This is a genomic window from Paenibacillus lacisediminis (assembly GCF_046567315.2).
Map to the genome: position 1 here is coordinate 287,803 of NZ_JBKIAX020000001.1, position 115,343 is coordinate 403,145.

Below are 115,343 nucleotides of genomic sequence, written 5' to 3' on the forward strand. Positions count from 1 at the left end.
TGGATTTTGACCCCTGTCACGAAGCCGATTTTTCTGGCGGCCATTATGGCAAACGCTACCGCGGGAGCGCATAATGTCGTCACGGCTGAAACGATTTATTCGGCATACTTGTGGGTAGGTGGTGTGGCCTGTACGTTGCCGCTGGGCATTATGCATCTGTTCTCTAAGAGCACCAAGCTAAAAGCACTGGGGCGCGCAAGTTTGGTACCTTCTATCTTTAATATCAACGAGCCTTTAGTGTTTGGTTCAATCGTATGGAATCCCATTATGATGCTGCCGATGTGGATCAATGGCTTACTTTTACCGTTGATCGTTTGGATCGGAACCAAAGTCATTCACTTTGCCCCCATCCCGAAAGTCGTTTTCGATATGTGGTACGTTCCTTTTCCAATTGCCACGTGGATTACAACGGGAACCATTACAGGGATTATCCTGATGTTAATCGTTGTCGCGGTTGCCACGCTGATTTGGTATCCATTTTTCAAAACCTATGAAAGACAAGAACTTGAAAATGAATCACCGCAAACCAATTAATCTGTTAAGGAGACTTTATTATGACTTCGGAACAAGTAGCTCAAGATGCGATGCAAATCATTTTGCACTCAGGAGAAGCAAGAAAACATTGTACGGATGCATTAAAGGATATTGAAAAAAGCGACTTTGACGGCGCTAAGGAGAAAATGAAATTAGCCAATTCGGAAATTGTCATCGCTCATCGGGTGCAAACGAATTGTATCCAAAAAGAAACAGAAGGAGCAAAAGGAGAGTACTCCGTTTTATTTGCCCATGCACAGGACACGCTCATGACAGTCTATAGTGAAATAAATGTTGCCAAGCGATTAATTGATATTTTCGAGAGCTTTAATCACAGATTGACCCAATTGGAAATGATCAATGAAAAATAAATAAATGATCAATAATTAACGAAAGGAAGTAATCAAAATGAAGAACATTCCCTCAGGATTCCCCTCCGATTTCTTATGGGGGGGAGCCGTCGCCGCCAACCAAATCGAAGGTGCTTACAATGTTGATGGAAAAGGTTTAAGCGTAGCGGATATTAATGAATATTTGGATGGCATTCCATTAGATAAAAAGTCGAATTTGGAACTGACTACGGACTATATTAAAGAAGCCGTTAAAAGCGAAAACCGCGTTTTCCCGAAACGTTGGGGCATCGATTTCTATCACACCTATAAAGAAGACTTGAAATTGTTAGGGGAACTAGGGCTGAAAACCTTTCGCACCTCGATCAACTGGACAAGAATTTTTCCCAATGGTGACGAAACACAGCCTAATGAAGCAGGTTTGAAATTTTATGATGACCTGATTGACGAAATTATCGCGAACGGCATGGAACCGATGATCACCCTATCGCATTATGAAATGCCGATTCATTTAACGACGGCTTATAAAGGGTGGTACTCCAGAGAATTGATTGATTTTTTTGTCCGCTTTGGCCAAGTGGTTTTTGACCGGTATCATAAAAAAGTGAAATATTGGATCATCGTCAATCAAATCAATTTGATCGATCATGAATCCTTCAACCACCTGGGCATTGCTGAGGATGTGGTGGAGGATTTGGCCTCCGCCAAATACCAAGGCTTGCATCATGAATTTGTTGCCTGCGGCCTGATCACGAAATATGCCAAAAGTCTGGATCCAAATTTGCAAATCGGGATGATGTTGTGCGGGGGACCGGCTTATCCGGCTACCTGCCGGCCGGAAGACATCTTTGCCACCGTGCGCAGAAATCAGATGGAGTACTTTTTCTCCGATATTCTGCTTCGCGGATCTTACCCGGGGTATGCTTTCCGTTATTTCGCCGACAATAACATCACTGTCGAATTTGCAGAGGGCGATGAAGAGGCACTGAAAAATACGGCGGACTTTATGTCCTTCTCCTACTACTATACCCGCATTTACGATGCGGAAAGCATGAAAAACAAAACAGGACCTTACCGCAATACCGAACTTCCGGCCAACCCTTGGGGATGGACGATTGATCCGATCGGTCTGCGCACTTTTCTCAACCTGTTCTATGACCGGTATCAGTGCCCTATTTATATCACGGAAAACGGGATCGGTTACCATGACACCTTGGAAGAAGATGGTTCCATCCATGATTCCTACCGAGTTGATTATTACCGGGCCCATATTGAGCAAATGAAAGAGGCCATTAAAGACGGGGTGGATTTAAGAGGTTATTATGCTTGGGGCCCAATCGATATTATTAGCTGTTCTTCCTCGGAAATGAGCAAACGTTATGGCTTTATTTACGTCGACCAAGATGATTATGGCAATGGTAGTAAAAAGCGCCTCAAAAAAGACAGTTTTTCTTGGATGCAAAAAGTGATCGCTTCTAATGGAGAAGACTTAGACTAGAGGTTTTGTAAATGCCTGTTTATCTGAAATTTGGCGGACGATTAATGATTTTGGTCGTTGCCATGGTGTTTACCGCGGTAGCCGTTAATTTATTTATCGAGTGCAATATCGGGTCCGATACATTAACGGTTTTATTGGACGGATTGCACAAAAGTCTCGGAATGAGTGTAGGTCTTGCCAGCTTTTTCGTAAATGTCTTTTTTCTTGCTGTCGGTCTTTTGTTAAATCGTAAATCTATAGGTTTTTCTTCCATTATCTATTCGTTTTTTGTAGGGCCGTTCATTAATTGGATTCACCCGTTCATTGCCAATCTGGATCTGTCTGAGTTCTCTCTACTCATAAAAATAGTCATCGTCATCCTGGCCAACTTTTGTTACTCCATCACTTATGTGTTGTTGATGAAATTTGGCAATGGCATGTATGCCATAGATGCTATTTTGCGGTATACGGAGTCAAAGTTCGGATTAAGGTATGATTTCGGCAGAATAGGTGTAGATGCTGTTTTTTTAACCACCGGATTCTTGTTTGGGGGGATCGTGGGAATCGGAACGGTCATAGCTTTTGCATTAACGGGTCCAGGCACTTTGCTGCTCGAAAAGCTTCTATATATACCCCTGCAAAAAAAATTGGAGAAATAGCCTTGGGCTAAAACTTGAAAGGCGATCCTGCCGGATACTTCCGCAGGGTCGCCTTTTTTAAAGGTTATAGAATTTATCTAATAGGACAGGGAAGACGGTGGGTTGGGCGGCAGGTCCAACACTTACTGTCCGGACGCTTTGCACGATTATCCCGTTTGATCCGCATCCAGCTACCCCCCACCGTTCAAGCGCCATGACCAGGCCGCAGCCGCAAAGGGCAGATTCGGTTGGTGTGCGATCAGCCGGCGGTAAGGGATCGCCGTAATCGCCACACACATGCGCAGTAATTTCTGCCGCCTCGTTTTTTCTGCTCTCTCTTTTTTCTTATCCCTTGCCCTAGTCCACAACCCACACTCCCTGCCCCCTGAACCAAAGAGATAATCGTGCAAAGGCAACCTACAGGGACACTAAGACACTCCTAAGCCTCTTGTGCAGCATACTTGCTGCGGCGAAAATAGCGATGAACGATTCCGGCCAGCGCAATGGCGGCGATGACGACAAGCCCAGAATAAATCAGAATCGCCGGGAGGAAGCCGATTTGTTCGGCCCCAAAGCCGAGGATCAGCACGGGAAGGCCGGCCCCCAAATAAGTGACGGCATAAAAGCTGGACATGACGTCTGCGCGGGTTTCCGAAGGCGATATTTCATTGATCATCTGCATGCTCCCTGCGCTAACGGGGCCGTGTCCGGTGCCGGCCATAACGGTGCTGAGCAGCAGCAGCGCCAGCGAATGCGAATGGAGGGCGCTGACGAATCCGGCAATTCCGGTAATGAGCAGCATAAATCCGATTAATTTGGCCGATCGTATCGATCGTGATTTAAGACTGATCTGCGAGATGGTTGATGAACCGAGCATCAGGCAGACAACAGCTCCTGATAAAGCAAAATTATGAATATGCAATTGTGCGGCGATCGTCGAAGGGGCCAGGGACATGAAGAAAACCGCGACCGTCCAGGCGATAATGGATGAGCACGCGGCGATGAAAAAAGGCTTGCGGATAACGGCCGGCACGCCGGGTCTGCGCAGGCGCACGGCCGTTTTTGCCGCCGCCAGAGCCGTCTCCGGCATCGTCAAAACGCCCAGCAGCGCAGGCATCAGCAGCAACAAATGCAAGTAATAAGGGAGACGGACGGGAGAAGCGGAATATTCCGCGAGCAGTCCGGAATAAAGCGGTCCGATGGCCGTTCCTATCGCGATCGATACGGATGCCGCCAATGCCGCGAGTTTGCGTTTGTCCGGACGCAGCTCCGAAAGCGCGGCGATCGCGGTTCCGTTAACGGCGCCGACGCCGATTCCTTGGACGGCCCGGGATGCCATCAGCATGCCGACGTTCTGTGACAAGGCGAACAGGAGAGAGCCTGCTGCGGCGACGATAACGCCGATTAGCAGTACCTTTTTCCGGCCAATCCGGTCCGACAACTGCCCGAAAATCAAGCTCGCCGGAACGAGAAAAACGACGTAGATCATGAAGAGCAGCGAAGTTACTCCCGAAGAGAAGCCCCACATTTCCCCGTATAGGCTGTAAAGCGGTGCGGGGATATTGGCTCCCATCATAATCATGAGCAGAGCGTAAGCGACAAACCAGAAGGAGACGGCTTTTGTTGAACGTAAAGACACGGGAAGACCTCCTTAAGTTAATGTAATATTTTTTGTTATATTAAAATGAATGAAGAATTAAATGTAATAAAAAAAGATACAATTTGTGGTGAAAAAAACGGCTAGCTGTAAGCCCGTTTTTCTATCCGTGCCAGCACATCAGCGATCGTGTATCCACCAAGGTGAGCCAAGACCTGATGTTCGGTCGATTCGAAAATATCATCCATGGCCCGCTCAATATTATTTCCAATCATGCACTTTTGATCCGAATTGGGCCATTTCGGTTTCAGTGACCCTCCCGAGGTCAAAGCGTACAATTTGTCCAATGTGATGGTCCGGGGATCGTCGGCGAGGTAAAACCCGCCATGCGCCCCCTGCTTCGATTGAATATATCCATGCTTTCTAAGCATGGACAGTACTTTACGGACGCGAACGGGATGGATCGCTACGCTCTTGGCAATATTTTCGCTTGTTCTCAAACTGGTGGGCGCATACGCCAAAAATACAAGGCTATGCACGGCCACTACGAAATCGCTGTTCATTTTCATCACCAAATGTAATATATAAAATTACATTTTCGTTGTCAAGGCCATGAAGCCGTCCCGCATGTCCCGCCCTTTGGCAGGTATGGCCTTTTGATACGCCTGCGAATAAATTGGAATCCAATTGGTGAATTTATCTAAATAAACCATATCTTTCGAAAGGATTTCGTCTCCATGAGAGGACGCCGCCTGCTCAAAGGCTTGATCAAACGGACGAAAATAAATCGGGACCGGAGTCGTCCCGACCCGCAAGAAAGCAGCCGGAATCCGCAGCCGCAACGGCTTTATTCGGGCCTGCAGCAAAACGAAGACCGGCTTCGTTCGCTTTATGACAATTGTTCGGATGTCATTTACCGTACCTTTCTGATCGGCGGAAAGACCGGAGCTCTCGTCATGTACATTGACGGTTTGACCGATGCCGAAGGGATCGAGCAGTATGTCATAGCTCCGCTTATGCAGGCGGATGCAGATGAAAGCAAGGAGTTAAGGCAGCTTATCGAGCGGAAAATATCGGCTTCGCAAACTAAAGAATTTACGACTTTCGAGAAAGGCATTGAACTTCTATCGAACGGATCTGCGATTTTGTTATGCGACAACCAGGACGCTGGCATTGGCTTAGGGTTGACGAAATGGGAGAAACGTTCGATCGAAGAGCCTTCGGCGGAAGTGGGGATTCGCGGCCCGCGCCAAGGCTTTACCGAAACCTTGCGCACCAGCACCTCCCAATTGCGGCGCATTATCAAGAGCCCGCTGCTGAAAATGGAAGCGACGAGAATCGGCGAGTACACCCAAACCAATATTATTCTGGCTTATATTGAAGGACTTGCCGATGAGACGTTGATCAAAGAAGCGCGAACCCGGCTGCAGCGTATTGAGATCGACGGCATTCTGGAAAGCGGCTATATCGAGGAGCTGATTGAAGATCAGCCTTACTCTCCATTTCCGCAGCTACTCAGCACGGAGCGGCCCGATGTGGTCTGCAGCAGTTTGCTGGAAGGGAAGGTGGCGATTTTAACGGAGGGAACGCCGTTTGCCCTGGTCGCCCCGGCAACGTTCTTCTCGTTGATTCAATCGCAGGAAGACTATTATCAGCGCTATTTGATCTCCACAGTCATCCGTTGGCTGCGCTATATTTTTATCGTCATCTCGCTCGTACTTCCCTCAGTATATGTGGCCGTGCTTACCTTTCACCAAGAAATGGTCCCCGGTTCCCTTCTGATCAGTATGGCCAGTTCCCGGGAACAGGTGCCTTTTCCGGCTTTGATCGAAGCTTTGATGATGGAGATCACCTTCGAAGCGCTGCGCGAAGCGGGGGTGCGGCTTCCCAAGCAGGTTGGCGCCGCCGTCAGTATCGTCGGGGCGCTGGTCATCGGCCAGGCGGCGGTCCAAGCGGGGCTAGTGTCCGCGCCGATGGTGATCGTGGTTGCGATTACGGGAATTTCTTCATTTATGGTACCGCGTTATATCGCCGGAATTTCCGTGCGAATGCTGCGGTTTCCTTTGATTATTCTGGCCGGAAGTTTGGGGCTTGTCGGCGTCGTGATGGGGATCATAGCGATCGTACTGCATATGCTCAGCTTACGTTCCTTCGGCGTTCCTTATCTGTCCGAAATAGGCGCTCCCCATATGAATGAATGGAAGGATGTCCTGGTTAGGGCACCCCATTGGCAGATGAACATCCGCCCACGCTTAACGGGAAAGTATGACAAACACCGGCAGTCATCCGGCCAAAAGCCCGGTCCCATTCGCGGGGACGAATGAAAGCAGCCGAAACATGTGTCTGACAAAGGAGATTCGGATGAATGAAGACATGGATCACTACATGGATAAAGACAACGGCTTTTCTTCCGCTGCTGCTTTGTTTGGGAGGCTGCTGGGACCGTACGGAGCTAAATGATTTGTCGCTGGTTACTGCGCTTGCCTTTGACCAGGCGGAGAATAATCAGATTCGGGCGACTGTACAGTTTATCCTGCCGCAGAATCAGGCGGGAGGGGGGACGATGGGAGGCGGTGCTGCGGGAGCCGGTGCAACAAAACGGACATCCATACGCTCGGAGATGGGCCGGGATATCACCGACGCTTTATCCAAGCTGCAGCGGGAAATCCCCAGAAAGTTGTTTTGGGGGCAATGCAAAGTGTTTATCTTCGGCGAATCCGTGGCCAAGGCAGGAATCCAGGAACATCTTGATTTTCTGGTCCGTTTTCCTTCGTCGCGGGAGCGGGCCTATATGTTTGTCAGCAAAGGGGAGGCGGCGAAAGTGCTCGAGTTGTTCCCGCCGATCGAAAATTCCTCGGCCGAGGTGCTGCGGCGGCTGGCCGATTTGGGGATTGGAATGCGCGTCACGATGCACCAGCTTAGCCTTATGATATCCGGGGATTCGCAGGCGGCCGTGTTGCCGATGATTCACATCCTGCCGAAACCCCAATCTGCCGCGCCGTTTCAAACGATTCCTTACATGCAGGGATGCGCCTTGTTCAAGAAAGACAAAATGGTGGGGGAAATTTCCGAAAAGGTCACCCGGGGCGTTATGTGGCTAAGAGATGAAATTAAAGAATATACGGTGGTGTTTGAAGCGAAGGAAGGAGCAGAGGGACTGGTGTCGTTAAAACCGGTGCAGGCAGGTATCAGGCTGATTCCCAAAATTGAAGGCGACAAATGGAAGATGGTCGTGCGCGTTAATACGCACGGAGACATCATTCAGAACGGCACTCCGATGGATCCTATGAATCCGGATCTGCTTAAAGTGTTGACCAAGGGGTTTGAGGAGGATGTCAAAGAACGAATCGAGTCGGCGTTCGACGAGATTCAGCGGAAACACAAAGCGGACATTTTTGATTTCGCCAAAATATTCCACCGTAAATACCCCAAACAATGGGAAAAAGTTCAGGACCGCTGGGATTGGCAATTTTCCAAAGTTGAAGTCATTCCGCAAGTGGAAGCCGAGATTCTAAGACCGGGGCTCATCAGCTCTCCGGAAGGGTTGCCGAAGGAAGAGGTGAAAAAGAAATGAGATGGTTTTTTTTCTGCATCGTCACAATCTCCGCGCTACTGATCGCCCGTCTCGAATGGCGGAAACTGAAAGAAAAACCGGCTAGGGATAAAGCCGTATTCGTGTCGCTGCTCCTTCTGGTGTGGGTTCTGTCCATGTTCGATCTGCCCAATACGCCGGGGCCTACTTCGGCGCTTATGTTTATTTTCAAGCCGTTCCGCGGATTGGTGGAACCGTAACCGATCTTTTGGATTGGCGTACAATTGACCCAAGGCGAGGGAAACGATGATGTTGGAAAAAGGAAAAATTTCGGCTTTTCAAATGGGGCTCCTAATGTATCCGGCCGTGCTGGCTTCCGGATTTCTGGTATTGCCGACCATCACGGGCCAGTACGCCCAAAACGATCTTTGGCTCACCTGCGTACCGGCCATCCTGGTAGGCCTGATTACCGTATATACCGCGACCCGGTTGCATGAGCTTTTTCCAGGGCAAACGATCGTTCAGTACAGCGAACGGATTCTCGGCAAAATCCCCGGAAAAATCATCGGCCTCGTCTATATCACCTATAATCTGCATGCATCCGGGGGAGTTACCCGGCAATACGCGGAATTTGTCACGGGCAATTTTTTGTTTAAAACTCCGCTGCTGATCGTTATGGGATCCCTGATCTTGCTGAGTGCAATCGCCGTGCGTGGCGGGGTGGAGATGCTAGCCCGGAGCACCGTTATTTTTTTGCCGCTGTTTATTTTTCCTGTTTTATTTCTGTTGTTGCTGATCCCCGATCTGGATGCCAAGGCGATATTTCCGATTTTAAGCCATGGGATAACCCCGGTGATGAAAGGGTCGTTCATCATGATGGGCTGGCTCAACGAATTGTTCCTGATGACTTTTTTTCTGCCCAGTCTGAGCAATCCGGCAAAGGGGAGAAAATGGGGGTATATTTCGATGGCCGTGATCGTTTTGTTTTTGACCTATTCCAACCTAATCACCCTGTTTCTGTTGGGCTCGGGTCTGCAGAATAAAGTCTACCCGCTGCTCATCGCCTTTCGTTATATCGAGCTAGGCTCCTTCCTGGAAAATTTGGAATCCTTGCTGCTGGCGATGTGGGTTATCGGAAATTTCCTGCAAGTCGGCGTCTTTCTCTACGCGGCCTCGCTTTCCCTGGCACATTGCTTTGAGCTTTCGGACTACCGGCCGATCGTGTTTCCGCTTGCCCTGCTCAGTTTGGCCATCGGCATTTGGGACGTGCCCAATTTCCCGGTGTTCGGATTGTTGGTCAGGACGGCGGTTCCCTTCCATATCTTAACGACTTATCTGTTGATCCCTTTGATTTTGCTGATCGTTGCCGTCTTGCGCAAGCGGAAAATGACGGGGAATGAGGTTAATAAGAACTGATGATTTCGGTAGGGGACCAAAGGTCTCTTGCTCTTTTTAAATGATTAAATCATACTAAAACAACATGAAAACTATATATATGAATAGATGTGATATGGAGGGATATGAATTGGAAACCCGGGATTGGCGCATCCTGCAGGAACTTTACAAGCATCGGAACATCACCAAGACGGCCCAGAGTTTGTTCATGTCACAGCCTACCTTGACAGCTCGGATCCAACAGATTGAGAAGGAATTTGATATTACGATCGTCCAGCGGGGAAGACGCGGCGTGGATTTTACCCCTCAAGGTGAATATATGGCCAAAGCCGCTGAGGAAATGATCAAGAAATATCAAAAAATCAAAGATGATCTGCTAAATTTGGACGACCAAGTCACCGGGACGCTCAGGCTTGGGGTCGGCTATTTTTTTACGAAAAACAAGCTTCCCCGGGTTCTGAAGATGTTCAAGGAGTTGTATCCTGAGGTTGAATATAAGGTGATTACCGGCCGCAGCAAGTCCATTCACAACATGATCTTCAATCGCGATATTCATATCGGATTCGTTCGGGGCGATTACACCTGGAATGAGGGGAAGCATTTATTGTTCCAGGATACGTTATGTGTCGTGTCCAAGGAACCTTTAACGCTAGACGAGTTGCCGGATCGGCCGCGAATCGATTACTTAACGGACTTCGTGCTGAAGGCTGAAATCGATAATTGGTGGTCTGATCACTATTCCGTGCCGCCCAAGGTCGGGATGGAAGTGGACCGCGCGGACTCCGCCAGGGAGATGGTGCTGAGCGGTTTGGGTTACGCCATTATGCCGAGTTTGTATTTTTGCGGGGAACCGCTGATGCAAATCCAAATTAAAAATAAGAGGGGCGAGCCCATCATTCGCCGGACGTTCATGTTTTATCATGAGGAATCGCTGCAGCTCAATCAGGTAAGGGCCTTTGTGCAGTTTATGAGAACGATCGATTTCGACCAATTTCTTTAGAGTCAACTTTTGATCACGAAGCAGGTCAAGAAGCTTAATCGACATCGAATCTTGAATTCAGCCGGGCCTTCCGTTGCTCACGTACCCAAAACGTACGCTCCGCTACTCAGTCCCTAGCTTCATCCAACCTTCTCGGTGCTGAAAACCTGACTTTTTGAACTCGCAATATAGTAGTCATAGGAATTTCATATGGCTTGTCATCACGATTTCGTATTTTATTTATCGGGCCACTTCGGTTAAAGTGAATAACAACTTCACTAAGTAGCATGTCATGAAAAACGCGGGTAGCTCACGACTTAAAACCGACTAAAACCATGTGATAAGAGTGAATAAGCTCCCCCGGATCCCGTTTTTTTGACGCAAGCTGCAGTGTTGAAAGCAAATTGAAGAGCAAAGAGGAGATGACAACCAGCTATGACCACATTAAACGAATACCTTGTCCAGAAAAGAGCCGCCGCGCAGAAGCTTCATGAGCAGGCGCTTGCCAATCCCCAGCCCAGAAACTATTCGGCCAAGGTACGTGCGGCAGGGAGGAGCGGAGTCCGTGAAATTCGCATCCGGGATTTTCAGATTATCAGCGATAGTCCGGAAAATTTTGCAGGCTACAGTCTTGGACCGGCATCTCCGGAAATTCAGTTAGGCGTTCTGGGGAGCTGCCTGACCCATATCACGCTGATTCAAGCTGCCAAGCTGGGAGTCTCGCTGGAATCACTGGAGGTTGAAGTCCATGGGCAAGAGCATCCCCTGGCCGGTCAAGAGGGCTTCGAGGAGGTTCCTATCTACCCGCACAACATTCATTACAAAATCCATATTACCTCTAATGAGGAGCCGGAGAGAATTCAGCACCTTCATGAAACCGTCGAGCGAGTTTGCCCGATCTATAATTTGCTGCTTAACCCGCAGACGATTACGGGTGAAGTAGTGCTGAACGCCGCGAACGATTCCGGGAAAAAAGCCGCAACACAAGGAAAATAGCCTATGGCCAAGTATATCATCCGCTCCCTGCTGCAAGTGATTCCGGTGCTTTTTATCATCACCCTGATTGTATTCGTCTTGGTGCATGTCACCGGTGATCCCGTGTCCATGATGCTCCCGGATACAGCTACACCGGAAGACAGGGAAGTCTTAAGGGTGGCTCTGGGCCTGAATCAGCCTTTGTGGGTACAGTATAAAATTTTTGTATTTAATTTGCTGCAAGGAGATTTCGGGGATTCATTCCGCTACGGACAGACGGCCCTGCCGATTGTCTTGGAGAGATTGCCCGCAAGCTTCGAGCTGGCGGCGGCTTCCATGGCGGTGGCGTGCTGCATATCGATTCCGCTTGGCATCTGGTCGGCGGTCAGACGAAACTCTTTTTTGGATTTGCTGATCTCGGGCATATCGGTTCTCGGCAAAGCGATGCCCAGCTTCTGGGTCGGCATCATGCTGATCCTGCTGATCTCCGTGGAGCTTGAATGGACCCCCGTGTCAGGCAGAGGCGGCTTGTCCCACTTGATTCTTCCCGCCCTCACGCTGGGCTCCGGCATTGCGGCGGAAATGACACGTCTCATTCGATCGAGCTTTCTCGAAATTATCGGTCAGGATTACATTCGAACGGCCCGAAGCAAGGGACTGCGGGAAATTATCGTTTTGGGCAAGCATGCCCTGCGCAACGCACTGATTCCGGTGGTGACCATTTCCGGATTGCAGTTCACCAATCTGATCAGCGGCTCTCTGGTTACGGAAACGGTATTCTCATGGCCGGGGATGGGGCAGTTGATTGTCCAGGCGATCAATACGCATGATATGGCGATCATTCAGGCCGCGGTGTTTGTAATAGCATTCATTGTCATTTTAATCAATTTGTTCACGGACATTACCTATAAACTGCTCGATCCGCGGATCAAATACAGCTCATAGGTGCTCTATGGTCCATTCAGTTCGAGAAAGGCGGGGGGAAAACATGCAACGATGGTTCAAGACGCCATTGGCCGTACTCGTATTGATCCTGGTGATCACCGGCTGCGGCGGCAACGGCGGAGGTGTTGCCAGCGGCAGAGGCAGTGCGGGAGAGAAGGTGCTGACCATCGCCAACACCATTGACAACGTCACTTTTGATGTTCATGACCATGGCAATACGCAAGTTGAATCGATTCATGTCAATCTGTTTGATTATCTCGTGAAAAAGGATGGCTCCGACCCGAAAAAGAAACTGCCGGGCCTTGCCGTCTCCTGGGAAAGAACAAACGATTTGACATGGCGCTTCAAGCTGAGAGAGGGAGTAAAATTTCATAACGGCGACCCGTTTACCGCTGCTGACGTGAAATTCACGCTGGAGCGGGTCGCCAGGGATCCGTCCCTGATCGACTATTCCTCCTATAACATCATTGACCGTGTGGATGTGATTGACGATTTTACCGTCGATATCATTACGAAGGAACCGGACCCGATTTTGCTGTCAAGGCTCAGCCGCATCAGCTCCGGCATTTTGCCGGCGGCCTATTTCCAGGAGAAAGGCGTGGAAGGCTTTAATAGCGCACCGGTGGGTACAGGTCCTTACAAGTTTGTTCAATGGATTAAAGACGACCGGGTCGAATTGGTTAAAAACACGGACTATTACAGTGGCGAGCCCAAGTGGGACCGGGTTGTTTTTCGTACCATACCCGAAGCGACAACACGCATCTCCGAGCTTTTGACCGGCTCCGTTGATATCGCGGTCATCATTCCGCCGGGTGATATTCAGCGGGTGAAGGACAGCGGCAAAACCTACTATACCGAACTCGAGAGCGCCAGGGTTCAGAGCTTGCTCGTACGTCAGACCCCGGGGACGGTCACGGCCGATCCTAAGGTTCGCGAAGCGATTGAGCTTGCCATCGATAAGCGGGCATTGGTTGACAATGTGCTGGGAGGAGCGGGCGTGCCTACTCAGGAAGCCGTTGGCCCGGGCATTCTTGGCTTTAATCCGGATCTGTTCGACACGAACCTTTACGATCCGGAACGCGCCAAGCAGTTGCTGGCCGAGGCCGGATATCCGGAAGGCGTAGAGCTGACGCTGAGCAGTCCGGCCAGTACGAAGGAGGTGGCGGAAGCCATTGCCGCTTATCTGACGGAGGCCAATTTTAAAGTCGATCTGGAAATTTTGGAACAGACGCAATACAAGCAGAAGGACAATTCCAACACCTTTAAGGAGCTGGCGCTTCAGGGCAAAGGCAACTCCATGTTTGAAGCCCCGCTGCCGCTGGAAATATTCAGATCGGACAACGCCAAAGGCCAAACCGACTACAGCAACCCTGAAGTGGATGAGCTGCTGCGGCAAGCCGCCGTCAATCTGAATGACGAGGAAAGGGAAAAGCAGTATCAGCGAGTACAGAAGATTCTGGCCGAGGATCGCCCGAGAATTTTCCTGTATCAGAATAAATTCAACTACGGAGTCAACAACCGAATCAAATTCACGCCGCGTCCGGACGAAATGTTCTATGTAGAGGACATCACACTCAAGGAATAACCCGGAGCGCAGCAACCATTTTTCATGGAGACTGGAGAGGATGGAAATGGCCGAATCCGTTCAGGCAGAAGCTTCTCCGGCCTTGCCTGCACTGTCCTCCCATACAGACACTCGTAAGCCGGGGGAGGGCTTGAAGCGATTATTTAAAAGCAAGACCGGCGCCGTCGGTTTGATCATGCTGCTATTGATCGTATCGATATCGCTGGCGGCCCCTTATATTGCGCCCCATGATCCGGCAAAAGCCGCTATCGCGCAGAAGCTGCTTCCCCCGGCCTGGGAGGAGGGCGGCTCACAGGAATATATTCTGGGGACCGACGGGTTGGGCCGGGATATATGGAGCAGGATCGTCTATGGATCCCGCGTGTCGCTCATCGTGGGTTTCTGCTCCGTGGCGATCTCGGGCCTCATCGGCATCGCGCTCGGTTTGTTAGCCGGTTATTACGGTTCATGGGTCGATGCCGTCATTATGCGGGTGACGGATGCATTTGTCTCGATCCCGGCTATTTTGTTCATGATGCTGTTTATGCTGGTGCTTGGCGACGGGCTCGGCACCCTGATCTTTGTCATTGGCATCACCGGCTGGGTCAATTATACCCGGCTGGTCCGCAGTGAAGTGCTGAGCGTTCGCGAGCGCGATTATGTGCGGGCAGCCCGCGTCAGCGGAGCCAAAGCGCTCCGGATTATGGGCGTCCATGTCCTTCCGAACATTATGTCCTCTTTTATCGTGATTGCTACGCTGAGCGTGGGCAGAGTCATTATATCCGAAGCGGCGCTGAGCTTTTTGGGGCTGGGTATTCAGCCGCCCGCGGTCTCGTGGGGAGGCATGCTCAGCGACGGCAGGCAGTATTTGGCGACAAGCTGGTGGGTGGCGACTTTTCCCGGACTTGCCATCACGCTTACGGTGCTGGCGATTATTTTTGTGGGGGATTGGCTGCGTGACTGGCTGGATCCCAAACTGAAATAGAACATGCGGCGTGCGGGTTAATCCAATCAGGGAGGAGATGAGAGTATGCCCGAAGTGCTGCTGGAAGTGAAGGAGCTGCGCACGTCTTTCAGGACAAGGGAGGGCCTCGTTCCTGCAGTAAACCGGATTTCATTTCAGGTAAAAAGAGGCGAGACGCTCTGCATTGTCGGAGAATCGGGTTCAGGTAAAAGTGTGACATCCCTGTCGATTATCGGCCTTCTCGACTCACCCGGCCGGGAAATTGCCGGCGAGGTCAGGCTGAAAGGGCGCAACCTGCTGGATCTGAGCAAACACGAAATGAGAAAAATCCGCGGCAGCGAAATATCGATGATTTTTCAAGAGCCGATGACTTCACTGAATCCTGTATTTACCGTTGGCAGCCAAATCGCGGAGGCGCTGCGAACGCACGCGGGCTTAAGCCGGAAAGAGGCCAGGCTTCAAAGCATGGAGCTGCTGCGGATCGTCGGCATTCCGAGTCCGGAAAAAGCGGTGCATTATTTTCCCCATCAGCTGTCAGGCGGGATGCGGCAGCGCGTGATGATTGCCTCTGCTTTATCCTGCAACCCCAGTCTGCTGATTGCGGATGAGCCGACCACGGCGCTGGATGTTACCGTTCAGGCCCAGATCCTTGAAACCATCAAGGAGCTGAGCGGCAGCCGGGATATGGGCGTAATTCTGATCACCCATGACCTGGGGATTGTTGCCGAGATGGCGGACCGGGTCATGGTCATGTATGCCGGCGAGGTTGTCGAGGAAGCGCCGGTCAAGGAGTTGTTCGATGAACCGCTGCATCCGTATACATCCGGCCTGCTCAGGTCGCTTCCCCGGATTCACGAGGAGCAGGAGGAGCTGTATTCCATCAAGGGATCGGTTCCGGGACTGCACGAGCTCCCGCGCGGCTGCGCCTTTCAGCGGAGATGCCCCTATGTGGTCAAACGGTGCGAAACGGAGAAGCCGGAGCTGGAGCGGGTGCATCCGGACCATGCGGTGAGATGTTTTTACCCGCTGATTCAGGGAGGGGAATCATGAGCAGCGCTATTGTAGAGAACGAAGCAAGTCCGCTCTTGAAAGTAACCGGTCTGAAAAAATATTATCCCTACAGAACGGGCTGGCTGGGCACCCAAAGAGGGCTCGTCCGGGCGGTGGATGATCTCAGCTTTGTTGTGAACAAAGGGGAGACGCTGGGCATTGTCGGAGAATCGGGCTGCGGCAAGTCAACGCTTGGCCAACTGGTCCTTCAATTGCAGGAGCCAACCGGGGGCGAAGTATGGTTTGAGGGCCGGAAGCTGACCGGTATGTCCGAGAGGCAGCTGCTTAGCGCGCGGGCCGACCTGCAGCTGATTTTTCAAGATCCATACTCTTCGCTTAATCCAAGACTCAAGGTTCGGGATATTATCGCCGAGCCGTATCGCATCCATGGACTGCCTAGAGGCGAGTCCTTGGAGAGCCGGCTGATCGAGCTGTTGGAAACCGTCGGCCTGCGCGAGTTTCATTTGAACCGCTATCCGCATGAGTTCAGCGGCGGGCAGCGACAACGCATCAGCATCGCCAGAGCGCTGGCTTTAAGGCCCAAGCTGATCGTCTGTGATGAAGCGGTATCGGCGCTTGATGTATCGATCCAGGCCCAGATTCTGAATTTGCTCAAAAAGCTCCAGCGGGAGCATGGCATTACGTTTATGTTTATCGCACACGGTCTGGCCACGGTGAAGTTTGTCAGCGACAAGATCGCCGTTATGTACCTGGGCAAAATGGTTGAACTGGCAGGCAGGAATGAATTGTTTGAGCGCCCGCTGCATCCGTATACCCGGTCGCTGCTGTCGGCCATTCCCGTGTCGCATCCGCGGGAGAACAAGCAGCGTATTGTGCTGCAGGGGGAGGTTCCCAGTCCGGCCAACCCGCCTGAAGGGTGCAGCTTTCATACGCGCTGCCCGGCTGCCCGGGACATTTGCCGGCGCGAGCGGCCTGCATTCAAAGAGCATACGCCGGGTCACCGTGCGGCGTGTCACTTTCCGCTGACATAATCCAAGAAAAGGCTGAGGTGAAGGAACGAATGAGCACGCATCGGAATCGCCAGATGATATTGAATTTTTTTATGAACAGCACCGGTTTTCACGAGACTGCCTGGAGGCTGCCTTCAGCCGAGCCTGAAGGGGTCACGCAGTTTTCCTTGTACAAAAAAATGGCGCAGCTTGCCGAACAAGCCAAGTTTCACACCGTATTTTTGGCGGATGGTTATGAGTTGGGGGAAAATGTGAAGTTCCAGGCGCTGAACCGCCTGGAGCCCTATACGCTGCTATCCGCCCTGGCGGCGGTAACCAACCGGATCGGGCTTGTGGCAACCGTATCCACTTCCTATACGGAGCCCTATCATACTGCCAGACTGTTCGCTTCCCTGGATCATCTCAGCGGCGGGCGCGCGGGCTGGAACATCGTCACCACCGGCATCGGGAAGACGCATCTCAATTTTGGCCGGGAACGTAATTTCGAGCATACCGAGCGATATGAGCGCGCGCTGGAGTTTGTAGAGCTTGCGACCAAGCTGTGGGACAGCTGGGAAGATGAGGCGCCGCTCTTTGACAAAGCCGGAGGGGTCTATGCGGATGTGGACCGTATTCACACGGTAGGACACCGAAGCGATATCTTTGCGGTGGAAGGCCCTTTGAATTTGCCGCGGCCGCCCCAAGGTTATCCGGTATTGGCCCAGGCCGGTTCCTCGGAAGACGGCAAGGAGCTTGCGGCGCGCATCGGGGAGCTGATCTATACGGCCCAACAGACATTGGAGGATGCCCAGGCCTTCTATACGGAAGTGAAATCCCGGGTGCTTAAATATGGGCGCAACCCCGATGATGTGAAAATCGTGCCGGGCTTCAGTGTCATTGTCGGAGCCACCGAATCGGAAGCCAGGGAAAAAGAGGCCGAGCTGCGCGAATCCATCATTCCCGAATTGGGGCTGCATCGGCTGTCCAAGCGGCTGAAGGTGGACCTGTTCTCCTATCCGCTTGACGGTCCTGTGCCGGAGCTTCCGGATCCGGCCACGATTAATGAAAACCGGAGCCGCTTCGAGCTGATGAAAAATATGATCGAAGCCGAGAGGCTTACGATCCGCCAGCTGATTGAGCGGGTCTCCGGAGGCAACGGGCATCGCACCTTTGCCGGCACGGCCGAGCAGGTTGCGGATGAACTGGAGCACTGGTTCGTAAGCGGCGCTTGTGACGGGTTTGTCATTCGCCCGCAGGCGCTGCCGTCAGGACTCGAGGATTTCGCCAGGCTGGTCATTCCCGAGCTTCAGCATCGCGGGCTGTTTCATACCGAATATCACGGTGCGACCCTGCGCGAGAACCTGGGGCTGGCCCGCCCGTCCAATCAATTCGCAGCGGAACATCAGGAACAGGAAGGGGTGCGTCTTTAAATGAGTCAGGAGCGGAAGTTGAAGCTTGGGCTGTTTGTTCAAGGTGCGGGCCATCATACGGCGGGATGGAGGCATCCCCAAGCGCAGTCCGGGAGCGAAAATTTTGAGCTGATCAAGCAGCTTGCAATGACCGCGGAGGGGGCGAAGCTGGACATGATCTTTTTGGCGGATGGACTGACAACGTCGGCCGACAGTTCGCCATCCGTTGTGGCCCGCTTTGAGCCCATCACGCTGCTGGCGGCGCTAACCACCGTCACCCGCCGGATTGGTCTGGCGGTGACGGCCTCAACGACCTATTACGATCCTTTTAATCTGGCCCGTCTGCTCGCATCGGTGGATCAGCTCAGCCAAGGCCGGGCCGCGTGGAATGTAGTGACTACGTCAACCCGCGAAGCGGCCCTGAATTTCTCCCAGACAGACCACCTGGAGCACAGTGTCCGGTACGAGCGCGCGGCGGAATTTGTGGAGGTCGTTAAGGGGCTTTGGGACAGCTGGGAACCGGAACCTTATATTGTGAACAAACAGACAGGGGAGTACATCGACAAGCGCAAAGTGCATGAGCTGAATCATAAGGGCAAATATTTCGCCGTGAAGGGTCCGCTGAATGTAACCCAAAGCCCGCAAGGGCAGCCTGTGATCATCCAGGCCGGTTCGTCAGGACCGGGGCAGGAGCTGGCCGCCCGGATTGGAGAGGTGGTATTTACCGCGCAGCAGACCTTCGAAGATGCGCAGGTGTTCTACAGCGGGTTGAAGGGACTGCTGCCGAAATACGGCCGGCGGCCCGAGCACCTTCACATCCTGCCCGGATTGTTCCCCGTTATCGGGGCAACGGAGAAGGAAGCCCGGGACAAATACGAGGAATTGCAAAGCTTCATTGATGATACCAAGGCATATGCGACGCTGCAGGAGCGTTTTGATTACGATTTGCGCGGCTACTCACTGGATGGCCCCGTTCCGGATATTCCGGAATCAGGCGGCCGCAAGAGCAGGCCTCAACTGTTGATGAAGCTGGCCCGGGACAAGGGGCTCACCCTGCGTCAGTTATACCGGGAGGTTGCGGGAGCGCGCGGGCATCGGATCGTGGTCGGAACGCCCATCCAGTTGGCCGACCATATCCAGAAATGGTTCGAAGGTTTTGCGGCTGACGGGTTTAACATTATGCCGCCTTATGTGCCGGGCGGTTTTGAAGATTTTGTCGATGGCGTCATCCCAGAACTGCAAAATCGCGGCCTGTTCCGAACCGAATACGAAGGCGGCACGCTAAGGGAAAACCTCGGTTTGCCTGTGCCGGCGAACCGCCATTCTACTGTATCCACCTTATCAAACACATAGAAGAGAAGAATAAAGAGCCTTTCTCAAGGAGGAAGCCCGGTGCGTCCGCTTTGAAGAAAGGCCTTGTTTAGGTTTCAACCCGCCGTTAACCGGCGGCAAATCTTTTACGGGAATTTCCCATTGACTAATTCATAGTTTTTGGATAGGATTAATTACAAAAAACTGACTGACGAGTCAATCGGGAGGGATGGCATTGCCGGAGGACGCTTACTCAGGAAAAAGTAGGGAACGAAGGCGGGAGCTTCTAAGTATCGCCGTTGAATTATTCGCCAAAAATGGTTATCACAAAACCAAAATATCGGATATCGTGCGTCAGGCGGGTGTGGCTCAGGGCACGTTCTACTGGCATTTCAAAAGCAAAGAGGCCATCGCGCTGGAGATTATCGCCAATGGCCGGGAGGAAATTTCCAAGGTGATCTCACAGGGGTACCGATCCCATTCGGGCACGGTGGTTGACATGGTTCAAGCGTCCGAAACCCTGCTGAAAAATCTGTTCCGTTTTGCCAGTGAGAACCGGTATCTGATGGAACTGCTGCTGGGCAGCGGGGCTTCCGATGAAACGATCCGCCAGGCGGCGAGCGATGCACGCATCGAGATGGAGCAGGCTTTCCGGCGCAACATTGAACGGGCCATGGAGCTGGAGATGCTCCCGCAGACCATCGAACCGAAACTGCGGGCGGCGATGCTGATGAGCCTTATTGAAGGGATGATCGCCAGATGGCTGTTCGGCCCTCAGGCTCCGGAGTCGCCGTTGTCGGATATTACGCTGGACGAAATTTCGGCCCAGACGGCCAGGTTCGAATTCTTCGGATTGCTGGGCATCTAGTTAACAGGATGGAAAGAAGGGACAGCATTGATTACTGTAGCGTGGGACGGAAGCTCCTATCAAACGACAAGCGATTATGCTTATAAACCGCCGGAAGGCGCTGAATTTTCGCCGATGGATATTATGTGCGAGGCCCTCGGCATGTGCATTGCCGTCTCGCTGGTTCGCCTGCTGGAACAGGATGAAATCAAGGACGAAGCGCTTCGTGTGGAAGTCGAGCCTTTCAAAGCGCAGGCAGGTTCTCCGCGGGTGGAGAAATTCCGCGTGCAGGTGGAGCTCCCTTTTTATTTGGAAGAGCCTTATAAGGAAAAGCTGCTTACCCAAGCCTCCAGAATTTGCACCATTGGCAATACGATCAAACGGGGCGCTGAAATCGAATACGAAATAAAACCTTAAAGGGCGGTAAGCTCATATTTACGAAAACGGGGGAATCCACATGTCAACAGTAGCAAAACAGACGAAACCAGCAACGCTGGATGATTATGCCATTCAGGCTGTACCGCAATCCGAGCGCAAAGGCTTGTTAAACGTTGCTTTTACCAGCTGCGGCTGGATTATTTCATTGTCCACCATTTTTGTCGGCGGTTCGTTAGCGGCGGGTATGACCTTCGGAAAGGCGATCTTGGCCGGACTGCTGGGCATGTTGATTTTGGCGGTATACGGCTTTTTCCAAGGCTGGATGGGGGCAAAATATGGAGTTTCCACCACCGTGCTGGCCAGACAAGCTTTCGGCCGGACAGGGGCCAGCCTGTTCGGAATTCTGCTCTCGCTCACCATGGGCATCGGCTGGTTCGGCTGGCAGGTGGCCTTCTTCGGCTCGACCATTGAGCAGATGTTCCCCGGATATTGGTTCGCGAATCCGAACGTGGCTATCATTTGGGGCGGCGCGCTGATGATGCTGACGGCGCTGATCGGATACAAAGGCATTACGTACCTTAGTTTTGTGGCAGTGCCTATGGTCGTTGTGCTGTCCATCTGGGGCATCTGGGTCGCCGCCGATCAAACGGGCGGATTCGCCAATTTATTTGCGGCGCAGCCGACAGGCGATCTGATGAGCCTCTTTGCTGGGGTTACGCTGGTGGTCGGCAATGCAGCGCTCGGTGCCGTCGTTTTTCCGGATGTAACGAGATACGGGAAAACCCCTTTTTCCGGCGGATTCGGCGCAGCGGCCGGTTATTTCATCGGCGGTATCTTCTCGGTGATCGCCGGTGCGGCCATGACCTTTGCCGCCCAGATTCCGGAGCTCGGTTCGACCCCGAACATTCCGGCCGTAATGGCCAAGCTGGGCATGGGCTTTTTCGCGTTTTTGATCCTCGTCTTTGCCCAGTGGTCCAACAATGACAACAATCTTTATACCGGCGCTTTGGGGCTGCGCAATGTCGTGCGTCTGCCGAAATATATTCTTGTGATTGTCATGGGCGCCCTTGGCATTGTGATCGCTTTGACCGGGTATCAGGATCATTTTGTGCCTTTTCTGAATTTCTTAGGGGTGTATGTGCCGCCGATTGCGGGGGTGATGATTGCGGATCATTGGTTTGTGCGCCGCGGGAAGTATGCATTTGGACAGGGAACGGAGTATGCGGCCATCAACGTGGCGGCCATCTTGGCCGTCATTGCGGCCGGGCTCATCGCCTCCCATATTGCGTGGGGGATCAGTCCGATTAATTCCACGATTCTGGGCCTGCTCATTTACCCGATCATTGCTCTGGTTCTTCGGGCGCTGCGGGTACCTTTTGAACTTGGCAAGTCCACTGAGGACTCCACCGGTTACTGATCTTAAGCCAAGGCTAGATTTTCGATTCGATGATGAAGAACACAGCAGGAGGTTGTGAACGATGGCTTTGACTGAAACAAAAAGCTGGAAATTAGGAATAGACGTGGGCGGGACGTTTACCGATCTCACCGCGCTCGATGATGAAGGGCGCATTACGGCGACGAAAACCCCTTCCACTCCCGATCCGTCGGACGGCGTGATCCAAGGGATCGCCAAGATCGCCGGCGAGCTTGGGATGACGGCGGAAGAGCTGTTGAAAAACTGCACGCTCCTCGTCCATGGCACAACCGTGGCCACCAATACGATTTTGGAGTATTCCGGTGCCAAGGTCGGCTTGATCACGACGGAGGGGTTCCGCGATGAAATCGAGTTTCGCCGTTCCTATAAAGAGAGCGTGTTTTCTCCGCGTCTTCCGGCCCCGCATCCGATTGTTCCGCGCCGGTTGCGGATCGGCGTGCCTGAGCGTGTAAGCGCACAGGGGGAAGTCATTCGCGAGTTGGATGAACAAGCCGTGCGGGAGGCGGCGGCGTTCTTTCAGGCCGAGGGTGTCGAGGCGGTGGCTGTCAGCTTCTTGTTCAGCTTCCTTTATTCAGAGCATGAAGAGAGAGTGAAAGCGATATTCGCGGAGGTTGCCCCGGATATCTTCGTCACGCTGTCGGTGGAGGTACTTCCGCAAATCCGTGAATTTGAGCGGGTTAGTACGACGGTGGTCAATGCGTACACGGCTCCGGCCATGAAGCATTATCTGGAGCGTCTTGAAAACCGGCTGAAGGAGCTTAGGTTTGCCGGAGAGCTGTTCGTGATGCAATCGGGAGGCGGCGTGCAAAATATCGTGCAGAGCGGCCGCCTGGCTGCCAGCTGCCTGCTGTCAGGCCCTGCGGGCGGCGTGACCGCCGCTGCTTTTTTAGGGGAGCGGCTTGGTTATACCGACTTGATCACGGTAGACATGGGCGGAACCAGCTACGATGTATCCGTCATTGAGAACCTGCAGCCGGCCCTCACGACGGAAAGCTGGATCAGCCGTTACCGGGTGGCGTTGCCGATGCTGGATATCCACACGGTCGGCGCCGGAGGCGGCAGCATCGCCTGGATCGACGCCGGCGGCATGCTGCGCGTCGGTCCGCGCAGCGCCGGATCCACACCGGGCCCGGCGTGTTATGGGCGGGGCGGCACGGAACCGACCGTAACGGACGTGAACCTGGTGCTTGGTTACATGAATCCCGATCATTTTCTTGGCGGCGAGATGAAGTTGGACAAGGCATTGTCCGAAGAGGCTATTCGCAAACATATCGCCGAACCGCTTGGGATTAGCGTGATCGAGGCGGCGTTGGCGATTTCCGAGATCGTGAACAATAATATGTCCAACGCGATCCGTTTTGTCACGACCCAGCGCGGGCATGATCCGCGCCGGTTTGCGCTGCTTGCCGCCGGCGGAGCCGGAGCTGTGCACGCCGGCCGGCAGGCCGAGGATTTGGGCATCGAAATGGTCATTGTACCCGGATTTGCTCCTGTGCTGTGCGCGCTTGGCGACGTTGCCGCCAACTTGAAGGTAACAGAGCTGCGGACTTTTTATGCTTCGGGCGGCGATCTGGATCTAAGCAAAATGAATGAAGTATTCGAAGGCATGGAGCAAGCGGCGAGAGAGAAGCTTGGCGGCCATTCGCGGTTGAAGCTTCACGAAGAGATCCGCCGTTATGTCGATTTGCGGTATGCGGGCGAAGTTCATGAAGTGACCGTGCCGATCCGGACGAGAACGCGTAAAGTGACCGCTTTAAATATGGATGCCACGATCTCCCAGTTCCATGACATGCATGAACGCTTATATGCGCATAAAAATGCCGGACAAGAGGTGGAAATCCTGAACCTGCGCCTGGATTTGATCGGGGTTCGCGAACGCATTGAGCTGCAGGAGTCCCCGTTCCAAGGCGAAGACCCGCAGGCGGCGCTCATGGAAGTGCGCCAGGTCCATTTCAGGATCGAACCGGAAAAGACGAACATTTACGATGGTTCGAAGCTGGTGCCCGGAAATCTGATTGTCGGCCCGGCGGTCATTGAACAGTGGGGAACGACGATCGTCGTCTATCCGGGCCATGAAGCGTTAATTGATGCGGGCGGGAACTGCATCATTGAAGTCAGACGCGATAGAGAAGGGGTGTAATCGATGTCGACCGCACACCAGATTTCAGATCAGATCATTTACGGCAAGCTGGCTTCGGTCAGCCGTTTTGCGGGTGAGCGGCTTCGGCGCGTGTCCCGTTCCGCTCTGATCGCCGAATCCGGAGCTTATGCCGCCGGACTGGTGACAGGGAGCGGATCGCTGGTCCATCAGATACAATCCGAAATCGAGCACCTATACGCTCTTAGGTCGGTGTCCCGCCATTTACTGGATTATTTCGCTTACGATCTTGAGGAAGGCGACATTCTGATTTCCGCAGATGTATATAAAGGCGGTACCAAAGGACAGACCCTGACGATGCTGCTGCCGGTATTTGCGGACGGGGAGCTTATCGTAAGTCCGGTGATCCGGGCCCAAATGGCCGATCTGGGCGGTGAAATCCCCGGAGGTTTTAATCCGGATGCTTTTGAAGTGTGGCAGGAAAGCATGAGGCTAACGCCGGTGAAGCTGTACAAGGGAGGCAAGCTCCAGCGTGACGTGCGCCGTTTCGTGCTGGCGAACAGCCGATCGCCGGAACTGCTGGAATCCGACTTGCTGGCCATGCAAGCCTGCCTTGAGGAAGCGCGCCGATCGATTCAAGCGGTTGTCGGCAGTTACGGATTGCCTGCGGTACATCAAGCGATTGAGCGGATGAACGAGCGAACGCGACTCAGGACGGTCGAACTGCTGCCCGCTGTGACAAGCCCTCTTTCGGGTGCGGCGAAGCTGGCGATAACCCAGGCGGATGTGAGCATCCAATTGCAAATGGAGCGGCGGGATCGGAGCTGGAAGTTCGATTTTACCGGAACTTCGGAGCAGGTATCGCTTCCTTATAATATTAGCCAAGAGACCGCGGCGGCTTGTGCGGTAACGGCGCTTCTGTCCGGTTCATTGGAAGATCTGGAGATCAATGACGGACTGCTGGACGTTTTTGAGTTTGTTTTGCCTGAAGGGAGCCTGGTTCACGCGGCTTTTCCGGCGGCGACCGCGTTTGGATTCTTGACGTCCGGACAAGCCGCCGCCGCTGCGGTAACGCAGGCGATGCGTACAGAATTTGATCCCGAGTTTCCTGCGGTCCATGGTCCGGCGCCTTTAACCATCCTGTATCCGCCCGTCGGTTCGCAGACCCCTGTGGAGCCAGTGTTCCTGGAGCCCGGTTTCGCGATGGCGGAGAACGGATGGAGCGCGCCCGTGCTGCAGGGAGCCCGCCGGCTGGTCTCCGCCGAGGAGCTGGAGTGGCGGAGCGGGCTGCGCATCGGATACCGGAAGCTGCTTGAAGACGGGGACATGGAGGTGCGGCTGGACGTGCTTAGCGGCAAGTATGAGGTATCTATTTTTGTTCCTGAAGGAGGAACGGATGTGCGTGTTGTTGCCGGAGACGGAGTTCGGAGCGGAACGGCAAAAGGCATCCCGGTTGCGGCAGGAGATGCGCTCAAATACCGCTACGCTTCGGCGGAACCCTTGAAACGATTGGCAAAGGAGGATGACGATGGCCCGTCCCGTTAATGAATGGATTTTGTCGCAGGTTGTTGGCGGAACGCTGGATTCCGTAGCGGAGGAGATGAGCGCCGCCGTAACGCGGACCGCTAGGTCGCCTCTGTTTAATGAAGCCCATGACTTCACGACCGGCGTCTTCGATTTTATGGAAGGCCGCACCCGGCTGGTGGCGCAGGCTCCCGGCTGTACCCTGCATTTGTATGCGGTGGTCAGCGCTGTCGATGAGCTGCTGGACGCTTTTAAAAACGATCTGCATCCCGGAGATATTCTGCTCGTGAACGATCCTTATTACGGCGGCTCCCACAGTCTGGACTGGACGATTGTCATGCCGGTCTTTCACGGCCGGCGCCCGGTGCTGCTTCCGGCGGTCCGCAGCCATATGGGCGATAATGGCGGGCCAGTGGCGGGCGGGTACAATCCGAGATCCCGCGACATTTGGCAGGATGGATTGCGGATTCCACCGCTCAAGCTGTATGAACGCGGAGAGAAAAGGCAGGACGTATTCGAGCTGATTACGGCCAACAACCGGCTCGCTCATTGGCTGGAAGGCGATCTCGACGCCATGATCGGCGCTTGCAAGCTGGCGGCGCAGCGGGCGGACATGCTGCTTAACCGGTACGGCTACGATTCCGTATTGCAGGCCATTGACCAGCGGATCGAGTATACCGAGCGGCGGGTGCGCGAAGAAATTGCCAGCTGGCCGGACGGCACCTATACCGCTGAGACGTATGCGGACCATGATTTCCAAGGAAACCGGGATATTAAGGTGAAGGCTACCGTAACGGTCTCCGGCAGTGACCTGACGGTCGATTTTGCAGGCTCGGCGCCACAGGTGCCCGGGTTCATCAACAGCCCGCTATCGAATACAACGTCGTTTGCGTTTGTTGCTATTTCCACCTGCTGTGACGAGAGTATTCCGATCAATGAAGGGTACATGAACCCGGTAACGATAAAAGCGCCGCTCGGCAGCGTCGTGAATCCAAAGCCGCCGGCTCCGTGCGGACATGCGACGGCTTGTACGGGAGCGGAAATTGCCGAGGCCGTCTTGCTGGCCATCTCCCAATGCGCGCCTAAGCGTGTCGGAGTGAATGCGCATAAGCTTCCGCTTGCCTATACAAACGGACAATACCCGGATGGGCGTCCTTGGGTGAACCTGAATTTCTTCGGTTACACTGGCGGTGCCGGCGGAGCCTATCAAACTGACGGTTGGGGGCTGTACCCTCCGGTTATGACCGGGGTTATCCTGCCCTCCATCGAGATGAACGAAATTCAGTATCCAAGCCGCGTGCTGAAGCACGAATACACAGCGGATTATACCGGTGCCGGACAGTGGCGGGGCGCACCAGGGCTTCATGTGCTGATCCAGCACCTGGAACCCAGCCATACCAGCGTCATGATGGCGGGGGTTCGGAACACGACACGCGGTTTGTGCGGCGGGGAGGATGCACCTTCCAATCTGGTTGTCCTTCATCCCGGAGACAAAGAGCCGCTGGAAGTACGGGAAACGGCGTTTCACGTGGCGATGAACGGCGGCGGTATCATCGAGTTTCACCGTGCCGGCGGGGGCGGATGGGGAGATCCGTGGCAGCGAGATCCCCGGCTCGTGCTCGAGGATGTTCTTAGCGGATTTGTCTCCGTTGAAGGCGCCCGCCGGGATTATGGGGTCATCATTCTGAAGGCAGGGACGGATTTTATCCTGGACCGTGAAGGCACGGACGTCCTTCGTCGAAAAGGGAAGGTAAGCAGATAACAAAACGATTCAGGGATATAGGGATATAAGGTAGAGAATAATTTGTTAGAAGCACTTAGGCTGGAGCCTGTATCCATTTTCGGATGACGCGGGCTTTGTCTAAGTGCTTTTTTAAGATATGAGAAAGAATAAGTTTCAGAGCTGAAGTTTCCTTATATTGCAACCAAAACTATATTTAATGTGATATTATTTTTAATAGAAAAATATATAAATATTGTAAATTATGAAAGCGTTATATGTGTAAGTAAACGCCGAACAAGGTCTGTGGTGTCCGTTACATTTTGAAAACTGTTGATTTCACCGAAATAACGGCGCTGTGGCTCAACCCGGAAATCGGCGTTTAACAGCCGGCTGCTGGAACGACCGATCGCCTGCCGACGACCGTTGCCGGTCGCCTGCCTTCAAAATAGCGGCACTTTATGTACTTATTATTCCGGAGCCCGGAAGTTCATCTCCATTAGCGGAATTTTATGTACTTATTTACCTATGAATGGTCAAGAATGCTGGCATTTCCTTATCACTAGAGAAAATAGCGACATAAATTTCCCCTATTTCTCTCAAATGGACGGATACCGCCGGAATAACGCCCTTTTTTGTCCTTATGTTTTTCGCTGGGGTTTCTCAAATAGCCTGATGTTCAACGCCGCCCCACTGCGAACAAGAGAGGTGGAAAAATATTAAATATTTAAATCCTTACTTATCCCATGAGATTAATTGACAAGATTGAAAAACGGCTATATAATCTCTTTAAATCGTTGAGGATTCCATAACTGGGAATAAAATTCAGCCTGGAATCCGAGCCGATTATTCATTGGATTTTTGTTAATCATCACTGATTATTAATGCTTCTCAGGCAGGAGGAACGTATGATTGCCAAAGAATACGACCAGATGAAACTTGAATATGAACTGCTCTCTAATTTGAACAAGCAGGAAACCCCGGTAGGCGCCACGACGCTGGTGCTTGTGCTGGACAAGAAGTTCGGACTCAGCCAGGCGTCGATCGGGCGCAAGTTGATGGAATTCGATACGCTGGGGTACACCGAAAGCGTCGGCCGGAAGGGCCGCTTGCTTACGGCCGCGGGCAAGGAGCGGCTGGCGGAGCTGAGCCGGCAGCTTACTCAACTGCGCGACAGCTCCAGGCTGCTTGACGCTCTGAAAATATCCGACGAGCAGTCACTGCTCAATATATTGGTGGCGAGACGCGCTTTGGAGCGGGAGACCACTTGGCTCGCAGCCACTAACGCCAGTGAACAGGATATCGTTCTTTTATGGGAATCGATCGCGCTGCAGGAAACCGCTCTATCCGAGGGCAGAATTCCGATTGCGGAGGACCGGGAATTTCATGAACGCATCGCCAGGATCGCCGGCAACCCGATCTTGCTTCATGCTTTGCAGCTCGTTTGGGGCGAAGGAGCCCATTTGCCGGCAACGGCGATGATCCGTAAAGAGGTCGGCAGCGAGCTGGTTGTCGATCATCGCAGAATCATCGGCTGTATCGTGAGCCATTCCCCCTACGAGGCGGCATCCGCCATGGTGAACCATATCAATCAGATGATCGAGGATGTCCGCACTTACTTTGGCGGGGCCCGCTCCTGAAATGGAGTAAAGCCAAGGCAGCAAAAAAACGATAAAAGAAGTAGTTACCTAATTTATTGAACTCTCACTAAAAATTACAAAGGAGAGGTCAACATGACCGAAAAATACCGTCTTGGCATCGACATTGGCGGAACCTTCACCGATGTGATGCTGACCGGCCGCACGGGCGAAGTAGCGGCGGCGCTCAAGACGCCGTCCGTACCCTCCGCTCCGGAGCAGGCGATCTTTCATGCGCTGCGGCATTTAAAGGAAAACGGCATCGATATCGGGGCGATTGAGCTGTTTGTCCACGGTACAACGCTGGGAGTCAACACCTTGATCGAGCGCAACGGGGCGAAGACGGGGCTCCTTGTAACCAGCGGCTTTCGCGATGTGCTGGAAATCCGCCGGCTGCGTTTGGAGAATACGACGGATTTATACGGGGACAAGGCCTTGCCGCTAATTCCCCGTCACCTCGTCAAGGAGATCGATGAACGTTGCCTGGCGGATGGACGGATCTACCGTCCACTGCGTCCGGATGAGCTGCGCCAGGCGGTGACGGAATTGCTGGATGAAGGGGTTACTGCAATCGCTGTCTCGTTTCTGCATGCGTATCATAATCCGGAGCATGAGCGCCAGGCGGCCGAGCTGATCCGCCGTGAATTTCCCGGCGTGTTCGTCTCGGCGAGCAGCGAGGTTTGGCCGCAGCAGCGGGAATACGAGCGCACGCTGGCGACTGTCATGAACGCTTATGTGGGTTCACGCATGAGCGAATATTTCCAGCGCCTAGAGGCGGGAGCCGCGGAGCAGGGGCTGCGGGCGCAGGTGTTGTCCACGATGTCCAACGGCGGGATCATGACCGCCCGGCGCGCGGCGCAGGAGCCGGTCAAAACGCTGCTCTCCGGTCCGGCGTCCGGCGTCATTGGCGCCACGCATGTCGCCCGCCTGGCCGGCATCGATAAGGTGATCACCTTCGATATGGGGGGCACGAGCGTTGATGTGGCGCTGATCGATGGGGAGCCGGCCTACTCGAGCGAGAACCAGGTCGGAGATTTTCCGGTGATCATTCCAGCGGTTGATGTGACGGCGATCGGCGCTGGCGGCGGCTCGGTCGCCTGGGTGGATTCGGCGGGCGTGCTGAAGGCCGGGCCGCGCAGCGCGGGCGCCGATCCCGGCCCGGCCTGCTACGGCCGGGGCGGACAGGAGGCGACGACAACCGACGCTTACGTGCATCTTGGCATCATCCATCCCGAGCGCTTTCTCGGCGGCGGCATGCCGCTGGACGAGCGGCTCGCCGCCGCGGTCCTGACCCGGCTCGGGGAGCGGATTGGCCTCGATTCCCGCGCGGCCGCGCAAGCGATCATCGACGTGGCGACCGCCAATATGTACGCCCAGTTTACGCCGCTCATGGCCCGCAAAGGGATCGATCCCCGGGATTTTACACTGCTGGCTTACGGGGGGGCCGGCCCGACCCACGCGTTTTTGCTGGCCCGGGAGGTGGGCATCCGGCGGGTGCTCGTTCCACCTTCCCCCGGCACGCTGTGCGCGACCGGCTGCGTGGTCGCCGACCTGCGCAACGATTTTGTCCGTACGGTCTATAAGACGGAACAGCAGCTGCAGCCCGGAGAAGTCGGCGAGACGTTTCAAGCTTTGAAGGAGCAAGGGCAACGCTGGCTGACCGAGGAGAGCAGCCGGGGGATCGAACTGGAAACGAGTTATGTGCTGTACAGCGCCGATATGCGTTATGAAGGGCAAGCCTTCGATATTGAAGTATCGCTTCCCGGAGAAGGAGCGGAGGCAGAGGCCGAAGCGATCCGGCGCTTTCATCAGCGGTACCATGACATTTTCGGCATCAGCCAGCCCGGCGCCCCCGTCACGTTCGTCAATCTCCGGGCATCGGTGGTTGGGGTTACCCGCAAGGCCGGGGCGATCCGTCCGCCGGAACGGGCGGCAGAGCGTTCCGCATCGGGCGCTCCGGAACAGCGCCAGTTGTTCTTTGACGGCAAGTCATGGACGGCCAGCGTGCTGAAGCGGTCCGAGCTGCCGTCGGAGTCTGCGCTATCCGGTCCGGTCATCATCGAAGAGTACGATACGACGGTGTTTGTTCCCCCGGGTTATCGGGTCTGCCGGGACAAGCTGGGCAATATGATCGGGGAGGCGGAAGCATGAGTACCGACCGTGTGTTTCTGGAAATTTTCAAAAACCGGGTGCAGGCGATCGTGGAGGAAATGGCCAATGTTGTTCTCCGCACCGGGTTTACGGCGTTTGTCAAAGAGACGGGCGATTTCGGCACCTATCTGCTTTCGCCAAAGGGTGAAACCTTCGGCTCCCCGCTGGAGACCGGATACAGCCTGTCGCTGGGAATTCCGGCCGAGGAGGTGCTCGCCGCGGGCGAGCCGTGGCAAGAAGGGGACATCGTGATCTGCAACGATCCCTATACCACCGGCGCCATGGCCACCCATTTGCCGGATGTCTATCTGCTGAAGCCTTTTTTTCATGACGGGCGGATCATCGCCTTTGGGCTCTGCTTTATTCATTCCTCGGATGTTGGCGGCAAGGTGCCGGGCAGCGTCTCGCCAAGCGCTTACGATATTCATCAGGAGGGTATCCGCATCGCTCCGGTCAAGCTGTATGAAGCCGGCGTATTGAATGAACAGGTGCTGAACCTGTTTCTGTACAACTGCCGCATCCCCGATCAGAACTGGGGGGACCTGCGGGCGCTGATGGCCGCGCTGAACCGCGGGGAGCGGAGACTCACGGAATTGATCGCGCGGTACGGACCGGAGCAGATCGAACGGGGGATCGAGGATCTGCTCGCTTACGCGGAAACGCGGGTGAGGCAGATTATCGCGGACATTCCGGACGGAACGTACGAGTTCTGGGACTACATCGAAGGCGGGCCCGGGGGATATCCGGTGCGGCTGCGGTGCGGTCTGATCGTCCGGGGGGACGAAATTTTCCTCGATTTCCGGGGGACCGATCCCCAGGTGAGGGCTTCGTTTAATATCCCGACCCTGAACAAGCAAGGGCATTATTACCTGGTTCCCGCGTTAACCCGCTACTTCCGTACGCTAGACCCGTCGATTCCCTGGAACTCGGGGATGGTGCGGATGATCGGCAACGAGGCGCCGCCGGCCAGCATCCTGAATCCGGAGTTCCCGGCCGCGGTCGGCGCAAGAGCTTCCACCTTCATCCGGCTGATGGATGTGCTGACCGGAGCGCTCAGCCGGGCGCAGGAAAACAAGCTGCCGGCGGCCGGCGCGGGACAAGCCGCGATCGTGATGCTGGCGATGACCGATCCCGTCTCCGGCGGCAGAAAGGTGGGCGTCATTCAGCCGATCTGCGGCGGCTCCGGAGCTAGGCCGATGAAGGACGGGATCGATGGCATGGATTTTGCCGTCGGCCATCTGCGCAATATTCCGGTCGAGACGGTGGAGGCCGATATGCCCGTGCTGATCGAGCGTTACGGCCTGCGGGCCGATTCCGCCGGAGCCGGCAAATACCGGGGCGGCAGCGGAATCGATCTGCGGCTCAAGGTGCTGAGTCCCGATACGGTGCTGACGGCGCGGAACATGGAGCGCATCCAGTTTCAGCCCTGGGGGAGACTTGGCGGCCGGGCCGGCGCGCACGGGGTGGCGCTGAAAAACGCGGGACAAGCTGCGGAAGAGAATGTCGGACGCATTGATGAGCTGCTGCTGCAGCCGGGCGACACGGTGACGTTTCTCTCGCAGGGCGGCGGCGGATACGGCAGCCCGTACGAGCGGGACCCCGCAGCCGTGCAAAACGATGTGCGCAGCGGTTTGGTGTCCGAGACGGCTGCACGGGAGCAATACGGCGTCATCCTGTACGGCGGCCAAGTGGATGCCGAAGCGACCCGGCTCACGCGGGCGGAAGCGCCTAAGCTGACGGCTTCCTTCCACTATGGTGAGGCGCGGGAGAGCTTCGAGGCGGTCTGGAGCGATGAGCTGCAGCTTGCCGTCGGTGCGGCTCTGGCGGCTTATCCGCTCGCCCTGCGCGATTATCTTAAGCGCCGGACGATGACGGAAGCGGACCGGAGAATCGCGGCCGGGGAGCAGGTGCGGCCAAGCGATGCCGGGGACATCATGGGCGAAATTCACCGTAATTTACTGCTGGGATAATGCAAGGCGTGCTGCAAGGACTATTTTTTAAAAATCCAATTCATATTTAATCAGGAGGTTCGATTGCAATGAAATCAAGAGCGAAATCGATCGTATCTTTATCCATCCTGCTGGTCCTGTCCCTGGTGTTCCTTGCGGCTTGCGGCAATGGCGCGGGAAATGGCGGCACCGCCAAAGGCGGCAACAGCAACGGTAATGGCAATACGGCAAATTCGCCGGCAGCTCCGGCCGACAACGGCGGTTCAGGGGAAAAAATCAAGCTGAGCATGTTCATTTGGGCCGGTGCCAATCAGGATGTCGTTCCGAAAGAGGTCGTCGCGAACTATATCAAGGAGCATCCCAACGTGGAGGTTGAATTTGTGGAATCCTCCAACTCCGTGATGTATCCGAAAATGCTGGCGGCCAAAAACGCCGATCCCAACAATCCGGTGGTGAATTTCGGCTATTTCAACGCCGACGCTTCCGCCAAGGGCATCAGCGATGATATGTGGGAGCCGCTGGACCCGGCGGTTGTGACGCATATGCAGGATATTCCCGAACAGTACCATACTGCAGACAACCGGGGGATCGTATGGGGCGTGAGCAATTTTGCGCTTGTGTATAACAAGGACCTGGTGAAAACAGCGCCGACCAGTTGGAGCGATCTGTGGGAAAACAGCGAATTCAAGGACAAAGTGGCGCTTTGGGACTATATGTTTTACGCCTACATTGCGCCTGTCATTGAGCTAAAGGGCCAGGAGCTCGGCGCCTCTTATGAAAAGCCGGAAGCGGCGTTTAAGTTTTGGGCGGAGCATGCGGATCAAGTCCGCTCGCTGGTAACCTCCAATGACCAGTTGAAAAACATGCTGGTGTCCGGCGAAGCGCTGATCGCTCCGTTCAGCTCGCAAACCGCGCAAACCTGGATCGATGATGAAGGGCTGCCGCTGGGCGTCGCCATTCCGAAGGAAGGCTTTATTTCGTTCCCTTATTCCCTGCAGGTCGTCAAGGGCTCGACTCCGGAGCAGACCCGGGTAGCCAACGAAATTATCAACGAATTGCTGGCTCCGGAAAACCTGACCCGCTACGCGGAAGTCACGGGAACGCCGGTAACGAGCACCGCCGCGGCCATTCCCGACAAATACAAGGATGATCCGTCCTTCTCCGTCGAGGAGCAAAACAAAGGCCTGAACCCGGATTGGGCGACGATGGCCAAAGACGCCTCGGGGTGGAAGGATTTTTGGGACCGTCTGGTCAAAACGAAGCTGAATTAACCAAAACGGCATGGGAGGGGGCGGCTTGGGATGCCCGAGACAGAGAAACAAACGGCGATTGAAGCGCAAAACGTCGTCAGAAAATTCGCCGGGCAGTATGCGGTAAATTCCGTCTCTTTTGAAGTGAAGCAGGGAGAGTTTGTCTCCCTGCTTGGCCCCAGCGGCTGCGGAAAAACAACGCTGCTGCGCATGCTCGGGGGGCTCGATCGGCCCGACGAAGGCACGATCCTGCTCGCCGGCCGGGATGTGACGAAAATTCCCGCTTACGGCAGAGACAGCAACATGATTTTTCAACAGCTCGCTTTGTTCCCGCATATGGATGTGTACAAAAATATCGCTTACGGCTTGCGCATGAAGGGGCGCGGCAAGGCCGAAATCCGCGCCAAGGTCGAACGGGCGCTGGAGCTGGTTCAGCTGTCCGGCTACGGAGGCCGCTCCATCGCCCAGCTCTCCGGCGGCCAGGCACAGCGCGTGGCCATCGCCCGGGCGCTCGTCAACGAGCCGAAGGTGCTGCTGCTGGACGAGCCATTGTCTGCGCTCGACGCCCAGCTCAGAGTTGACATGCAGCGCGAGCTGAAGCGGATTCAGCGGGAATCCGGGACGACGTTTATTTTTGTGACCCATGATCAAAAAGAAGCGCTGAACGTCTCGGACCGGATCGGCGTGATGCGCGGCGGCAGGCTGCTGCAATACGGTACGCCCGACGATATTTACGAGCGTCCGGCGGACAGCTTTGTCGCTAAATTCATCGGCGACACGAATCTGCTGCCGGCCTCGCTTGTTTCGCTAGGCGGTGACACGGCTTCCGTCCGGGCGGCCGGCGCGCTCTCCCGTGTCCATGTCGGCCCCGGCGGCACCGCAATCGCCGCAGGCGCGCTGGGTTATGTCTCCATCCGCTACGAATACGTCCGGGTTGGGGAGGACGCTGCGCAGCTTGGCAACACAATGAACGCAATCGTGGAGAACGTGCGTTACGGCGGCACCTTTCTGCAATACGAGCTGCGGCTTGACGGCGAGCACCGGCTAACGGCAAGCATGCCGCATTATCCGGGGAATCGGCGCTATGAGCCCGGCGAAGCCGTCCTGATCGGGTGGGAGCCAAAGGACGCGATTCTGCTGCCCGGGGACGGGGAGGGAGAAGCGTGAAGGCCGCGGCAAATCGCCGGCATCGGCGCTGGTCGCCGCCGGACAGGTCCTGGGGCACGGCGCTGCTGCTTCTGCTGCCGTCCCTGCTGCTCATGGGCATCATTTATATCGGCTCTCTGCTTATTTTCGGCCGCTACAGCTTCGATTCGTTTGCCGGGGGGCATCTTGCTACGGCCTTCCAATGGGACGCCTACGCCGCGTTTCTCGGCGATCCGTATTATTGGAAGCTGATCGGGGACACCTTTTCGCTGGCGCTTAAGGTCACCGGAATTACGCTGCTGCTCGCCTATCCGCTGGCTTATTATTTGGCCGGTCTCCGCAAGCCGGCGTGGCGGCAAACCCTGCTGCTGATTACGTTTATGCCGCTGCTGGTCAGCGCGGTCGTCAAGTCCTACGCCTGGATGGTGCTGCTGTCCAGACAGGGCCTGCTGAACTGGCTGTTTATCAAGCTCGGACTCACGGAGAACGGCTTTGAGATGACGTTTAACGAGACCGGGGTGATCATCGCGCTTGTGCATATTTTTTTGCCCTTTATGGTAATTCCGATTTTGAGCGTGCTGGTGCAGCAGGACAGCCAATTGAAGGCGGCGGCCCATGACCTCGGGGCGGGCAGCGTCCGGGCGTTCCTGACGATTACCCTGCCGCTGTCGGTGCGGGGCATCGTATCCGGCATTCAGATCGTGTTCACGTTATGCCTGACCGCGTTTACAACGCCCGCCTTGATCGGCGGGGGAAGAGTGATGACGCTGCCGACGTTTATTTATCAGCGCACCCTGGACACCAACTGGCCGATGGCCGCCGTGGCCAGCCTGTTTCTGATTCTGGCCTCCACCCTGGCGGTCTGGGTGCTGAACCGGCTTGCCGATCTGCTCGCGTTTCAGCGGTCCAAAGGAGGGAACCGGCATGCGGCTTAGACCGAAATGGATCGGGGTAACGCTGACGGCCATCGCGCTGGCGGTTTGCCTCTTTTTGCTTGCACCGCTCATCATCGTCGTGATCACCTCCCTGAACCCGGCCTCCTACAGCGTGTTTCCCCCGCAGGGGCTGTCGCTCAGATGGTATGAAAACCTGGCTTCGCAGCCGCAGTTTCTGCGGGCTTTCCGCAATAGTGTGATCGCCTCCGGCTGCGCTACGCTGCTGGCGCTTACGGCGGGAACGCTGGCCGCACTGGCGATTCAGCGCTACCGTTTTCCCGGACGTAATCTGCTGCGCGCGGTTTTTATGTCCCCGATGGTCGTGCCGAAAATCGCGCTGGGCGTCGCCTATCTGATTTTGTTTTCCCGAATGAAGATCTCCGGCGGCCTGTTTGCCCTGATCCTTGGGGAAGCGGTCACGATTTTGCCGTTTGTGTTGTCTATTATCGGAAGCACGCTGGCCAATTTGAAAAAAGAGTACGAAGAGGCGGCGGCCGATTTGGGCGCGGGCCCGGTCCGGGCCTTCTTCACGGTCACGCTGCCCCAGATGCGCATGGGGTTGCTGCTGAGCGGAGCGCTGTCGTTTATCTTTACGTTTGATCAGGTGGAGACGGCCCTGTTGATCCTGCGCCCGCAAAACAATACGCTGCCGATCGAGCTGTTCCTGTACATGGAAAAATGGCAGGACCCGACGATCGCGGTCGTATCGACGCTGATGCTGCTATTGGCGCTGGTGCTGTTCCTGGGCTTTGGATTTTTGCTGCGTTCGGCGCCGCAGGTACAGCAGGTGCTGGGAAAAAAGGATGAATAGCTGCAAAGCAAACTATGGAAAGCGAAGGAGGAACCATCAATGAGTGCAGAGGAAGTGCGAGTACGGCCGGAGGCCGCCCGGGGCGGCATCGCCAACCGGGAGCGCGCCGCAAGCGTGATGGAGCGGGAAGGGCTGCAGGCGCTGGTCGCCACCACGCCGGAGAACATCGCTTACGTGATCGGGGCGCCGCTGCGGACGACCAACTGGTCGATGCAGATTTACGCTGTATTGCCAAGGGATCCGGGGGCGCGTCCGCGCCTTGTTTTACCGACAAACCGGCTGGGCGTGATCGCACAGATGGGCGTGCCGGACGCGGAGCTGTATTTGTTTAGCGACTTTTTTGTCGAAGGTTCGCCCGTAGGACAGCCCTCGACGCCCGATATCGATTTGTTTTATGACTTGCTGGGGCGGACGGCGGTATACCCGGGCCCGCTTGAGGCGTTGGCAGCGGCACTGAAGGATCTGGATATCCCGCAGGGACCGCTTGGCGTGGATGAAATGCGCATCAACCCGGCGCTCTACGCCAAACTTGGCGAATCGCTGCCGGCGGGCCATGTCCGCCCGGCTTACGGCTTGTTCCGAGAGGTCCGCCAGGTGAAAACGCCGGCCGAGGTCGCCCGTTTGCGGCGGTCCGCCGAGCTCAATGAACGGATCGAGGAGGAAATGATCCATCTGATCGCGGACGGGGTTCACGAGGAAGAGTTGGCGGGCCATTACCGGGACCGGATCATCCGCGCCGGCGGAACGCCGGCGATGATCGCGGTCGGGGCGGGACCGCGCAGCGCCTTGCCGCTGATCGAGCACTATTTCCACCGGGTAGGGCCGGGCGAGCAGGTGCGGTTCGACCTGTGCTGTCAGCTCGACAGCTACTGGGCGGATACCGGGCGCACTGTGGTGCTGGGGCAGCCGTCCGAGTGGCAGCAGCGGCATTTCGCGGCCGTCCGCAGCGGCTGGGAGCGGGCGCTGGAGCTGGTGCGTCCGGGAGTCAAGGCTTCGGCGGTGTTTGCGGCCGCCGTCGAAACGGTGCAGCGCGGCGGGATTCCGCATTATCGCCGCCAGCATGTGGGCCATGCCATCGGCTTGGAGCTGTATGACGACATCGTGCTCGCTCCGGGAGACCACCGGGAGCTGCAGGAAGGGATGGTGTTCTGCGTGGAGGTGCCGTATTACGAGCTTGGCGCCGGAGGCTTCCAAATCGAGGATACCGTGGTGGTTACGAAGGATGGATATGAATTTTTGACGCATCTGGACCGCAAGCTGTTTATACAGTAAACAATAAACAGTAGCGGTGAGAGTGTAACTACAGAGGTAGTTCAAAAAGTCATCTTTTGATCACGAAGTGAATCATGAAGCTTAATCGACATCGAATCTTGAATTCAGCCGGGCCTTCCGTTGCTCACGTAGGTTTTGCCTACGCTCCGCTACTCAGTCCCTAGCTTCATCCAACCTTCTTGGTGCTGAAAACCTGACTTTTTGAACTTGAACTTATTGTTGTTTTTTGAAAAGAGGTCCTGAATATTCAATGGAATATATCCTGAAAGGCACGCGGTCATTTCGGAACACTGCCCTGGCGATGTTCGCCGGGGGGTTCTGCACCTTTGCGATTTTGTATTGCCTGCAGCCGTTGATGCCCGAATTTTCCCGGGAGTTTGGCGTTTCGCCGGCAGTTGCCAGCTTGTCATTGTCGATTTCGACGCTGACGATGGCGGTCACGATGCTGTTCGTTGGGGCGGTGTCCGACAGTCTGGGCCGCAAGGTGGTCATGGGCTGCTCGCTGTTTGGGGCGGCGCTCGTCGCGCTGCTCATCGCCTTCAGTCCTGGCTTTGGTGCCCTGCTCGCGCTGCGCGTTGTGCAGGGCATTGTACTGGCCGGCCTGCCGGCGATTGCCATGACCTATCTGAGCGAGGAGATCGATCCGGCCAGCCTTGGCTATGCCATGGGGCTGTACATCAGCGGCAACTCGGTGGGCGGCATGGGCGGACGCGTGATCACCGGTATGCTGACGGATGCCTTCGACTGGCGGGTGGCGGTAGGGGTTATCGCCTTGTTTAGTCTGGCGGCGGTGCTGCTCTTTTGGTATTGGCTGCCCGCTTCCCGCCATTTTAAACGCCAGCCGTTTGCCTTTGGGGACATTTTGGCCACACTGCTTGGCCAATGCAAGGATGTGCGCCTGCTCTGTTTGTACGGGCTCGGTTTTGTCCTGATGGGCAGCTTTGTCACTTTGTTCAATTATATCGGCTACCGGCTGACGGCTCCGCCGTATGAATTGAGCCAGACGCTGGTGGGGTGGATTTTCATCGTTTATGTGATGGGAACGATCAGTTCCACATGGATGGGCAAGCTGGCCGACCAATACGGCCGGTATGCCGTGATGGGGCTGGCGCTGGGCATGATGCTGGCCGGCGCCCTGCTGACGCTCGCGGGAAATTTGGGGATGATCATCGCCGGCATCTCTGTTTTTACCTTTGGATTCTTTGGAGGACATTCTATTGCCAGCAGTTGGATCGGCATCATCGCCACCGAACACAAATCCCAGGCTTCATCGCTGTATTTGTTCTTTTATTATGTGGGTTCCGGCGTAAGCGGTACCATAGGAGGGCTTTTCTATTCCCATTACGGCTGGAACGGCCTCATCGCCATGCTGGCCTGCTTTCTGCTCGCCGGTCTTTTGTTGAGCTTCGTGCTGCGTCAACGGGGCGCGGAGCAAACCGATCATACCATTTGAGGAGGCGGATTCAAAATGTCCAATGAGAGCTTATATACCCGTCACAAACCGAGTTTTTCGGCCAAACTGGCCGCAGCCGCGCCGGAGGGATTTGATGCATTCGTTAATTTTAACCGCCAAATTTTTCAGGAAACAGCCCTGACGGTCAAGGTGAAGGAGCTGATAGCGGTAGCGGTGGCGCATATCACGGGTTGTCCTTATTGCATCGACGGACATGTGGGCAAGGCCAAGGGGCAGCAGGCCTCGTTCGAAGAAATTTTCGAGGCGATTGCCGTGGCTGCTGCGGTGAGCGCACATTCCACCTTTTACAATGCGGTTAATGCGCTTAACGCCTATGAAGGCGGAAAAGGGGAGGAACTGTATGCCCGAAGCAATCTGGATCGTTTAAGCGAGCTGGAGGAAGTCAACGAAGAGTTGTATACCGCCTTCTCGGCATTTCAGCATACCGCGCTAAAGGCCGGGTTGGTCGGGGAGAAAGAGAAATATATCATCGCGGTCGCCGCCGCGCATGTGACAGGAAACGCCTACAGCATAGAGCTGTTCACCTCGGCGGCGAAGCAGCGCGGCCTGACCCTGGAGGAACTAGCCGAGACGCTATTGGTGGCTGCGGCGCTGAAAGCCGGCGCGGCGATGGCGCACCGGGTGAACGCCCTGGAAGCCTTTGATAGATAAGCCGAGAAGCGTACGTTGCGTCCGCGGCGCACCGATTGAACCATTAGATCGGCGCGCCGCGGGCGCTTTTTGCGCGTTATGGCTAGTTCGTGACTGGAATCACAAGACAGTTGGTATGTTCATGTTACTTTTAAATAAAATTTAATGTCCTAAGGTCCAGACGTTGGAAAAAGGGGAAAGTACGATGGAAAGCTGCCACCATTGCAGTGAGGCGCTGTGCACCCGCAAAGTTCCTATATTTGCTTCGTTGTCCGAAGAGGATCTGGCCAAGATCAGCACGATGATCAAACATCGGAAATATCGGAAGGGACAAGCGTTAATTTTGGAAGAACAACCTTCGGAAACATTGTTTATTGTCCGCGAGGGTTATGTGAAGCTGTTGAAAATTACGGCGCAAGGCAAAGAGCAAATTTTGCGGGTTCTTTCAACGGGTGAGTTTTTTGGCGAATTGAGTATATTCAACAGCGGCGAGACCAGCAACTTTAGCGCCTATGCGCTGGAAGACACCGATGTTTGCCTGTTGACCAAAAGTGATATGGGGCTCATCATTCAGGAAAATCCGGATATTACGTTAAAGCTGCTGCAGAGCATTACTAAGCGCTTGGCCGCTACGGAGAACCTGGCGCAAAGTCTGGCGACAAACGATCCCGAAATCCGCATCGCCTATATGATTTTGGAGCTTGGCCGCAAATACGGCAAAGCGGATCAGGATCAAGAACGCATTAAGATCAGACTTCCGTTATCGCGTGAAGAAATGGCCAACTATGTGGGCGTTACAAGAGAAACCATCAGCCGCAAGTTCAGCAAATTCGAGCAGGCGGGGATTATTGAACTCAACGGAACACGGGAGCTTACGATTTGCGATATCCAAAAACTGAATGACTATATTGATTAATTAGGACAACGCCCCGTTCTCCCCCGTCGTTTGCGGAGAAGCGGGGCATTGTTTGGGTTAACGGCTAATCTTCAATAGGCAGAAACTGGCTTTTGTCTTCGCCGCAAACCGGGCATACCCAGTCTTCGGGAAGGTCTTCAAAAGCGGTGCCCGGCGAAATACCTTCATCGGGATCTCCAACGGCCGGATCGTAAATATAACCGCAAGGCTGGCATATATATTTTTTCATCTTGCAACATCTCCTCTGGTTTGAGTTTTTAATGGACTAAACGATGGACAAGCTCTGTTTCCGTGATTTGAAGGGCTTGCTCTATGGCCGCTTTATAAGGCAGAGCAGCGCTGACATTGTCAAAGACAACAGCTCCGCATATCGCCCCGTTTTTGATAAAAATCCGTTTGTAAGGCCCCGAATCCGGACCGTATAGGCTATTGTCGCATTGCTGCTCATCCGTCAGGCCGATGGAGAACAAGGGAGTACCAAAGGCGGCGGATACGGTCATCGGTACCGGCCGGCGATAAACGGCAACATGGCTTGCCATGTTGGCTCCGGCGATTTTTCCCTGCTCCATGGCGCTGTTCCACAGGCCTTCCGCCCTGCCGTGAAATTCGGCAACATCGCCGGCGGCATAAACGTGTTCGGCACTGGTTTGCATGTGCTCATTAACGACAATCCCCGTTCCGACTTCAAGTCCGCTTTGGCGGGCTAAATCGGCATTGGGAATAACCCCGATGGAATAAACGACATGCTCGCAAGGCAAAAATGAACCGTCTTCAAGCTCCACGCCTTCGACGCCGCTGATGCCGGCAATTCTGCGGACGCCTTGTCCTAGCCTTACCTCAGTTCCCTGTTCGGCGATTTTTTCCGTTAGAATGGTTGCAGCCCGTTCATCCAGTTGGCGGGCCATCAGCCGAGGCGACGCTTCGACAATTGTGACGGAATATCCGGCCCGGTTCAGGGACCAGGCGGTTTCCACCCCTTGAATGCCGCCGCCGATGACGCAGATTCGGTCTCCGTCACGCAAATCTTGTTTCAGCTTGTCCGCGTCGTGTCTGCTGCGGATATTGTGAACATGAGGCAAAGACGCGCCTTCAAGAGTCAGTTTGCGGTTCACGGCTCCCGTGCAGAGCAGCAGCTTGTCGTACCGGACAGTTTGGCCGTCTCCGGTCGTGACCGTCCTGGAGTCCGGATCAATGGAAGTGACCGGTTTCCCGCCATGGTAAGCAATTTTGTGCTCGTGGTACCATTTTTCCTTCTTAATCAACACGCTGTCGCTGTGCAAATCAGTGAATAATCCTTTGGACAATTTCACTCGATTATAAGGAAGGCCGGATTCGTCGCCGAAAATGGTAATTTCCGCCGCTTCCTGCCGATCGCGGATCGCTTTGGCCGCGCTGATGGCAGCCACGCCGCCGCCAACAATAACGTAATGACGATGTTCAGACATGGTTTTCTCTCCTTTCGCCGGACCGCCTAGATCACGCTAAGCAGCAGATCCGCGACGAACTCGGCGGCGTTTTTGATTTTTCTCACTTTGTCTTCGTCATTAGGGGTGAACCGGATGCGCACCGGGAATTCGACATGGGTCATACCGGTCGTTTTGATCACATTGGAGGTGCTTTGCACCTGCATATTTGTGGCATTCAAATAATCCTGCACGACTTCGATCGCTTCGCCGCTCCACCCGTACGAACCGAATGCTGCGCCAAGCTTGCCCTCCAGATTCATGTCCGGAAGCTTCTTGAGCAGGTTTTCCAGCTTGCCGGTCATATCCGCATATTTGGTGGAGCTGCCGATAAAGACGGCATCGGCGCCGGCGATGCTGTTCAGCACATCCGCTTCGTCCGACTTGTCCACGTCCCATAGCTCCACGCCGATACGGTTTTCCTCGAAGCTGTCTTTAAGGATTTGGGCCATTTTTTTGGTGTTGTTTTTAAGCGTTGCATAGACGATGGCCACCTTTTTGTTTTGCTTGGTTTCCGTGCTGAGTTCGGCATACAAACGGATATATTTGCCGATATCGCTGCGGAGAATAAAACCATGCGACGGGGCGATCATTTGGATGTCCAAGTCTTTGACGGCTTCGATTAAGGTTCGCACATATCTTCTGTGCGGATGGATGATGGCCCGGTAATACCCGGTGAAATCCTCGGTGACATCAAACCCGGCTTCATCCGCAAACAGGCTGTTCACGGCCACATGGGTACTGAAAATGTCGCAAGGAAACAAGATTTTATCTTCGATGCAGTAAGTGATCATCGTTTCCTCGGTGTGCAAATAAGGAGTTTCTTTAAATAGAAGCGTTTTGCCGCCGATATCCAGTGTATCGCCATCCTTAACGGCCAGATATTGCCGGTGCTGCAGCTTGTACATTTGCTGGATTTCCGGAACGGCTACTTCCGTACACACGATCGTGGCATTGGTTGCCCTGGCGGCCAGCGCCGCAAGTCCGCCCGAATGATCGGGTTCGGTATGGTTGATGACAATATATTGGATATCCAGCGGGTTGATCAGTTCGGTGACATGATCGGCGAACTCTCTGCCGAATTCCATATCGACGGTATCGATCACCGTGGGTTTGCCGGTTTTCAGCAGATAGGAATTGTAGGTGGTGCCTTTGGTCAGAAGCAGCCGGTGGAAGGGAACCTCGCGGTTGTCGATTTTTCCGATCCAGTATATGTCCTTGCTTATTTCGAATCCGGGTTTCATGTTTGAAAACCTCCTGTGGAATAAATTTTAAGAACAACTCGATTGTATGTCTTCCGGCTTGCTAAGCAGAGGATTGAAATCAAACCCAAAAAATACTTGAACCCCCTTAAAAATTTGATTTGAATCCTTCTTTTTGCGAGTGATCGGATTTAGAATGAGGTAAATTACGAGGGGAAAGGAGAAAGGTATGAATCTTGAGCCGGAAAAAACGTTTGCCATCAAAGAACTGGTGCAATACCGCAGCCAGCAAATCAACAGCCGCTTTTTTTCATATCATGGCGTGGACGCCGTACTTTTTGCCTTTGACGATGATGAAAGCATAAGCTCCGAATCGTCCGAAGTGCCCAAATTGTTATATGTTTTTGAGGGGCAACTTGAAGTTGCGGTTGACGGGAAGAGGCTGGTATTAAACGAAGGGGAATCCGTCGTGATTTCGGCGCAAAAAAAACATGCCCTCCATGCGGCGGGCAGATGCAAATTTGTGCAAATCGGCTAAAAGAAATAACATTATTTTATTTATTGGGAGGAATGAACATGAACATTAATAAATTACCGCAGTCAGAAGTATTAAAATTGGCGGATGAAATAACGGTTGAACAACACCAGAGTTCCAGCAAAACGCTAGTGCAGCGCCCGGACCTTGGAATGACCTTATTTGCGCTTGATCAAGGAGAAGAAATCAAAAAGCACTCTTCTTCCGGGGATGCGATGGTGAATATTATCGAAGGCATAGCCGAGATTACGATCGGCGATGAAGTATACACCGTTAAAGCGGGTGAAACGATTATTATGCCGGCAAACATTCCCCATGGCTTGAAGGCGGTGGAGGCAGCCTTTAAAATGCTGCTGATTGTTGTAAAGTAGCTGCCAACAGCACTACCGGATTAAAGTGGTCAAAACCATAAAGCGCTACATCAACTAAAATGCAAATCTACGCCATATTGTCTTAATTTAAGTTTTCCAGCAACAGCTTGAGAAGAAAGGTTATTCCATGACGTGCTGTAAAGAGCCATTCGCCCCTGTTCTTGCACCTCGGCTGCCCAGGCGGTCGTTACATCCAGAGCATAGGCTTTCCCGCGAAAATCCTTAGCGGTACGCAAGCTGGCTTCAGCAGCTATGGAAGTTTGTCTTGCACTGCAACACAGTGCCACCGCAACTTGATTCTGGACAACAGCGAAAACAGGTTGACCAAAGTTGATGTCATCCACATAATCAGAGAAATGAGGACTTAAAAGCTCGATATTAGCGTGCGTAATTCTTATAGCTTTCTTAGAACTGCTTCTCACGTCAGGGAAGATGTATGCCGGTCCGACATAGATATTTTCAAGCGGTCTATCCTTATTTAAAACTTGGATGATTTCCGTCATGTTTACTTGGTTTGGAGAATCCAACCACGGGGCTTTACCGACAATCTGCTTCAGCTCATTTATAACATGTTCACCAAGTGATTGATGGTACCTTTCCACGGTACCCTGTATGGTGTTCCCAATGAAGAACCGAGGCGCATTAGGATCACCTGGCTCATTTATAGATGTTATGCGGCCAGCTTGGTTATGTTTAAACAGGACGCTTACGTGAACTTCCATAAGTTCATAATTGGATAGCATAAAAAAACCTCCATTTCAACTTGTCACGCTGCCTTAAAGCTAACTTTATTATAAGCTCGACATTTAATAATCAACGAGATGACAAAATAGGTATATCTAAACTATACTGCATTACAAATAATTGAATAACACATTCAAGCTAAATCGAGCCGTCCCTAATCGGACGGCTCGATTTTCTGAAATAAAGTGAACGATGGTAACAGCAGTTCAGCGCGCGTGGAGGCTAACGGACTAATACTTGATCATATTGGCGAATACGATCAGAACGGCGCCGATCGCGATCCAGATGCACATCAGCGGCCAGAAAAATTTCACCCATTTCTGATACGGGATGCCGGAAACGGCCAAGCTGCCCATCAGTGCCGAGGAAGTCGGCAAAATCATATTCGAAATTCCGTCGCCGAGCTGGAAGGCGAATACGGTTGTTTGGCGGGTCACGCCGAGCAGGTCGGAGAGCGGCACCATAATCGGCATCGTCGTTACCGCCATACCGGTGCCGGATGTGATGAAGACGTTCATGACGTTTTGGAACACATACATGCCCAGCACCTGAACGGAGCCCGGAAGCTCGCTGACGAGCGCGGCCAAGCCGTTGACGATGGAATCGATGACGCTGCCCTGTTCCAGCACGACGATGATCCCGCGGGCAAAACCGATAATAAGTGCACCGTACGTGATCGCTTTGGCGCCTTTGACAAATTCGGTCGCAATCTTGCTTGGCCCATACCCGGCGCAGAAGCCGGACACGATCCCCATGGTCAGGAACAGGGCGGCCAATTCCTCGATCCACCAATCTTTTTGCGAAACGCCCCAAATGAGCGCGGCAAATCCGCTGACCACGGTGGCGATCGTCAAAACATGCTTAAGCTGCATACGCTGCAGTTTGGAGAAGTCGAGCACCTGTGCATCCGACTCTTTTTCCAGGTCGTACACCAATCCAGCGGAAGGGTTGTTCCGCACTTTGCCCGCGTAGCGGATCAGATACAAGCTGGTCGCCGCAATCAGGCAGACGAGCAGGATAATCCGCAGCCAGGCCCCGGAAAAAATCGGCACTTGGGCAATCGCCTGGGCAAGTCCGACGTTAAAAGGATTCAGGATGCCGGCGGTAAAGCCGCAGGAGGCTCCGAGGGAAATCATCGCCGTGCCCGTCAGCGCGTCGAACCCAAGGGCTCTGGCGATGGCGATGCCGATCGGCACGAACACCATCACCTCAGTGGACATGCCCATCGTGAACCCGGCGACGGAGAAAAGAGTAATAAAAATGGGGATGACCCATTTGCCTTTATTCGCAAACTTCCTGGCGACGCGTCCGGTAACGGCCTCGATCGTCCCTGTCGACGAAATGATCTCAAAGGTGCCGCCGATAATCAGAATGAAAAAGACAACGTCGGCGGAGTCGACAAGCCCGTGCACAATCGACTTCGGCAGGCTTACCAGACCGACCGGGCTGGCTTCGACCTGATGATAGGAACCGGGGACGACGAGCGATTTGCCTGTCGCCTCATCTTTGACCCGGTCGAATTGACCGGCCGGAATGACATACGTCAGCAATGCGGCGACCAGCACCAGAAAAATCAAAATGACATACGTATGAGGCATTTTAAACCAGTTGCGGGACGTTTGTTTAATCGTGCTGTTCATGAGCCTTGTCCTCCGTTTCTTTGCGCTTTCCATGTTTCGAATTCGTTTCTTACCTGGCGCATCGCTTCTTGGTTATAACATAAATCGTAAGCTGTCAGGGCCAGCGATTTAGCGGCCCGGTTCAACTCGATCATGCCTTCCTCGGAACCGGCAAGCGCGGCGAATTCCGGGGTATGCGTAGTCGCGTCGCCAAGCCGGATATAAGGATGGATCGCGGCGGTCATTTGGCTGACGTTGCCGATGTCCGACGATCCGACACCGCCTTTTTGCGGCGGATCATTGACCTCAATACCGAGGGCCTCTAGGTTTTGGGCGAACAATTCCGCCAAAGCCTTGTTGTTGTTGCGCTCGGCATAAATCAGCCCCTCAGCGATATCGACGGTGGCGCCAACGCCTTCGGCGGCGGCCCGGACGGCCCGGTACACCTTGGTTCTGACCTCTTCAAGCTCCTTCACGGTGGACGCTCTCAGGATAAATACCATTTCCGCAAGCTCCGGCACAACGTTTGGCGCGTCCCCGCCTTTGGTAATAATGCCGTGAATCCGCACGTCCTCTTTCATAAATTGCCGCAGCGAATTGATCGCTACATATGCGTTGACGAGCGCATCGAGCGCGCTGATGCCTTTTTCCGGGGCAGAGGAGGCGTGCGCCTGCTTCCCGCGGAACGTAAAGGTCGCGTCCACGCAGGCGAGAGCGCCGCGCAGCACCATCGTTTTGTTCTGCGGATGGACCATCATGGCCGCGTCCACCTCGTCGAACACGCCGTTTTGGCACATGATGATTTTGCCGCCGCCTTCCTCTTCGGCGGGGGTGCCGAGCACGACGATTTTGCCGGGCAGCTGCGGACAGGCGTCCTTCAGGGCCAGCGCGGCGCCGACCGCCGCCGTGCCGATCAAGTTATGGCCGCAGGCGTGGCCGATGCCCGGCAGCGCATCGTATTCGGCCAGCAGCGCGATCGTCGGTCCGCCCGGCGCGCCTTCCCAAGTTGCCCGGAAAGAGGTCGGCAGCTCGGAAATGCCTTTTTCCACCTGAAACCCGGCTTCGATCAACGGCTCAGTAAGCCAAGCTTGGGCTTGGTGCTCATGAAAGCTAAGCTCCGGATTGGCGTGAATCCGCAGCGAAATTTCCCGCAGCAGTGTGTCGCGCTCGTCAACCGCCTGAATAATTTGTTGTTTATGTTCTTTTCCAAGTTGCATGTTCATGCTTATCCCACCTGTTCTTTATTCTGAGTGCCCGCGGTTAACCGCAAACATAAAATCGTATATTTATGCAATAATATGAATTAAATAATAAAGGCTCCGGCGGGGAGATGTACAATTAAGATATTTTTGTGCAAGGCCCAAAAAATATTTATGGATATGTAAGGGCAAAAAAGAAGCCCCGCGCCGCTGGCGGGACTCCTAGTAGACGGTTCCATAAATAAGGTTGGACAACTCAGGAGAAAATAGGAGGGGAAATAACGGACTCCTTCTAGAAATCGGTGCTTTTACAGCTGGCAATTGGACCGACCAACCAACCGACGGCCTTCAAAATAGCGGAATTTTATGTTCTTATTATCCGGAGTCAGGGCATGTTCATATCCATTAGCGGTATTTTTTGTGCTTATTTCCCGCGAATGATCCAGAACGAGGGAATTCCCGTGCGACCGGGGAAAATAGCGACATCAATTGCCTCTATTTCGTTTTGAATGGAGGATAGCGCTGGAATAACGCCCTTTTTTGCCCTTATATTTTTCGCTGGAGTTTCTCAGGGGCTGGCCGCCTGACCGCGTTATTAACGGATCGTTCTACTGGGCACCTCCGGAAGGATGTTCCGTCTTCATAAAATCGATGAACCGTTCCGCGATCGCCAGCTCCTGGGTGGATTCACGGTACAGCATCCACGTGTTCCGCCGGATCGGCTCGCCGCTTCCTCTTATAAGCTCAACAGTATACAGCCCGTCCTCGGGTTTGACGAATACCCCCGGAACGATGGAGTATCCGAGCCCGTGCTTGACCATCTCCTTGCAGGTTTCGTAGGCGTCCACCTGCATCGCGATGGAGGGAGGCGCATCGTAATGCTCATGCCACCAAGCTTGTATCGTTTGGCTGAAATGGGACGGGGTTTGGCGGACTGCCTTGGCTTTCGGCTCGCTGTAATGGATATGCGGCAGCTCCGGCAGCTTGTCCAGGTCGACCGGCTCTTTGGAGATCAGGCAGATCGGTTCGTCATGCAGCAGGTAACGCGATTCTCCCCAAGGGTAATCCCCGCGCACGATCCCGATATGGATCTCCTGATCGGCCAGCAAATCCAAAATTTCCGGGCTGAGCGCACAGGTGACGTTGAACTGGACCTCGGGGTACAGAGCCTTGAATGTTTTGAGCAGGGGAGGGAGCTTGTACAGGCCATAATAGCTGGCGACACCGAGACGAAGCGTGCCCCTGACCCGGCTGCCCATATTCAGGAGATAATCTTTTAGCCGCTTCAGTTCGTCCCGATTTTTTTTCGCAAAGGCGGCCAATACCTCGCCCTCGGGGGTCAGGTAAGTCCCCTTGGCATGTTTAACAATCAGCGGCACGCCGAAATCGCGTTCCATCTGTTGAATCCGGTAGGTCAATGCCGGCTGCGTCATATACAGCCGTTCCGCGGCTTTGGTCAGGCTTTGCTCCAGGGCAACGTATTGCAGTATCGCGGCGTCTTTGTCATCCACGTGAAAGGCTCCTTTTCATCCGCATCATTATAAGTTCTATCATATCATACAGGATCGGCAGAACCGCAGAAAACGCCCAAGTGTGTTGATTTTTGTTGACACTGGCTAAGCAACAAGAATATACTATATATGAACATTTACTCATATATCGTTTTTTATTGAGGAGTGAGCATGCGGATGGAAACGACTGCTGGGATAGTTAGACGTAAATTTGTGTTAGAAGGCTTGGATTGCGCCAACTGCGCGATGAAAATCGAGAATGGTGTCCAAAACATCGACGGGGTTTCGGCTTGTTCGGTGAATTTTGTCAACAAAACGTTAACCATGGAAATGGCTGTGAACCGCAGCGAGGAGATCCTGGAGCAGGCCAAGAAAAAAATTCGCGCATTAGAGCCTGACGTCAAGGTATTGGAGCACGGGGCGGCGGGAGTTAAACGGGCCCATAACCACGATCATGGACACGGTCATGATCACGCGAATGATCACGCGAATGATCACGGCACCGAAGCGGCGGAGGATGGACACGGCCATTCCCATGACCATGGGGCGCAAAGCCTGAAAATGATGGTTGCCCGTCTGGCAGCAGGCCTTGTCATTGGCGCGGCGGCGTTCATGTTACCCTTGGGCCGGGAGCTTGAACTGATCCTGTTTCTGGCCTCCTACCTTGTGGTGGGCGGGGATATCGTCTACAAGGCGCTGAAAAATATCGTCAGGGGCCAAGTGTTCGATGAAAACTTCCTGATGGCAATCGCGACCGTCGGCGCGTTTGTGATCGGGGAGTACCCCGAAGGCGTGGCCGTTATGCTCTTCTACCAGGTTGGCGAACTGTTCCAGAGCATTGCCGTCAACCGGTCGCGGAAATCGATCAGCGCGCTGATGGATATTAGACCGGATTTTGCCAATTTGAAAGCGGGCGACGAAATCAAACGCGTGAGCCCGGAGGAAGTGCGGATCGGAGATCTGATCATCGTTCGTCCCGGCGAAAAGGTACCTCTTGACGGCAAAGTTGCGGATGGGAACTCGGCTATGGATACCTCGGCGCTGACCGGCGAGTCCGTACCGCGCGAAGTGGCTGCCGGCGATGACGTGCTGAGCGGATTTATCAACAAAAACGGGGTTTTGACGATCGAGGTCACGAAGGTGTTCGGCGAGTCGACCGTGGCCAAAATTCTCGATCTGGTGGAGAATGCCAGCAGCAAAAAAGCGCCGACGGAAAACTTCATTACAAAGTTTGCCCGTTACTACACGCCGTTTGTCGTCATTGTCGCCGCTTTGCTGGCCGTGCTTCCTCCGTTGATCATTAGCGGCGCGACCTTCGCGGATTGGGTATACCGGGCGCTTATCTTTTTGGTTATTTCCTGTCCTTGCGCCCTGGTGGTTTCGATTCCGCTCGGCTTCTTCGGCGGCATCGGCGCTTCTTCCAAGAACGGCGTGCTGGTCAAGGGCAGCAATTACCTGGAAGCGCTGAATGACGTCAAATACGTCGTGTTCGATAAAACGGGAACGCTGACCAAAGGCGCCTTTAAAGTGAACGGCATTTATCCGCAAAACGGATGGACCGAACAGGAGCTGCTGCGTCAGGCCGCTTTTGCCGAGATGCACTCTACCCATCCGATTGCTCAGTCGATCAGAGAAGCTTATGGACGGGAACTAAATGAAGAACTGCTTGCGGGTTACAACGAAATATCGGGCCATGGCATCCAGGTTACGTTCGAAGGCAGGGAGGTGCTGGCCGGTAACGCGAAGCTCATGAAACGGGAAAATATCGATTTCGCCGCGCCTACCGAGCTGGGTACCATAGTGCATGTTGCGATCGACAAGCAATATGCCGGTTATTTGGTCATAGCCGACGAGGTCAAGGAAGATTCGGCGCAGGCGATCCGTTCCCTGAAAAATCTCGGTGTGAAGAAGATTGTGATGCTGACGGGCGATATCAAGGCGGTGGGCGAAGCGATCGGCAAAAAGCTGGGCGTCGACGAGGTACGGGCCGAACTGCTGCCGCAGCATAAGGTGGAGGAACTGGAAAAGATCGATCGCCAGAAATCGAGCAAAGAAAAGATCGTGTTCGTCGGCGACGGGATCAACGACACACCGGTGTTGGCCAGAGCCGATGTCGGCGTGGCCATGGGCGGCCTCGGGTCCGACGCGGCGATTGAAGCGGCCGATATCGTCATCATGACCGACGAGCCCTCCAAGCTGGCTTCCGCGATTCATATTGCGAAAAGAACCCGGCGTATCGTCTGGCAGAACATTATTTTTGCGCTGCTCGTCAAAGCGGTCTTCCTGCTCCTGGGCGCGTTTGGGATCGCGACAATGTGGGAAGCGGTGTTCTCGGATGTGGGCGTCACCCTGCTTGCTGTTTTAAACGCAATGCGCGTCATGAAGATCAAGCCCAATTTGAGTTAAGGGAATTTGGCTTGGGTAAGATATGCAATCGCAGATCCGCTCTCGTACCGGGCCGCAGCGTGCTGCTCACCGTATCCGGTACGGGGCCGCTCTGCGGTTTTTCGTATCATCCGTGGTTGGTGTGCTGAAGGGTTTGGAGAAAAATCTGCTCGATGTGAGCGTCGTCAAGCGAATAAAAGGCCGTCTTTCCGACCTTGCGCCGCTTAACGATTCTCAGGTTGCGCAGGTACCGCAGCTGGTGGGAAACGGCCGACTGCCCCATTTCAAGCAGCACCGTCAAATCATGGACGCACAATTCCCTTTTTAGCAGGGCGCTGATGATTTTGACGCGCGTCGGATCGCTGAATGCCTTAAACCAGTCGGCAAACTGAATCGCCGCTTGGTCATCGATGAGCTCTGCTTTAATCGCAGCCAAATCCCCCGGGGATCCCGAGCAGCTTGTATCGCATTCTTCTGCCGAATTTGCCGTATTTATCGAACGTGTCATTAACTATCACCCTTCTGCCAGGCGTTTATATATATTATACTTAAACGAAATCATTACTATTAAAAGATCGCTGTCATCACAGTAACATAATGTCCATCTTGGAGCAAGATACGGAGTATTGTCATAAAAAAAGCGCACGGGAGATTTTTTCTCCCGCGCGCTTTGGCGTTTAGCGGTAAGCCGGCAGCCAGTCGCCGTGCGCTTCGATCAAGTCGTCGCATAGCGCGGCGATATCGTCCATGGACAGCTCCGCTGAAGTATGTGGATCCAGCATCGCCGCATGGTAAATATGCTCTTTTTTGCCGGTGATGGCCGCTTCGATCGTTAACAGTTGGGTGTTGATGTTCGTCCGGTTCAAAGCCGCGCACTGTGGAGGAAGATCGCCGACATAAGTCGGAGTAACGCCGCTGGCGTCCACCAGACAAGGCACTTCGACGCAAGCTTCTTTCGGAAGGTTAGGAATCAGCCCGGTGTTCATCACGTTGCCGCCGATTTTGAACGGCACGTCGGTTTCAATCGCTTCCATGATATAGGAGGCGTATTCATGTGAACGCTCATGTTTCAATTCCGTGTTGTTAACGAGCTCCTCCCGCATTTTTTCCCAGTTAGCGATCTGGCTCACACAGCGGCGCGGGTATTCGTCCAATGGGATTTGGAAGCGGCCGATCAGCTCGGGATAATTGCGTTTGATAAAGTAAGGATGATATTCGGCGTTATGCTCCGACGATTCCGTGATGTAATAGCCGAATTTCAGCATCATCTCAAAGCGCACCATGTCCTTGTGAGGCTGTTTTTGTTTTTCCGCCGCCCGCCGTTTGATTTCCGGATACAAATCCACGCCGTCCCGGGTAACCTCCAGCAGCCAGGCCATGTGGTTGATCCCGGCGATCTTCGCCTGCACTCCGGTTTTGTCCATTTCCAAGCTCTTGAACAAATCGGGGATGCAGGCCTGTACGCTGTGGCAAAGCCCGACGGTACGCACTTGGCCGTATGTGTTCATCACGTTCGTCAGCACGGCCATCGGATTCGTGTAATTCAAAAACAGGGCGTCAGGACAGACTTCACGCATATCGGCGGCAAATTCCAACATGACCGGAATCGTCCTGAGGTTGCGGAAGATGCCGCCGATCCCAACCGTGTCGGCGATCGTCTGGCGCAGCCCGTATTTCTTGGGGATTTCGAAATCCGTGATGGTGCAAGGATCGTAGCCGCCGACCTGAATGGCGTTAATTACGTATTTTGCGCCCCGCAAGGCTTCTTTGCGGTCGCTGTAAGCTTTGACGACGCAGGTGCTGCCGCTGCTGCGCTTCAGATTGTTTAGCATGTTCTCCGAATCCCGCAGCCGCTCAAGATCGATATCGTACAGCGCCAATTCAAATCCCTGCAGAGCGGGCGTTTGCATGCAGTCGCCCAGCACATTTTTGGCAAAAACCGTGCTTCCGGCCCCGATAAATGTAATTTTAAACATTGAAAAGATCCTCCTTTTAAGTACACAGCCGAGCGGCAAATGGCCGTTGGTATCGCTTGATACCCCTTGGATTGCCGCGCTCTTACGGCTTATATTCATGTCTTCAATATAGCTTAGGCGGAAGAGGAAAAGTATGGAGGAATCGAAGATAGATATGGATAAATGTTGTGTATAGAATCTGAAATGCAGTAGACTGGTAAGGAAGCCGAAAATGTTCTTGATCCGGAGGTTTGTGATGATTCCCGACCATTACATGTTTGAAGACAACATCAATCCCGATTTCCGGGAAAAAGACGTGACCCTGCTGTTCAGCGGGGAAGGCCGCCCTATTCCCGCTCATAAAATCGGGCCGTCCGTGCATGACTATTATCTTATCCACAGTGTCCTGGAGGGAGAAGGGGAGTTTCGCTGGAGGGATCAATACCGCCGCTGCTGTCAGGGTGATACTTTTGTTATTTTTCCGGGCGTATTGTTTTCCTATGAGGCAGATACACAAAAGCCCTGGCATTATGCTTGGGTTGCCCTAAAAGGAACGGGCGTCTCCAGGCAGCTGGCCGACATCGGCATTACGCCAGGCAATCCTGTATGCCATTCCGGGGACATCGCGGCCTTACATCTCCTCTATACCCGGATTCGCTCGGCGTTCCGGCAAGCGGATGACCCAAGGCTGGAGAGCCTGGAAGCGTCGGGATGGCTGGCGCTGTTGTTTCATCAGTTTGGGCTCGCGAACCGGGAGACGCTGCAAGCTCCCGAAACGCTGGAGCCCGCGATGATCGACCGGCAGGTGGAACAGGCGGTCCGCTGGATTACGCTGCAATACCATCAGCCGATCAGCATCGGCGAGCTGTCCCGCAAGCTCGGTTACCACCGGGCCCATCTGTTCCACGCTTTTAAGGCGCGAACGGGGCTTTCGCCCAAACAGTATTTAATGAAGGTGCGGATCGAGAAGGCGAAGGAACTCTTGGCAGGCCCGCTCACCGTGGACCAGATTGCCGCCTCGGTCGGCTTTAACGACGCTCTTTATTTTTCACGCCAGTTCAAAAAAGCGACCGGGCTGCCGCCAAGCGAATACCGGAAGCTGTAACACGCGTTTTATCCGAATTGACCTCTGTAATCGGCATATGATAATATTTTATAAGTAACTTTTTGAGCAATCTCTATAAGTGCGAGTTCAAAAAGTCAGGTTTTCAGGACCGAGAAGATTGGATGAAGCTAGGGACTGAGTAGCGGAGCGTAGGGTGACCTACGTGAGCAACGGAAGGCCCGGCTGAATTCAAGATTCGACGTCGAATCCTCTTCATGTACCGCTTCGTCATGGAAAGATGACTTTTTGAACAACCTCTATAAGGTGGGGATTTGGAATGTTGTATATCAAGTTGGTCAAACTCGTCAGAACACGCCGCTCCGTACAAATGAACACGATGAAGCGTTGTACGGAGCTTAATCAGGGAGCGTAAAGCTTCCTATATTCATCGGCTGAATGGTCTTTTTTAAAAAGCGTAGCTTTACTATGCTTTTTTAAGTGTGACCATTGGCCGAGAGTAAGGGCCGTCGACAATGCTTGTCGATGGCCTTTTGCATTTGGCGGCGAGTTCACCGTACGTTATACCGTTCGACTGACTTGCGCCTTAATCATCAAGCAGAGGGCCGGCGTCTAAAAACGCTGCTCTCTGCTTTTTTTATTTTTACCATTAAGAAAAGAGGAACCGAAATGAGCTTACTTCAAGTTGAAAACCTACTGCATAGCTTTGGAGATAAAAAGTTGTACGACAATGCATCCTTTGAATTATACAAGGGCGAACACATGGGAATCGTTGGCCAAAACGGGGCGGGAAAAAGCACGCTGATCCGCGTCTTGCTGGGCGAAATCATTCCGGATCATGGCAGCGTCAAGTGGCAGTCGCAGATTCAGATTGGACACTTGGATCAATATGCCGAAATCGACGGAAACGATACGATTGCCGAATATCTGAAGACGGCGTATGCCGATTTGTTCGAGATGGAGCGCCGTATGAACCGGCTATACGAGGAAAGCGCGGCGACCGGGGATAGCGCCATGCTGCTCCAGGCTGCGGAATATCAGGAGAAGCTGGAAGCGCGGGATTTTTACCAGGTCGACAGCCAGATTTTGAAGGTCGCTTCGGGACTTGGCATCGACGCCATCGGCATGCAGCGCCAAATCGGGGAGTTAAGCGGAGGGCAGCGGGCGAAGGTGATATTGGCCAAACTTTTAATTGAAAAACCGCACGTCTTGCTGCTGGATGAACCGACGAATTTTCTGGATAAGGAGCATGTCGCGTGGCTGGCTGGTTATCTGGCGGATTTTGCCGGTGCTTTTATCGTCGTGTCCCATGACTTCGAGTTTTTGGAGAAGGTGACTACCTGTATTTGTGACATCGAGTTCGGGACGATCAAAAAATATTACGGCAAATACTCCGACTTCCTGCGGCAAAAAGAGCATCTGCGAGAAGATTACGTGCGACGGTATCACGCCCAGCAGAAAAAGATCGAAAAGACGGAGGAGTACATCCGCCGGAATATCGCCGGCGTCAACTCCAGAATCGCCCAGGGGCGCAGGAAGCAGCTCGAACGGATGGAAAAGCTGGCTCCGCCGGCGTTTACCCATAAGCCGTCGATCCGCTTCCGCGAGCTCCCGCTATCCGCGCAAACCTCGCTTAAAGTCAGCGATCTTGAAGTCGGATATGGCGCTCCGCTGTTGCCGAAAATCCATTTTTCCGTAATGGGGGGACAAAAGCTCGTGATTACCGGTTTCAACGGGATCGGGAAATCGACGCTGCTGAATACGCTGGTCGGGCGGCTTGCCGCCGTTTCCGGGAGATTCCGGTTTTCGGAGCAGGCCAAAGTCGGGTATTACGAACAGGATCTGAAATGGGACAACGGCGCGCTTACCCCGCTGCAAATCATATCGGAACAGTATCCGAGCCTTGGCATGAAGGAAATCCGCCGTTACCTGGCGTTGTGTGGTGTGAAGGACGATTTGGTTACCCAGGAAATCCGCACTTTGAGCGGCGGCGAGCAATCCAAAGTCAAATTGTGCGGCCTGATACTTTCGCCTTGCAATTTTCTGATCCTGGACGAACCGACGAACCATCTGGATGCGGAAACGAAGGCGGCTTTGCAGGACGCTTTGCGGCAATTTCAGGGCAGCGTTATCCTCGTGTCCCATGAGGAGCGGTTTTATCGGGAGTGGGCGGACAAGGTCATTAGTTTGGGATAAACCACGCGTCAAACTTTGGAACCGTTAAACGGTCAGGGTAGGGACGAGGTTATGTGCGGATTTCGCCATCTGAAAGTTCAGCTCCAAAACGCGGGCAGCGGGAGGGATAAACTCCTGGGCTCGCGTTTTTTCAGGGTTATGCATCCTGAACCGGCGGCCACGCGGGATCAAATGCAAAAGTGCATTTGAATTTCCCGGCATATGCCATTTTGGAGCGGTTGAAATGCAAAAGTACATCTGATTTGGGGCTATTCGAGAAAAAAGTATCTTTTGACCGGAAATGAACTGCACATTTGCATTTGACGAGCCTGTTTCGAGGGATTTCGACGAAAATCGCCTGCACTTTTGCGCTTTGCGGGAGTTGGCGCCCCAAGTTGTATAAACAAAAGACCTGACCGCCAGTCAGGTCTTTCACGTAATATCTTAAGCCCCAAGGAACATTTTCATGTCCTCTTCCACGCTCGTAATGCCGCCGATACCGAAATTTTCGATTAATACTTTGGCGACGTTCGGTGACAGGAATGCGGGCAGCGTTGGCCCCAGGTGGATGTTTTTGACCCCGAGGTACAGCAGGGCCAGCAGCACGATAACCGCCTTCTGTTCATACCAGGCGATATTGTAGGAAATCGGCAGGTCGTTGATGTCTTCCAGGCCGAAAATTTCCTTTAATTTCAGCGCGATGACGGCCAGCGAATAGGAGTCGTTGCATTGACCGGCGTCCAGTACACGGGGAATGCCGCCGATCTCGCCCAAATCAAGCTTGTTGTATTTATATTTGGCGCAGCCGGCGGTCAGGATGACCGTATCGCGGGGAAGCTCCCGGGCAAAGTCCGTGTAGTAAGAACGCGATTTCATCCGTCCGTCGCAGCCGGCCATCACGAAAAATCTTTTGATCGCGCCGGTTTTGACGGCTTCCACCACTTGATCGGCGATGCTGGTCACGGTATGGTGGGCAAAACCGCCGACAATTTCGCCGCTCTCCAGTTCGGTCGGAGCTTCGCAGCGTTTGGCGTGCGCGATGATTTCCGAAAAATCCTTCGGCTGGCCGTCCGGACCTTCCGGGATATGCCGCACGCCGGAAAAGCCGGTGTTGCCGGTCGTATACATGCGGTCCTTGTAGCTTGCCTTCGGTGGTACGATACAGTTGGTGGTCATCAGAATCGGCCCATTGAACGCGGCGAATTCCGTTGTTTGCAGCCACCAAGCATTGCCGTAGTTGCCGACAAAATGCTCGTATTTCTTAAAGGCCGGATAGTAGTGGGCCGGCAGCATTTCGCTGTGGGTGTACACGTCCACGCCGGTGCCTTCGGTTTGCCGCAGCAGTTCCTCCAGGTCTTTCAAATCGTGGCCGCTGATCAGAATCCCCGGCCGGTTCCCCACGCCAATATTGACTTTGGTCACTTCGGGGTGGCCGTAGGTGCCGGTATTGGCCTCGTCAAGCAGGGACATGGCCTCCACGCCATATTTGCCCGCCTCCATCACCAAACCGACGAGGTCGTCCGCCGTTAAGGAATCGTCCAAAGTAGCGGCCAGCGCCCGGCGCATAAACAAGTCGATTTGCGGGTTGGAATGGTCCAATTGAAGGGCGTGATACGTATAGGCGGCCATCCCTTTGAGACCGTAGGTGAGCAGCTCGCGCAAAGAGCGAATGTCCGCATCGGCGGTGGCGAGTACGCCAACACTCTTAGCTTTGGCGTCAAACGACGCTTCGTCGTCCGCCTGCCAAACCGCCGCGTCGGGAAGCTCCGCCGCAGCGCCTGTACGCTGTTCCTCCCAGTGGCGTCTTACTTCGTCGCGCAGAGCAAGCGCTTCGCGGATTTTGGCGACGAACACGTCGCGGTCAAAATTGGCGTTCGTAATCGTGGCGAACAGTGAATCCATAATAAAGACCGATGCACGCCGGTCTAAAACTTCAGGGAGCTCGGTCCCCACGGAGAAAAAGGAAATGCCTTTCAGCACATAGATGAGCAAATCCTGCAGGTTGGCCACGTCATGCGGTTTGCCGCAGACGCCCTTGATCGTGCAGCCGGTCCCGCCGGCCGACTCCTGGCATTGAAAACAAAACATGGACGGCTGCGAAATGTCCGGATTCGAAGCTGTTTGGTTCATTTCAAAATAACCTCCTTTGGGAGAATTTAACGGATATACAGAAGAATACCGCCGGAACGGCCGCAGCCGGGTGATTGTAATCACTCTAATTGGGGCTAGGGTCTAAACGAACGTTGAACTTTTTTTGAAGTAGATATAACATTTTCAGAGGCTGGCCCATCTAATCTTGCAGAGGGCCCTCAAAAGGAGTTGAAATTCGTGCAACAAGATATGGTACTGGAAGTTAGGCGCGCGCAGCGGGGGGATCGTGAGGCGTTTATCCGGCTCTTCCGGAAGCTGGAACCCGAACTGTACGGCTTGGCGAAGTCCATTGTGAGACGTGACGAAGATTGTGCGGACGCATTTCAGGAAACAACGCTTAAAGCGTATAAATCATTGTCGACATTGCGGCAGCCGAAATATTTTAAAACCTGGGTAATTCGGATTTTAATCAATGAATGTAATCAATTATTACGCATGCGCAGTAGAACCGTCGTGATGGCGGAGCTGCCGGAACCGGCGGGAGAGGCGCGGTTTACCGGGGAGTATGAAGAGAACCGCAAGCAGGATCTCCGCGAGGCGGTGGAAAACCTGGATGAAACTTTAAGAATCGTTATCCATCTTTTTTATTATCAGGATTTACCGATCAAAGAGGTCGCGGGTGTGCTGGAAATTTCGGAGGGAGCTGTCCGGGCGCGCCTGCATAGGGCCAGAGGAATATTGGCCGACAAGGTTAAGCAAATGGGGAAGGAGGAGCTGGCTTATGGAAACGCATGACCTTGAAAAAACGCTTCGCGACATCGGTAAGGAACGGATGACCGAGGTCAGAGAGGTTCCTGATATTATTCGCCGCCGCCAGGATGAAGTCTACGCTTCCTTGGCCGATCTTCCGATGCAGACCCGAAGCGGCCGAAAATCCCGCTTTTCTAGGACTTTTAAAGTGGGGGCGGCAGCCGCCGCCGCAATCGCCGTTTTGACGATCGGGCTGGGCAGTGCCATGGTGTCGCCGGCGCTGGCCGAATCGCTCAAAAATGTCCCTATCCTTGGCGGCATCTTCAAATTGGCCGGCGATCTGGGGCTGCAGACGGCAGAGGAGCGCGGACTGGCCGAGGAAACGGATGCAAGCGTCACCCATGATGGAATAACCCTTCGTATCCCTCAGGTTGTTTATGATGGTATTCGCCTAACTATGGCCGTCAAGCGCGAAGGAGAAGGGTTTACCGGAGGAATCATGGACCGCGAGTTCGTGGGTGAAGGCTGGGAGAGGGATGCAATTCTCCAAAGAGGGGCTGTAGACCATTGGGAGATGCTGATTGATGGCCAACCATCTTATAATTCTAAAAGTTATAAATTTTCTTCGAAAGGGTCTCCGACAGCCGATCCCAATGCGGCGCTGTACGAGTTGTCAGCCATTTCGGAAACGGGCGATTCGTCACAGCTTCTTCCCGATCGTTTTGTACTGACGGCCAAATTTTGGCTGGAAGGCGTTGAGGAGCCGTTCGTTTTCGAACTGCCCGTTCGCAAAAACGCGGATCGTCTCGTTGAAACCTTTGGAGAAACGAGAGAGTGGAACGGTATTACATTTACGCTTGAGCAAATCCAATATACGCCGATTACGACGAAGGTAGTTTTCGACATCAATGTAGACGATAAAGCAAGTAGACCACTTAGGAATAATTTACTGTTCGACCTGTGTGACGACCAAGGCAGGAACTTGGAATTGATAGGTGGCATAGGAATCTACTTCGATAATGGACAGATGCACATGCGGAATGAAATGATGTTTGACCGGCTGGAGGAGGTTCCGGATACGATTACGCTTAAACCGTTTCAGCCTGAATATGCCGACCCGTCGACCAAGCTGGGGGAATCGGGACAATATAAAGTCGACAGCAACGGAAAGATGGTTAAGCATTACGTGAAGGAACTGGAGATTACCGTTCCGGTAAACCGGGCGGGTTTGGAAAAACTGTATGGCAATCAGAATTAACCCAGGGAAAAGGCAACGGCGAAATGATTAAGAACTATATCAAAGAGCTCGAACTCACCGTTGCGGTCAAGTAAAAGCAAAACCGGTAATGGACGGCCTGCAGCAAAGCGTTGCAGGCTTTTACAATTTTTACGCTCAGAATATAACGTTTTGTTTTACTTATCCATCTAATCTATAGAGCGCTCAAAAAAGAAAAATATATGTCCAGGACATAAAAAGGGAATTCTCGAAAATCAATTTTATGGAGGGCTTTCAGTGAAAAAAGCATATAAAGTGATGACTACCGCAGCTTTAATGGGGATGCTGCTCGGCGGAACGGCTTGGGGAACAGTGGAAGCAGCCGGTTCGGCAAAGGCCAAAGCGCCGGCAGTGAGCAGCGCGGCGCAAGCTTCTGCGGCCAAAGCCGACAGCGTTACCCAGAACGGCATTACGCTGACCGTCAGCAAAGCACTGTATGACGGCAACTATGTCAGCCTTACGCTGCAGCGGAGCGGTACAGGGTATACCGGCGGCATCACCGAAGGGAAGTTTAATGAAGCGACCGAGGAATACGAGCGGCCCAAAGGCGCGATTAAAAACATTGAAATGTTTATCAACGGCAAATCCATCTACGAGTTCGGCGGGGGAGGCCTAGGCAAAAGACCAAATCTTGGCTGGGGACCGCCTTCCACACCAGACACGTTGGAAGTTAAAATGGTCGATCCTTCCTGGATCGGCAGCAATGGCATGACTTCCCCGGCTTTCCCGGACAAGTTCAAGCTAACCGCGAAGATCACCCTGGAAGGCGTGGATAAGCCGTATACTTTTGATTTTTCGCTGCAAAAAAATGCGGAAAATTTGCAAGCCCTAAAGCCGAATCTGACGAAAAAACGCGGGGATTACAGCGTCACCTTAAGCAAACTTAATGTGACATCGACCTCCACCCGAATTCAGTTGATCGAGAAAGGGTTGGACAAAAACAAGCCTTCGCATATCATGTATGAAGCTGTGGATGATCAAGGGAACGAGCTGGATATGATGTCCGGTCATGGAAGTGACGAGAATAACAAAAATGGCGATACGTATAATGACTTTGTGTTCAGTGCTCCGGGGAAAGGCGCCAAGTCGATCACAATCAAAGCATTCGAGCCCGATTTCGTACCCGATGATCCAAACGATCCATCATCCCCCGGCATATTTAAAACGGACAGCAACGGTGAAACCATTAAGAACTATATCAAAGAGCTGGAAATGACGGTTAATATTAAGTAAAAGTCAAATCCGGCAGTGGGCGGGCCTGCAGCAAATCGCTGCAGGCTTTTAAATTTTTTCGCTCAAAATATAACGTTTTGGTGTACTCATCCATCTAATCCATTAGAGAGCTCAATGAAGAGAGGATTCTCGGAAATCAAATTTCATGGAGGGGTTTGAGTGAAAAATACATACAAGGTGATGTCTTCCGCGGCGCTGGCCGGCGCGCTGTTGTTCGGTACGGCCTGGGGGGCTGCGGAAGCGGCCGGGCCGAAAGTGGCAGCGACTTCAGCGGCGAAAAGCGGCGGGACGCTAAGTGCGGCCAAGGCCAAAGCTCCAAGCGTAACCCAGCAAGGCATTACGCTGGAGATCTCCCAAGCAATCTATGACGGCAACTATGTCGGCATTACCCTGAAGCGGAGCGGCAAAGGGCTTACCGGCGAAATAGCTGGAAAATATGATGAAAAGACCCAGGATTATATTTATGAGAAAGGCGCAATTAAAGACATCAAGCTTTTTATCGACGGTAAATCCGTCTACGAGTTTGGTGGTGGAAAGTCTATGTCCCAAAGACCAGACATAAAACGGGGGCCAGGTGCTTCACCGGACACAATGAAAATTACAATGCTCGATCCATCCTGGCTTGGCGGCAATCTCAAAGCGTTTCCGGACAAGTTCAAGCTTACCGCCAAAGTGACTTTAGAGGGTGTGGACAAACCGTATACATTGGATATGACGTTGCAAAAAACCAAGGGACAGGCATTGAAACCAAATCTGACGAAAAAACGCGGGGATTACAGCGTCACCTTAAGTAAACTTAACGTAACATCGACCTCCACCCGAATTCAGTTGATCGAGAAAGGGTTGGACAAAAACAAGTCTTCGCATATCATGTATGAAGCTGTGGATGATCAAGGAAACGAGATGGATATGATTTCCAGTCATGGAAGTGACGAGAATAACAAAAATGGCGATACGTATAATGACTTTGTGTTCAGCGCTCCGGGGAAAGGCGCCAAGTCAATCACAATCAAAGCATTCGAGCCCGATTTCGTACCCGATGATCCAAACGATCCCAATTCTCCCGGCATATTTAAAACGGACAGCAACGGCAAACTCATTAAGAACTATATCAAAGAGCTGGAAATGACCGTAAAAGTAAAATAATCGTCTTAATTGGCTTGCTCTGTGCGCCGAGTGTTATGGCACAGAGCAAGCTTTTTTAGATTGCATAACATTCTGTTGGCAGATACTGCGGTAGATTGGACTTTTCCAATGAAATCCTAAAGAATAGAAATGATTTCAAAGTAATATATAACATTGAATTATATTACATAATAAGGTAATCTATAACTGGAAGATTTAAACAATACTAGACTCTATCAGATCGGGTATGACAAAACCCGACGGTAATCGCCAAAGGAGGGATGTCGAAAAACAAAGATTGCGTGCTTGCTGTCTACCGAATATTAACGAGACTACGAGAGACGGCAAAATAACTCACTTGGGAGGGATATTTTATGGTAAAGAGTAAAAATCGCTTTAAAAAACTGTCCGTGCTGGCGGTTGCGTTTATGATCGCCGGAACCTCTTATTCGGGATTTACGTCCCCGGCACAAGCGGCAGCTGATGAGCCTGCAGCCAGCGAAGCTTACGTGTGGAAAAACGTTGTGACCGGAGGCGGAGGCGGCTTTATACCTGGCATCATATTCAATACCAGCGAACCCAACCTCATCTATGCCCGTACAGACATCGGGGGCGCCTATCGCTGGGATCAAGGCACCGGGACTTGGAAGCAACTCCTGGGCTGGGTTGGTATGGATGATTGGAGCAAGAGCGGCGTCGACGCGCTCGCTACGGATCCTGTCGACCCGGACCGGCTCTATTTGGCGGTCGGCACGTATACGAACAGCTGGGATCCCGATAACGGGCGCATCCTGCGCTCCACCGACCGCGGCGAAACGTGGGAGGAAACGGAGCTGCCGTTCAAGGTCGGCGGCAATATGCCGGGCCGGTCGTTGGGAGAGCGGCTGGTTATTGATCCGAACCAGAACAACGTTCTTTATTTTGGCGCTCGCAGCGGAAACGGTTTATGGAAGAGCACCGACTACGGGGAGACCTGGAGCAAAGTAAGCCAGTTCCCGAATCCCGGCACTTATGTGGAAAATCCCGACTACGAATATCAAAGCGACATCACCGGGTTGGCCTGGATCACTTTTGATCCTGCAACAGGTTCGCGCGGACAAGCGACGCAGACGATTTACGTCGGGGTGGCGGATAAGAATGAAAGCGTGTACCGCTCCACGGACGGAGGCGAGACCTGGGAGGCGGTTCCGGGGCAGCCGAGCGGGTATTTGCCGCATCACGGCGTTCTTTCCTCCGAAGGCTTCTTGTATATTACTTACAGCGATGGCGCCGGACCATACGATGGCCACAAAGGCGAGGTGTGGAAGCTGAATACGTCCACCGGCGAATGGACCAATATCAGCCCGGTGCCGAGCAGCAGCGATGATAACTATTACGGATATGGCGGCCTCGCCGTCGATGCGCAGGATCCTGATACCGTCATGGTAGCCACGATGAACTCCTGGTGGCCGGACGCGATTATTTTTCGCAGCACTGACGGCGGAGCAAACTGGACCCGCATTTGGGACTGGAACGGTTATCCGAGCCGTACCTTCCGTTATACCCATGATATTTCCGCCGCCCCGTGGCTTGATTTTGAGAATATTCCGGCCCCGGAGGAAGTTTCACCGAAGCTCGGCTGGATGATCGGTGATCTGGAGATCGATCCGTTTAATTCCGACCGCATGATGTACGGAACCGGGGCGACCATTTACGGGACCGACAATTTAACGGAATGGGATAAAGGCGGTAAAATCGACCTGGAAGTGAAGGCCGTGGGGATTGAAGAAACCTCGGTGACCGATCTGATCAGTCCGCCATCGGGCGCTCATCTGCTCAGCGGAATGCTTGACGTGACCGGGTTCCGGCATGACGACCTTACCCAAGCTCCGGCGAAAATGTTTACGAATCCGAACGGGACCGTAGATATGGATTACGCCGAACTTGAGCCGGGCTTCATCGTCCGCGTTGCTACGGTGAACCGGACGGAGAAACCGAACGATAAAGCGATCGGTTACTCCCGCGATGGCGGCGGGAACTGGTACACCGGCGGTGAGCCGTCCGGCACTTCCGGCGGAGGCACGATTGCCCTGGCCGCTCGCGGCGAGAGCCTCGTCTGGAGCACCTCCGATGTCGGCGTGCATTATTCGAAGGGCGGCAATTCCTGGACCGCCAGCAGCGGCGTGCCTGCCGGAGCGCTCGTCGCCTCCGACCGCGTCAATTCCAGCCTGTTTTACGCTTTGTCCGGCGGAAGCTTATACGTCAGCCGTGACGGAGGAGCCACCTTTACGAAAACAAGTGCCACAGGACTTCCTGCATCCGGCGATCTTGATCTTAAAGCGATGCCTGGTCGGGAAGGGGATGTTTGGGTGGCTGGCGGCAGAGCGTCGGACGGTAACTCGGGTCTCTGGCATTCCAGCGATGCCGGTGCTACCTTTACAAAGCAGACTAGCGTGGAGGAGTCCAGCGTTATCGGGTTTGGCAAGGCTGCCCCGGGACGTAACGTCATGGCGCTGTACACGAGCGGGAAAATCGGCGGCGAGCGCGGCTTTTTCCGGTCCGATGACGGCGGCGATAGCTGGGTGCGCATTAACGATGATCAGCATCAATATGGCACCACCAATTCGGCCATTACCGGCGACCCGCGCATTTTCGGGCGTGTTTATGTCGGAACCAACGGCTACGGCATCGTCTATGGCGATTCGACGGTGACGCCGCAGGAACCAGAGGAACCAGGGGAACCGCAAGAACCGGAAGAACCGGGGCAAAATGCTACGATTTCGCCAACCTCGGCCACTTTCGACCTTAAGCAAAGCAACCAGGCCGATATCTTTGTGGCGCTGACGCTCAACGAGAAGACGTTTGCCGGCATTTATAACGGGACGACGCAGTTGAAGGAAGGCGAAGACTACACCGTCTCCGATTCGAAGGTGACGATTCTTCAAGAGTTTTTGGCGGCACAGCCGACAGGCGCATTGAAGCTGACCTTCCGTTTCAGCGCCGGGGCCGATGCCCAGCTAAACATTGCGATCGTGGATTCGACTAAGGCGCCAAGTGGCAGCCTGCGGATTGAAGCGGTCAACGGAACGCTGCAGTCTACGGCCAACACGCTGAATCCGCGCATCAGGCTAACCAACACCGGGACGGAGGAGCTCGCGCTGAAAGATGTTACTTTGCGTTATTTTTACACGGTTGACGGAGAAAAGGGGCAAAACTTGTTCTGTGACTGGACTCAGGTCGGCAGCAGCAATGTAACCGGGAACTTCGTCAAATTGCCGAAACCCGTAGGCGGGGCCGACAATTATGCGGAGCTCGGTTTTACCGAGGCGGCCGGCACGCTGGCTCCAGGCCAGACCATCGACCTGCATATTCGCATCTCCAAGGAAGATTGGAGCAATTACAACCAAAGCGACGACTATTCCTTCAACCCTGATGCCACGTCTTATGCCGAAACGCTCAAAATTACCGGATACGTTGGCGGGGCCCTGCAATGGGGACTTGAGCCTTAAGCGGCAAGAGGTAAAAGGCAAGGGATAATCAGTATAAAGCATATAGAGTGATACGTGAAAAGCGGAGCATGGGGCAAGAAGCTAATGCTTGAAAAATAGAAGTATGGGACAAGAAGCTGATGCCTGAAAAATGAAGTATGGGCAGCAGCCGATCCCCCCCCCTTTTGCTCCAAAACGAATGGTTGCAGTCATATTAGAGGCAGGCCGGCATGGGAGAAAAACGCCCACTTGCCGGCCTGTTTTTTGAGAAGAGGGGTTGAGCAGGTTAAGTTGCGGAGGCCACAGCTGGTCAAGGCTTCCCAAAGCCGTGGAATAACGGAAAAAAAGGGCGTTATTTTCTCCAAAAGTAAGGGTTACAGCTAAAATAAAGGAATTTTTTACCGCTATTGTTGGCAGATGAGGGGAAAGAGACGCTTTTTCCAAGTCTGGTTCCCAAATAGGAACTAAAAGTTCCGCTATTTTTTGGGCGAGGGAAAAACTACAATAATAGCGCCATAAATTACCGTTATTTCTGCGAACCGGTTGTTCATCGGCGTGAGAAGCTGCGGTTTTGTTGTCACTCGGGACCACTATGATCGGCTCCTTTCATAAAGTTACGACATGATCAAGGTTGACTTTCCGGGGACAGGGCGGCTACAATTTCCATGAGTCTTGTAAGCATTCCGGCAAGGAGGGGCGAAGCCGTGATCACGATATATGATATTGCCCGGAAAACCGGGTTGTCGCCTACGACCGTATCAAAGGTGTTTAACGGGTATTCTGATGTCAGCGAGAAGACGCGCCGTAAAATTCTGGATACGGCCGAGCAGCTTGGCTATGTGCCAAATGCGCATGCGCGCTCTCTCACGACCAAACGCTCCTGGACGATCGGCATGCTGTTTATCGAGCCTTCCGGCGCGGGCGTTTTGCATCCGTATTTTGGCGGGGTGATCGAAAGCTTTAAGCAAGTGGCGACCTCAAGGGGCTACGATTTGATGTTTATTTCCAAGGACATCGGCGGTAAAAAAAGCGGGTACCTGGAGCACTGCAAGATTCGCGGCATCGACGGGGTTGTCGTGATTTTGCCGGACGCGGCCGATCCCTATTACCAAGAGCTGCTGGATTCGAGCCTTCCGTGCCTTCTGCTGGATCAGGAAACCGCCCAAAAAAGCACGATCTGCTCCGATAACGCGGAGGGAACCCGGCTGGCGGTGGAATATTTGCATTCGCTGGGACACCGGAAGATCGCGCATATCGGCGGCGGGCCGACGTTTGCCGGGGAGCAGCGGCTGGCAGGCTATCTGCAGGCGATGGAACGGCTGGGGCTGCCGGTTCATCCCGGGCATGTCGTGCAGGGGAGCTACGATTTTACGGTCGAAAGCGGCAAAAAAGCGATGGAGGAACTGCTTCAGGCCGAGGAACTGCCGACCGCGGTGTTTGCTGCCGGCGACAATTTGGCCGTAGGCGCCATGATCGCGATGAAGGCGCATGGCCTTAGCGTTCCGGAGCATATTTCCATCGTTGGCTTCGATGATATCCAAATGGCGAAATACTTAACACCGGCTTTGACCACGGTCAGGCAAAATACATATTTGCTTGGCAGCAGGGCCGCCGACATGTTAATCTATACGATAGAAGGCGGGGCCGCTATCCAAAGCGATTGTGTTCCGGTGGAGCTGGTCGTTCGCGATTCCTGCCGTGCGCTTTAAAGCCAGCCCCATTTTTTTTCGAAAAAATCGAAACCGGTTTCGTCCCTTGTGTTGCAAGGGTTTGGTCGAGAAGTAAGGCAAGGGTCGGGGCGAGAGCCTGGCAAGAATCAGTGCGAGAATCAAGGCAAGAAATCGGTGCGAGAATCCAGGTAAAAAGTAAGGCAAGGGGCAAGCAATAAGGTAAGAGGTTGGCATGACGAAATTGGTGAAATCGATTTCAGGCAAGCTCAAATGATGAACAAGGGAGAGGATTTACGATGGCAACATGGTCAAAAGTATTGACTTCCCGAGATTCGGGGGACCGGCTGACGCTGCAAGGAGAACTGGCGGTACAGACGGCCCCGCCCACTGCGGCGGAGCGGAAATGGCGGGTGAATCCGGAGCAAAGCTATCAAACGATCATCGGTTTTGGAGGCGCGTTTACGGAAGCCGCCGCTTATACGCTGTCCCGGATCAGCCCGGAGAAGCGGGCGGAGGTCGTTCGCGGCTATTTCGATCCTCAGGAGGGACTGGGCTATACACTTGGCCGCGTGCATATCCACAGCTGCGATTTTGCACTGGAAAATTACACGTATGTGGAGGAGGGTGACGTCGAACTGAAGAGCTTCGATATTACCCGCGACCGCAAATGGGTGCTGCCGCTCATCAAGGATGCTACTGCTGCCGCAGGCCGGCCGCTTCAGTTGCTGGCCTCCCCCTGGAGCCCGCCGGCCTGGATGAAAACGAACGGGGACATGAATCACGGCGGTCAATTGAAGCCTGAGTACCGCGAGACCTGGGCGCTCTATTATACGAAGTTCATAAAAGCATACCGCGAGGCGGAGGTACCGGTCTGGGGCATTTCCGTGCAAAACGAGCCGGCGGCGGTGCAGACCTGGGATTCCTGCATTTTCAGCGGGGAGGAGGAGCGGGATTTTGTCCGCGATTACCTGGGGCCCGTAATGCACCGGGAAGGCCTGGCGGATGTCCAAATCCTGATATGGGACCATAACCGGGATTTGATCGTTGAGCGCGCTTCGGCCGTGCTGTCCGATCCGGAAGCCGCCAAATACGTCTGGGGCACCGGATTCCACTGGTATGTCAGCGAAGAGTTCGACAACGTCGGCAAAGTGCACGAGCTGTTTCCCAACAAGCACCTGCTGTTTACGGAGGGCTGCCAGGAGGGCGGTGTGCAGCTCGGCGCCTGGTTTACGGGCGAGCGGTACGGGCGCAATATGATCGGGGACCTCAACAATTGGACCGAAGGGTATCTGGACTGGAATCTGGTGCTGGACGAGACGGGCGGGCCCAATCATGTCAACAACCTATGCGACGCGCCGATCATCGCGGATACGGTAACCGATACCGTGCACTACAACAGCTCTTACTACTATATCGGCCATTTCAGCAAGTACATCCGCCCGGGTGCGGTGCGGATCGGCTTGGAAACCACGGGAGCACCGGGGCTTCTCGGTACCGCGTTTCGCAATCCGGACGGCGGCGTTGCCGTAGTCGTGCAGAACGAAAGCGAGGCGGCGCAGTCCTTCGTCCTGGAGCTGGGCGGGGAAAACGTCACGGAAACTTTGCCGGCGCACTCGATCGCTACTTACATCATCAAAAGCTAAATCGGCCAAAACGGAGGGATATGCCATATGTCTATATATTCTTTTGAGCAAAATGCGTTTGTGATTGAACAGTTTGATCAGGCCAAGCCGTTTTCCAGTTTTCTGCCCGGCCTGGCGGGTCTGAAGGGGATCCCAATGTGGACGTTTTACGTCAACCGCGGTCAGGGGGTGTGCAGCTTTGGCATCCGGGACAAAAACAGCCCGATCATGGAGTTTTCCCCGGCGAGCATTACATATCAGTCGGTGGCGATGAAGGGGTTCCGGACCTTTGTGAAAATCGCGGGAAAAAAAGGAGTTTACGAGCCGTTTCAAAGTGCGTTCCCCGATACGGCGGCCAAACGGAGCATGCGGATTTTGCCCAACGAGCTTGTGATCGAAGAAGCGCATGCAGCGCAGGGGCTCAAGGTAAAAGTAACTTATTTTCACATTCCGAATGACGATTACGCCGCGCTCGCGCGCAAGGTGGAAATTACGAATGTTTCCGGCTCACCGCTGAAGCTGGAGCTGCTGGACGGGATGCCGGAGGTGCTGCCTTACGGCGTGGAGAACGCGGGCTACAAGGAGATCGGCAATCTGCTGCGCAGCTGGATGGAGGTTGGCAACCTGGACCGGGGCATCCCTTATTACCGCGTCCGCTCCAGCACCCATGATGAGGCGGAGGTCAGCGAAGTGCAAAGCGGCCATTTCTATTTGTCCTTTGGCGATGACGGCGGGATGCTGCCAACGATCGCCGACTTCGAGCTCGTTTTCGGCGGCAACACGTCGCTCGCCTACCCCGACCGCTTTGCGGCGGAGCCGCTCGCGGAACTGACCGCGCAGCCGCAGTACTGCACGAACAAGGTGCCGTGCGGCTTCTCGGCCCTGTCCGCCGAGCTCGCCCCGGGGCAAAGCCGCTGCGTTTATACGCTGATCGGGCATATCGACAGCGTCGAACGGCTGAACGCGAAGGCTCCTGCGATCACCAGCCCGGCCTACTTCGCGCAAAAATACGGCGAAGCCGGCGAGCTGACGGAGAGCCTGACCGCGGATATCGCCACCAAAACGGCCTTGCCGTTATTTGATGCTTATTGCCGGCAAAGCTATCTGGACAATTTCCTGCGCGGCGGGTATCCGTTTATTTTCGAAAATGGGCGGGAAGGCTTCGTGATTCATTTGTATTCCCGAAAACACGGGGATTTGGAGCGGGATTACAACTTTTTCTCGATCGCCCCGGAATTTTATTCGCAAGGAAACGGCAACTTCCGCGACGCCAATCAGAACCGCCGCAGCGACATCTATTTCAATCCGCGCGTCGGGACGTTTAATATCCGCATGTTTTTCAGCCTGATTCAAGCGGACGGCTACAACCCGCTCGGCGTGGAAGGCACCAGCTTCCGGGTTCCGGCCGCTAACAAGGACGCGCTCACCGCTTATCTGAATACGGCTGCAACTGGCAGCCCTGTAGAGCTGGCTGAGCTGTGCCTGGGCAAATTTACGCCGGGCAAGCTGATCTCGTTCGTGAATGGGCGCGGCATCGCCTTGAGTATGGATGAAAACGAGTTCCTTACCGGGATTTTATCGCTGGCCGATCAGCATATCGAAGCTTCTTTCGGGGAAGGGTATTGGTCGGATCACTGGACGTACAATATGGATTTGATCGACAGCTATCTGGATATTTTTCCGGACCGCAAGGAATGGCTGCTGTTTGAGGAGAAAGAGTACGCCTTTTTCGACAGCCCGGCCCGCGTGCTGCCGCGAAGCGAGAAATACGTCATCGCTGCGGGCGGCGTCCGCCAGTACGGGGCGCTGGTGTATGACGAGGAGAAGCTGGAGAAGTTCGGGCTGACATTAAAAGACACGAACTGGCTGAGAACCGGCCACGGGACCGGCGAAATCTACCGCACCAATTTGTTTGTGAAGCTGCTGTCGCTGGCGCTAAACAAGTTCGCCACGCTAGATCCGTTTGGGATGGGCGTGGAGATGGAAGCCAACAAGCCGGGCTGGAACGACGCGATGAACGGCCTGCCGGGCCTGTTCGGCTCGGGGATGAGCGAAACGTTTGAGCTGAAACGGCTGTTGCGGTTTATCGAAGCGGCGTGTGCGGAGCAGGGTGCGGCGGATCGCGAAATCGCCGTGCCGGAGGAGATTGCGGACCTGCTCGCTGAAGTGGCGCGGCTGCTGGCGGAGCATCTGAACGGGACGCTGGCCCAGTTCGATTACTGGGACCGGGTCGCCACGGCCCGCGAGCAGTACCGGGAGGCGATCCGCTTTGGCATTACGGGCAGCGAGCGCAAGGTGCGGCTGGGCGATCTTGGCGGAACGCTGCGGTCGATGCTCGAGAAAATCGAGCGCGGCATCGGCGAGGCCATTCGGCTTGGCGGCGGGCTGACGCCGACGTATTTTGCTTTTGAAGCGGCGGAGTACGAGGCGGTTCTGAACGGGCAGGGCGAGCCGGTTATCAGCGGCTATGGACTGCCGAAGGCGCGCGTGAACAAGTTCGCAGTGCGGGCGTTGCCGCATTTTCTGGAAGGCCCGGCCCGCTGGCTGAAGACGGTGGAGGACGTGAACGAAGCCAAGCAGGCCTATGAAAAAATCCGCGGCAGCGATTTGTTTGACGCCCGGCTGGGTATGTACAAAACCTCGGTCAGCCTTGACGGGGAATCCCATGAGATCGGGCGGATTCGCGCCTTTACGCCGGGTTGGCTGGAGCGGGAGTCGGTATTTCTGCACATGAGCTACAAATACTTGCTGGCGCTGCTCAAAAGCGGCCTGACGGAGCAGTTTTTCGCCGAGCTGCGCACATCGCTGATCCCGTTTCTCGATCCGGCTGTTTACGGCCGCAGCACGCTGGAGAATTCGTCGTTTATCGCGACGAGCGTTAACCCGGACTCGGCAACCCATGGGCGCGGCTATGTCGCCCGGCTCAGCGGCTCTACCGCCGAATTCCTCAGCATGTGGACGGCGATGATGGCCGGAAAACACGTCTTCCGCTTGCACGGAAACGAACTTGTCCTGGCGTTTAATCCGCAGCTGCCAGGCTGGCTGTTCGATGAGCGGGGCGAGATCTCGTTCCGGTTCCTCGGTACGACGGATGTAACGTACGTCAATCCGCATAAGAAGAACACGTACGGAGCCGATCGCGCAGAAATCCGGCGGTTGACCGTGCTGGAACAGGGCGGGGCCCGGACTGTGATCGACGGCCCGGTCATTGCCGGCCCGCTGGCTGAAGCGGTTCGCAGCGGCCAGGTTCAGCGCATCGAAATCGAGCTGGGTTAACGGTTGGATGTGAAAGGGCTGGGGATTCCCGGCCCTTTCTATATTTCCGGCAAGGGTGATGGTAAAACGAACGGCAAGCAGAGCGGCCAAGGTTAAGTAAAGAGCAGGCGGTGGTGCTTGAATTTTAGCCCTGTTTTTGCTAAGATATAGAACGAACGTTCAGTATAGAAGGGGGTGTTCCCGATGAACAAAAAGCTGCAGCAGACCCTTGAAACCAAAAAGCGGATTGCCGACGCGGCCAAAACGCTCATTTTTAATAAGGGGTATAAGGCGACTTCCATTGAGGATATCGTGGAGGCCTCCGGCAGCAGCAAAGGGAATATCTATTACCATTTTAAGAGTAAGGAAGGCCTGTTCCTGCATATAATAAAGGAATGGGACGAGGAATGGGAGCAGCGCTGGGGAGAGAAGGAGCATTTATATCCTACGGCGACGGATAAATTGTACGGGATGGCCGACCAACTGGCGTTAGACGAGTTGAACCATCCGATTTCGAAAGCGATCGATGAATTTATGAATAGTGAAGATTTGGCTGAAGATGTAAAAAGCAAAATGGCGGAGATTTTCGCAAGCCATTTCGCCTTCAATAAAGAACTGCTTCAGCAGGGTATCGCTGCAGGGGAGTTTGCGCCCGGCGACGCGGAAACCCTCTCCGTTGTTCTGGAAAGCCTTCTGGCAGGGTTAAGCGAGATGACCCGGGTCGTTAAAATCGAGGATGTGCAGCGCTTATATCATGATGCGGTTACCGTGTTCCTTCGCGGTATAACCCCAAGATAAACTATTTTTTGCCGAGATACAGACCGAACGTTCAGTATATAAAAACAATAAACTGCATTTTTATTTATTTGGAGGAAACCTATATGTCTTTGTTGATTAGAAATAACGGGGCGATTCTGCTGCTCATGATCAACATCTTCCTGGTTTTTACGGGAATCGGGCTCGTTGTTCCGATCATGCCGACTTACATGAACGAGCTTCATATCAGCGGCAGCATCGTCGGGATGCTGGTCGCCGCGTTTTCGCTGACCCAGTTGGTGTTCTCGCCGTTTGCCGGCCGGTTGTCCGACTCGCTTGGCCGCAAAAAAATCATCATCGCCGGAATGCTTGTTTTCGCTGTGTCGGAATGGCTCTTCGGGGCTGTCAGTTCCCCGGTGCTGCTGTTCGCGGCGCGAATGCTGGGAGGCATCGGGGCGGCGCTTATTATGCCGGCCGTTATGGCTTACGCGGCGGATGTTACTACGGGTGAAGAAAGAGCCAAAGGGTTGGGTCTGATCAACGCGGCCATTACGACCGGCTTTATTATCGGCCCGGGCATCGGCGGCTTTATCGCCGAATTCGGGATCCGCATGCCCTTTTACGCCGCTGCCGTTGCCGGACTTATCGCCGCTGTGGTAACGACCATTTTGCTGCCCGAATCGCTTAACATCGCCAAACAGCGGCAGGAAACAACGGAAAACTTGCCGCAGCCGAAGCGGGAGAGCCTGCTCGTGCAACTGCTTCGTTCGTACCGGCAGCCTTATTTTATCAGCCTGATTATCGTTTTCGTGCTGTCGTTTGGCGTATCTAATTACGAAACGGTATTCGGCCTGTTCGTCGATCATAAATTCGGCTTCACGCCGCGGGATATCGCCATGATCATCACATTTGGCTCGATCTCCGGCGCCGTCGTGCAAGCGACGGTGTTCAGTGCGATTCTGAACCGGTTTGGGGAGAAGCGGGTGATCACCCTCAGTTTGATTACGTGTGGGTTGTGTATCCTGCTGACCTTGTTCGTGCACAAATATTGGCTGATTTTCCTGGTGACATTCCTGGTGTTTCTGTCCATCGATATTGTGCGGCCGGCGGTCGGCACGCAATTATCCAAAATGGCCGGGGACCAGCAGGGTTACGTCGCCGGTCTCAATTCGGCTTATACCAGCCTCGGCAATATCGCGGGCCCGCTGGTCGCCGGTTACCTGTTCGATATCAATATTAATTATCCGTACGTTTCCGCCGCGATCGTGCTGATTCTCTGCTTTTTCTTGGCGCTAAAGCCCGTTTCGGGCCAGACCAGCGGTACAGCAGCGCGGCAGACGGCGGATTATGAACATTAATATTTCAAAGCATTTGGCAAAAAAAGCCGGTGTGGACAAGGAAACGGTCCGCCGGCTTTTTTTATTTCATGAATGTGTATTTACATTTTTCAAAAAGAGGACTATACTCTAATCAGAAAGTTGCACTGAGGAAACTTTACTGTATAGAGGCAAATCCCATGTGCAGTTAAGGAGGGATTGACATGATAGAGCAAGGTGTTGTACAGCAACAACCGGCTAAAATGGACCATAGAGCGAAAAAAACAAATGCATCCGCGCATGCCGCACTGGACGGAAAGGTCAAGGGGCTAAAGCGTCTGCTGCCCTTTCTGGGCCCGGCGTTTATCGCCGCGGTAGCCTATCTTGATCCCGGAAATTTTGCGACCAATATTACCGCGGGTTCCAAATACGGATATCTCCTGTTATGGGTGATCGCCGCCTCCAACCTGATGGCGGTGCTGATCCAGACGTTGTCCGCCAAGCTAGGCATCGCCACCGGCAAAAATTTGCCCGAGGTCGCGCATGACCGGTTTCCCAAAGGCGTTTCGATCTTTTTGTGGGTTCAGAGCGAACTCGTCATCATCGCTACCGATTTGGCCGAGTTTATCGGAGCGGCGCTGGGGCTTTACCTGCTGTTTGGCATCCCGATGCTGCCGGCCGCCATTATCACCGCGATCGGCTCGTTTGCGATATTGGAGCTGCAGCGCCGGGGTTACCGCACGCTGGAAGCCGGGATCGCCGGCATGGTGTTGATCGTCGTATTGGCATTCGCCTTCCAGGTGGTCGCCGCCAAACCGGATCTGGGCGCGGTTGCCACGGGCATCATCACTCCGCGTTTTGAGGGCGTGGACAGCGTGCTCCTGGCCGCGGGCATCCTGGGCGCTACCGTAATGCCCCATGCGATTTATTTGCATTCTTCGCTGACGCAAAACCGGATTGTCGGCCGCAACGAAGCGGAGAAAAAGAAGATTTTCAAGCTGGAATTCATCGATATTGTGCTGGCCATGATTATCGCCGGGGCGGTCAATATGGCGATGGTTATCGTCTCCGCAGGGCTGTTTTTCAAAAACGGGCTGGTGGTCGAGGACCTTGACGTTGCCTTTCACCAGTTCGCGCAGCTATCCGGACCGGTTACCGCCATCTCCTTCGGGCTTGGCCTGCTGATCGCCGGCCTGTCCAGCTCTTCGGTAGGCACGATGGCCGGGGACGTGGTGATGCAGGGCTTCATCAACAAGCGGATCAATTTGTATCTCCGCCGGGCCATCACCATCGTACCGCCGCTGGCGATCATTATTTCGGGCATTAATCCCACCAGCGCATTGGTATTAAGCCAGGTTGTCCTCTCGTTCGGCATCGCTTTTGCCCTGATTCCGCTGATTATGTTTACCAGTAACCGGGACATTATGGGCGGTTTGGTCAACCGGCGTTTCACCACCATCCTGGGATGGCTGATCTCCGCCCTGGTCGTCGGTCTGAATCTGTTCCTGTTGACGCAAATGCTGTTGTGAGTTCGGCTGCGAGTTATTATTTGTTTCCTACGAAAAAAGCTCGCTTAATACATGCAGGATTCCCTGCGCATACGGATACGGAGCAACCCGGGAATAAAGCGACTTCGCTTCCCGGGTTGCGTTTTGCAGCAGGTACCCGTGCTTTACCGCTTTTAACATCTCAAGATCGTTCCCGCTGTCGCCGAAAGCGATCGTTCTTTCGAAAGGAACACCCGTAGAAGAGATCAGGAAGTCGGCCACCGCCTTTTTCCCCGTTCCTCTGGGTATAAAATCTACGTCATAAGCCCCCTCGGGATCGCCTGCTTTCGGATTGCAAACATTGAGGTTGAGTCCGATTCCCAGGTTAAAGGCCAGTTGTCTGATGATAGTCAAGTCATATGCCGTTTTCGTTAGCGACTCGGAAAAGTAATAATAGTTCATTTTGTGCCGGGCTTGGCCAAACTGGGTTTGTTCATGCAGCCGGATGCCGTATACCGACTTAAGTTCGCTGACCATATCTTCCACGGCAGGACGGGAAAAGCCAGACAGCCGGATGATCTTCTCCCACGTTGGGCTATGCTTGAGCTGCCCGTCAGGCTCCGCCTGCCAAAGCTCTGTGCCCAGGTTGCTGCCGATGAAATGGGGAAGGTATGACAGACCGGCCAAAGTCATTTTGTGCTCAATATGCGCGAGGCCGCTTCCGGTTACAAAGCCGATTTTGACCTGGTGACGCCAGGCAAGCAATTGCAGATATTCCTCCAGTTCTTGCAGCAATCGAAGCTGCTCCGGTGTTCGTTCATGAGGATAATAGGTTTCGTCGAAGTCAAACAAAATAAGATGATGTGTTTCCTGTGCGGTTTGAAATGTGCGCATGGTTCTATATACTTCCTCCCGGTAAATGGATTAGACTTAGGATACATGCCGGGAACGTTCCCAGGTCAATAGCTTAAAAAGGAGTGGTTTTTATTCCGACCATTCACGATATTTCCCGTCATAGCGGGGTCTCCAAATCGACCGTTTCCCGCGTCTTAAACGATCATCCTCACGTCTCGAAAGAAAGCCGGGACAAAGTGATGCGGGCGGTTCGGGAGCTTGAATACGTCAGAAATGCGCGAGGTGTCCAGCTTCGTCTGCAGTCGAATCATATGATCGGCGTAATTGTCCCCGATTTGAACCGCCCCTATTTCAGCGAACTGGTGAGTGTGCTGGGCAAATCTTTCAGTGAACATGGCTTGAAAGTGGTTGTTCATCAGACGTATTTTTCACCCGAACTAGAACGGGAAGTGTACGGCAAATTGGCTCGCCGGGAAATGGATGCGGTCGTTATTACGCATTCCCTTTTTTCGGAGCGGGAGGTCAAAGAACAGGTGGGAACCCGCGTTGCCCTGGTTTGCAATGAAACATTTCCAGGGGAATGGCTGGATGTGTTTGCCTTGGATGAAGCGGACGCCATTTATCAAGCCGCAACCCATTTGCTGGGCAGCGGGCGGCGTCACCTGGTTTTCTGTATGGATCACCGGACGCCGTTGCAGGACAAAAGGTGGGCAGGGTTTAAGGCCGCCCATCGTCATTTTGGACTTCCGTGTACGGAGGCGCAAAAATTCAGCGGTATCCATCAGGTTCAGGACGGCTATGCGCTCGGGCTTGAGTTGTTTGCTTCTGCGAAAAAGCCGGATGGAATTGTGGCCGGAAGCGACGAGGCGGCGGCCGGTTTCCTGCGTGCGGCGAAAACTTGCGGCATCATCGTACCGGCAGAAACGGCCATCATCGGCTTTGACGATCATCCGATCTGTCTGGTGACCACGCCGGAGTTAACGACCGTTCAGAACCGGATTGCCGAAATGGTCCGGGATGTTACGGTATGCTTGAACCGGCGGCTGCGGGGAGAAGCGTCCGCGCCGATGTCGCGAACTTACAAGGCCGTGCTGGTTGAGCGCGGTTCGGCGTGAAGCACTTGAGCTGCGGCTTTGCGCTTTGCCTCCCTTGGCTCGCCGTTGTCGGCATTGTCATTGGATTTATCCAATAGAATTGGAAATTGGGTGGAAAATGTAGTGGTTAGATTGGATATTTTCCAATAGATCGAGCTCCGCAGGGTTCAAAACGGGCGAAATGAGCGAATTCTATTGGACTTTTCCAATGGGAGCTTCAAATCGCATTCGATTTCCCCTAATCTATTGGATTATATCCAATGAGAGCGTGAACACGACTTAAATGTGCTGCACCGCAGTCGTGATGCGCAGGTATCGGCGGGAGGAGTAGAGGAATCCTGGAGGAGAAGAGGAGTCTGGAGGCAAGGGACACCAGAGCCGGTATCTGCTGAAAAAACGGAGGTTTGCAAAATGTAACGGACACAAATGACCTTATTTAGCTCAAATCGGCCCGGGTGAACTGGTTTAGAGTGAAATAGCGTCAACTGGGTCCGTTAGGCTGGGAAATACCCGGGAAATAGGCGAATAAGGTCGCTGGAGTCCCTTAGAGTAGCGTCCAAAGTTTAGAAAGAGCCGAAGTCCCCGGTGCTTCTGCTTATGAGGATTAAGGGTTCCCCCTGCTTCATATAATTAAGCGTTTACACACAAAGCCACTCTGCAATGTCAGGCATTCATTTGCGAAGATGAGGAGGTTATCATGTGGTGAGAACGTATCGATGGCTGTTCACGCTGATCGTCATCCTGTCTCTTGCGGCGGTTCCGTTCACGGCATCAGCCTATCAAAATCCGCGAACCTTGCCGGATGAATGGGGGCAGTATGGGCTGGGGGATCCCTATGTTCTGAAATTTAACGGCTATTACTACTTGTATGTGAGTACGAGAGATACGGACGACGGGGTAAAAGTTTGGAACTCCCGGAACCTGGTGAACTGGAACTATCGCGGACTGGCCGCGACGGACCCGATTACGCACGGGGCATACGCGCCTGAGGTCATTTACTGGAATGGAACGTTTTATATGTACACCTCGCCCGCCGGGAACGGCCATTATGTGCTGAGCAGCACTAGTCCTACCGGACCGTTTCAGGTTGTCACCGGCAATCTCGGGAAATCGATCGACGGTCATGTCTTTATTGATGATGACGGTTCGTTCAGTTTTTACCATGCCGCTCCAGGCCGCATCGATGCCGCACCGATGAGCAGCCCGACCACAATCGGGGCAAGCGCGTCAACGGGAGTCGGGATGGGGGGCTGGACGGAGGGAGCAACGGTCTTTAAACGCAACGGAAAATACTATATGACTTATACCGGAAACCATGTGTTCAGCAAAGGGTACCGGGTGGATTATGCGGTGAGTACGTCGGGGCCAAGATCCGGGTATGACGCGGATGCCGCGGACGGCCTCAATCCCGCTTTAATCAGCACGGAGGGACCGACGGTGGGGCTCGGCCATAATACGGTGACCGTCGGCCCGGATTTGGATACGCATTATATGCTTTATCATAATTTGGAGGGGCCGGGCATTGTCGGACCGTTGCGCCATTTGAACATGGACCGGATCGTTTGGAACAACGACAGGATGATGGTGCTTGGCCCCACGACGACGCCGCAGCGCGATCCGGAAATGCCGGATTTCTACGACTATTTTGACCGCTCCGCGATCGGGAGCAATTGGACCAATGTGGGCGGCGGCAATTGGGGCATTTATAATCAGCAGTTAATGTGGCAAAATGCACTCGGCAATACAACTTGGTACAAACAAGTGACGGCGGCGGCCAGCGCGGCGGATTATACGGCCGAGTTCAACATGAAGGAAATGAACCGGGGAACCACCTCCGCCAATCCGAAGTTCGGCGCTGTATTCTCCTATACGGATGAGAACAATTACGGCGTAGCGCTGCTCAGCTCGAAAAATAACCGGCTGGAGACGTTTTTCCGCATCGGCGGTGTGGATCAAGCTTGGCAGATGTTCCCTCTGCCGGCCGGCTTCGATTATTCGAAATGGCATAACATTCGTGTCGAAAAGTCCGGATCCACGTTTAAGTATTATGTGGACGGCATGCATAAAGGGACGCGAACCGCCAATTTGGGAGCGGGCAAAATCGGCGTGATGACGGAAGATACGCATGCGGATTTCGGCTTTGTCGCCTTTAGCAACGACGTAAACGGAAGCAGCGCCTGGGACGCTTATAAACCGGTTCCGGGCACAATCGAAGCGGTGCATTATATGAAAGGCGGCGAGGGAATCGCCTATCACGACACGACGGGCAATAACATAGGCGGCGCTTACCGGTCCGATGCCGGCGACATCCGCCTGAACAGCGAAGGGCTGTTCAATTTAGGCTGGAATCAATCCGGAGAATGGTATAAATATAAAGTGAATGTGGCGGCAAGCGGATATTACGACATCGACTTCCGCATGGCCACGACGATGAGCGGCGTGCAAATCCGCGTGTGGGACGGCGCCACGGACTTAACAGGCCTGATCGATGTGCCGAATACGGGCGATTGGGAGAGCTGGCGGACCGTCGCAAAGAAAAGGGTGTATCTTAACGGCGGAGAGCGGGAGCTGAAAGTGGAGTTTGTCACCGGGGAAGCGGATTTTTCGCGGATGACGTTCCATAAACATGCTACCGTCCTGGCGACAAGCGATCATTTCGATGATGGCAATGATAACGGGTGGACCCGCTTCGAAGGCACATGGACGGTGGAGAACGGGGAGTACAGTTCGGGCGGATCGGGGTCGGCCAAAGCCGTGCTCGGAGATGCGGGATGGGCGGATTATACGGTGGAGGCCGATCTCAAGATGATCGATTCCGGGGGCGACGCGGGGCTGCTCGTTCGAGTGTCCAATCCTTCGCATGGCACCGAAAGAGGCCAGAACAACCTGGACGCCCTTCAAGGATACTACGTCTATTTAACGACAAGCGGAGTAAACCTGGGCAAAATGAATTATAATTGGAAGTTTCTCGCCGGCTCTGCGCAGTCGTATTCTACGAATACCTGGCACCATATAAAAGTTGTCGTTAGCGGCACGAACATCAAAGTGTTTGCGGGAGATATGGCGAGTCCAAAGATCGACTACACCGACACCAGCTTGAATCCGTTCACGCACGGCAAAATCGGGGTAAGAACCTTAAACAAGCATGCGCATTTCGATAACATTTCGGTGTCACAATGATGAGAAAAAGCCTGCAAATAAACATGGATAAACTTAAAAAGACAGCCGTTCCCCAAATTAAAAAATGGCTGGGGATGGATCTATCCGGCTACAAGCTGACCAAGGTTACGAATGAGCCAGGCAATGCGGTCTTTACCAAAAGCGGCGCGCCGTCGGTCAAGATTTCGTATAATTCCAAGGGAGAACTGTACTGGGTGGACTAGACTAGCTAGCGCCGACCGCCGACCGCCGCATTGAATTCTCATTTTTTCTCGATCAATCTGAGCCTGCAAATAAATTGCAGGCTTTTTCCATAGATATGGCGCCAATCGCCTTCCCGTCCGGTACAAATGTGGTATGATGAATAAAGTAAAGACACAGATTTGTCACATTATCCATCGACAACGGGGGGCACGGGATCATGAAAAGTTTGATGGAGCTTCTTTTTAACGATAAATACCGGTCTTTGTTCTATCGTTTATCCGCCGCGCTGGGCCTGTTGGTTGTGCTGGCCGCTTTAGGTTTTGTCATTTTTAACAGCGCTTACAATCACCTTCAGCAAAAGGCCAAGCTGGAGGATTTAAGCAAAAAATCGGAGACACTTTTCAAGAATTACTATAATAATTTATTTCAAGATGTGGACAAGAAGTCCGTCGATCTATCCAATAACAAGAAATTGATGAGTATATTGAAGGGTACGGAACATGGCGGGGACATCAGCCTCACCGACATCATCAATAGCGGCGCCGACTTTTGCTGCATGGTCTCCATCGATATCTACACGCGTGATCAGGCGTTTCGTTACAACCATGGCCAAATCGTCAATATCCCGCCAATGAGCGATGAAGAATGGGCGGCGAGCAGAGCGGACATCATAAAGGGCGCTAATTGGAGAATAGATGACACTGCCGCCGCTGCCTCCTCGTCTCCTCCGGCTGTGCATATCCTGCGCAGCGTTCCCAATATTGCGGCGGAGCCGATCGGTTTTATCAAAATCAATTTAAACAGCCAGTCACTGTTCCAAAATCCGTTTCAGAGCGGCCAGCAGGAAAAGATGTGGCTGGAGTCGCCCTCGCATTTATTATTTTCGTTAAGTACGGGGCAACTCGATCAGGAGGCTATGGCCAACGTTCCCCGGTTCGACCCAGTTGCTTCCGACTCCATTTCTTTGGACGGCAAAAATTACTTTTACGATGTTTTGCCTGCCCGGTTATCGGGATGGAATTTTGTTTATGCGGTACCCGAGGGGAGCGTAACGAATGGGAATGGGATCTATTTCGGTTCCGCCCTTTGGCTCGCGTTTTTCCTTCTGTTTATCCTGTTAATTTTCTATACGTTCACCCTGATGCGCAGTGTCTTCGGAAAAATACGCACGATTCAAGAAGTCGTTGGGAGCTCGAACGTTACGGGAGTCAAGAACGGCAGAAGTTTCTCCCTTAACGTGCTGATTAACAGCGTAGCCGCTTTGAAGGAGCACCGGGAAAATATCGAATGGATGTATCGGAAAAATATCCCGATCTTGAAAAAAGCCCTTTGTTATCGGCTGCTTCATCACGATCGGGGGGAATGGCCGGATATTCAAGAACAGATGGGGCAACTCGGATTCACGTTTTCCACTTCCCTGTTCTCGGTTATTTTGTTTCGCATCGATAAATATTACGACTTTCTGCAGACTTATAACAAGGCGGATCAAAGCTTGCTGCGCTTTTTTGCTTATAAAATGGCGGAAGAGATGGGCGGTCAGTCCTTCAAAGTTTTGATGTGGAATACCGAAAGCCGGGATATCGTCATGATCGCCAACGCCCTCGTTCCTATGGAGGAAGAAGTTTTCAAAGCCCAACTTGAAAGCGCAATCCATTCGATCGTCGTCCAAATCAACAGTTACTTGAAAATTACCATTACTGCTGTGATCGGCCATCCGGTCCAAGATGTTCGGCATATTCCGGATAGCTGGAATCGGGTCGGCAACTTCATGGAAAGTAAAAGATATGGCGGCGGCTGTCACGTGCTGCTGTGCTGGGATCAAGACGCTGAAACGCCGTTTTTTGCGGATATGCTCGAAGTCTCGCGGGGGCGGAAAGACGCCTTGCTTCAAGCCGTCAAAAGCAACGATATCCGGCAAATCGATGAAGAGCTGGGGCGGACGAAGTTGTTTTTGGAGTCTTTGGACGGTTATCCGATGATGTTTGTTCAACAGTTGTTGATCGATTTCGTGATGTCGGCGGCCTATGCGTTGATGGAGATGGGCTCGAAGCTGCAGGTCGAAAAAGTATTCGCGGAGATGCATTTGGCCATGCAGCGCATCGAAAGCATTGAAGAAGCCGTGGCCTGGTTCAAGAACAAACTGTCCTATTGGCTGGAAACCATGGAAGAGGAGCGTTCCGATCACACCGGATTAATGTCGCATGTGCTTGAATACGTGAACGCCAATTACGACCGGGAGATTTCGCTTGGCGGCATCGCTGCCGAATTACAGCTGAGCATCGCGTATTTAAGCCGGCTGTTCAAAAAAAGCACCGGCAAAAATTTCATGGACTACTTGATTGATTTACGGATCGAACGGGCCAAGCAAATGTTGACGGATTCGGCGGAGACGGTGCAGCGGATCGGAGAGAAAGTCGGGTATATAAACACGCAAAGCTTCATTCGCATCTTCAAAAAAAATGTCGGCGTGACGCCGGGCCAATACCGGGAAAGCAAAACCCGCGAGACGGCAAAACGCCTGGACGCGGGCAAAGTCTACTAGTGAGAGTTCAAAAAGTTGGGTTTACAGGACCGAGAAGGTTGGATGAAGCTAGGGACTAAGTAGCGGAGCGTAGACAAATCTACGTGAGCAACGGAAGGCCCGGCTGAATTCAAGATTCGACGTCGAATCCGCTTCTTGAATAGCAAAAATCATTCATTGTTCAAAAAAGGTTCATCCGCCGATAAAAAGGCCATTTGGGTTAGCGTGCAAATGATGATCATCGGATCAAAAATGCACGCTATTTTTTTTGATTTAGGCAGACTATATTCAAAGCCAAGATCAGCCGCTTTAACCCGGCGGATCAAATTTAATAATCGGGGGGAAGATCCGATGTTGCAAAAAAGGGGAAAAGCTTTTCTATCATTATTCATGGCCGTGTTCGTACTGCTGGTTTCCGCGTGTTCGTCCGGCGGCGGAAATACCTCGGGTTCGGCGGATTCAAGCGGAAGTAAAGGGGGAAACGCCGCGGGGGAGCAGGTGACGCTGAAGGTATGGGTACCCATCAACACGCCGGAACTCGACGCGGTGTATAAGCAAATCGGCACCGACTTCGAAAAAACGCATGAGAACATTAAGGTGGAAATCACCACTATCCCTTTCTCCGATTACTTCCAAAAATTATCGGTGGCCTACGCCGGCGGCATTCAACCGGACGTCCACGGGCTCGGATTCGGCCAATTGATCTCGACGGTCGATCAGGGCAATTATATGGATTTGAACACCTTGATTCAAAATGACAATTGGTCCGGCAAAGACGACTTCTTTCCGGACATCCTGAAAGCCGGGGAGTGGAATGGAGGACTGTACGGGCTGTTGATTCCCGAAATCCGTCCGTTTGTTTGGAGAAAGGACTATTTCCGGGAAGCAGGACTTGATCCCGAACAACCGCCAAAGACCTATGCCGAATTGTTCGAATTCGCCAAGAAGCTGGCTAAGAAAGAGAACGGAAAAGCCGTGCGCTCCGGCCTCGATATCACGACGAGCACCGTCAACAACGCGAACTCGGAGCAATCGTTTTTAAGCCTGCTGCTGCTTAACGGCTTGAACTTGTATGACGAAAAAGGCAACCCGACATTTGATTCGCCGGAGTCGATTAAGGTTCTGGAGCAGGTCATGGATCTCGTGAAAGATAAAGATATCGTGTTCCAAACGGATGTGAACGTAACGGGAACCTTGTTCCAAAACAATCTGGCGGCCATGTCTTTTGCCAGCTCCTATTCGCTGACGCAATTAAGCAAGTCGATTGGCGCGGAGAATCTCGGGTATTCCCTGCCGCCGAAAGGGCCAAACGGTGAACAAACCTCGCTGATGCTGGGAACGTTCATGACCATGGCCAAGAAAACCGAACACCCGCAAGAAGCTTGGGAATTCCTGAAATTCATGTTCTCGCCGGAAGAAATGCTGCCGTTCGCCAAAGCCTCCGGCTACATCCCGCCGCTGAAATCGCTCCAAGACGAGTTCGTGAAACTGGATCCGGCCAATGAAGTTATTTTTGAATCCATGAACGACGCCAGCAGCTATTTGCCTTCGGCCAACTGGAATACGATCGTCAAGTACCTGCGGATCGGCTTGGAAGAAGCCTTCTTCAGCAAAAAGTCGCCGGAGCAAGCGATGAAAGATGCCGCGGAAGCGGCCCGGCAAGAAAGCGCCAAAAAGTAAAAAGCGAATTCCGGGGCCCCTATGCGCAGCTGTCATGCTCAGGGGGCCTTTGATGGAAAGGGGAAAACGCATGAACGCGACCTGGAGAAGAAAACTAACGCCCTATCTGTTGATATTGCCCAACGTGCTCATCTACTTCATTTTTATTTTTGTTCCCCTTTTATGCGTTATCTATTTAAGTTTCACTAATTACAGCATCCTGTCCCCCGGTCATTGGGTGGGGTTGTCCAATTACGCCCGGATGCTGGAAGATCAATTGTTTATGGGGGCCGTCAAAAATACGTTTGTGTTTTGGATCGTGTCGGTCCTGCCGCAGATGGCGCTTGGTTTGGTTCTGGCCGTGCTGTTGAATTCTAAAATTAAAGGGCTTTCTTTTTTTCGTGCGGGGTTGTATTTGCCGAGCGTCATCTCCGGGGTCGCGGTATCCATGACATGGCTTTACTTGTATGACTTTCAGAGCGGCCCGTTTAATGCCGTGTTGAAGGGATTGCATCTGAATCCGGTCAATTGGCTGGGTGATGCGCAGTACGCCTTAATGTCGATCAGTATTCTCGGCATCTGGGTTGGGACCGGATACGCGTTGATCGTATACTTGGCGGGTCTGCAATCGATCTCGCAGGAATTGTACGAGGCGGCCAGTATCGACGGGGCTTCGAAACTGCGGATATTTTTCCGGATTACCGTGCCGCTTTTAAATCCGATGACGTTTTTCATTTTCGTGACCGCGACGATTCGCTCGTTCCAAGTCTTCGATTACGTTTACGTGATGACCAAAGGCGGGCCGCTGAATACGACGAATACGATCGTCAACAGCATCGTGGATACCTCGTTCGCGCAGTATGAAATGGGATATGCTTCGGCGCTCTCCATTTTCTTGCTCGTCATTACGCTGGTCATTACTTTGATCAACTACAGAGTCGGAACGAAAACGCTGGATAGCTGAACGGAAGAAGGGAGAGAGACCGTTGAAGAAGCTCGGCATGGCCAAGGTTCTAGTCTACGTATTTTTGATCGTGATTACGCTGCTCAATTTATTTCCCGTCGTGGTTATGATTTTTACTTCGCTGAAGGGGAACGACGAACTCATCTCGGGAGCGTTTTCCCTCCTGCCGCGCGATTGGCATTTCGAGAATTATTTGCAAGCGATGGAGAGCGGGAAATGGGGGCTTTATTTCAAAAATTCCCTGATCGTCACCTTGGTCGTGACGGCCGGCAGCCTTTTATTCAACACGCTGGCGGGGTATACGTTTGCCAGAATCCGCTTTCGGGGCAGCACGATCATCTTCGTGTGCTTGCTGGCCGGGATGATGGTGCCCGCGCAGTCGATTGTAGTTCCGCAGTTCATCATTATGAAAAGCATTCCGCTGTTCGGTCATAACGATATTTGGGGCCAGGGCGGAACGGGCTGGCTGAACACGTATTATGCCTTAATCATTCCCGCCTTGTCCGGGTCGATCGGCATCTTTATGGCCAGACAATTTTTCTCGGGGTTTCCGAAAGACTTGGATGAAGCGGGTTATATGGACGGGTTGGGTTATTTCGGAACTTATCTGAGAATTTTCCTGCCGTTAAGCGGTCCATTGATGGCAACACTCGGCATTCTGAAAATCGTTTCCGTCTGGAATGAATTCTTCCAGCCGCTGATCTTTACGAACACGGAATCGATGCGGACCATCCAATTGGCGTTATCGCTGTTCAAAGGAGAGTTCACGATTCAATACAACTTGCTGATGGCCGCCACCGTTCTGGTGTCGTTGCCGATGCTCGTAGCCTTCCTGTTGTTCCAGAAACAATTTGTCGGCAGCATCGTCTCGTCCGGCGTCAAAGGTTAAATTACGTAAGAAAGCGAGGAAAAAGTGATGAAAGCGATCATGTTGATGTTCGATACGTTAAATCGGCACATGCTGCCCCCTTATGGATGCGACTGGGTTCACGCGCCGAATTTCCAAAGGTTGGCCGAGAAAACCGTCGTTTTCGATCATGCCTACGTGGGGAGCATGCCTTGCATGCCCGCGCGGCGGGAACTCCATACGGGCCGCCACAACTTCCTGCATCGCAGCTGGGGGCCAATCGAGCCTTTCGACGACTCGATGCCCGAACTATTGAGCGAAAACGGCGTATACACCCATCTCGTCACCGATCACCAGCATTACTGGGAGGACGGCGGCGCGACCTATCATACCCGATATAATTCGTGCGAACTGATTCGCGGCCAGGAAGGCGATCCTTGGAAAGGCGAGGTCGCCGATCCGGAGCCTCCGGAATCGATCGGGATGAAGGCGATGGGCCGGCTCGTCCGCCACGACTGGATCAACCGCAAATACATTCGCGAAGAGCAGGATTTTCCGCAAGCGCGCACGATGGAGAACGGGTTGGAATTCATGCGGACGAACCGGAACGAGGATCGCTGGTTCCTGCAGATCGAAACGTTTGATCCGCACGAGCCGTTTTACGCTCCGCAAAAATATCGCGACCTTTATCCCCACGACTACACGGGCAAGCATTTCGATTGGCCGCCGTACGGGCCGGTCACCGAGACGAAGGAGGAGGTGGAGCATCTTAGGTACGAATATGCGGCGCTGCTCAGTATGTGCGACCACTACTTGGGGAAAGTGCTGGATGTTATGGATGAGTTCGACATGTGGCAGGACACCTTGCTGATCGTGAATACCGATCACGGGTTTCTGCTCGGCGAGCACGATTGGTGGGCTAAATCGGTGATGCCCTATTACGATGAGATCGCGCATATGCCGATGTTCATCTGGGATCCCCGCAGCGGGAAGCAGGGCGAGCGCAGGCAAAGTCTCGTGCAGACGATCGATTTGACGCCGACGCTGCTCCGCTACTTCGGGGTCCACGTGCCCAAGGACGTCCAAGGGAAAGACCTCGAAGCCACGATCGCAAGCGATCAGCCTGTCCGAGATTCCGCGATCTTCGGCATGCACGGCGGGCATGTGAACGTGACGGATGGGCGTTATGTCTATATGCGCGCGCCGGTGACCGAGACGAATATGCCGCTATACAACTATACGTTGATGCCCACGCACATGCGCAGCCGTTTCACCGTGGAGGAACTTCGCGACTCGGCACTCCATCCGCCGTTTACGTTCACAAAGGGCGTCCCAACACTGAAAGTCCAAGGTGTCGGCCTCTACAATCGGGCCCATGCGTTCGGCACCCTGCTGTTCGATTTGCAGCAGGACCCCCGGCAGCAGCACCCGATTCAGGACAAGAATTTGGAACAAACGATGATTCAATTGTTGAAGTGGAACATGGAAGCGAACGAAGCCCCGCCCGAGCAGTATGAAAGGCTAGGTTTATAAATCCATTGATGAAGGAGCGAGTTAAAAGATGCGCATCTTGTTTTTGGATCTCGATTCGACGTCACCCGATCATTTGGGATGCTACGGGTACCACAGAAATACGTCCCCGAATATCGACCGCATCGCGAAACAAGGCGTCCGGTTCACCAATTACTACACGTCCGACGCTCCGTGCGCGCCTTCACGCGCCGCGTTTATGTCCGGCCGTTTCGGCATCCATTCGGGACTCGTGGGTCATGGGGGAACGGCCGCGGACTTCCGCAGAGAGGGGGAGCCCCGGCAATTCCGCGATTTGCTGACAACCGAAAGCCTCCCGGGATTCCTTAGGTCAGCGGGCATGAAGACCGTGCTGTTCAGCCCTTTCGGAGAAAGACATTCGCAATGGACCTTCTATGCGGGTTTCTCGGAAATTCACAATTCGGGCCAAAGCGGCATGGAATCGGCGGAGGAAGTGACGCCAAGCGTGCTGGATTGGATTGACCGCAATTCGCAAGACGACAATTGGTTTTTGTACGTCAATTATTGGGACCCTCATACCCCTTACCGGGCGCCGGAGGAATTCGGGAACCCGTTCGCCGGCGAACCGCTGCCGGATTGGATGACGGAGGAGATGCTGGAACGGCATCTGAGGAAAGTCGGGCCGCATAGCCCGCGGGAAATCAATATGTTCGACAATCGGACGAACCCCAAATGGCCGCGCCAACCCGGCGAATTTCTTGACATGGAAGGCTTGCGGCAAATGATCGACGGCTATGACTGCGGAATCCGCTACGTCGATTCACACATCGGGCAGCTTATGGACGCGCTTGACCGTAAGGGCGTGATGGAGGAACTGGTCATCATCATCTCCGCGGATCACGGCGAAAACCAGGGACAACTCGGCATTTACGGCGAACATGCCACGGCGGATCAAGGCACATGCCGAATCCCGATGATCATTCGCTGGCCGGGCGTTACCCGGCCGAATGTCGACGAAGGGCTGCACTATCACCTGGACTTCTTGCCGACGATCGCCGAACTTCTTGACAAGGAGCCCTCCGCGACCTGGGACGGCCGAAGTTATGCGCCCGCTTTAACCGCGGGAACGGATTGTGGAAGGGATTATCTGGTTTTGTCCCAATGCGTTCATGTCTGCCAACGCAGCGTGCGCTTCGGGGATTGGCTGTACATGAGGACCTATCACGACGGTTATCATTTGTTCCCGAAAGAAATGCTGTATAACCTGAAGTCGGATCCGTTCGAGCAGCAGGACGTGGCAGCTGAGCATCCGGATGTCCGCATGCAGGCCGTTTATCGGCTAAACGATTGGCATGACAATATGATGGCATCGATGACTTATGACGTCGATCCGTTATGGACCGTGATTCAAGAAGGCGGCCCTTATCATGCGAAAGGCCGCCTTCCGTATTATGTCAAGCATTTGGAACAAACGGGCCGCGCCGATGCCGTACCTGAGCTGAAAAAGCGGCATCCCCGGGAATTTCAGCAGAGTTAGGATGGAGAGCCCGGTTTTATAGAGTCAATGTCTTCACGGAATTTCGGCTTAGCTCTTAAATTCGCTCCTCGCGGCGATTTAAGAGCTTTTTGCTTTTTCGGGATTACAGGGTTCAAGTAAGGTAATATATTACACGCCATGAAAGCGATTTATATTTTTCTTGACGAAAATGGTTTTCATATCTATTATGTAAATGAAAATAAATTTAGAAGGGTGGTCCCTCATGAAACGATACTTTGAGAAGGCGCAAAAATTCGGCAAGTCCTTCATGCTTCCCATTGCGGTACTGCCAGCTGCAGGTCTTTTGCTAGGCATCGGCGGCGCATTATCGAATCCAAATACGATTAGCTCGTATCCGCTTCTGCAAATCACCTGGCTGCAGCAGATTTTTACTGTGATGAGCAGCGCCGGAAGCATAGTGTTCGATAATCTCGCCTTGATCTTCGCCATCGGCGTTGCCGTGGGGATGGCAAGAGCGGATAAAGGAACAGCGGGTTTGGCAGCGGGTCTGTCCTACCTGGTTATGAATGCCTCGATCCATGCGATGTTGATCAATACCGGGAAGCTTGCCGCAGACAACCTGGCAGGTGCGGGACAGGGCATGGTGCTGGGAATTCAAACCTTACAGACAGGGGTTCTGGGAGGAATCGTTGTCGGGTTGGTCACGGCGTGGCTGCATAACCGGTACAATAAAATCGAGCTTCCCCAGTTTCTTGGCTTTTTCGGAGGTTCCCGGTTTATTCCGATCATTTCGTCCTTTGCGGCCATCTTCATCGGGATTGCCTTATTTTTGATCTGGCCGACAATCCAAATCGGTATATCTAGCCTCGGCAGTCTGGTCGACAAAACCGGTTATATCGGGACGCTGTTTTACGGATTTTTCTTGCGCATGCTTGGGCCTCTGGGGCTGCATCATATTTTCTACCTTCCATTCTGGCAAACCGGCTTGGGAGGAACCATGGAAGTAGCGGGCAAAGTATATGAAGGAACGCAGAATATCTTTTTTGCGCAATTGGGCGATCCCGCTACCGGGAAATACTTTATCGGGACATCCAGATTCATGTCAGGCCGTTTTATCACGATGATGTTCGGTTTATTGGGTGCAGCTCTGGCCATTTACCATACGGCTAAACCTGAACGTAAAAAAGTGGTTGGCGGATTGATGCTGTCTGCTGCGCTCACTTCATTTTTAACAGGGATTACAGAGCCTTTGGAATTCTCTTTCTTGTTTGTAGCTCCAATCCTGTACGTGATTCATGCCGCATTTGACGGGTTTGCTTTTATGCTGGCGCACATTTTCGAAATCACCATCGGCCAGACGTTCTCCGGCGGATTAATTGACTTTATCCTGTTCGGAATTCTGCAGGGCAATGAGAAAACCAACTGGATCCTGGTGCCGATCATCGGTGTACTATGGTTCCTCCTGTATTATTTCACGTTCCGGATTTTGATCGTTAAACTGAATCTGAAAACGTTAGGGCGCGAAGATGAAGCAGTGGCTGATTCGGAGGCAGCAGCTCCAGGTAATAGCGGTACTTCATCACCGTCCGGAGAATCCAGATCGGCCGCCATATTGAACGCGCTTGGCGGTACGGAAAATATCACGGACCTGGATTGCTGCGCTACGCGGCTGCGGGTTACGGTCATCGATAAGGATAAGGTGCAAAAGGACGCATTTGCAGCTACAGGAGCTAAAGGTGTTGTATTTGTAGGGAACGGAGTGCAGGTGATTTACGGACCTCAGGTCACGGTAATCAAGAATGAAATTGAAGAATATTTGGAAACGGAGTAATGGTAATGAATGACTTGGTAAGACTGAAATTAAAAGGCGGTCTCGTTGTATCGTGTCAGGCATTGGAGCATGAACCCCTTCATAGTCCGTATATTATGGGCAGAATGGCGGCAGCGGCCAAAGAAGGCGGGGCCATTGGGATTCGGGCCAACACGGCAATAGATATCAAAGAAATTAAAGAGCAGGTTGATCTGCCCGTCATCGGAATTGTAAAAAGAAACTATGGAACCAATCCGGTATTCATCACACCGACGATGCGTGAAATAGATGAATTAGCCGAAACTCAAGCGGAGATCGTAGCCTTGGATGCAACGCTCCGGCCAAGACCGGACGGCAGGACATTGAAGGAGTTTGTCAGCGAGATCCGCCATAAATATCCTCGGCTGCTGTTGATGGCAGATATCTCGGCAACAGCTGAAGCGGTGAATGCGGAACAACTTGGTTTTGATTTGATATCTACGACTTTAGTCGGTTATACAGAGGAGACAGCCGGAAGTAAACTGTACGATCATGATTTTGCCATATTAAAAGATATCGTGTCCCATGTGAAGACTCCGGTTGTGGCGGAAGGAAACATCATGACGCCGGAGATGGCGGCAAGCTGCCTGAAAGCAGGAGTATATTGTGTTGTCGTTGGCGGAGCCATTACCCGTCCGCAGCAGATTACGGAACGCTTTGTATCGGAGATTGCAAAATTACAGCACCGGACAAAATAATATTTTTGTAAAAGAGCGAGTATCGGTGGCCGGATTTCTACCAATGCTCGCTCGTTTTTATTCCGCTGAATACAACGCCTGCAGTGTTTGCTGCCGTGCTTTCAGTAAATTTTCGTCTTCAAGCAAGAGAAGAGACATCACGTCCAAAATATAAATGATGGCGAGCTGGCTGTTGATGAAATTCACGTCTCCCGATCGTCCAATATCCGGAGTGAATAGACAAATATCCGAAACTTCGGAGAGGGGGGTATGGTCAAAGTTGGTGATTCCGATGACTTTGGCGCCTCTTTTTTTGGCCTGACCCAAAGCATGACTTACCTCTGTCGTACGTCCCGAGTTGGACAATCCAATCACAACATCATTTTTCCCCAGAAGGGAGGCGCTCATCGTCATCATATGTGAATCCGTTACAGCATCGGCCACGAGATTCATCCGGCTTAGTCTGTATTTAAATTCCAAGGCGGAGAGGCCGGAACTGCCCAAACCGTAAACATAAATTCTGCGGGATTTCTTAATCAGCTCAACAACTTCTTCAATTCTTCCGGTATCCAGCATTTCGGCTGTCGCATTTACGATGTCATTGTACAGATTTTGCGTTTTGATAAAAATATCCGTATCATTACGAGGCTTTTGGGCTTCCCGGTTCAGCAGAATTTTGAAATCGACAAAAGTGTCGCAGCCCACTTTCTTGCAAAAACGGGTAATTGTTGACGTTGAAGTATTTGTATACGAGGCCAAATCCTTAATATTGATATTGTTAATGGATTGACGATTGCGTATCACGTAATCAGCAATCTCTTTTTCCTTGGCTGAAAATCGTTGATATTCAAGCTGCAGTATGTCAATGACACTGGACGACATCACAAAAAGCCTCATTTCTATTAGGATGGTATATTATCCATTTTAACAGTAGGTTTCCGTGAAAACAAAACAGAATAAAAAGGATTGAAGCATCCGCAAAGATCATTTATAATTTAATTTGTCATACCAATATATAAATTGATCATACAAATTAAAGAGGAGGTGATTGTTTACGGCAGATGTTATATCTATTGGCTTGAAATTTTGGGGTTAGATTTTGGAGGAGGAAATAAAGTGAGAGAAAACAGCAAAAATAAACATAAAAATGTTTTATTGATTACGGTGGATCAGTGGCCGGGAAGTTTATTGGGCAGGCAAGGCAGGGATGAGTTTTTTTCGCCTACACTTGATGAGCTGGCTAAAGTTGGCGTGATTTTTGGTAACGCATACAGTCCGACGCCGGTTTGCATTCCGGCCCGGCGGGAGATCATGACGGGAACAAGTTCAAGAACACATGGGGATAGAACGTTTAATGAATTTCTAAAAATGCCGGAGGTTCCTACGCTTCCCGAAGTTTTTAAAAACAACGGCTATCAAACGTATGCCGTCGGAAAATTGCACGTGTATCCTCAAAGAGCGCGGATCGGATTCGATGATGTGATTTTAAATGAAGAAGGGAGAAAGGTTAACTTTCCCCATGAGATGAGGGAGGATGATTACACAAGGTTTATCAACAGGGAGGGATACGCAGGCTTGGATTTTGCCCATGGCATGTCCAACAATAATTATATAACGAGACCATGGCACTTGCCGGAGGAGCTGCACCAGACGAGTTGGACATCCAGGCAAATGTGCGAGCAAATTATCCGCAGGGACCCGACGAAGCCGGCTTTTTGGTACTGTGGGTTCACGGCACCGCATCCGCCTGTTGTTCCTCCCCAAGTTTTTATGGATATGTACAATGATGTGGATGTTGAACACCCCTATATCGGCGATTGGGCAATGGATTCGGAATCCGCCCCGTATCCCGTGAAATATTACAGCAGCCTATACGACATTAAAACGGACAATTTACTGCGCAAAGCCAGAAAGGGGTTTTATGCCTCCTGTACGCATATCGATTATTCGATCAGGTCGATCATAGGGACACTTAGGGATGAGAAAATTCTCGACAACACGATTATTGTCATTACATCCGATCATGGAGAGATGCTGGGCAATCACAACTTATGGGGCAAAAACCTCTTCTATGAAGATGCAACTAAGGTTCCTTTAATCATCGTGCCTGCTGCAGATCGTGGAGACTGGGGATTTAATGTAACCGATGACCGTTTGGTGGAGCTGAAGGATATTATGCCTACATTGCTTGATATGTGCGATCTCCCAATACCGCAAACGGTGGAAGGAATCTCTCTGATGAATAACAAGAACAAGCGAAATTACGTCTACGGAGAACTATGGGAAGATGACCGGGCTACGAGGATGATCCGTACCGAACAATTTAAACTGATTTACTACGCTGTCGGGAATCAATTTCAGTTATTTGATTTGGTCCATGACCCCAAAGAAATGGTCGATCTATCCGGTAACGATGGGTATAAGAACGTAGAAGCAGAACTTACGGATATTCTAATATCCCATTTATATGGCAATGATGTTAAGTGGTTGGAAGACGGGAAACTTATAGGAAAACCAGAAAAATCATTCGCATATAAACCTGTTCAAGACAACTGCGGTATTTTAAGCAACCGCGATTTACTGTTGCAGCGTGGAATTCGATAATAAGCGGGAGGTTTAAAATGAACAAACTTCAAGTCAAAAGAAGCCATATTCGCTGGACGATCATACTCATGTTATTTATTGTTTCATCTCTAAATTACGCCGATCGGGCAGCCATTTCCATCAGTGCTCCATCGATGCAAAATGCGCTCGGAATCAATGCAGTAGCTTTAGGTTATATATTTTCAGCTTTTTCATGGGCCTATGTCGGTGCCCAAATCCCGGGCGGATGGCTGCTTGATCGTTTTGGATCCAAAAAAATCTATTTCCTTAGCATTTTCTTTTGGTCGCTGTTTACTCTTTTTCAAGGATTCGTTGGCTTTCTTATAGGCGCAGCGTTAATTGTGACCCTTTTTGTTTTAAGATTTTTAACAGGGTTGGCGGAGGCGCCGGCCTATCCTGCCAATAGCCGGATCACGGCTTCCTGGTTTCCCACGAAAGAACGGGGAACGGCCGCTTCGATCTTTTCTTCAGCTCAGTATGGGGCAACCGTGATCTTTTCCCCTATTATGGCGTATGTTACACAAACCTATGGATGGGAAAGCAACTTCTTGCTCATGGGAACGCTTGGAATTGTGTTAAGTATGGTTTGGCTGAAGTCGATCTATAGTCCAAAAGACCATCCGCGCATCAACAAGGCCGAGCTGGAATATATCGAGCAAGGGGGAGCCATGGTTGATTTGGATACCAAAGCGACCTTGGACAATAAAGAATCAAAATGGCCTTATATTCGAAAACTGCTAAAAAACCGGATGATGATGGGGATTTTTTTCGGGCAGTATTGTATTAATGTGATGACTTATTTTTTCCTGACCTGGTTTCCGATCTACTTGGTAAAAGATCGCGGCATGTCCATTCTGAAAGCGGGTTTTGTAGCCTCCTTACCGGCACTTTGCGGTTTTGCGGCGAGTATATTAAGCGGAATCTTTTCGGATTACTTGCTTAAAAAAGGCTGCTCTTTAACCGTAGCCAGAAAAGTTCCTATCATAGCGGGGATGTTGATGTCCATGACGATCATCGGCTGTAATTACGTGAACTCGGAAGGCCCGGTTATTTTTCTGATGTCTTTAGCGTTTTTTGGCAAAGGATTCGGCGCGCTTGGCTGGTGTGTAGTTTCTGATGTTGCGCCCAAAGAGGCGCTTGGCATAAGCGGAGGTTTGTTAAATACGTTTGGAAATATTGCCGGTATTATCACGCCGATTGTAATCGGATACATTATTCAAGGAACAGGTTCCTTTAATTTAGCGCTTGTCTACGTAGGCATCCATGCTCTGGCGGCAATTTTATGTTATTTGCTCATCGTAGGCAGAATAGAGAGATTTAAATTATAGAAGTGTTTTGTTGTAAGCGCTTAATAGCCACTCCTATTCCCTCATTAATAGTAAGATGTTATACTTGCATTATTATGAAAATATTATTAATGGGAGAACAACATGGCTGAACATGTTTCCGGTTCAGAAAAAGTTCCGTTTTCGAAAATCTTATACAATTTTATCTTACAAAAAGATTATAAAAGCGGAGATAAACTTCCCACCGAACGGGAATTGTCGGAACACTTTGGCGTAGGGCGAAGTTCAGTTCGTGAAGCGTTAAGCGGATTGAAAGCATTAGGGATCATCGAGGTCCGGCAAGGATCAGGCTGTTATGTGAAGGAAATTAATTTGGCATCGCTGCTGCTTCCGATCCAGGGACAACTTTACAATAAACGGATCCTTGTTGAAGAGATCATGGAAACAAGAGTGGCGATCGAGTTGGAAATTATCCGGCTGGCCGTAAAAAGGGCCACTCCCATCATGTTGGATAAAATTGAGTCTTATTTAACCTCGGATGAGCAAGATTCCGCCCAACACTTTGCCTTTGAACAACTGTTAGCCGAAATGGCGGGAAACCGTATATTAATCATGATGCAAAGTTTAGTCCATGAGCTTTGGGGCGATATCACAAGCAAGGGCTGGCGGCGTAGAAGCATGGAAATTAGCCATCAAGAGCATATGGATATTTTCCGCAGCATTAAAAACAGAGATTTGCCGGCTGCGCTCACGAAAATGGAAAACCATCTGTTGTGGGGCGTAAAATACTTTGATGAGATGAATGATCCGACGCAAAGCTAATATTGTAAAGAGACTGACGCTTTAAAAATAAGCGTCAGTTTGTTTTTTTACTATAAGTAAAAAAGGTTTGAAAAAAGTTCAAACTTATTTTATCCGTGGCGGACCTTTATAATTCTGATTGAAAGCGCATTCAATAAAAATTGAAGAAAGCGCTGCTCTCAAAAAACGAACGGGGGGAATACGGGTGAGAATTATTTATTTTGATATCGATTCGCTCCGGCCCGACCATATGGGGTGCTACGGATACGAAAGAAATACGACGCCGCATATCGACCGGATCGCGGCGGAGGGGGCCCGCTTTAACGGCTGCTACACCGCGTCGTCGCCTTGCGTTCCTTCGCGGGCCAGCTTTATGTCGGGACGCTTCGGCATCAACCACGGGGCGCTGACCCACTGGGGGCCGGGCTGCGATTTTGATTATCCCGACGGGGACGGCCACAGCCGGACGGTTCCGTTTTTTACGCGTTATTTGCGCGAGGCGGGGTACAAAACGGTGACGTTTTCCTCCTTCGGTGACCGTCACCATGCCTGGTGGTATTTCGCCGGCTGGAACGAGGTGCACACCCATTCGCTGAAAGAAGGCAACGAAGATGCGCACGAGGTGAATGAGGCCGTTATCCCCTGGATCAAGGCGCATGCGCACGAGGAGAACTTTTTCCTCCACATTCAGTATTGGGACCCGCATACGATGTACACGTATCCGAAGGAATATGCGGATCAGTGGAAGGATGTCCCGGCCAAAGCGTTCCCCGATGCCGCAACGATCGAAAAGCACCAGGCGGACCGGTTTCCGCGCTCGGCAGCTCTTCTTCATACGGCAAGCCGTATTCCGGAGACGATGCCCGAGCGTATCCGGGACCGGGAGGATTTCGTTCATCTCATCAACGGCTATGACGGCGGCATCAGCTACATGGACCGCTGCATCGGGGAGATCATGGAGACGCTCGGGGAGATGGGGATCGAGGATGAGGTATGCTTCGTCATCAGCGCGGATCACGCCGAATCGTTTGGCGAGCATGGCATCTACATGGAGCACGCGAACGCCTCGGAGTCGGTTCACCATATCCCGCTGATCATCAAGGCGCCCGGCGTGGCGAAACCCGGTACGATCGCGGACGGGCTCGCCTACAACGTGGACGTGATCGCCACGATCACCGATATGGCCGGTTTGCCGGTGCCGGAAGGCTGGGACGGCAAGTCGTTCCTCCCCGCTTTGAAGGGCGAAGCCTGGCAGGGGCGGGACCATCTGGTGATGGACCACGCCTTGTACGCTTGCCAGCGGGCGGTCAGAGACAAAAAGTGGTACTACATGCGCACCTATCACGAAGGGCTTTACCGCTACGATCCTGTGGCGCTTTACGATATGGAAAACGACCCGTATCAGACGACGAATGTCGCCGGCGAGCATCCGGAGGTCGTCCGGGAGATGGATCATCGCCTGATGAACTGGCTGCATGAGCATACGGGGAAACCGGGCGCAAAGACCGATCCGCTGCAAAAGGTGATCCGGACCGGGCCGTTCAAATATGTCACCGTGAGCCAGTGGATCAAGCGGCTGCGGGGCGAAGGTTACCGCGAAGATGCTGAGGCGCTGGCGGCAAAATATTCGCATGAAACGCTGGAGTCGGCTTACGGCTCGGTATAAAGGCATAAACTTCGGCCATACGAGAACAGTATAGAAAGGTTTGTTCGATATGACGACAAAAACAACCAAAATCGAAAGCCAGGCCGTCCGCCAAGCGGGGCCTCCCCGGAAGACCTGGAGCCAAATTCCGGGCGGTGTGATCATCCTGTTGTCCTTCGCCGTCGGGATAGCCTTCTGGGCGCTCATCTCCAGGATTCCGTCGGTCGGGGCGATCGTATCCGACCCGGTTACGATCGTGAAGACCTTTATACAGGAGTCATCCAGCGGCAGGCTGTGGACCAATATTTATGCCAGCCTATTTCGGGTTCTGGGCGGGTTTGTGCTGGGACTGGCGGCGGCCATCCCCGTCGCTTTCCTGATGGGCTGGTACAAGCCGGTCCGCATGATCGTCGAGCCGTGGATTCAGTTTTTCCGCACGATTCCCCCGATCGCGCTGATTCCGCTGGTCATTGTCGTCCAGGGCGTGGGCGAGGGGGCAAAGCTGTCGATCATTTTCGTCGCGACCTTCCTCGTCATGGTGATCTCGATCTTTCAGGGCGTCGTGAGTGTGGATCCGACGCTGATCAAGGCGGCGAAAGTGCTGGGCGCGGGTGACAAAGACATTTTCTTCGAAGTGGTGGTCCCCGCCTCGTTCCCCTATATTTTGGTCGGCGTGCGCTTAGGGTTGGCCAGCGCCTGGACGACGCTGGTTGCGGCGGAACTGACCGGAGCGAACAAGGGAATCGGCAACATGATCATGGAAGCGGGCTTGTACTTCCGCATGGACATTATCATCCTGGGCATTATCATCATCGGGATCATCGGGCTGGCCATGGACAAAGGCGTTTTGTTCCTGGAGAAAAAACTAACGGGTTGGCAGGAGTTGAGAAAATCATGAGCGCGATCGCGGAAAAGACACCGAAAATCGAAATCGAAAATCTGTCCAAAGTATATCAGGGACGGTCCGGCGCCATCACCGCCCTGCAAAACACGCAGCTCGCGATCGGCCAAAACGAGTTTGTCTGCGTCGTCGGACCCAGCGGCTGCGGCAAAACGACGCTGCTTAACATTATCGCCGGGCTTGAAAACGCAACGACCGGCACCGTAAAGGTGGAGAACCGGATCGTCACCGGTCCGGGCAAGGAACGGGGAGTCGTCTTTCAGCAGTACGCCTTGTTTCCCTGGAAAACCGTGCTGAAAAATGTGGAATTTGGCTTGAAGCTTAGGGGCTTGGGGGCCAAGGAGCGCAGAGAGCGAGCCGAAAAGTATCTGGAACTGGTGGGACTGAAAGACTTTGCTAACGCCTATCCGAAGGAACTGTCGGGGGGCATGAAGCAACGGGTGGCGATTGCCAGAGCGTATGCCGTGGAGCCCGAAGTGCTGCTGATGGACGAACCGTTTGGCGCCCTGGATGCGCAGACGCGGGCGCAATTGCAGGAGGAACTGCTGAAAACGTGGGAGAAGGAAAAGCGGACCATCTTTTTTATCACGCACGACGTGGAAGAGGCGGTCATTCTGGCGCAGCGCGTCATTATTATGAGCGCAAGGCCGGGCCGGATCAAGGAAATGATCGATGTCGACATTCCGTACCCGCGGACGCAGGAAACCAAATTGTCGGACCGCTTCGTCGAGATCAAAAACGAGATTTGGTCGAAGGTTTACAAAGAATATATGGATGTCAAAAAATAAGGGGGATTCACCTATGAAAAAAGTAAGCGTTTTAATGATGGCATCGATGCTCGGTCTGACACTGATCGCCTCCGCTTGTTCTTCCGGTCAGGCGGGGACAGGAAAGGACACGGAAAGCCAAACGCCGGCAAAATCGGGCGAGACGCCCACGATCAATGTAGCCTATATGCCGGACATGCACGGCGCAACGCCGATCGTGCTGGGCGAAGAGAAAGGCTTCTTCGAAGAAGCGGGAATTAAAGTCAACGCGGTGAAGTTCTTGAGCGGTCCGCCGGAGTTTCAGGCGATGGCATCGGGCGAAATCGACATCGCGTATATCGGCCCCGGAGCGACGTTCCTCGCCGCCCAGGGACAAGGCAAGATCATCGCCGTGGACAGCCTGAATACGGGAGACGCCGTGCTAACCAGAGCCGATTCCGGCATCGAAAGCTGGGCGGACCTGAAAGGAAAAACGGTCGGCGTGCCGAAAGGAACGTCCGGCGAAATGATCTTGAACCTCGGACTTAAGAAGGCCTCGCTTAAGCCCGAAGACGTTAATATCATGAATATGGATGTGGCCGGAGCTGTATCCGCCTTCGTGTCCAAAAAGGTCGACGCGGTTGCGATTTGGTCCCCCTATACGGCCGAGATCGAAAAACAGGTAGGGAAAGAAAACATCAAAGTGCTGGGCAATAACGAGGCGTTTTTCCCCGATTATGTGTTCCCGCAAAGCTGGGTGGTAAGGCCGGCGTTTTTGGAGGAGCATCCCGATTTGGTGAAGAAGTTTTTGAGCGCGTTTTCCAAGGCGAACGATTATCGCATCGCCAACATGGAAGAAACGGTCAAGCTCACCGGCGAATTCACGCAAGTGCCGGAAGATTCGTTAAGCATGCAGATCGACACAACAGAGTGGTTGACGACGGAGGAGATGGCCAAAAATTTTGAGGATAACACGGTGTATACCTGGTTTGAAAACCTTGAGAAATTGTTCGTTGACAACGGCAAAATGACGGAAGTGGTTCCCGCGGACCAATTCGTAAGCAAAGATACCTTCCTGAATGCCGTGAAAAAATAAGCTCCGCAATAAAAGGGGACAGGGCGCCTTAGCGGGCGGCCCTGTCCCCTTTGTTCACTTGGCGGAAGAACGGAACGGCTCCCATCTCGTTGATTAGATTGACGATTTCCTTCGTCCGGGACTTCTTGAATTTTTTGAGCAAAATATTGATCTGCGATTTGATCGTCGACATTTCGACTTGACGTTCGGCGGCGATTTCGGAGATCTTTTTGTGTTTCAGCAGCAAATCGATGATTTCCATTTCCGTCGGGGTCAACTGGGATAAAATATTGATGGAATCCAGCAGCGATTCCTGGTTATGACGGATGCGCCTGAATTCGTTTCTGATTTTATAAGCGATTTTCGGCCGGATCGGAGACGAGCCGTTGTAGGCCATGCGGATGCTGTCCAGGATCTCGTGTTCCTCAGTGGTTTTCAGCACATAATCCACCGCCCCGGAATCGAAGGCGCTGAACACCGTTTCATCGTCCTCGTGCACGGTCAAAAAAATGATCCGCACGTCCGGATGCGCCTGAATTGTTTTTTTGGCGGCGAGGATGCCGTCATGCTTGAAATCCATTTCTATGTCCATGAGCACGACATCCGGCTTAAGTCGCTCGACCATATCGCAGGCGGCTTTGCCGCTGAAGGCGTGGCCGACGAGCTGCATGTCTTCCGCGGTGTCCACCATCGAACGGAAATGCTCGTTCAAAATGTCGAAATCCTCGACGACAAGAACGCGAATGGGCAATGGAATAGGTTGCTTTTGCATACGCAGCTCCCTTTCTTTTCGGCGGATTTTATTCGGTGAAATAGATCGGCAAAAAAATCTGAAACGTCGTTCCGGCTCCGGGAGCGCTGGTTACATCGATTTGGCCGAAGTGGCCGCTGACGACCTGCTTGGTGTAGGAGAGGCCCAGCCCCCAATTGCGATTTGTGTTTTTGCTGGTGTAAAAGGGGTCGAAGATTTCCCCTAGCTGCTCCGGCTCGATTCCGTTGCCGTTGTCGTTTATCCGAATGACCAGCCACTTTTCCTCGGAATACGCTTCGATTCGTACCCGCCCTTCCTGTTGGCTGCCGATGGCTTCGACTGCATTGACGATGACGTTGTGAAGGGCGTCCGACAGGTGAACGGCATCCGCCAATATTTTCGGATCGCCGCCCGGCGCCTCGTATTCAACGCGAACCGAATCGGGTATCCCTTGAAGACTGCCGATCAGCTCCTCCATGAATGCGCCTGCGGAAACGGGCCGCAGCTGGAGATAATTCGTTTTGAACGACTTGTAAAGCCGGTCCAAACGGTCCAGGGTATGTTGGATGATCGCTTCCGACTGTTCGATCTGCCCCAGCAGCTGAAGGTCTGCGGCGTCGGACCGTTCTTCCCGGTGCTTGACCGTTTTTTCCATCTTTTTATTCAGCACCTGCAGCGTAAGAAGTTGGTTTTTCAGGGCGTGGGTAAAGATTTTCGTGCCCATGTCCGCGGTTTTGATTTTCCGCTCCAGGCGCAAATCCAGCTTCCCCATGTTTTTCTCAACCCTCGTATACCGCCAGATGGCCAGCAGGCTGACAAGCGAAACACCGCCCGTAAACAGGATGCTGAAATACCATTCGAACAAAGTGAGCGGCGGATTAAAATTCGAAAAATCGGAGTAAAGCACATAATAGGTTCGGATATCCGTCACCTGCAAGGGGCCCATAAAGCCGAGGTAGAAATAAAAACCGTTCAGCGCAAGGAGCCCGAGCAGGATAAAGCTGATCTGTTTTTTGATCCAGGGAATCGTAATGTTTTGATATCTCCACCAAATCAAATAGAAGGCGATCAGTGCGGACAACACGATCCATCCCCTGGTGCCCCATCCGATGACGAACGTGTACTTTCGCTCGACCGTGTTCAATATCCATTTGTAAACGACAGGGTCGTAGAACACGATGTTGAGGATAGGGAGGAAACTATTCAGGGCAAAATATTTCCATAATTTCTTGAACGGCTTGTTCAAATAGAGTGTTATTGCCAATCCCAACAAACCGAAAATAAACACGGACCGTCCGATTGTAATCATGCGGCTGATGTCCCCGATTTGCAGAGGGGAGTGCAGCAGCACGTTTCGGATTGCTTCATTAAAGAACAATACTCTATTGACCTTGAAATAAAATCCGCCGTACTTGGCCAGAAACAGGACCAACCCGGACATGCTCAAAAACCAGCCGAACAGCACGCAAGCCATCCAGTAGGCGGCAGGGCTGCGGGCTTTGGTGACAAACAAAATGAGGGCTGACCCCATTAAAAACAACAGCAGAAGAGTCATAGGGACGGCTCCTTTGGTGGATTACCGGAAGTGCTCAATGTCCGGTAAGCGCTTTCTATAATATCGGTTTCATTATAAAGGGTCGCTTCCTTGCTTGTCATGAGGAAGGATGTGTAAAAGAAACAGGAGCCGAAACCCGCGGCTCCTGTTTCTTTTTTTAGATAGCGGCGCAGCACGCCTTATGCTTTTTGCCGCTGCCGCACGGGCAAGGCTCGTTGCGGCCTGGAACTTTGCCGTCGAAATAGCGCTGCAAATTGTGGCTGTAAAGCTCGTTGCGCAGCTTATCGCCCATTTCCTGCATTTGCTCGTGGGCATGGGCATAAATCTGCTTATAGCTTTGGCAGAAGAAATCCGGAGCGGACTCAGTTCCTTCAGCGTTCCATTTACGGTTCCGCGGGCAGCCGCCGTAGCATAAACGCTGCCATTCGCAAGACCGGCATTTATCCGGCAAAGCCGGCTTCATCCGGTGGAAGCGCCCATAATTCGGATGGGCCAGCATATCGGCGATGGAGGCGCTGGCTACATTGCCGACGGTCCACTGTTCATTGATGAAGAAATCGCAGGGAAAAGCATCGCCGTTTTGCTCAAGCACAAGGCTTGTCGGACATGCCGCCCGATGGACGCACAGCTCCGCTTCCCGGTTAATGTAAACGTTTAGCATGTTATCGAAGAAGCGTACAGAAACCTGCGGGTCGCCGTCGTTATACCATTCGTCGAACACTTCGCAGAGGAAGTCGCCGTATTGTTTGGGCGTAATATCGTAGACACCGGGCTGGTCCACTTGTTGGGAGCGGAAATCCATGCAAGGGATGAATTGGACGTAGTCGAAGCCGTGCTCCCGGTAAAACGCCATCAATTCCTTGGCTTTGCCTACGTTTCCTTTATGGATAACCGTCAAAATATTAAAATCGACCTGGTGCTTTCGCAAATGCTCGATGCCGGCCATAACCCGGTCGAAGCTGCCTTTGCCGTTGGAAGTCACCCGGCGGGCGTCATGAATTTCCTTGGGGCCGTCGAGGCTCACGCCGATCAGAAAATTATAGGTTTTAAAAAAGGAAGCCCAGCGGTCATTGATCAGTGTTGCGTTCGTCTGCAGCGAGTTGCTGATGATCGTATGCGGCGGGGCGTGCAGGGCTTGCCGATAAACGACTTCCTCAAAAAACTCAAGCCCGGCCAGCAGCGGTTCTCCGCCCTGCCAGGCAAAATTGGCAGCGCCTTGGCTGTGCTCCATGTAATCCTTGATGAATTTATCCAAAATGGCGGAATCGATCCGGTTGATTTTTGGCCCCGGCTTGCCGCCGCAGGTGCTGTAATAACAATAATCGCAAGCCAGATTGCAATCTTCCGACACAGTTTTCCACATTACGCCGATGTTGGAATGGCGGGCTGTCATGCAGTTTCCCGACAAAGCAATCCCCCCTGTCTATGTTTAATTCTATGGCTATTTCAAAGATATCATCCGCTTCAAATAATGTCAAAATAATAAAAAGTATTCAAGTAAAGCGCTTTTACTAGATTTATACAGCGAGGAAACTCCTGTTCTTTATTCCAATATGAAATTATCTTTGTTATAGTCAGTTTATGAAGAGATTATATATTACTCCGGGGGATGCATATGTTCCATGTATTGGTTGCAGAGGATGAAGTTTGGATTCGCAACGGGATCGTGGAGATGATCGAGCGGTTTGGGCTTGATTTCAAAGTCGTAGCCCAGGCCAGCGACGGGGCGGAGGCATGGAATTTGATCAATGAGGTGTGGCCGAACGTCATCATCACCGATATCGTCATGCCGGAGCTCGACGGGTTGTCTCTGCTCGGCAAATGCGATGAATACAAGCTGGGCATCGTTCCGATCGTGATCAGCGGCTACGAGAACTTCGCCTATGCCCGGCAGGCGATCCGGTACGGGGCGACGGAATATTTACTGAAGCCTGTCGTGGCCGAGGATTTGAAGCAAGCCTTGCTGCGCTCCTTGGAACGGCTGCAAAGCTCCGTGTACCTTTACGAGCCTCTCCATCAGATTCAGGAATTTCTGGGCGTGATGGAAGTGTGGGATCATCAACGTCTGGTTTCTGAAGCCGGCCGGATTCTGGGTTCGATAAATAAGGTGAAAACGCCGAATCCAGGAATCCGCAACGGATTGTTCCGCATTTTCTCGGACAAGCTGAACGAGCAGCTGAGAAGCGTTGATCCGCATCATCAAAACCGGGAGCTTGGCGAAACGGCCGACAAACCTGCCGTGCAAGCTCATTTTGCGCATTTGCTGGAGCAGTGGTCGCGCCGCTTGAACGGCGCCTCTTCCGGCCGGAAAAACTTTCTGGGCAAGCGGGTGAGCGAATACGTTCAGCAAAACTACGCCAGGGAGATCACGCTGGGGCAAATCGCGGAGTACACCGATCTAAGTGTTTCCCGGTTTTGCGTGCTGTTCAAGCAGCATTACGGAGATTCTTTTATCAATTATTTAAACAAATACAGAATCGAAAAAGCCAAGCAGCTGCTGCTGGAACCGGATCTGAAAGTTTACGAGGTGGCCGATATGGTCGGGTTCTCCTCCTTACCGTATTTTAACCGGTTGTTCAAAAGCCTGACGGACGAGTCGCCGGGTGAATACCGCAGGAGCCTGGGATTATGAACATTAAATTTTCCCCCTTACGTTCCATCAAACAAAGAATGATCGCGCTGTTTTTCGGGCTAAGCATTTTGTCGGTGGGCCTGACGGCCGGATTTTCCCACTATTTCTACAGTAAAGCGGTCAAAGAGGAATTCGTGATGATCACGGAAGAAGCCACGGGCCGGCTGAACCATCATCTGGAGTTTTATTTCCAGCAAATGAAAAAATCGACGAATACGCTGCTGAACACCGATCTGGTGCAAAAGTGGCTGAGCGAGGGCTATACTCCCAATGTGGAGGATATCGCCGGAATTGAAAAGGAAATGAACACGTATGTGTCATTCAATTTTCGGGAAATCAACAATATGCTCCTCGTTTCGAATGATGGTCGGGTTCTCCCGCTGAACAACAGTTATATCCCGGAAGACCGGCGCATGATGGATGCCTGGTTTAAAGACGTCCGGGAAGTTACGGTATTGCCTACCCATCGCCTGAACGAAAACGGCCCCTTGGTCATGGATATGATCATTCCGATTTACAGCACACAAACGACGGCGATGATCGGCAAGCTGGTGCTGCAGTTTTCCTTGACCGAAATCGACGCTGCCTTCGATAAATCCCGGCTGGGGAAAAGCGGCTATTTCTTCCTGTTGTCGAAGGAGGACATCGTGGTCAATCATCCCGAGAAGGAATGGGTAGGGAAGGCGCGGAAAGACACGCCGCTTGGCGGACTGAATTTGGATCTGGAAAACGCCACCGGTGCCCAAACGTGGAACGGCGAAGCCTATCTGGTTTCTGTCTATGAATCGCAGTATACGGGTTGGAATATCGTTTCCGTTGTCCCTTATGCTGAGATGGCCAAAGGGTTGAACTCCGCGGTTTTATCGACGATGATCGCTTTGGCGATTCTTGGGGCCTGCATTCTTTTGATCATCCCTTTCCTGGTGTCACAGTTTGTAGGCCCGATCAAGCATATGAAAACGAGGATGGAACGGGTCGCCAAAGGCAATCTGGAAGTCAGGGCAACGCAAATCTCCGGCATCCATGAATACCAGGTGCTGACCAACAGCTTCAATTATATGGTGGAGCAGCTAAACGATCTGATGCGGGAAATCTCCGAATACAAGGTAAAAGAGGTCGAACTGCAGTTAAGGCAAAGTGTGGCCACGGTCAGAGCACTGCAGAATCAAATCAATCCGCATTTGCTGTACAACACGCTGGATATTATCAAGAGTATCGCCTATTTGGAAGATGTTCCGCTGATTGAGAAAATCGCCCACAACTTGGCTGACGTATACCGTTATGCTTCCAAAGGATCGGATCAGGAAGTGACGCTTCGCGAGGAGCTAAGCGTGTTGATCAAGTATCTGGACATTGTGCACATCCGTTATCCGAAAAAATTCGAAAGCAGTGTCCGGGTGAACGAGAAATTCATGGATTGTCCAATCATCAAGCTTACGATTCAGCCGATCGTGGAGAATGCTGTCAAATACGCCGTGGAAGCGAAAGGCGGGAATGCGGCGATAATTGTGAACGCTTACGACGAGGGCTGCGATCTTTTGATCGAAATTGCGGACAACGGCCCGGGAATTCCGGAAGCGCGGCTTGCGGAGCTGGAGGATCAATTCCGCGGAAGTTCGTCCGCCGAAGATACGTTCAGAGGCGAGTCCATCGGGCTGGCCAATGTCCATGCGCGGCTACGGTTGAAATACGGCAAGCCTTACGGAATTTCCGTACATTCTTTTCCGGGACGCGGCAGTGTGGTCAGCATACGGATTCCTTTACGGAAGCGAAATGAACAACCTCGAAAAAGAACGAGTGGGGGATGAGCTGAGCATGAAAAAATGGTGCGTGATACTGTTGTCTGCGTTTTGGATCTTGGGGCTGCTTGGATGTTCCAGCGCTGCAGGGAACCGATCGGCGGGGGAAGTGGCGCCCGGCAGCGAGGAGACTGGAGCACCCGTAGAACTGAATTTAATGACGTTCAGCTTCGCGGGAGGAGGCTGGCCGGAGGATCATGCGGTCGTCAGAGAGCTAAATAAGCGGCTGAACATCAAGCTGAACATTGAGTGGATTCCCATGGACGTTTACGGGCAGAAGTTGAACGTATTGGCGGCCTCCAATGATTTTCCCGATGTATTTTTGGTCGAAGGCCCAGAATTCAATAAGTGGAAGGACAAAGGCGTCTTTATGGATATCGAACCGGAGCTTGTCAAGTACCCCCATTTCACGAAATATTTGAGCCGCGAATACTTGGAGCTCATGAATCCCAAAGGAAAAATGTACGGATTGCCGTTTTATATCACGGACACGCGGGATTCTCTGATCATCCGCAAGGATTGGCTGGACAAGCTGGGGCTTAAGGCGCCAACCACGGTAGATGAATTTCTCGAAGTCGCCAAGGCGTTTGCGCAGGAGGACCCGGACGGGAATGGCAAGGACGATACTTACGGGTTTTCGTTCAGCATCGTCAACGGCAAATTGACCAATCTGGATGCGATTATAGGCGCTTTCGGGTTGGGGAACGAATGGAGCGAGCAGGATGGACGGCTTGTTCCGCTGCAGGTGCAAACGAAGGAGCTCAAGCCGTTTCTCACCTTTCTTAGGGAGGCCTATTCATCAGGAGCGCTTGACCCGGAATTCGCCACGAACAAGGTCAAGGATCCGCTGGCCAAATTGGCGGCCGGAAAAGTCGGCATCGCCACCGTCGTCCCCAACGAATTTTATACTCTAACGCTGCCGGCTTTGAAGAAGAACGCTCCCGGGGCCGAGCTCGTCCAATTGATTCCCCCGAAAGGACCCAGCGGACTTCAGGCGACGCATACGATCGGGAACACGAGCAAAATCGTCATCAACGCCCGTATCGCCCCCGCCAAGCAGCAAAAAGCGCTGGAACTGTTGAATTACCTGCTGTCCGACGAAGGCTACGATTTGATCAAAAACGGCGTTGAAGGCGTTCACTACCAAAGAACCGCTGAAGGAACGTTCGAAAAGCTGGAGGCGTTTGACAAAGACCGTCCGCAATTGCTCTCCGTCTGGTTTTTCCGCCGCTATGATCCGGAAGTCCAGATCCGCAAATGGGATGATCCGCAGTACGCCAAAAACGTTTTGAAGTTTTATGAAACCAATGCCAAGTACCGTTGGAAAAATCCGGCGGAAGGCCTGTCCAGCGAGACCTTTGATCAAAAGGGCCTCCGGCTTCTGGGGAGATGGGTGGATACAATGACCAAGGTGGCCATGGGCCAGCTTCCTTTAAGCGCCGTCGACGAGGCGGCCGCGGCCTGGAAGCGGGAAGGCGGAGATCAGATCATCCGGGAGATCAATGAGGAATTCCGGAAGACCAAGGAATAATGTACCCGAGTTGCGGGATATCCCGGCCATGCGCATGTCGCATGGCCTTTTTTGGCTCAACTTTGAAATCGGCGCTTGACCGCCGGCTCTGGATTATTTTTTTCGCTGGAGTTTCTCAAGTTCCGCAAAAATCCGGCAACAAACAAAAAGATCGGTTAAGGACTTCGCTTGGGAATGGATGTAGAGTAAGGAAGGGCCAAGGCATGAAGGGGTGATTCGGCAGAAAAGAGAACAGGCGGCCGCACGGCAACGAAAGCGCTTTTATGAATACGGAGCGATTAATCAATCGGACGAACGCATTCCAACTAGAAAAGCAAACTCTGAGAGCAACGGGAGGCAGTGACGAATGAAGGAGAAAAATCAGGTTTCATTAAAAGAAAGGATCAGCTACGGGTTGGGGGATACCGCATCCAATCTTGTTTTTACCATCGTAACCACGTACCTTATGTTTTTCTATACCGATGTTTACGGCTTAAATGTGGCCGCTGTGGGCACTTTGTTCCTGGTCGCCAGATTGATCGACGCTTTGGACGGTCCCATATTTGGGGTGCTGATCGACCGTACGAGCACCAAATGGGGGAAATCAAGACCCTATTTCCTCTGGCTGTCCATTCCGTTTGGGGTCGTCGCTATATTAACATTCATGACCCCGGATTTAAGCGCGACGGGGAAAATCGTATACGCGTATGCAACGTATATTGCGTTAGGCATTTTGTATGCGGGCGTCAATATTCCGTTATCGTCGCTGCTGCCAAGCCTAACGAGCAATTCGCAGGAAAGAACCGTCGTTAATACGTACAGAATGGTCGGCGGGCAAACGGGTGCGTTTATCGTCAACGCTGCGGTCCTGCCTTTGGTTGCTTTTTTGGGCGGGGGCAACCAGCAGCAGGGCTTTCTCTATACCATGATTTTGTTTGCTGTGGTTGGCGTCGCGCTCTTTTTCATTACGTTTGCAAATACGAAAGAGCGGGTTCAGTCCAACGGTAACAAACCGATTCCTTTTAAAGAAGGCGTGAAAGCGCTAAAAGGAAATTGGCCCTGGTGGATTTTGCTCATCGTGAACGTTCTGCTGTTTATCTCTACGATCATGATGAACCAATCGACGATCTATTTCCTAAGATACAACTTGGGCCGCGCGGATTTGGTGCCGGTGCTGAACGGATTATCGAGCTTGATGCTCGTCGGGATCATCGCCGTGCCGTTTTTGGCCAAAAAACTCGGTAAGCGCAACACGGTGCTCCTGGGGTTCATTCTGGCCGTGGCAGGACAACTGATTATCTTTGCCGGCTCGGAGTTCCTCTCGGTTCCGCTCATGGTGGTCGGAAGATCGCTGGCGAAGGTTGGACTTGGCGTGGTGGCCGGGATCAAATTCGCGATGATCGCCGATACGGTCGATTACGGCGAATGGAAGACCGGCGTGCGAGCGCAAGGGCTGCTGATGGCGGCTTCCACCTTTGGCGTCAAATTCGGCATGGGGCTCGGAGGAGCGATTGCCGCCTGGATTATGTCGATGGGGGGATACGTTCCCAACCAGGCGCAGACGTCTTCCGCGCTCTTGGCCCTACAGTTCAATTTCGTGTGGGTGCCGCTGATTTGCTTCGTGCTTTCCATCGTGCTCATGATGTTCTACCGGCTTGATCAACAAGAGGAGACGATGAAGGAGGAGCTTCAGAACAATCGGATCGTCACGGCTTAAGCAGCACTGATCGGCAGGTATGTAAAAAGGAAGCAAGACATCTCTTCGGGGTGTCTTCTTCGCTTTTTTAAAAGATGAGTGAGGATCGCAAGGTTCCGTTTGCGGAGGCTAAGGTGGCCGCAGTATTAGCGGTAAAAAAGGGCGTTATTCCCAGCAGTAAAGGGAGATCGGTCAATTTAGAGGAATTTTTTACCGCTATTTGCAGGGGATGAGGGCGAAAAGGCGCTTTCTCCACGTATGGCAGGGAAATAGAGACAAAAATTACCGCTATTTGTAAGAGGGGATGGAAAACCGCAAAAATAGCGCCATAAATTACCGCTATATCCGGCAAAGAGCTCCCCTACTCCCGCCCGGCAGAAAAATAGAGCAACAAACAAAAAAATCGGTTAAGGCGCTGTGACCGGATTGCTTGTAGAGTAGAACATGTACGTATATCGGGAATTTGGCCATGGAGGCCGTTTACAGTGAGTGTTTGCAATTCGAAAATTTCAACTTGGAGGAGAATGCCTTATGAGAGTCTTGTTTTTGGACCTGGATTCGACCAACCCGGAACATTTGGGCTGCTACGGTTATCATCGCAATACATCGCCCAATATCGATAAAATTGCTGCTGAAGGCGTCCGTTTCACTAATTATTACACCTCGGACGCGCCGTGCGCTCCTTCCCGCACCGCGCTGATGAGCGGGCAGTTCGGGATTCGCAACGGCCTTGTTGGCCACGGCGGTACGGCGGGGGATATGAAGCTGGAAGCCGAGAAGCGGGAGCTGATGGGCCGGCTGACCCGGGGCGGGGCCTTCCCGTCCTACTTGCAACTGATTGGCGGACTCAGCACCACCTTGATCAGCCCTTTCCCGCAGCGTCACTCGACGTTCGCTTTTTATGCCGGCTTTAATGAAATCATGAATACGGGGCATCTCGGCAACGAGTCCGCAGACGACGTCACTCCTGTCGCACTGGACTGGATCGAGCGCAATGCCAAGAAAGACGATTGGTTCCTCTACGTGAATTATTGGGATCCGCACACCCCTTACCGGACGCCGCTGGAATACGGAAACCCGTTCGAAAACGATCCGCTGCCGGAATGGATGACGGAGGAAGTGCTGGAGCGGCACAAGGAAATGGTTGGTTCGCACAGCGCCCGAGAGCTTAACATTAATTTCAGAACCAAGAGCTACGACAATGCCACTTCCCCCGATTTCCCGCGTCATCCCGGGGAAATTCTCAATAAGGACGGCCTGAGAAAAATGGTCGACGGTTACGACTGCGGCATCCGGTATATGGACGACCATTTGGGCAAGCTGTTTGCGGCCCTGGAACAGCAGGGTGTAATGGAAGATCTGATCATCATCATTACCGCCGATCACGGCGAAAATATCGGCCAACTGGGGA

Annotated in this window: 92 protein-coding genes (2 of these 92 only partly in view); 73 read left to right on the forward strand and 19 right to left on the reverse strand. The window is 52.9% G+C overall.

Translation table 11 applies throughout. The annotated features are described in order from the left end of the window. The 4 genes in view from ACLD72_RS01295 to ACLD72_RS01310 are tightly spaced (at most 37 nt apart) and all read left to right on the forward strand, a layout consistent with a single transcriptional unit that may run on beyond the window. On the forward strand, positions 1-534 hold the 3' end of the coding sequence (locus ACLD72_RS01295; RefSeq protein ID WP_410995008.1) for a PTS sugar transporter subunit IIC. It extends 696 nt beyond the left edge of the window; only the last 534 of its 1,230 coding nucleotides appear in the window; the start codon falls outside the window, past its left edge; its stop codon occupies positions 532-534. Positions 535-554: 20 nt separating this feature from the next. Further along, positions 555-905, forward strand: a complete 351-nt coding sequence (locus ACLD72_RS01300) for a PTS lactose/cellobiose transporter subunit IIA (protein WP_410995006.1) — start codon at positions 555-557, stop codon at positions 903-905. Between the two features lie 37 nt (positions 906-942). Then, complete coding sequence (locus tag ACLD72_RS01305; protein ID WP_410995004.1) at positions 943-2,382, forward strand: glycoside hydrolase family 1 protein; 1,440 nt, start codon at positions 943-945, stop codon at positions 2,380-2,382. An 11-nt stretch (positions 2,383-2,393) separates the two neighbouring features. Continuing rightward, positions 2,394-3,020 carry a YczE/YyaS/YitT family protein gene (locus ACLD72_RS01310; RefSeq protein WP_410995003.1) on the forward strand — a complete coding sequence of 209 codons (627 nt, stop codon included), beginning with the start codon at positions 2,394-2,396 and terminating at the stop codon, positions 3,018-3,020. A 418-nt stretch (positions 3,021-3,438) separates the two neighbouring features. On the opposite strand, the gene ACLD72_RS01315 is transcribed toward ACLD72_RS01310, so the two are convergent. Next, entirely contained in the window at positions 3,439-4,638 is a 1,200-nt protein-coding gene (locus ACLD72_RS01315; RefSeq protein ID WP_410995000.1) for an MFS transporter, read from the reverse strand. Positions 4,639-4,739: 101 nt separating this feature from the next. After that, the gene (locus tag ACLD72_RS01320) at positions 4,740-5,165 is read right to left on the reverse strand and encodes an RrF2 family transcriptional regulator (protein WP_458475540.1); all 426 of its coding nucleotides are present in this window, start codon (positions 5,163-5,165) and stop codon (positions 4,740-4,742) included. Positions 5,166-5,333: 168 nt separating this feature from the next. On the opposite strand from ACLD72_RS01320, the gene ACLD72_RS01325 reads away from it, so the two are divergent. From ACLD72_RS01325 to ACLD72_RS01470, 30 genes are all read left to right on the forward strand, one after another. After that, positions 5,334-6,920: a spore germination protein gene (locus ACLD72_RS01325; protein WP_410994998.1), complete on the forward strand. Its 1,587-nt coding sequence runs from the start codon at positions 5,334-5,336 to the stop codon at positions 6,918-6,920. Positions 6,921-6,961: 41 nt separating this feature from the next. Further along, positions 6,962-8,170 (forward strand): Ger(x)C family spore germination protein, encoded by a 1,209-nt coding sequence (locus tag ACLD72_RS01330; RefSeq protein WP_410994997.1) that lies wholly within the window; start codon positions 6,962-6,964, stop codon positions 8,168-8,170. Then, the gene (locus ACLD72_RS01335) at positions 8,167-8,388 is read left to right on the forward strand and encodes a hypothetical protein (RefSeq protein WP_410994996.1); all 222 of its coding nucleotides are present in this window, start codon (positions 8,167-8,169) and stop codon (positions 8,386-8,388) included. The genes ACLD72_RS01330 and ACLD72_RS01335 overlap by 4 nt, the downstream gene beginning before the upstream one ends. Before the next feature lie 46 nt (positions 8,389-8,434). Beyond that, on the forward strand, positions 8,435-9,544 hold the full coding sequence (locus tag ACLD72_RS01340) for a GerAB/ArcD/ProY family transporter (protein WP_410994995.1): 1,110 nt from the start codon (positions 8,435-8,437) through the stop codon (positions 9,542-9,544). Positions 9,545-9,653: 109 nt separating this feature from the next. Then, positions 9,654-10,523 (forward strand): LysR family transcriptional regulator, encoded by an 870-nt coding sequence (locus ACLD72_RS01345; protein ID WP_410994994.1) that lies wholly within the window; start codon positions 9,654-9,656, stop codon positions 10,521-10,523. 414 nt (positions 10,524-10,937) lie between these two features. Beyond that, positions 10,938-11,498 carry an OsmC family protein gene (locus tag ACLD72_RS01350; protein ID WP_410994993.1) on the forward strand — a complete coding sequence of 187 codons (561 nt, stop codon included), beginning with the start codon at positions 10,938-10,940 and terminating at the stop codon, positions 11,496-11,498. A 3-nt stretch (positions 11,499-11,501) separates the two neighbouring features. Beyond that, positions 11,502-12,422 (forward strand): ABC transporter permease, encoded by a 921-nt coding sequence (locus ACLD72_RS01355; protein ID WP_410994992.1) that lies wholly within the window; start codon positions 11,502-11,504, stop codon positions 12,420-12,422. A 43-nt stretch (positions 12,423-12,465) separates the two neighbouring features. After that, positions 12,466-14,007: an ABC transporter substrate-binding protein gene (locus ACLD72_RS01360; RefSeq protein WP_410994991.1), complete on the forward strand. Its 1,542-nt coding sequence runs from the start codon at positions 12,466-12,468 to the stop codon at positions 14,005-14,007. 46 nt (positions 14,008-14,053) lie between these two features. Further along, complete coding sequence (locus ACLD72_RS01365) at positions 14,054-14,971, forward strand: ABC transporter permease (protein ID WP_410995282.1); 918 nt, start codon at positions 14,054-14,056, stop codon at positions 14,969-14,971. A gap of 45 nt (positions 14,972-15,016) precedes the next feature. Next, positions 15,017-16,000: an ABC transporter ATP-binding protein gene (locus ACLD72_RS01370; protein WP_410994990.1), complete on the forward strand. Its 984-nt coding sequence runs from the start codon at positions 15,017-15,019 to the stop codon at positions 15,998-16,000. Further along, a complete protein-coding gene (locus ACLD72_RS01375; protein ID WP_410995281.1) occupies positions 15,997-16,992 on the forward strand; it encodes an ABC transporter ATP-binding protein in 996 nt (331 codons plus the stop codon). The genes ACLD72_RS01370 and ACLD72_RS01375 overlap by 4 nt, the downstream gene beginning before the upstream one ends. A gap of 71 nt (positions 16,993-17,063) precedes the next feature. Then, positions 17,064-18,380, forward strand: coding sequence for an LLM class flavin-dependent oxidoreductase (locus tag ACLD72_RS01380; RefSeq protein ID WP_458475478.1), 1,317 nt, complete (start codon positions 17,064-17,066; stop codon positions 18,378-18,380). Next, positions 18,381-19,712 (forward strand): LLM class flavin-dependent oxidoreductase, encoded by a 1,332-nt coding sequence (locus ACLD72_RS01385; RefSeq protein ID WP_410994986.1) that lies wholly within the window; start codon positions 18,381-18,383, stop codon positions 19,710-19,712. 187 nt (positions 19,713-19,899) lie between these two features. After that, complete coding sequence (locus ACLD72_RS01390) at positions 19,900-20,538, forward strand: TetR/AcrR family transcriptional regulator (RefSeq protein ID WP_410994984.1); 639 nt, start codon at positions 19,900-19,902, stop codon at positions 20,536-20,538. 27 nt (positions 20,539-20,565) lie between these two features. After that, positions 20,566-20,934 carry an OsmC family protein gene (locus tag ACLD72_RS01395; protein ID WP_410994983.1) on the forward strand — a complete coding sequence of 123 codons (369 nt, stop codon included), beginning with the start codon at positions 20,566-20,568 and terminating at the stop codon, positions 20,932-20,934. 40 nt (positions 20,935-20,974) lie between these two features. Continuing rightward, a complete protein-coding gene (locus tag ACLD72_RS01400; protein WP_410994982.1) occupies positions 20,975-22,312 on the forward strand; it encodes a cytosine permease in 1,338 nt (445 codons plus the stop codon). 61 nt (positions 22,313-22,373) lie between these two features. Next, positions 22,374-24,470, forward strand: a complete 2,097-nt coding sequence (locus ACLD72_RS01405) for a hydantoinase/oxoprolinase family protein (protein WP_410994980.1) — start codon at positions 22,374-22,376, stop codon at positions 24,468-24,470. Positions 24,471-24,473: 3 nt separating this feature from the next. After that, positions 24,474-25,973 (forward strand): hydantoinase B/oxoprolinase family protein, encoded by a 1,500-nt coding sequence (locus ACLD72_RS01410; protein ID WP_410994979.1) that lies wholly within the window; start codon positions 24,474-24,476, stop codon positions 25,971-25,973. Next, entirely contained in the window at positions 25,957-27,714 is a 1,758-nt protein-coding gene (locus ACLD72_RS01415; RefSeq protein WP_410994977.1) for a hydantoinase B/oxoprolinase family protein, read from the forward strand. Before ACLD72_RS01410 ends, ACLD72_RS01415 begins: the two co-directional genes overlap by 17 nt. An 866-nt stretch (positions 27,715-28,580) precedes the next feature. Then, complete coding sequence (locus tag ACLD72_RS01420) at positions 28,581-29,312, forward strand: FadR/GntR family transcriptional regulator (RefSeq protein WP_251589447.1); 732 nt, start codon at positions 28,581-28,583, stop codon at positions 29,310-29,312. Between the two features lie 93 nt (positions 29,313-29,405). Next, on the forward strand, positions 29,406-31,460 hold the full coding sequence (locus tag ACLD72_RS01425; protein WP_410994976.1) for a hydantoinase/oxoprolinase family protein: 2,055 nt from the start codon (positions 29,406-29,408) through the stop codon (positions 31,458-31,460). Further along, complete coding sequence (locus ACLD72_RS01430; protein ID WP_410994975.1) at positions 31,457-33,430, forward strand: hydantoinase B/oxoprolinase family protein; 1,974 nt, start codon at positions 31,457-31,459, stop codon at positions 33,428-33,430. The genes ACLD72_RS01425 and ACLD72_RS01430 overlap by 4 nt, the downstream gene beginning before the upstream one ends. Positions 33,431-33,498: 68 nt before the next feature. Continuing rightward, a complete protein-coding gene (locus ACLD72_RS01435) occupies positions 33,499-34,680 on the forward strand; it encodes an ABC transporter substrate-binding protein (protein WP_410994973.1) in 1,182 nt (393 codons plus the stop codon). Between the two features lie 30 nt (positions 34,681-34,710). After that, complete coding sequence (locus ACLD72_RS01440; protein ID WP_410994971.1) at positions 34,711-35,826, forward strand: ABC transporter ATP-binding protein; 1,116 nt, start codon at positions 34,711-34,713, stop codon at positions 35,824-35,826. Beyond that, positions 35,823-36,740 carry an ABC transporter permease gene (locus ACLD72_RS01445; protein ID WP_410994970.1) on the forward strand — a complete coding sequence of 306 codons (918 nt, stop codon included), beginning with the start codon at positions 35,823-35,825 and terminating at the stop codon, positions 36,738-36,740. The genes ACLD72_RS01440 and ACLD72_RS01445 overlap by 4 nt, the downstream gene beginning before the upstream one ends. Beyond that, positions 36,730-37,551: an ABC transporter permease gene (locus ACLD72_RS01450; protein WP_410994969.1), complete on the forward strand. Its 822-nt coding sequence runs from the start codon at positions 36,730-36,732 to the stop codon at positions 37,549-37,551. The genes ACLD72_RS01445 and ACLD72_RS01450 overlap by 11 nt, the downstream gene beginning before the upstream one ends. A gap of 39 nt (positions 37,552-37,590) precedes the next feature. Beyond that, positions 37,591-38,823 carry a M24 family metallopeptidase gene (locus ACLD72_RS01455; RefSeq protein WP_410994967.1) on the forward strand — a complete coding sequence of 411 codons (1,233 nt, stop codon included), beginning with the start codon at positions 37,591-37,593 and terminating at the stop codon, positions 38,821-38,823. Between the two features lie 250 nt (positions 38,824-39,073). Further along, a complete protein-coding gene (locus tag ACLD72_RS01460; RefSeq protein WP_410994966.1) occupies positions 39,074-40,276 on the forward strand; it encodes an MFS transporter in 1,203 nt (400 codons plus the stop codon). 15 nt (positions 40,277-40,291) lie between these two features. After that, positions 40,292-40,948, forward strand: coding sequence for a carboxymuconolactone decarboxylase family protein (locus ACLD72_RS01465; RefSeq protein WP_410994964.1), 657 nt, complete (start codon positions 40,292-40,294; stop codon positions 40,946-40,948). A gap of 184 nt (positions 40,949-41,132) precedes the next feature. Further along, positions 41,133-41,843, forward strand: a complete 711-nt coding sequence (locus tag ACLD72_RS01470) for a Crp/Fnr family transcriptional regulator (RefSeq protein WP_251589418.1) — start codon at positions 41,133-41,135, stop codon at positions 41,841-41,843. 64 nt (positions 41,844-41,907) lie between these two features. Here ACLD72_RS01470 and rd read toward each other — a convergent pair whose 3' ends face one another. From rd to ACLD72_RS01485, 3 genes are read right to left on the reverse strand one after another with little or no spacing between them, the layout of a single operon-like run. Continuing rightward, positions 41,908-42,072 (reverse strand): rubredoxin, encoded by a 165-nt coding sequence (gene rd, locus ACLD72_RS01475; protein WP_128632785.1) that lies wholly within the window; start codon positions 42,070-42,072, stop codon positions 41,908-41,910. A 28-nt stretch (positions 42,073-42,100) separates the two neighbouring features. Next, positions 42,101-43,288: an NAD(P)/FAD-dependent oxidoreductase gene (locus ACLD72_RS01480; protein ID WP_410994962.1), complete on the reverse strand. Its 1,188-nt coding sequence runs from the start codon at positions 43,286-43,288 to the stop codon at positions 42,101-42,103. A gap of 26 nt (positions 43,289-43,314) precedes the next feature. Further along, on the reverse strand, positions 43,315-44,550 hold the full coding sequence (locus ACLD72_RS01485) for an FprA family A-type flavoprotein (protein ID WP_410994961.1): 1,236 nt from the start codon (positions 44,548-44,550) through the stop codon (positions 43,315-43,317). Positions 44,551-44,737: 187 nt separating this feature from the next. Between ACLD72_RS01485 and ACLD72_RS01490 the strand changes: the two genes are divergently transcribed. Further along, on the forward strand, positions 44,738-45,046 hold the full coding sequence (locus tag ACLD72_RS01490; protein WP_410994960.1) for a cupin domain-containing protein: 309 nt from the start codon (positions 44,738-44,740) through the stop codon (positions 45,044-45,046). A gap of 38 nt (positions 45,047-45,084) precedes the next feature. Continuing rightward, entirely contained in the window at positions 45,085-45,414 is a 330-nt protein-coding gene (locus ACLD72_RS01495) for a cupin domain-containing protein (RefSeq protein WP_410994959.1), read from the forward strand. Positions 45,415-45,464: 50 nt separating this feature from the next. Here the strand turns inward: ACLD72_RS01495 and ACLD72_RS01500 are convergent, their stop codons facing one another. The 4 genes from ACLD72_RS01500 to ACLD72_RS01515 all read right to left on the reverse strand — a co-directional run bounded on the left by ACLD72_RS01500 (position 45,465) and on the right by ACLD72_RS01515 (position 50,487). After that, positions 45,465-46,157, reverse strand: a complete 693-nt coding sequence (locus ACLD72_RS01500; protein ID WP_410994958.1) for a GNAT family N-acetyltransferase — start codon at positions 46,155-46,157, stop codon at positions 45,465-45,467. A 231-nt stretch (positions 46,158-46,388) separates the two neighbouring features. Continuing rightward, entirely contained in the window at positions 46,389-47,798 is a 1,410-nt protein-coding gene (locus ACLD72_RS01505; protein WP_410994956.1) for a YfcC family protein, read from the reverse strand. Next, the gene (locus ACLD72_RS01510) at positions 47,795-49,000 is read right to left on the reverse strand and encodes a M20 family metallopeptidase (protein ID WP_410994955.1); all 1,206 of its coding nucleotides are present in this window, start codon (positions 48,998-49,000) and stop codon (positions 47,795-47,797) included. Before ACLD72_RS01510 ends, ACLD72_RS01505 begins: the two co-directional genes overlap by 4 nt. Before the next feature lie 584 nt (positions 49,001-49,584). Further along, positions 49,585-50,487 carry a LysR family transcriptional regulator gene (locus tag ACLD72_RS01515; protein WP_410994954.1) on the reverse strand — a complete coding sequence of 301 codons (903 nt, stop codon included), beginning with the start codon at positions 50,485-50,487 and terminating at the stop codon, positions 49,585-49,587. Between the two features lie 177 nt (positions 50,488-50,664). Between ACLD72_RS01515 and ACLD72_RS01520 the strand changes: the two genes are divergently transcribed. Next, a complete protein-coding gene (locus tag ACLD72_RS01520) occupies positions 50,665-52,893 on the forward strand; it encodes a heavy metal translocating P-type ATPase (protein ID WP_410994952.1) in 2,229 nt (742 codons plus the stop codon). Between the two features lie 106 nt (positions 52,894-52,999). Here the strand turns inward: ACLD72_RS01520 and ACLD72_RS01525 are convergent, their stop codons facing one another. Continuing rightward, positions 53,000-53,380, reverse strand: a complete 381-nt coding sequence (locus ACLD72_RS01525; protein ID WP_410994951.1) for an ArsR/SmtB family transcription factor — start codon at positions 53,378-53,380, stop codon at positions 53,000-53,002. A gap of 169 nt (positions 53,381-53,549) precedes the next feature. Continuing rightward, positions 53,550-54,848 (reverse strand): alpha-glucosidase/alpha-galactosidase, encoded by a 1,299-nt coding sequence (locus tag ACLD72_RS01530; RefSeq protein WP_410995279.1) that lies wholly within the window; start codon positions 54,846-54,848, stop codon positions 53,550-53,552. A gap of 235 nt (positions 54,849-55,083) precedes the next feature. Here ACLD72_RS01530 and ACLD72_RS01535 point away from each other — a divergent pair, with 235 nt between their 5' ends. After that, positions 55,084-55,932, forward strand: coding sequence for a helix-turn-helix domain-containing protein (locus ACLD72_RS01535; RefSeq protein WP_458475481.1), 849 nt, complete (start codon positions 55,084-55,086; stop codon positions 55,930-55,932). A gap of 627 nt (positions 55,933-56,559) precedes the next feature. Further along, positions 56,560-58,086 (forward strand): ABC-F family ATP-binding cassette domain-containing protein, encoded by a 1,527-nt coding sequence (locus ACLD72_RS01540; protein WP_410994948.1) that lies wholly within the window; start codon positions 56,560-56,562, stop codon positions 58,084-58,086. 423 nt (positions 58,087-58,509) lie between these two features. On the opposite strand, the gene hcp is transcribed toward ACLD72_RS01540, so the two are convergent. Further along, positions 58,510-60,195 (reverse strand): hydroxylamine reductase, encoded by a 1,686-nt coding sequence (gene hcp, locus ACLD72_RS01545; RefSeq protein WP_410994946.1) that lies wholly within the window; start codon positions 60,193-60,195, stop codon positions 58,510-58,512. A gap of 198 nt (positions 60,196-60,393) precedes the next feature. Between hcp and ACLD72_RS01550 the strand changes: the two genes are divergently transcribed. The 5 genes from ACLD72_RS01550 to ACLD72_RS01570 all read left to right on the forward strand — a co-directional run bounded on the left by ACLD72_RS01550 (position 60,394) and on the right by ACLD72_RS01570 (position 68,028). Beyond that, positions 60,394-60,951, forward strand: a complete 558-nt coding sequence (locus ACLD72_RS01550; protein ID WP_410994945.1) for a sigma-70 family RNA polymerase sigma factor — start codon at positions 60,394-60,396, stop codon at positions 60,949-60,951. After that, a complete protein-coding gene (locus ACLD72_RS01555) occupies positions 60,938-62,164 on the forward strand; it encodes a DUF4179 domain-containing protein (RefSeq protein ID WP_410994943.1) in 1,227 nt (408 codons plus the stop codon). The genes ACLD72_RS01550 and ACLD72_RS01555 overlap by 14 nt, the downstream gene beginning before the upstream one ends. Before the next feature lie 255 nt (positions 62,165-62,419). Continuing rightward, on the forward strand, positions 62,420-63,415 hold the full coding sequence (locus ACLD72_RS01560) for a DUF5643 domain-containing protein (RefSeq protein ID WP_410994942.1): 996 nt from the start codon (positions 62,420-62,422) through the stop codon (positions 63,413-63,415). A 159-nt stretch (positions 63,416-63,574) separates the two neighbouring features. After that, positions 63,575-64,561: a DUF5643 domain-containing protein gene (locus tag ACLD72_RS01565; RefSeq protein ID WP_410994941.1), complete on the forward strand. Its 987-nt coding sequence runs from the start codon at positions 63,575-63,577 to the stop codon at positions 64,559-64,561. Between the two features lie 353 nt (positions 64,562-64,914). Then, entirely contained in the window at positions 64,915-68,028 is a 3,114-nt protein-coding gene (locus ACLD72_RS01570; protein WP_410994940.1) for a X2-like carbohydrate binding domain-containing protein, read from the forward strand. Positions 68,029-68,109: 81 nt separating this feature from the next. Here the strand turns inward: ACLD72_RS01570 and ACLD72_RS01575 are convergent, their stop codons facing one another. Further along, complete coding sequence (locus ACLD72_RS01575; RefSeq protein WP_410994939.1) at positions 68,110-68,598, reverse strand: hypothetical protein; 489 nt, start codon at positions 68,596-68,598, stop codon at positions 68,110-68,112. A gap of 113 nt (positions 68,599-68,711) precedes the next feature. On the opposite strand from ACLD72_RS01575, the gene ACLD72_RS01580 reads away from it, so the two are divergent. From ACLD72_RS01580 to ACLD72_RS01605, 6 genes are all read left to right on the forward strand, one after another. Next, positions 68,712-69,716 carry a LacI family DNA-binding transcriptional regulator gene (locus tag ACLD72_RS01580; RefSeq protein WP_410994937.1) on the forward strand — a complete coding sequence of 335 codons (1,005 nt, stop codon included), beginning with the start codon at positions 68,712-68,714 and terminating at the stop codon, positions 69,714-69,716. A 257-nt stretch (positions 69,717-69,973) separates the two neighbouring features. Beyond that, a complete protein-coding gene (locus ACLD72_RS01585; protein ID WP_410994936.1) occupies positions 69,974-71,320 on the forward strand; it encodes a glycoside hydrolase family 30 protein in 1,347 nt (448 codons plus the stop codon). 27 nt (positions 71,321-71,347) lie between these two features. Continuing rightward, positions 71,348-74,575 carry a cellobiose phosphorylase gene (locus tag ACLD72_RS01590; RefSeq protein ID WP_410994934.1) on the forward strand — a complete coding sequence of 1,076 codons (3,228 nt, stop codon included), beginning with the start codon at positions 71,348-71,350 and terminating at the stop codon, positions 74,573-74,575. Between the two features lie 183 nt (positions 74,576-74,758). Continuing rightward, positions 74,759-75,352 (forward strand): TetR/AcrR family transcriptional regulator, encoded by a 594-nt coding sequence (locus ACLD72_RS01595; protein WP_328272327.1) that lies wholly within the window; start codon positions 74,759-74,761, stop codon positions 75,350-75,352. A gap of 83 nt (positions 75,353-75,435) precedes the next feature. Beyond that, positions 75,436-76,668, forward strand: a complete 1,233-nt coding sequence (locus ACLD72_RS01600) for an MFS transporter (protein ID WP_410994932.1) — start codon at positions 75,436-75,438, stop codon at positions 76,666-76,668. Between the two features lie 221 nt (positions 76,669-76,889). After that, positions 76,890-78,155, forward strand: coding sequence for an Nramp family divalent metal transporter (locus ACLD72_RS01605; protein ID WP_410995277.1), 1,266 nt, complete (start codon positions 76,890-76,892; stop codon positions 78,153-78,155). 27 nt (positions 78,156-78,182) lie between these two features. On the opposite strand, the gene ACLD72_RS01610 is transcribed toward ACLD72_RS01605, so the two are convergent. Beyond that, entirely contained in the window at positions 78,183-79,007 is an 825-nt protein-coding gene (locus ACLD72_RS01610) for an HAD-IIB family hydrolase (protein ID WP_410994931.1), read from the reverse strand. A gap of 83 nt (positions 79,008-79,090) precedes the next feature. On the opposite strand from ACLD72_RS01610, the gene ACLD72_RS01615 reads away from it, so the two are divergent. The 4 genes from ACLD72_RS01615 to ACLD72_RS01630 all read left to right on the forward strand — a co-directional run bounded on the left by ACLD72_RS01615 (position 79,091) and on the right by ACLD72_RS01630 (position 85,967). Beyond that, positions 79,091-80,083: a LacI family DNA-binding transcriptional regulator gene (locus ACLD72_RS01615; protein WP_410994929.1), complete on the forward strand. Its 993-nt coding sequence runs from the start codon at positions 79,091-79,093 to the stop codon at positions 80,081-80,083. Between the two features lie 681 nt (positions 80,084-80,764). Continuing rightward, positions 80,765-83,242, forward strand: a complete 2,478-nt coding sequence (locus ACLD72_RS01620) for a family 43 glycosylhydrolase (protein WP_410994927.1) — start codon at positions 80,765-80,767, stop codon at positions 83,240-83,242. A 23-nt stretch (positions 83,243-83,265) separates the two neighbouring features. Continuing rightward, complete coding sequence (locus ACLD72_RS01625; RefSeq protein ID WP_458475487.1) at positions 83,266-83,445, forward strand: hypothetical protein; 180 nt, start codon at positions 83,266-83,268, stop codon at positions 83,443-83,445. Positions 83,446-83,642: 197 nt separating this feature from the next. After that, a complete protein-coding gene (locus tag ACLD72_RS01630) occupies positions 83,643-85,967 on the forward strand; it encodes a helix-turn-helix transcriptional regulator (RefSeq protein ID WP_410994924.1) in 2,325 nt (774 codons plus the stop codon). A gap of 149 nt (positions 85,968-86,116) precedes the next feature. Here ACLD72_RS01630 and ACLD72_RS01635 read toward each other — a convergent pair whose 3' ends face one another. Then, complete coding sequence (locus tag ACLD72_RS01635) at positions 86,117-86,338, reverse strand: hypothetical protein (protein WP_458475488.1); 222 nt, start codon at positions 86,336-86,338, stop codon at positions 86,117-86,119. Here ACLD72_RS01635 and ACLD72_RS01640 point away from each other — a divergent pair. From ACLD72_RS01640 to ACLD72_RS01670, 7 genes are all read left to right on the forward strand, one after another. Next, positions 86,337-87,626, forward strand: a complete 1,290-nt coding sequence (locus ACLD72_RS01640; protein ID WP_458475489.1) for an ABC transporter substrate-binding protein — start codon at positions 86,337-86,339, stop codon at positions 87,624-87,626. The genes ACLD72_RS01635 and ACLD72_RS01640 overlap by 2 nt on opposite strands. A 52-nt stretch (positions 87,627-87,678) precedes the next feature. Beyond that, the gene (locus ACLD72_RS01645) at positions 87,679-88,569 is read left to right on the forward strand and encodes a carbohydrate ABC transporter permease (RefSeq protein ID WP_410994921.1); all 891 of its coding nucleotides are present in this window, start codon (positions 87,679-87,681) and stop codon (positions 88,567-88,569) included. A gap of 22 nt (positions 88,570-88,591) precedes the next feature. Further along, positions 88,592-89,458, forward strand: a complete 867-nt coding sequence (locus ACLD72_RS01650) for a carbohydrate ABC transporter permease (RefSeq protein WP_410994919.1) — start codon at positions 88,592-88,594, stop codon at positions 89,456-89,458. 27 nt (positions 89,459-89,485) lie between these two features. Continuing rightward, complete coding sequence (locus tag ACLD72_RS01655; RefSeq protein WP_410994918.1) at positions 89,486-90,949, forward strand: sulfatase; 1,464 nt, start codon at positions 89,486-89,488, stop codon at positions 90,947-90,949. A 28-nt stretch (positions 90,950-90,977) separates the two neighbouring features. After that, the gene (locus ACLD72_RS01660; RefSeq protein ID WP_410994917.1) at positions 90,978-92,444 is read left to right on the forward strand and encodes a sulfatase; all 1,467 of its coding nucleotides are present in this window, start codon (positions 90,978-90,980) and stop codon (positions 92,442-92,444) included. Positions 92,445-92,667: 223 nt separating this feature from the next. Next, a complete protein-coding gene (locus ACLD72_RS01665) occupies positions 92,668-94,236 on the forward strand; it encodes a PTS transporter subunit EIIC (protein ID WP_410994916.1) in 1,569 nt (522 codons plus the stop codon). 5 nt (positions 94,237-94,241) lie between these two features. Next, complete coding sequence (locus ACLD72_RS01670; RefSeq protein ID WP_410994914.1) at positions 94,242-94,952, forward strand: N-acetylmannosamine-6-phosphate 2-epimerase; 711 nt, start codon at positions 94,242-94,244, stop codon at positions 94,950-94,952. Positions 94,953-95,009: 57 nt separating this feature from the next. On the opposite strand, the gene ACLD72_RS01675 is transcribed toward ACLD72_RS01670, so the two are convergent. Next, on the reverse strand, positions 95,010-95,813 hold the full coding sequence (locus ACLD72_RS01675) for a MurR/RpiR family transcriptional regulator (protein ID WP_410995276.1): 804 nt from the start codon (positions 95,811-95,813) through the stop codon (positions 95,010-95,012). Between the two features lie 234 nt (positions 95,814-96,047). Between ACLD72_RS01675 and ACLD72_RS01680 the strand changes: the two genes are divergently transcribed. From ACLD72_RS01680 to ACLD72_RS01710, 7 genes are all read left to right on the forward strand, one after another. After that, positions 96,048-97,535: a sulfatase-like hydrolase/transferase gene (locus ACLD72_RS01680; protein WP_410994913.1), complete on the forward strand. Its 1,488-nt coding sequence runs from the start codon at positions 96,048-96,050 to the stop codon at positions 97,533-97,535. 17 nt (positions 97,536-97,552) lie between these two features. Further along, complete coding sequence (locus ACLD72_RS01685) at positions 97,553-98,863, forward strand: MFS transporter (RefSeq protein ID WP_410994912.1); 1,311 nt, start codon at positions 97,553-97,555, stop codon at positions 98,861-98,863. A 102-nt stretch (positions 98,864-98,965) separates the two neighbouring features. Beyond that, positions 98,966-99,643, forward strand: coding sequence for a FadR/GntR family transcriptional regulator (locus tag ACLD72_RS01690; protein WP_410994910.1), 678 nt, complete (start codon positions 98,966-98,968; stop codon positions 99,641-99,643). 184 nt (positions 99,644-99,827) lie between these two features. Continuing rightward, a complete protein-coding gene (locus ACLD72_RS01695) occupies positions 99,828-101,288 on the forward strand; it encodes a sulfatase (protein WP_410994908.1) in 1,461 nt (486 codons plus the stop codon). Between the two features lie 49 nt (positions 101,289-101,337). Then, on the forward strand, positions 101,338-102,165 hold the full coding sequence (locus ACLD72_RS01700; protein ID WP_410994906.1) for an ABC transporter permease: 828 nt from the start codon (positions 101,338-101,340) through the stop codon (positions 102,163-102,165). Beyond that, positions 102,162-102,956: an ABC transporter ATP-binding protein gene (locus ACLD72_RS01705; protein WP_458475492.1), complete on the forward strand. Its 795-nt coding sequence runs from the start codon at positions 102,162-102,164 to the stop codon at positions 102,954-102,956. The genes ACLD72_RS01700 and ACLD72_RS01705 overlap by 4 nt, the downstream gene beginning before the upstream one ends. Positions 102,957-102,969: 13 nt before the next feature. Then, on the forward strand, positions 102,970-104,010 hold the full coding sequence (locus ACLD72_RS01710) for an aliphatic sulfonate ABC transporter substrate-binding protein (protein ID WP_410994903.1): 1,041 nt from the start codon (positions 102,970-102,972) through the stop codon (positions 104,008-104,010). Between the two features lie 28 nt (positions 104,011-104,038). Here the strand turns inward: ACLD72_RS01710 and ACLD72_RS01715 are convergent, their stop codons facing one another. From ACLD72_RS01715 to ACLD72_RS01725, 3 genes are all read right to left on the reverse strand, one after another. After that, positions 104,039-104,761 carry a response regulator gene (locus ACLD72_RS01715; RefSeq protein WP_458475494.1) on the reverse strand — a complete coding sequence of 241 codons (723 nt, stop codon included), beginning with the start codon at positions 104,759-104,761 and terminating at the stop codon, positions 104,039-104,041. Positions 104,762-104,789: 28 nt separating this feature from the next. Then, positions 104,790-106,295 carry a sensor histidine kinase gene (locus ACLD72_RS01720; RefSeq protein WP_410994901.1) on the reverse strand — a complete coding sequence of 502 codons (1,506 nt, stop codon included), beginning with the start codon at positions 106,293-106,295 and terminating at the stop codon, positions 104,790-104,792. A 157-nt stretch (positions 106,296-106,452) separates the two neighbouring features. Beyond that, positions 106,453-107,688, reverse strand: a complete 1,236-nt coding sequence (locus ACLD72_RS01725) for an anaerobic sulfatase maturase (protein ID WP_458475496.1) — start codon at positions 107,686-107,688, stop codon at positions 106,453-106,455. A 222-nt stretch (positions 107,689-107,910) separates the two neighbouring features. Here ACLD72_RS01725 and ACLD72_RS01730 point away from each other — a divergent pair, with 222 nt between their 5' ends. The 5 genes from ACLD72_RS01730 to ACLD72_RS01750 form a co-directional block, all read left to right on the forward strand. After that, positions 107,911-108,927, forward strand: coding sequence for a helix-turn-helix domain-containing protein (locus ACLD72_RS01730; protein WP_410994899.1), 1,017 nt, complete (start codon positions 107,911-107,913; stop codon positions 108,925-108,927). Then, entirely contained in the window at positions 108,924-110,735 is a 1,812-nt protein-coding gene (locus tag ACLD72_RS01735; RefSeq protein ID WP_410994898.1) for a sensor histidine kinase, read from the forward strand. The genes ACLD72_RS01730 and ACLD72_RS01735 overlap by 4 nt, the downstream gene beginning before the upstream one ends. Continuing rightward, positions 110,701-112,257 carry an extracellular solute-binding protein gene (locus ACLD72_RS01740; protein ID WP_458475497.1) on the forward strand — a complete coding sequence of 519 codons (1,557 nt, stop codon included), beginning with the start codon at positions 110,701-110,703 and terminating at the stop codon, positions 112,255-112,257. Before ACLD72_RS01735 ends, ACLD72_RS01740 begins: the two co-directional genes overlap by 35 nt. A 346-nt stretch (positions 112,258-112,603) precedes the next feature. Continuing rightward, entirely contained in the window at positions 112,604-113,953 is a 1,350-nt protein-coding gene (locus ACLD72_RS01745; RefSeq protein ID WP_410994894.1) for a glycoside-pentoside-hexuronide (GPH):cation symporter, read from the forward strand. Between the two features lie 510 nt (positions 113,954-114,463). After that, positions 114,464-115,343, forward strand: the 5' portion of a protein-coding gene (locus ACLD72_RS01750) for a sulfatase (RefSeq protein WP_410994891.1). It continues 671 nt past the right edge of the window; the window shows 880 of its 1,551 coding nt (coding positions 1-880); the start codon lies at positions 114,464-114,466; its stop codon lies beyond the right edge, outside the window.

Excerpts from the sequence above, each read along its gene's own strand:
- ACLD72_RS01535 (WP_458475481.1), top strand. The coding sequence starts at position 55,084 with ATGATTCCCGACCATTACATGTTTGAAGACAACATCAATCCCGATTTC.
- ACLD72_RS01305 (WP_410995004.1), top strand. The coding sequence starts at position 943 with ATGAAGAACATTCCCTCAGGATTCCCCTCCGATTTCTTATGGGGGGGA.
- ACLD72_RS01330 (WP_410994997.1), top strand. The coding sequence starts at position 6,962 with ATGAAGACATGGATCACTACATGGATAAAGACAACGGCTTTTCTTCCG.
- ACLD72_RS01335 (WP_410994996.1), top strand. The coding sequence starts at position 8,167 with ATGAGATGGTTTTTTTTCTGCATCGTCACAATCTCCGCGCTACTGATC.
- ACLD72_RS01340 (WP_410994995.1), top strand. The coding sequence starts at position 8,435 with ATGATGTTGGAAAAAGGAAAAATTTCGGCTTTTCAAATGGGGCTCCTA.
- ACLD72_RS01415 (WP_410994977.1), top strand. The coding sequence starts at position 25,957 with ATGGCCCGTCCCGTTAATGAATGGATTTTGTCGCAGGTTGTTGGCGGA.
- ACLD72_RS01735 (WP_410994898.1), top strand. The coding sequence starts at position 108,924 with ATGAACATTAAATTTTCCCCCTTACGTTCCATCAAACAAAGAATGATC.
- ACLD72_RS01450 (WP_410994969.1), top strand. The coding sequence starts at position 36,730 with ATGCGGCTTAGACCGAAATGGATCGGGGTAACGCTGACGGCCATCGCG.
- ACLD72_RS01585 (WP_410994936.1), top strand. The coding sequence starts at position 69,974 with ATGGCAACATGGTCAAAAGTATTGACTTCCCGAGATTCGGGGGACCGG.
- ACLD72_RS01465 (WP_410994964.1), top strand. The coding sequence starts at position 40,292 with ATGTCCAATGAGAGCTTATATACCCGTCACAAACCGAGTTTTTCGGCC.
- ACLD72_RS01725 (WP_458475496.1), bottom strand. The coding sequence starts at position 107,688 with ATGACAGCCCGCCATTCCAACATCGGCGTAATGTGGAAAACTGTGTCG.
- ACLD72_RS01595 (WP_328272327.1), top strand. The coding sequence starts at position 74,759 with ATGAACAAAAAGCTGCAGCAGACCCTTGAAACCAAAAAGCGGATTGCC.
- ACLD72_RS01325 (WP_410994998.1), top strand. The coding sequence starts at position 5,334 with ATGAGAGGACGCCGCCTGCTCAAAGGCTTGATCAAACGGACGAAAATA.
- ACLD72_RS01540 (WP_410994948.1), top strand. The coding sequence starts at position 56,560 with ATGAGCTTACTTCAAGTTGAAAACCTACTGCATAGCTTTGGAGATAAA.
- ACLD72_RS01360 (WP_410994991.1), top strand. The coding sequence starts at position 12,466 with ATGCAACGATGGTTCAAGACGCCATTGGCCGTACTCGTATTGATCCTG.
- ACLD72_RS01380 (WP_458475478.1), top strand. The coding sequence starts at position 17,064 with ATGAACAGCACCGGTTTTCACGAGACTGCCTGGAGGCTGCCTTCAGCC.
- ACLD72_RS01510 (WP_410994955.1), bottom strand. The coding sequence starts at position 49,000 with ATGAACATGCAACTTGGAAAAGAACATAAACAACAAATTATTCAGGCG.
- ACLD72_RS01645 (WP_410994921.1), top strand. The coding sequence starts at position 87,679 with ATGGAAAGGGGAAAACGCATGAACGCGACCTGGAGAAGAAAACTAACG.
- ACLD72_RS01440 (WP_410994971.1), top strand. The coding sequence starts at position 34,711 with ATGCCCGAGACAGAGAAACAAACGGCGATTGAAGCGCAAAACGTCGTC.
- ACLD72_RS01710 (WP_410994903.1), top strand. The coding sequence starts at position 102,970 with ATGAAAAAAGTAAGCGTTTTAATGATGGCATCGATGCTCGGTCTGACA.
- ACLD72_RS01350 (WP_410994993.1), top strand. The coding sequence starts at position 10,938 with ATGACCACATTAAACGAATACCTTGTCCAGAAAAGAGCCGCCGCGCAG.
- ACLD72_RS01370 (WP_410994990.1), top strand. The coding sequence starts at position 15,017 with ATGCCCGAAGTGCTGCTGGAAGTGAAGGAGCTGCGCACGTCTTTCAGG.
- ACLD72_RS01430 (WP_410994975.1), top strand. The coding sequence starts at position 31,457 with ATGAGTACCGACCGTGTGTTTCTGGAAATTTTCAAAAACCGGGTGCAG.
- ACLD72_RS01570 (WP_410994940.1), top strand. The coding sequence starts at position 64,915 with ATGGTAAAGAGTAAAAATCGCTTTAAAAAACTGTCCGTGCTGGCGGTT.
- ACLD72_RS01635 (WP_458475488.1), bottom strand. The coding sequence starts at position 86,338 with ATGAATAATGATAGAAAAGCTTTTCCCCTTTTTTGCAACATCGGATCT.
- ACLD72_RS01480 (WP_410994962.1), bottom strand. The coding sequence starts at position 43,288 with ATGTCTGAACATCGTCATTACGTTATTGTTGGCGGCGGCGTGGCTGCC.
- ACLD72_RS01705 (WP_458475492.1), top strand. The coding sequence starts at position 102,162 with ATGAGCGCGATCGCGGAAAAGACACCGAAAATCGAAATCGAAAATCTG.
- ACLD72_RS01420 (WP_251589447.1), top strand. The coding sequence starts at position 28,581 with ATGATTGCCAAAGAATACGACCAGATGAAACTTGAATATGAACTGCTC.
- ACLD72_RS01385 (WP_410994986.1), top strand. The coding sequence starts at position 18,381 with ATGAGTCAGGAGCGGAAGTTGAAGCTTGGGCTGTTTGTTCAAGGTGCG.
- ACLD72_RS01310 (WP_410995003.1), top strand. The coding sequence starts at position 2,394 with ATGCCTGTTTATCTGAAATTTGGCGGACGATTAATGATTTTGGTCGTT.
- ACLD72_RS01495 (WP_410994959.1), top strand. The coding sequence starts at position 45,085 with ATGAACATTAATAAATTACCGCAGTCAGAAGTATTAAAATTGGCGGAT.
- ACLD72_RS01610 (WP_410994931.1), bottom strand. The coding sequence starts at position 79,007 with ATGCGCACATTTCAAACCGCACAGGAAACACATCATCTTATTTTGTTT.
- ACLD72_RS01300 (WP_410995006.1), top strand. The coding sequence starts at position 555 with ATGACTTCGGAACAAGTAGCTCAAGATGCGATGCAAATCATTTTGCAC.
- ACLD72_RS01700 (WP_410994906.1), top strand. The coding sequence starts at position 101,338 with ATGACGACAAAAACAACCAAAATCGAAAGCCAGGCCGTCCGCCAAGCG.
- ACLD72_RS01355 (WP_410994992.1), top strand. The coding sequence starts at position 11,502 with ATGGCCAAGTATATCATCCGCTCCCTGCTGCAAGTGATTCCGGTGCTT.
- ACLD72_RS01600 (WP_410994932.1), top strand. The coding sequence starts at position 75,436 with ATGTCTTTGTTGATTAGAAATAACGGGGCGATTCTGCTGCTCATGATC.
- ACLD72_RS01405 (WP_410994980.1), top strand. The coding sequence starts at position 22,374 with ATGGCTTTGACTGAAACAAAAAGCTGGAAATTAGGAATAGACGTGGGC.
- ACLD72_RS01685 (WP_410994912.1), top strand. The coding sequence starts at position 97,553 with ATGAACAAACTTCAAGTCAAAAGAAGCCATATTCGCTGGACGATCATA.
- rd (WP_128632785.1), bottom strand. The coding sequence starts at position 42,072 with ATGAAAAAATATATATGCCAGCCTTGCGGTTATATTTACGATCCGGCC.
- ACLD72_RS01665 (WP_410994916.1), top strand. The coding sequence starts at position 92,668 with ATGAAACGATACTTTGAGAAGGCGCAAAAATTCGGCAAGTCCTTCATG.
- ACLD72_RS01745 (WP_410994894.1), top strand. The coding sequence starts at position 112,604 with ATGAAGGAGAAAAATCAGGTTTCATTAAAAGAAAGGATCAGCTACGGG.
- ACLD72_RS01720 (WP_410994901.1), bottom strand. The coding sequence starts at position 106,295 with ATGACTCTTCTGCTGTTGTTTTTAATGGGGTCAGCCCTCATTTTGTTT.
- ACLD72_RS01375 (WP_410995281.1), top strand. The coding sequence starts at position 15,997 with ATGAGCAGCGCTATTGTAGAGAACGAAGCAAGTCCGCTCTTGAAAGTA.
- ACLD72_RS01455 (WP_410994967.1), top strand. The coding sequence starts at position 37,591 with ATGAGTGCAGAGGAAGTGCGAGTACGGCCGGAGGCCGCCCGGGGCGGC.
- ACLD72_RS01730 (WP_410994899.1), top strand. The coding sequence starts at position 107,911 with ATGTTCCATGTATTGGTTGCAGAGGATGAAGTTTGGATTCGCAACGGG.
- ACLD72_RS01435 (WP_410994973.1), top strand. The coding sequence starts at position 33,499 with ATGAAATCAAGAGCGAAATCGATCGTATCTTTATCCATCCTGCTGGTC.
- ACLD72_RS01505 (WP_410994956.1), bottom strand. The coding sequence starts at position 47,798 with ATGAACAGCACGATTAAACAAACGTCCCGCAACTGGTTTAAAATGCCT.
- ACLD72_RS01485 (WP_410994961.1), bottom strand. The coding sequence starts at position 44,550 with ATGAAACCCGGATTCGAAATAAGCAAGGACATATACTGGATCGGAAAA.
- ACLD72_RS01630 (WP_410994924.1), top strand. The coding sequence starts at position 83,643 with ATGAAAAGTTTGATGGAGCTTCTTTTTAACGATAAATACCGGTCTTTG.
- ACLD72_RS01425 (WP_410994976.1), top strand. The coding sequence starts at position 29,406 with ATGACCGAAAAATACCGTCTTGGCATCGACATTGGCGGAACCTTCACC.
- ACLD72_RS01390 (WP_410994984.1), top strand. The coding sequence starts at position 19,900 with ATGGCATTGCCGGAGGACGCTTACTCAGGAAAAAGTAGGGAACGAAGG.
- ACLD72_RS01590 (WP_410994934.1), top strand. The coding sequence starts at position 71,348 with ATGTCTATATATTCTTTTGAGCAAAATGCGTTTGTGATTGAACAGTTT.
- ACLD72_RS01410 (WP_410994979.1), top strand. The coding sequence starts at position 24,474 with ATGTCGACCGCACACCAGATTTCAGATCAGATCATTTACGGCAAGCTG.
- hcp (WP_410994946.1), bottom strand. The coding sequence starts at position 60,195 with ATGAACCAAACAGCTTCGAATCCGGACATTTCGCAGCCGTCCATGTTT.
- ACLD72_RS01625 (WP_458475487.1), top strand. The coding sequence starts at position 83,266 with ATGGATAAACTTAAAAAGACAGCCGTTCCCCAAATTAAAAAATGGCTG.
- ACLD72_RS01605 (WP_410995277.1), top strand. The coding sequence starts at position 76,890 with ATGGACCATAGAGCGAAAAAAACAAATGCATCCGCGCATGCCGCACTG.
- ACLD72_RS01675 (WP_410995276.1), bottom strand. The coding sequence starts at position 95,813 with ATGTCGTCCAGTGTCATTGACATACTGCAGCTTGAATATCAACGATTT.
- ACLD72_RS01365 (WP_410995282.1), top strand. The coding sequence starts at position 14,054 with ATGGCCGAATCCGTTCAGGCAGAAGCTTCTCCGGCCTTGCCTGCACTG.
- ACLD72_RS01690 (WP_410994910.1), top strand. The coding sequence starts at position 98,966 with ATGGCTGAACATGTTTCCGGTTCAGAAAAAGTTCCGTTTTCGAAAATC.
- ACLD72_RS01655 (WP_410994918.1), top strand. The coding sequence starts at position 89,486 with ATGAAAGCGATCATGTTGATGTTCGATACGTTAAATCGGCACATGCTG.
- ACLD72_RS01640 (WP_458475489.1), top strand. The coding sequence starts at position 86,337 with ATGGCCGTGTTCGTACTGCTGGTTTCCGCGTGTTCGTCCGGCGGCGGA.
- ACLD72_RS01555 (WP_410994943.1), top strand. The coding sequence starts at position 60,938 with ATGGAAACGCATGACCTTGAAAAAACGCTTCGCGACATCGGTAAGGAA.
- ACLD72_RS01670 (WP_410994914.1), top strand. The coding sequence starts at position 94,242 with ATGAATGACTTGGTAAGACTGAAATTAAAAGGCGGTCTCGTTGTATCG.
- ACLD72_RS01715 (WP_458475494.1), bottom strand. The coding sequence starts at position 104,761 with ATGCAAAAGCAACCTATTCCATTGCCCATTCGCGTTCTTGTCGTCGAG.
- ACLD72_RS01400 (WP_410994982.1), top strand. The coding sequence starts at position 20,975 with ATGTCAACAGTAGCAAAACAGACGAAACCAGCAACGCTGGATGATTAT.
- ACLD72_RS01500 (WP_410994958.1), bottom strand. The coding sequence starts at position 46,157 with ATGCTATCCAATTATGAACTTATGGAAGTTCACGTAAGCGTCCTGTTT.
- ACLD72_RS01470 (WP_251589418.1), top strand. The coding sequence starts at position 41,133 with ATGGAAAGCTGCCACCATTGCAGTGAGGCGCTGTGCACCCGCAAAGTT.
- ACLD72_RS01740 (WP_458475497.1), top strand. The coding sequence starts at position 110,701 with ATGAACAACCTCGAAAAAGAACGAGTGGGGGATGAGCTGAGCATGAAA.
- ACLD72_RS01320 (WP_458475540.1), bottom strand. The coding sequence starts at position 5,165 with ATGAAAATGAACAGCGATTTCGTAGTGGCCGTGCATAGCCTTGTATTT.
- ACLD72_RS01660 (WP_410994917.1), top strand. The coding sequence starts at position 90,978 with ATGCGCATCTTGTTTTTGGATCTCGATTCGACGTCACCCGATCATTTG.
- ACLD72_RS01530 (WP_410995279.1), bottom strand. The coding sequence starts at position 54,848 with ATGTTTAAAATTACATTTATCGGGGCCGGAAGCACGGTTTTTGCCAAA.
- ACLD72_RS01460 (WP_410994966.1), top strand. The coding sequence starts at position 39,074 with ATGGAATATATCCTGAAAGGCACGCGGTCATTTCGGAACACTGCCCTG.
- ACLD72_RS01490 (WP_410994960.1), top strand. The coding sequence starts at position 44,738 with ATGAATCTTGAGCCGGAAAAAACGTTTGCCATCAAAGAACTGGTGCAA.
- ACLD72_RS01525 (WP_410994951.1), bottom strand. The coding sequence starts at position 53,380 with ATGACACGTTCGATAAATACGGCAAATTCGGCAGAAGAATGCGATACA.
- ACLD72_RS01520 (WP_410994952.1), top strand. The coding sequence starts at position 50,665 with ATGGAAACGACTGCTGGGATAGTTAGACGTAAATTTGTGTTAGAAGGC.